Origin of the sequence: Sinorhizobium arboris LMG 14919, assembly GCF_000427465.1 — a bacterium.
Lineage (GTDB): Bacteria > Pseudomonadota > Alphaproteobacteria > Rhizobiales > Rhizobiaceae > Sinorhizobium > Sinorhizobium arboris.
The window spans coordinates 3,488,674-3,601,071 of the sequence record NZ_ATYB01000014.1 but is presented as its reverse complement, the minus strand read 5'-3'; the positions used below and the strand labels follow the sequence as shown (position 1 = coordinate 3,601,071).

Below are 112,398 nucleotides of genomic sequence, written 5' to 3'. Positions count from 1 at the left end.
GCCGACGCGCGGCTCGAAGACATAGGCGAGCCCCGCACCGCCCACCGAGGCTTCGACGATCGGCCGGTCCTCGCCGAGAATCAGCGGTCCGTTGACCGAAACGGTCAATTCCTCCCCGTCTTTCTCGAATTCCCAGCGGTATATGGTGCCGTTGGAGAAGCGCCGGCGGATGCAGCGATGGCCCGCCAGATCGTGCGGGTGCCTCGGCCGCGGGAAGCGCTCGAAATAGGACGGTGCGGCGACGACCGCGCTTTTCAGCTCCGGCCCGACCTTCACCGCGATCATATCGGCTTCCAGGCTTTCGCCGAGCCTTATTCCGGCGTCGTACCCCTCCTCGACTATGTTGGTGAAGCCGTCCTCATTGGCGATCTCCAGGACGATGTCCGGATAGCGCCCGAGGAAGTCGCCAAGGCGCGGCGCGAGAATGAGGTCGGCGGCAAAGCGAGGGGCGGTGATGCGCAGCTTCCCGGCCGGACGGTCGCGCGCCTCCGCCGCCCTCTGCAGCGCATCTGCAATGTCGTCGAGCGCCGGCCGCAGCCGCTCCAGCAGGCGCCTGCCTTCCTCCGTCGCAGAGACGCTGCGCGTCGTGCGCGCGAGCAAGCGAACGCCGAGGCTCGCTTCCAGACTGCCCACGGCGTGGCTGACGGCCGATGGCGCGATACCGAGTTCCTTCGCCGCGCCGCGAAAGCTGCCATTGGCAGCGACGGCGGAAAGGACGGCCAGTTGGGAGAGCTGAGTGCGGTTCATTGATCGAAATAATAGAACAGCCCGTGAGAATTGACAGAGATTTTCAACCGGCGGTGCGGCGCCTATCTTCGCCTTGTCGTCGGCCCGGCGCCGAGAGCCTCGGCCCCGCGCTTCTCCATCTTCTTCGCGAACGCCGTATGCCACCCGCAAGCCGCGCGTTCAGCCCGAAAGGAAATCCGATGAAAACCCGCAAGCTCGGCAATGAACTCACCGTTTCGGCCGTCGGTCTCGGCTGCATGGGCATGAGCTTCGCCTATGGCGAGGCCGACGAGCGGCAGTCTGTCCGCACGCTCCACCGCGCCATCGAACTCGGCGTCAACTTCTTCGACACGGCGGAAGTCTATGGGCCTTATGAAAACGAAAAACTGCTCGGCAAGGCGCTGAAGGACCGGCGAGACCAAGTGGTTATCGCCACCAAGTTCGGCTTCCGCATCGAGCCGGGCAAGCCTGCCGCCGAGGCGATCAGAGGCGTCGACGGCCGGCCGGAAAATGCGAGAGCCGTCGCCGAGGCCTCGCTGAAGCGATTAGGCACTGACGTCATCGACCTCTACTACCAGCACCGCGTCGATCCCTCCGTACCGATCGAGGATACCGTCGGCGCCATGGCGGAACTGGTGAAGGAGGGCAAGGTGCGGGCACTCGGGCTTTCCGAGGCAAGCGCCTCCACCATCCGCCGCGCCCATGCCGTACACCCGATCACCGCGATACAGAGCGAGTACTCGCTCTGGTCCCGCGATCCGGAACAGGAGGTACTCGCCACCTGCCGCGAACTCGGCATCGGCTTCGTTCCCTACAGCCCGCTCGGGCGCGGCATGCTGACGGGCACCATCCGCAAGGTCGAAGACCTCGCTGCGGACGATTTTCGCCGGTCGCTGCCGCGCTTCCAGGAGGAGAACTTCGAGGCCAATGCCGCGCTGGTCGCCACCCTGGAAAGGCTCGCCGCCATGAGAGGCATCACAGCCGCCCAGCTTGCGCTCGCCTGGGTCGTCAACCAGGGCGAGGACATCGTTCCGATTCCCGGCGCGCGCAGGATCGAGCACCTGGAGCAGAACGTCGCGGCCGCAGGCATCGTCCTTACCGACAGCGAACGCGGTGAACTTGGCGAAGCGCTCTCTCCGGCGCTCGTCGCCGGCAAGCGCTATACCGATGCGTCGCTGGCGCTGACGAACCGGTAAACGCCGGCTCTCGATCACTTCAGGAAAAGTGCGCAGCGGCTTCCGCTGCAGGGGCATCGCAATTCCGTTGCGATGCCCTAGCTATGAGGGTGTCCGCCTGCATCGGGACTGGAACGGCCTGGCGGCGGATAGTCACCACAGGCGTCTGCCGTTCCGGAAAAGGAGGGATCGTCCATGTCCGAAGAGCAGGCCATCAGCGCGGTTGTCCATCTCTATGTCGACGGTATGGCCTTCGCCAATGAGGGAGCGTTGCGCAAGGCTTTCCATCCGGGCGCGTCGATCGTCGGCAACTCAGGCGAAGCCGTCGAGTGGCTGACGCGCGACGCCTTCATCGCCGCAATCGTGAAGGAAGGCGCGGCGCCGCCGGACGCGCAGCCGCTCATGGAAGTGGAGATGATCCACATCACCGGCGACGTCGCCAGCGTGAAGGTGATCGATGAGTTCGCCGGCGCGCGCTATTCGGACTATCTGTCGCTGTTGAAGGTCGATGGACGGTGGCTGATCGTCAATAAGGTCTGGCACCGGCATGGCTAGACGAAGCGCCGTTCGCATCGCCCCTCATCCGGCCCGCAAGTCACCTTCTCCCCGCAAGCGGGGTGAAGGTGACTTGCGGCAGCCTCGCATTCGTTCCCTCGCCCCTGAGGCGGGAGAGGGCTCGTCCTCGGGGTTAGACCCAAGGAGAGGGGCAATCACACGGGAACCCCTCGCATAGACCTATCATCAGGCGCGCAGCACGCCGCCCGTGCTCTTCGCAACATTGGCGACGATCCGGGCGGTCAGCGCCTCGAAATCCTCGTCCGTCAGCGTGCGCTCGACGGGCTGGATCGTTACTTCGATCGCCACCGATTTCCTGCCCTCGCCGAGGGATGCGCCTTCGAAGACGTCGAAGACGTTGACGGCCGTCACCAGTTTCCGATCGGCGCCCGAGGCGGCCCTGACGATCGCGGCGGCCTCTACCGCCTTGTCGACGACGAAGGCGAAGTCGCGTTTGACCGCCTGGAAGGGCGAAAGCTCCAGCGCCGGCTTAGTGCGCGTCGCCTTCCTCTTCGGCTCCGGCATCGCATCGATGTAGATCTCAAAACCTGAAAGCGGTCCTGAGACATCGAGCGCGTCGAGGGTCTTCGGGTGGAACTCACCGAAAGCACCGAGGACGATCTTCGGGCCGAGCCTGATCGTCGCCGAACGGCCGGGATGATACCAGGCCGGGCCGCCGGCCTCGAACTGGACGTTGGCCATCGGCACGCCGCAGGCCTCGAGCACCGCGACCGCATCCGCCTTCGCGTCGAAGACATCGACCGGCTTGCCGCCGCCCTTTGCGGCATTCGACCACAGCCGGCCGGCGCCGTTGAGCGACGCAGTGCCGCGGCGCACGCCGCCAGCGACACGCCGCTGCGCCTCGGGCGTGTCGCCTTCATAGGTGCCCGAGACCTCGAAAATGGCGACATCGCCGTAGCCCTTGTCGGCATTGCGCTGTGCCGCGGCCAGAAGTCCCGGCAGAAGCGACGGGCGCATGTCGGACATGTCCGCGGCGATCGGGTTGGCGAGTTTGAGTTCCGGCCGGCCGCCCCCGAAGAGCTTGGCATGCCCTTCCGGGATGAAGGACCAGGTGACGGTTTCGAGCATGCCGCGACTTGCCAGCGCGCGCCTCGCCTGGCGCGTGCGGGTCTGCAGCACCGTCAGGATCTTGCCGTTGACGGCGTTATGGCTCGGAAGCGGAGCCGCCTGGATATTGTCGACGCCATGGATGCGCATGACCTCCTCCACCAGGTCCGCCTTGCCGTCGATGTCCGGCCGCCAGGAGGGAACGGCTACCGTCAGGCGTTCGCCGGAGCCTTCCACGCCGAAGCCGAGCTTCTTGAGGATGGAGACGCTTTCCTCGGAGGAGACCTCGAGCCCGGTAAGGCGCTTGACCTCCGAGACCGGGAAGTCGACGAGCTTGGACTCGTGGCCGTCATAACCGACGACGTCCATCTTCGCCGCGGTGCCGCCGCAAAGCTCAAGCACCAACTCGGTCGCCCGCTCGAGGCCCGGCACCATGTATTCCGGATCGACGCCGCGCTCGAAGCGGTAGCGCGCGTCGGTAATAATGCCGAGCGTGCGGCCGGTCTTGGCGATGTTCATCGGATCCCAGAGCGCCGATTCGATCAGCACGTCGGTCGTTGCCTCGTCGCAGCCGGAATGCTCGCCGCCCATGATGCCACCGATCGATTCGACACCTTCTTCGTCGGCGATCACCACATTTGCCGGCGTGAGCGTGTATTCGCGCGTGTCGAGCGCCAGCACCTTCTCGCCCTCTTCTGCCCGGCGCACCGTCAGGCTGCCCGCAACCTTCGCCGCGTCGAAGACGTGCAGCGGGCGGCCCTGATCGAAAGTCATGTAATTGGTGATGTCGACCAGCGCGTTGATCGGCCGAAGGCCGATGGCCGTCAGCCGTTGGCGCATCCATGCGGGGCTCGGGCCGTTCCTCACGCCGCGCACGAGGCGAAGCGCGAAGCCGGGGCAGAGATGGCTGTCTTCGCCGAGATCGAGCCGGACCTTTACCGGCGTCTCGCCTTCCACGGCGAAGGACGGTGCCGGCCGCGTCTTCAGGGTGCCGAGCCCGGAGGCCGCAAGATCGCGGGCGATACCGTGGACGCTGGTGCAATCCGGCCGGTTCGGCGTCAGGTTGATCTCGATGATCGGATCGTCGAGACCGGCATAGTCCGCATAGCTGGCGCCTACGGGCGCATCCTCGGGCAGATCGATGATGCCGGTGTGATCGTCGGAGATCTCCAGCTCCTTTTCCGAGCACATCATGCCGCGGCTCTCGACGCCGCGGATGCTGCCGACGGAGAGCGTCACGCCGATGCCGGGCACGTAGGTGCCGGGCGCGGCAAAGGCGCCGACGAGGCCCTTGCGCGCATTCGGCGCGCCGCAAACGACCTGCACCGGCTCGCCGGAGCCGGTATCGACCATCAGCACTCTGAGCTTGTCGGCATTCGGGTGCTGCTCGGCGGAGATCACCTTGGCGATGACGAAGGGCTTGAAGGCTGCCTTGTCGTCGACATCCTCCACTTCCAGCCCGATCATCGTCAGGCGGGCGCAGATTTCCTCGAGCGAGGCGTCGGTTTCCAGATGGTCCTTCAGCCAGGAAAGCGTGAACTTCATGATGTCACCTGTGTCCTTGATTTTCTGCGCCGGTCACGCCGAGAGGCCGCCGAAGAGCGTCGGCATGTCGAGCGGGCGGAAGCCGTAATGGGTCATCCAGCGAACATCGGCATTGAAGAAGTCGCGCAGGTCCGGCATGCCGTATTTCAGCATGGCGATGCGATCGAGGCCCATGCCCCAGGCGAAGCCCTGATATTCGTCCGGATCGAGGCCGCCGGCCCTGAGCACATTCGGATGCACCATGCCGCAGCCGAGAATTTCCATCCAGTCCTTCCCCTCGCCGAACTTGACGATCGGGCCGGAACGGTCGCACTGGATGTCGACCTCGAAAGAGGGTTCCGTGAAGGGGAAGAAGGATGGGCGGAAGCGCATCGTCACCTGATCCACCTCGAAGAAGGCCTTGCAGAACTCCTCGAGCACCCAGCGCATATTGGCGACATTCGCAGTCCTGTCGATGACGAGGCCTTCGACCTGATGGAACATCGGCGAGTGAGTCGCGTCGGAATCCTGGCGATAGGTCTTGCCGGGAATGATAATGCGGATCGGCGGCTGCTCGGCCTCCATCGTGCGGATCTGCACCGGCGAGGTGTGCGTGCGCAGCACCTTGCGCTCACCCTTCTCATCGGGCTCGAAGAAGAAGGTGTCGTGCATTTCGCGGGCCGGATGGCCTTCGGGGAAGTTCAGTGCCGTGAAGTTGTAGTAGTCCGTCTCGATGTCCGGTCCTTCGGCAATCGAGAACCCCATGTCGCCGAAGATCGCAGTGATCTCGTCGACGATCTGGCTGATCGGATGGATGCGGCCCCGCTCGGCCGGCGAGGACCGGACGGGCAGGCTGATGTCCACCGTCTCGCGCGCCAGCCTTTCCGCGATCGCCGCGTCCTTGAGTGCCGTCTTGCGGGCGGAGATTGCCTCAGTCACCGTGTTCTTCAGCGCATTGATGCGTGCGCCGCGGGTCTGGCGCTCCTCGGGGCTCATCGAACCGAGCGTTTTCAGGAGCTCCGAGATCGATCCCTTCTTGCCGAGCGCGCCGACGCGCACCGCCTCGATCGCGCCTTCGTCGGCGGCGGCGTCGATGTCCGCCAGCAAGGTCCGTTCCAATGTTTCCAGTTCGCTCATTCTGTCCTGCCTCGATGCGGTTCGGTATATCGATTCGACGCTTCAGCGATACGATCGCGCGGAGAGCCGAACAAGAAAAACCCGCGCCAGCCCTGCCAGCGCGGGTTTCCCAACAATTTCAGAAACGGTCTTGGGAAAACGCTGGCTTAACGGACAGCGCTTTCAAACTCGTTTGCCGTGCCGGCTTCCTTCAGATAGGCGAGCGCCTTCTTGGAAGCTTCGACCAGGGCGCCGAATGCTGCCGGCTCATGGATCGCCATGTCGGACAGAACCTTGCGGTCGACTTCGATGCCGGCCTTGTTCAGGCCGTCGATGAAGCGGCCGTAGGTCAGGCCGAATTCGCGGACAGCAGCGTTGATGCGCTGGATCCAGAGCGCGCGGAAATTGCGCTTGTTGACCTTGCGGTCGCGATAGGCGTACTGCTTGGAACGGTCAACCGCTGCCTTTGCGGCGCGGATGGTGTTCTTGCGGCGGCCGTAGAAACCCTTGGCGGCCTTGAGCGTCTTCTTGTGCTTGGCGTGGGCGGTTACGCCGCGTTTTACACGTGCCATGTCATGATCTCCTTAAAATCCAAATTGCCAGACGTCTTAAAGACCGTTGGGCAGGTAGTTCTTGACGACCTTCTTGCCGTCAGGCTCGGCGAGAACCATGGTTCCGCGCGCGTCGCGAATGAACTTGTTGGACCGCTTGATCATGCCGTGGCGCTTGCCAGCAGCAGCAGCTCGAACCTTGCCGGTAGCGGTGACTTTGAACCGCTTCTTGGCAGACGATTTCGTCTTCATCTTGGGCATTTTGCTACTCCATTGTTCTTGATAGGTGAAACAGACAGACGAAGCCCGTTTCCAGCGTTAAGAACGGCCACGGCATGCCCTGCCGGACCGTTCGGACGGGGGCTTATAACCGCACATCCCGGAAAAGGCAAGCCGTTCCGAAGTCGCCCGCGCGTGGTGTCATTCCCAAGGAAAAGCCGCCCCACGAACTCCTCCCGGGGCGGCTTCACGAAGCGTGTTGTCCGATCAGGTCCAGCCGATCACTTCGGCGCAAGCACCATCATCATCTGGCGCCCTTCGAGCTTGGGTTCGGCTTCCACCTTGGCGATTTCCTGGGTGTCGTCCTTCACCTGCATCAGAAGTTTCATGCCGAGTTCCTGGTGGGCCATTTCGCGGCCACGGAACTTCAGCGTCACCTTGACCTTGTCGCCATCCTCGAAGAAGCGGTTCATGGCCTTCATCTTCACCTCGTAATCATGGGTGTCGATGTTCGGGCGCATCTTGATTTCCTTGATCTCGACGATCTTCTGCTTCTTGCGCGCCTCGGCGGCTTTCTTCTGGTTCGCGTATTTCAGCTTGCCAAGGTCGAGAATCTTGCACACCGGCGGATCGGAGTTCGGTGCGATTTCCACCAGGTCGAGACCGGCCTCGTCCGCCATGCGGAGCGCCTGGTCGATCGGAACGCTGCCCAAGTTCTGGCCTTCGGCATCGATAAGCTGAACCCGGGGGACCCGGATTTCCTTGTTTGCGCGCGGTCCTTCCTTGACTGGAGCGTCCGCTTTGAAGGGTCTGCGAATGGTCGTACTCTCCTCGAGCTGTTGATTGTAAATGTTCGGTCAAAAGGTCAGCGCGATCTCAAACAGAAGCGCTTGAAACAGTCACTGACGGCAATGTGTGAATTGCGGCTCCAGAGTCAATAGCATGGCCCGCAATGAAAATCATCCTCTGTCGATGCCCGAAAGAATCTGTTTTAGAAGGAAACCCGTCCTTTCAGGTCCCCAGGGAGTTACTCGATGTCAACAAAGCCGGCCGAAACAGAGATCACGCGGATCGCAGTGGGAACGGGCGACGAGGCGAGAAGCATAGCCATGCGTATCTTTCACGCCGGAAAGCGGCCCGATGTCCATCTGGAGCACGGGCAGGCTTCAGAGCTTCCGGCGCTCGTCTGGCTCGGCGGCTACCGCTCCGACATGACCGGTACGAAGGCGGTGGAGGTCGAGCGGCACGCGCGCGAGGCCGGCACCGACTGCATCCGCTTCGACTATTCCGGCCACGGCTCGTCCGACGGCGATTACAGGTCCGGCACGATATCGCGATGGGTCGAGGAGAGCCTTGCGGTGATCGACCACGCGGCCACCATGCGCATGATCCTGATCGGCTCCTCGATGGGAGCCTGGGTCGCGCTGCGCCTGATCGAGGAACTCAGAGGTCGGGGCCAGGCCGACCGCCTCTGCGGCCTCGTGCTGATCGCCCCGGCTCCGGACTTCACGGCCGAGCTTATCGAGCCCAATCTGACCGATGCCGAAAGGACCTCGCTTGCCGAGCGGGGCTATTTCGAGGAACCATCGGAATACAGCCCCGAGCCCAATGTCTTCACCCGAGCCCTCATCGAGGACGGACGCAACAACCTGGTCATGAGAGGACCGATCGAAACGGGCTGCCCGGTTCATATCCTGCAGGGCATGCGCGATCCGGACGTCCCTTACACGCATGCCCTCAAGCTGATGGAGCACATGCCGGCGGACGACGTCGTCATGACCCTGATCCGCGACGGCGACCACCGGTTGTCCCGCGAGGAGGATATTGTCAAATTGAGACAGGCGATCGACGCCATGCTGACGAAGGCCTGAGCGCACGGCTCGTCCATCCGGCCTATTCATAATTCCCCGAGATTATTCTTCAAGGCGCGGCCAAGCCCTTGCGCTGACGGGCTTCTGCGCCGGTCTGCCGCGACCCTTAACCATAAAACGGACTAGTCCGAATCAGGCGATTGACTCCGACAAGCGGAGTATATTAACTCTTTATTAACGATTAGAGCAGCGCAGGGGAAATTCCTATAAAAGCTGTCGACAACTTTTGATTGCGCGGATCGGCCCGGAAGGTACGGATGCGGCCGCGTTGCAGGGGATCTGTATGGCGTCTTGGACCGGGGTTAAGGCAAGTTTCGCAGCGCTGTGTGCGCTTTTCATTTCCACCAACACGGCAATTCCCGCACAGGCGGGAGCTACTCCCTGGATGCAGACCGGTGCGGTGACCTCGCAACCGATCGGGCATTACGAGTTCTGCCAGAAGTACAGGGGCGAATGCAGCGTCCGCTCGAAGGCGACCGTCCCGCCACGTGTCACCGCCAGCGGCTGGGCAGCCATTCGCCAGGTCAACGCCTCCGTCAACCGGCAGGTCGCACCGGTCACCGACATCGAGCTTACCGGCCGGGACGAGGTTTGGGCCTATCCCACCAGGCAGGGTGATTGCGAGGACTTCGCGCTCGAAAAGCGCAGACGCCTGATGCAAAAGGGCTTCTCCGCCAGCAACCTGCTGATGACCGTCGTGCGCAAGCCGGATGGCGAAGGCCATGCGGTGCTGACGGTCCGCACGGCTCAGGGCGACTTCATTCTCGACAATCTCGACAATAGCGTAAAGCTGTGGACACATACGCCCTACCGCTTCCTCAAGCGCCAGGCGACGAACCACAGCGGCCGCTGGGTCACAATCGACAATAGCGGGGAAGTGCTGGTCGGCTCCGTCGGAAACTGATCCTGGCGAACAGTTCCTTTCAAAAGGCTGCAGGACGCAGCCTTTTTTATTGCGCGTCAGTGAAGTCGCTCGGATACCCGCAAGCGGGCGTTGCAGTAAGGCGTACGCCTCCCCAAAATTCTTCATTCCTGCGCTCGTCACAGGATGAGGGAGGAGCGGGTTTCGCTCTCTCGATACGCCTCAAGGGCAGTACAGTCAGTGAGCGACGATCCTGTATCCGCAAACGCACGCGCTCTCTAAGCATTCCCGATGACGATGCCTGCGGCGAGAACCAGACCGCCACCGAGCACCACCTGGAAGGCGGCCCGCAGGAAGGGCGTTTCCATGTACCGGTTCTGGATGAAGGCAATCGCCCACAGCTCGAAGAAGACGATTGCCACCGCCGTCGTTGTCGCGGTCCAGAAATGCGGAATGAGGTAGGGCAGAGCGTGGCCGAGACCTCCGAGCGCCGTCATGATGCCGGAGGCGAGTCCGCGCTTGACCGGCGAGCCGCGGCCGGAAAGCTTGCCGTCATCATGCGCCGCCTCGGTGAAACCCATCGAGATACCCGCGCCGACGGAGGCCGAAAGGCCGACGAGAAAGGTCTGCCACGTATCCTGGGTGGCAAAGGCTGCGGCGAAGATCGGCGCGAGCGTCGAAACCGAACCATCCATCAGTCCTGCGAGGCCCGGCTGCACATAGGTGAGTATGAACTGGCGGCGTGAGGTCTCATCTTCCTCGTCGCGCACGCCCGCCGGCGTATGCTTCTCGCCGAGCCGGCGGGCGAGCGATTCATGCGACTTCTCGGCAATCGCCAGATCGCCCAAGAGCTTGCGCGTTGCCGCATCCCGGGTGCGTGCCGCAGCCTCGACGTAAAACCGGTGCGCCGCCTCCTCCATCGCCTCGGCTTCTGCCCGCGCCTTCTCGATGGGCATCTCGGCGATCAACCAATCTGGCTTGCGCTCCGGGAAATCGCGCACGTGCTCGCGCCGGACGAGCGGGATGCGATTGCCGAAACGGGCAACATGCAGGTCGATCAAAGCCTGACGGTGATGGCTCTCCTCCTCTGCCATCTCCTCGAAAACCCTGGCGGAGTGCGGGTATTTACCGCGCAACGCGTCGGCATAGGCGAGATAGATGCGTCCATCGTCCTCTTCCGAGGATATGGCGAGGGCAAGGATTTCCTGTTCGCTCAAGGACAGGAACGGACGTTTGTAACGGGAGAAAAGCCGGGAGAGCATCGCGAAACCTTCTTTAGAATAATTCTAAATAGGCGCCGAAGCATGAGGCGTCAAGGCGACGGATCGGCGGCAACGCATCTTCTTGGGCGGTTTCCGCAGCTCTACGATCGGCGTCCGCAAACCCCTCCCCAACCCCTCCCCTCTTGTGGGACTCTTCTGGGGAGGGGAAATCCTGGGGTTGAACTAAACCGCCAGGTCGAGCGCCTTTTCCTTCTCGATATAGGCGCGCTGGCGATCGGTGATGTAGTCGCGAACGATCGGCGCCGCGTCGCGTGATCGCGACAGCTGCATATGGAAGACGAGCTGGCTGCCGGTGCGGAACATCATTTCCGCGCTGATCAGGTAGAACTCCCACATGCGGGCGAAGCGCTCGTCATACATCCCGATCACCTTGTCGCGATTCTTCTCGAAGCGCGCGCCCCAGTGGGCAAGCGTCGTCGCATAGTGGACGCGCAGGAACTCGAGATCGGTCACCCATAGGCTGTTGCGCTCGACCACCTCGAAGACCTCCGACAGCGCAGGAGAATAGGCGCCGGGGAAGATATACTTCCGCAGCCACGCGCTCGCCATGCCGGGCGGACTCATATGGCCGATCGAATGGAGCACGGCAAGCCCGTCATCCGGCATCAGTGCATTCAGCTTCTTGAAGAACTCGTCGTAGTGATGGACGCCGACATGTTCGAACATGCCGACCGAAACGATCCGGTCGAAAGGCCCTTCGACGTCGCGGTAATCCTTGAGCTCGAAACGCACGCGGTCCGCCATCCCGGCCGCCCGCGCCCGCTCGGAGGCGAGCGCCTGCTGCTCCCTGGAAAGCGTGACGCCCAGCACCTCGACGTCTTCGAGCGCGGCCAGATAAAGGGCGAGATCGCCCCACCCACAGCCGATATCGAGCACCTTCATGCCCGGTTTCAGGCAGAGCTTTGCCGCAAGCAGCCTCAGCTTGTTGCGCTGAGCGGCCTCCAGCGTCTCGTCAGGTTCGCGGAAATAGGCGCAGGAATAGAGCATGTTCTCATCGAGGAACAGCTTGTAGAAATCATTGCCGAGATCGTAGTGGTGCGCGACGTTCTGTTGCGCCTTGCCTTTCGGGTTCGCCTGCTGGCGCTTGCGGAAGCGCATCTTGACCGCCCGCAACAGCTTCTGGATCGGATAGGAGCCGAGCGACAGGCGATTGATCGAAAAAAGCGTCAGGAAGTCCCGCAGCGTCGAGCCCTCCTCGAAGCGCATGGTGCCGTCCATGTAGGCTTCGCCGGCGGCGAGCTCGGCATTGAAGACCAGGCTGCGGTAGAGCCGCCTGTCGGTCAGCCGCATCGTCACGCTCGGCCCCGGTTCGCCGGCAAAGACGTGCCTCTTGCCGTCGGCGTCGATCACCGTCAGGGTCCCCTTGCGAATGAAGGACTTCATCATATGCGATAGTGGAAACATGCAGTACTGCGCCTCTCATCCCGATCCAGAGGGCGGCATCCTAAAGCACTTCCGGGAAAAATGTGTAGCGGTTTCCGTGCGGAAGGGCGCAGTTTCGAAGTGCTGGGGCGCACACAAATGCGCGCCGCATTTGCAGCTGCGCACGGGAAACGAAAACGGGGACGGCAGCCAAAGACTGCCGTCCCCGTTTTCGATTTCCGTGAGGACCAGATCAGTCCTTGGCGCGCTCGACGTAGGAACCGTCTTCCGTCGCAATGACGACGCGGGTGCCCGCCTGGATGTGCGGCGGCACCAGGGTGCGAACGCCGTTCGAAAGCACGGCCGGCTTGTAGGAAGAGGAAGCCGTCTGGCCCTTGACGACCGGCTCGGTCTCGGTGATTTCGAGAATGACGTGGCGCGGCAGGTCGATGGCGATGGCGATGCCCTCGTGGATCGACAGCATCACGGCCATCCCTTCCTGAAGATAGGCCTTCAGATCGCCGATGTCTTCGGCGCTCATGACGAGCTGGTCGTAGGTTTCCGGGTTCATGAAGTGAAAGCCTTCGCCATCTTCATAAAGGAAGGTGTGCTCGCGGTCTTCGACGAAGGCGCGCTCGACCTGCTCGGTCGTGCGGTAGCGCTCGGAGACCTTAACGCCGTCGGAAATGCGGCGCATGTCGACCTGCGTGACCGGCGTGCCCTTGCCCGGATGGAAGTTCTGGGCGGTAAGTACGACATAGAGCTTGCCGTCGACGTCGAGAACGTTGCCCTTGCGGACCGAAGAAGCGATGACCTTGACCATTAGTCTTCCTTGTAACAGAGATATCAGCGACACGAGCGGGCCGGAGATCGGCCCGGAAGGGACGCGAAAATTCAGTTTTCGCGCCGCCACTACCTTAATTTCGCGCAAATAGCCAGCCTGACCGGGCATTCGCGTGGAAGAAAGCCCTGGACCGACAGACCATGCAGCATGCCTCACCCTGGTGGACCCGCGATGTCCACGCCGACCGGCGCCCCTTCCTGATCGGGCGCAACCGGATCCAATCGGCGCTCCGCCGCTTCTTCGATGAGCGCGATTTCATCGAGGTCGATACCGCGACCCTGCAAATCTCGCCCGGCAACGAGGCGCATCTGCACGCGTTCGAAACGCAAGCCCTCGGGCTCGACGGCACGGTTCAGCCGCTCTACCTGCACACCTCGCCCGAATTTGCCTGCAAAAAGCTGATTGCTGCCGGCGAACGGCGCATCGCCTGCTTCGCCCATGTCTATCGCAATCGCGAGCGCGGACCGTTGCACCATCCGGAATTCACCATGCTCGAATGGTACCGCGCCGAGGAGAGCTACGGGACGCTGATGCGCGACTGTGCCGAGATCCTCGCGGTCGCCGCCGAGACGGTTGCGAGCCGTTCACTCGTTTATCGGGGACGTGAATGCAACCCGTTCGCCGAGCCGGAGCGGCTCTCGGTCGCCGAAGCCTTCGCGCGCTTCGCCGGGATCGAACTCCTCGCCTCTATCCAGGAGGACGGCTCAACCGACCGCGAAGGGCTCGCCGCGGACATGCGCAGGGTCGGTCTGCGCGTCGCCGGAGACGATAGCTGGGCCGATCTCTTCAGCCGCGTGCTCGTCGAGAAGATCGAGCCCAATCTCGGCTTCGGGCGCGCCACCATCCTCGACGAATATCCGGTCGCCGAGGCAGCACTTGCCCGGCCTGCGGCCGGCGACCCTCGCGTCGCCGAGCGTTTCGAACTCTATGCCTGCGGCGTAGAACTTGCGAACGCCTTCGGCGAACTGACGGACGCCGCCGAGCAGCGCCGCCGCTTCGAACTGGAAATGGCGGAAAAAGCACGGATCTATGGCGAGGCCTACCCGATCGACGAGGACTTCCTGGCCGCGCTCGCCGGCATGCCCGAGGCGAGCGGCATCGCGCTCGGCTTCGACCGGCTGGTTATGCTCGCAACGGGCGCATCCCGCATCGACCAGGTCCTCTGGGCCCCGGTCGCGGAGGCCATGCGGTGACCGTGGAACGCGCCATCAGAACGCCGCGAGAACTAACCGAGGCGGGCCTCGTCGATCGGGAACGGGAAGAGGCGATCTCGCGCGTCGCCTCCCGCTATGCCGTCGCCGTCAGCCCGACGATCGCGCGCCTTGTCGACCGCGACGATCCGAACGACCCGATTGCGCGGCAGTTCGTGCCCGACATGGCCGAACTCGCGCTCATGCCGGAAGAGCGCGCCGATCCGATCGGCGACGGCGCGCATAGCCCGGTTGCCGGGATCGTCCACCGGTATCCGGACCGCGTCCTCTTGAAGGCGGTCCACGTCTGCCCGGTCTATTGCCGTTTCTGCTTCCGCCGCGAGATGGTCGGCCCTGAGGGCCTCGGCACGCTTGCACCCGCGGAACTCGAGGCCGCGATCGCCTACATCGCCGGGCACCCGGAAATCTGGGAGGTGATCCTGACCGGCGGCGATCCGCTGGTGCTGTCGCCGCGACGGCTCGGCGAAATCATGGCGCGGCTTGGAGAAATCGAGCACGTCAAAGTCGTGCGCTTCCACACGCGCGTTCCGGTCGTCGAGCCAGGTCTGGTGGAGGCGGAACTGATCGCCGCATTGAAGAGCAGCGGCAAGGCGACCTATGTGGCGCTTCATGCCAACCACCCGCGGGAACTCGCCACCGAGGCCCGTGCCGCCGCCGCGCGGCTGATCGATGCGGGCATCGTGATGGTGAGCCAGTCCGTGCTGCTGAAAGGCGTCAACGACGATCCGGACGTGCTCGCCGAACTGATGCGCGCCTTTGTCGAGACGCGGATCAAGCCCTATTACCTGCACCATCCGGATCTCGCGCCCGGCACCAGCCATTTCCGGCTGTCGATCGAGGCGGGACAGGCGCTCGTCGCCTCTCTGCGCGGACGCCTCTCCGGCCTGTGCCAGCCGGCTTACATCCTCGACATTCCCGGCGGCCACGGAAAAGCCGTCGTCAGCGCAAGCGCGATCGAGGCGGAGGGGGGCGGCTGCTACACGGTCACCGATTTTCGCGGAATCAGGCACGAATACCCGCCGAAGGGGTGACGCAGCATCGCCGCCCCAGGCGAGAATTGAGGACGAGACGAGGGGACAGAGAAAGCTCCGCCGTCCCTTCCGCCGCCAGTCGGGAGAAGGGACGGCGGGTGGATGAGGGGCAAATTCGGAAATTGAAAAGGCCGCGCAGGCAATCTGCGCGGCCCTTCGCCATCAGACTGGAGCCGTTCAGCCCTGCTTGATCGGCGCGATCGAGATTTCGACGCGGCGGTTTTGGGCGCGGCCGACTTCGGTGGCGTTCGATGCGACCGGCCGTTCCATGCCGTAACCGACTGCCGACATGCGCCGCTGGTCGATGCCGCGGCTGGCCAGATAGTTGGCTACCGAGGCGGCGCGCCGCTCCGAAAGCCCCTGGTTGTAGGAGGCGCTGCCGGTCGAGTCGGTGTGACCGTCGACGTCGATCAGCGTCTTGTTGAACTTGCGCAGCACGATCGCGACCGAATCGAGCGTCGGGTAGAAGGCAGGGATCACCTGGTCGCGGTCGGTCGCGAAGGTGATGTTCGACGGCATGTTCAGGATGATGCGATCACCGGCGCGGGTTACCGAAACGCCGGTGCCCTGCAACTGCGCCCGAAGTTCGGATTCCTGCTGATCCATGTAGTTTCCGACCAGGCCGCCGCCGAGAGCGCCTATGCCTGCGCCGACAAGAGCGGCGTCACGCCGGCCCGCGGCACTGCCGCCCACCAGAAGACCGGTCGCAGCACCGAGCCCCGCGCCGATCAAGGCGCCTCCGGCCGTGTTCGACATCTTCTGTTCTCCCGTATAGGGATCGGTGGTGGTGCATCCGGAAAGATAGACGGCCACGACAGCCAGGATGGCGCATTTCTTGATCATCGAATCAATTGTCCCCATTGGTGCTCAGGATCGGTTCATACTATCGATTGCGGCAGGAAGATGAAGGGGCCTTCTACTTTCCACGATCGGGAGTGTTGCGGTGCACCATTTCTACCGGGGCTCGCCACATTGCTGACCAGAGGGCCCGCTAACCGAAGTTTCACGCGCTCCGCGCTATCGTCTGCCCGGACGAGTTCGGCACAGGAATGCGAGCCGCGGGCGCCGCATGGAGCGCCCGCAAACTGTGAAGGGAAAAAATATGGCGGTCGAGTTCGGCGATTCGCAACGCAGCCTCAGCGACACGCTCACCGGCATGATTGCGTCGATCAGAGGCAATACGATCACGCTGCGCGAGCTGATGATCGAGATCGGCGAACAGGGTTTCCTCCTGCTCTGCGCGCTCCTGACGCTGCCGTTCCTGATCCCGGTCTCCATTCCGGGCGTCAGCACCGTCTTCGGGGCGGCCATCATTCTCATTTCGCTCGCGATCACCCTCAATCGCCTGCCGTGGCTGCCGAAGCGCATCCTCGACCGGGAGATCGAGACGGAAAAGCTCGTGCCGACGCTCCGGAAAGGAGCGGCACTGGTCTCGAAACTCGACCGCTACGTGCGTCCGCGGCTCAATTTCCTGACCGAAGGCGCCCTGATGAACCGCTTCAACGGGCTGATGATCATGGCCGGCGGCGTGCTTCTCATGTTTCCGCTCGGGCTGATTCCGCTGTCAAACACGCTCCCCGGCATCGCAATCCTGCTCCTGTCGCTCGGCATCATCCAGCGCGACGGGCTGATGGTGGCCGGCGGCTATTTCTTCCTGATCGCGACCACGATCTATTTCGCAGTCCTCGGCTATGCCGCTTTCGCCGCCGGCCAGGGCCTCTCGAACTTCTTCGTATCGTGATCGGGGCGTCAGCCGGCAATGCGCCTGAGCACATCGCCGGCGCGTCTCGGGAGAAGTTGGCGGCAGCCGGATGAGGCCATCCGGGCCCTCCTATGCGGCAAGATGCTTGTAGAAGAAGGTCGTTGCGCAATAGCGGCCGTCCGGCATCAGCGCATAGTCGGGAACGACACCGGCGCGCGTCCAGCCGAATCGCTCGTAGATCGCTTCCGCCGGCTCTCCGGTCGCCGTGTCGAGAACCAGCACTCTTCTGCCGCGCCTGACGGCTTCCGCCTCGGCTGCATCCATCAGGCGACGCGACAGGCCGAGACCGCGGGCGTCGCGGTGGACGAGCAGCTTCCTGACATCGGCGCGATGCGGCTGGTTCGGCATGGTCCCGACGCCGAGCTGCACGGTGCCGACGATCCGGCCGTCGACTTCGGCCCCCAGGAGCACCGTTTCGCTGCGCCCGACTGCGGCGGCGACGCCCTCCCAGAAGGGAACGGCGTCGTTCGGCGAAAAGGGTTGCATGAAACCGACCGAAGCGCCGCCTTCGACGCAATCGGAGAGGATTTCGGCCAGGGCCGGCAGAGCGGTCAGGGCTTCTTCTTCGGTGAGCAGGCGGATGGCGACGTCGGGCATGTCAGACCTTGCTGCGGCAGAGAATGACGGCGTAATGCGCCGGTTCTTCGTAGGGGTTGTGAAAGATGTGAGCCTGTTCGAGCCCCATGAAGAGGCAATCGCCCGGCTCCAGCAGCCGGCGTCCGCTTTCCATCGTCAGCTCGAGTCGGCCGGAGAAAAGCCAGAGGTGCTGGGTGATGCCGCGATCCATGGGCTGTTGCTCGAAGACGACGCGGGCTCGGGGCGGAAACTCGACCTCGACGATGTCGACCGGCGAGCCTAAGCCTTCCGGCGAGACCGAGCGGCGCACATAGCCGCTTTCGGGATCGCGCCACATCCGCTGCTCTTCCCGCCGGACCAGGGGCGAGGCATCGCTCGTTTCGGATGCGAAGAGCGCCGAAAGCGTCGTACCCAATGCGCTGCAGAGCTTCGCCAGAAGCTGCGCCGTCGGGCTCGCCTCGCCGCGCTCGATGCGCGAGATCATGGCGCGGCTGACGCCGGAACGTGTCGCGAGATCATCGAGCGTTAGGTCCTGCGCGGCGCGCAGCTCGCGAACGCGAACACCGATGACCCGTTCGAGGGGAGCAGCTACTGATTCCATTATTTGAGACTGCATTTCCCATATAATGGAGTCAACGCGGCGCACACAAAAATTTTCGCCCATGCCGTTTTGACGACAGCGTCGGGGCGCATCCTGATCTAGGGTGCCGCTTCCGCATCGATTCCCAAAAAATATTCAACCTCTAATTTAGATCAGTCCCGTACGATCGGCAGGAGGACAGGCAGGTGGATAGATCGCGTTCGTCGCTGCTGTCGATCGCGAGCATTGTCGCCTCGATGACATCAGTGGCGGTCGGCAACGGCATGATGCTCGCCTATGTCCCCTTCGTGCTGACGCGCTCGACGGCGCCGGACTGGGTTCCGGGCGCTGCGGTGACGGCGATCGCTTTCGGCGGCCTCATCGGCTGTCTCCTGGGCGGCTCGCTCATTCGCCGCGTCGGACACGCCCGCGCCTTTTCCTGCTCTATGGCGCTCGTGATCATCGCGGCGCTGACAATCAGCCTCGGCGTTCATCCGCTGCTTTGGGTGGCCGCGCGCGGTCTCTACGGCATTGCCGCCAACATGAATTTCATCATCACGCAGAGCTGGCTGAACCATGCCAGCGAGAACCACTGGCGCGGCCGGGCGATGGCGCTTTTCTACATGGCCTATGTCATCGGGCTCGGCGCCGGCGCCTGGCTCTTCGGACAGATCCCGGCGGAGGGTAATCTCGCCCCGATCGTCACCGTCTTCTTCACGGCGATCGCTATCCTTCCGATCGGCCTCACGCGGCTGCCGACGCCGCCCGCCCCTGCAAGAGTCAGCATCGACATTCCTATGGTCTGGCGGATTTCCCCGGTCGCCTTCGTCGGCGTGCTTGCGTCCGGCGGTCTCTCCATGCTGGTACAGGGCTTCACGCCGATCTATGCCGCCGCCAACGAGGTCAGCCAGAAAGACGTGGCCACATTGATGTTCGTCATGCAGTTCGGCCTGCTCTTCATTCAATATCCGATGGGCGCCCTCTCCGACCGCACCGACCGCCGGATCGTCCTGATCGCCACCTGTACGCTCGTCATGGCGGCGGGAGTTGCCGCGCTTACCGTCACCTTCGACAACCTGCTCCTGCTCATTGTGGTTTTTGCGATCTTCGCCGGGGCGGTCGAGACCGTCTATTCGATTGCCAATGCCCATGCCAACGACCGCACCGATCCGGCGGATTTCGTGCCGCTCGCCAGCACCATGCTGGTCGCCTGGTCGGGGGCGGCAACGCTGGTTCCGATGCTGGTAACCCTGTTCACGCCGGCCTTCGGTCAGCGAACGTTCATCTACGCGACGATGACCGTGGCGCTCCTCTATGCCCTCTTCGTGCTCATTCGCCTCCTCTCTCGCGAACGCGTCCCGCCCGAGCTCTGCGACACCTTCGAATTCAGAAGCGCCCAGCTGCCGAACGCCGCGGCGCTGGCCGAGACCGAAGCGCGAGCGGAATGGCCGGCCCGACGCCCGGATTTATAGTGAACGAAGCCTTCATTTCCCGCTTTGCGGCGCCTGAACGCGCTGCTATATGCGGCCCATGAGCACATCATCTTCCAAGACGCCCCTGTCGCGTATCCGCAACTTCTCGATCGTGGCGCATATCGATCACGGCAAATCGACGCTCGCCGACCGGCTGATTCAGTCGACCGGCGGCCTCGCCGAGCGAGAAATGTCCGAGCAGGTCTTGGACAGCATGGATATCGAGCGCGAACGCGGCATCACCATCAAGGCCCAAACCGTGCGCCTCCACTACAAGGCGAATGACGGCGAGACCTATGTTCTGAACCTGATCGACACGCCCGGCCACGTCGACTTCGCCTATGAGGTTTCGCGTTCGCTGTCGGCCTGCGAAGGTTCGCTGCTCGTCGTCGACGCCAGCCAGGGCGTCGAAGCCCAGACGCTCGCCAATGTCTACCAGGCGATCGACAACGATCACGAGCTCGTCACCGTTTTGAACAAGATCGACCTGCCGGCGGCCGAGCCGGACCGGATCAAGGAGCAGATCGAGGAAGTGATCGGCATCGACGCCTCCGACGCCGTGCTGATCTCGGCCAAGACCGGCCTCGGTATTCCGGACGTTCTCGAAGCGATCGTGCACAAGCTGCCGGCCCCTAAGAGCGAGGGCGGCGATACCGCGCCGCTGAAGGCACTGCTCGTCGACAGCTGGTATGACACCTATCTCGGCGTCATGGTTCTGGTGCGCGTTATCGACGGAACGCTGAAGAAGGGCATGACCATCCGCATGATGGGGACGGACGCGAAATACCAGGTGGAGCGCGTCGGCGTCCTGACGCCGAAGATGGTCGCCATGGAGGCGCTCGGCCCCGGCGAAATCGGCTTCATCACCGCCTCGATCAAGGAAGTGGCCGACACACGCGTGGGCGATACCATCACCGAGGACAAGCGGCCGACGGCCAAGGCACTGCCGGGCTTCAAGCCGGCCCAGCCGGTCGTGTTCTGCGGCCTCTTCCCGGTCGACGCAGCCGATTTCGAGGACTTGCGCTCGGCCATGGGCAAGCTGCGCCTCAACGACGCCTCCTTCTCTTTTGAAATGGAGTCCTCCGCCGCGCTCGGCTTCGGTTTCCGCTGCGGTTTCCTCGGCCTTCTGCACCTTGAAATCATCCAGGAACGCCTGGAGCGCGAATTCGATCTCGATCTGATCGCGACGGCACCCTCGGTCGTCTACAAGCTGTTCATGACAGACGGTTCGGAGCGCGAGCTTCACAACCCCGCCGATATGCCCGATGTGGTCAAGATCGCTGAAATCCACGAACCGTGGATCCGCGCGACGATCCTGACGCCCGACGAATATCTCGGCGGCATCCTGAAGCTCTGCCAGGATCGTCGAGGTATCCAGGTAGAGCTGACCTATGTCGGCACCCGCGCCATGCTGACCTATGACCTGCCGCTCAACGAGGTCGTGTTCGATTTCTACGACCGGCTGAAATCGATCTCGAAGGGATACGCCTCCTTCGACTACCAGATCACCGAGCACAAGGAAGGCAACCTTGTGAAGATGTCGATCCTCGTCAACGGCGAGCCCGTGGACGCGCTTTCGATGATGGTCCACCGGATGGCAGCGGAAAAGCGCGGCCGCGAAATGTGCGAGAAGCTGAAGGAGCTGATCCCGAAGCACATGTTCAAGATCCCGATCCAGGCCGCCATCGGCGGCAACGTGATCGCCCGCGAAACGATTTCGGCGCTGCGCAAGGACGTAACCGCCAAATGCTACGGCGGGGACGCCACCCGAAAGCGCAAGCTTCTGGAGAAGCAGAAGGCGGGCAAGAAGCGGATGCGCCAGTTCGGCAAGGTGGAAATCCCGCAGGAGGCGTTCATCGCCGCGTTGAAGATGAGCGACGAGTGATGTCAAACCAGGTCGGTGCGATAAATATGCGCATCGATCTGGTCGCCGGCTCGTGACATCCGCGCGGCGAGACCGTCACGTCCGCTCCGATCCTTTCGCCCGGGCGCGCGCCTCGTTGAGCCGCTCCAGGCTTTCCTTCGGCCACTCCGCCTGTACGTCGTAATATTCTTGGAATACCCGGGCGCCCGCCGGCAGCGGCACCCAGTCCAGTTTCGAGCGGGCGTAGATATGCACATCCGGCGAAAAGGTCGACGGCCGGTCGAGCGTTGCGAGGCGGACGAATGAGAGCCATTTGCGCCGGCCGTAATCGCTCCAGAGCGCCGACTGGCAATCGGCGCAGCGATAGACGTCGTGCGGACGGCCGCTGTCCGTCGAAAGCGATAGCATTACGGGCGCTCCCTGGAGGATGTCGACATTTTCCGCCTCGACAATGCCGTTGATCACGAAGGCGCTGCCCAGCTGCCGCTGGCAATCCCTGCAGTGGCAGCAGTGCACGAACATCGGCCGCGCCTTCAGCCGGTAACGGATGCGGCCACAGAAGCAGCCGCCCTCAATCGCTTCACTCATCGATCCACCTCCTCCATCAGGGTCGACCTCCGGGCAAAACTTTGATCACGGGCGATGCGGCGTTTCAAGTGGAACGGCGGACTTGACTTCGTGGGTGAAGTTTCCGACGTTCAGGCCCATGTCAGTGCTCGCCATCCATTTCCGCTGTTCCTTCCGGGTCTGCCCTATCGCAGGAACCTGACCCCGGCCCGGATGCGTGCGCTCTCCGGGTAAGGGGACCGACGCATCGGCAGGCAGATGGCCAAGCCTTTTTCTTCCGAACGGCGAGCGCAATCATCATGAACATTCACTTAGGGCGCAACCGTAGCGGCGCGCCAATGCACAGGTATCAGTCATGGCGGACACGACAACCCGCAACAAGCTTCCCTCGATCGTCATCAATGCCGAAGACCATGCACGTCTGACGGCGATCGCCTCTTCGGCGCTCGACCGCGTGCCTGAAGTCGCGGAAGCGCTTCTTTCCGAACTCGATCGTGCGCGCATCGCTGCGCCGGGCAAGCTGCCCAAGGACAGCGTGCAGATGGGCTCGACGGTCGCTTTCGATGCCGACAACGGCTTTGCGAAGGAAGTAAGGCTCGTCTATCCGGGGGAGGCCGACATCGAGGCCGGCAAGGTTTCCGTGCTGACGCCGATCGGGGCCGCGCTTATCGGCCTTTCCGTCGGACAGTCGATCGACTGGGTCGACAGGGCCGGCAAGGTACACCGGATGACGATCCGCAGCGTGGTGTCGACACCTGGCTGAAAAGTGCCGCCGCAACGGCCTGGATCGTTTCATTGCTTCGTTGCAGCGATGAAACGATCCGGAGGCGGCCTCAGAACTGCCGGCCGAGCTTGGCGTCGACAGACTGGCTGTTGGCACCGCGGATGGCAAAGAAGAAGGTCATCGCCGCCCAGAGAATGGATTTCTCCGCTCCGCCGAGACCCTGACCCTGGACGATGCCGTGGAAGTAGACGGTAACGAGCAGAACGATGGTCGCGGCAAGCGCCGCCGGCCGCGTCAGGAAGCCGATGGCAATGAAGATGCCGCCGAAGAACTCGGTTGCGGAAAGCAGGGGCGACCAGAAGACGCCTGGATAGAAGCCGAGCCCTTCCACCATGCCGGCCGCACCGAAGGGGTTGAGGATCTTGCCGTAGCCGTGGGTGACGAGCAGTGCGCCTGCCACGACGCGCAACAGCGTCTCGGCGAAGGTGTCGAGCGGCAGATAAATCTTCTCGAGCGCCGGCAGGATCGCGCGCGGTCGGTCGTTGGCAGCGGTATCGGTCATGAAATCCCTTTCGCAGTGTGTTGCAAATCAGGGATGTCTCTTGCCTCAGCCCCCTTGGAAAACAAGGGGTTCAGCGCTAAAAACATGACGGCTGAAGGTGACATTTATGTGAGATATGCGTGAAGGCGACGCTTGCACGACGATGCTGTTCCATATTTCCTGTGACGCGGAAGCCAAGCGAACGGGACATGTAAGATGAGCGAGAAGCCACGCATTACCATCCTCTACTGCACCCAGTGCAACTGGCTGCTGCGCGCCGGATGGATGGCGCAGGAGCTCCTGTCGACCTTCGCCGACACGATTGCCGAGGTGGCGCTGATACCCGGGACCGGCGGCAATTTCGAGATTCGCGTCGACGGCGCGCTGATTTGGGAACGCAAGCGCGACGGCGGCTTTCCCGGGCCGAAGGAGCTGAAGCAGCGCATTCGCGACGTGATCGAACCCGAACGCGATCTCGGCCACACGGACAGGGGCTAGGTGCCACCCAGGCGCAGCTGACGTGCAGCGCGCAAGGCTCACCTTCAATCTCGTTCCTGTGCCTGTCAAAGGAATCCAGCCAGCCCAAGTTCTTGGACTGGAAGGCTCCTCCGCGCCGCGGACGCGGCGCTGCCGGAACCCTGTTACGAGCAAAGCGATGAGGGAGGAGAGGGCGAAACGCGTCAGCTATGCGCAAAAATATCCGTTTCCTCCCAGCCGAGGAGATCGAGCTTGGCACGGGTCGGCAGAAACGAGAAGCAGTCTTCGGCGAGTTCCATCCGGCCATCGCGCAGGAGGCGCGCGGTCAGCTTGTCGCGCAGGGCGTGCAGGTGAAGGACGTCGGAAGCGGCATATTCGAGCTGTGCAGGCGAAAGGATATCGGCCGCCCAGTCGGAAGACTGCTGCTGCTTGGAAATGTCGATATCGAGCAGTTCCTTGAGATTGTCCTTGAGGCCGTGCCGGTCCGTATAGGTGCGGGCGAGACGGGAGGCGATCTTGGTACAAAAGACCGGCGACGCAGTCACTCCGAAGGTATGAAACAGCACGGCGATGTCGAAGCGGCCGAAATGAAAGATTTTCTGCCTCGCCGGATCGGCGAGCATAGCGACGAGGTTCGGCGCTTGCTTCTGGCCGGCGGCGATGCGGACCACGTCGGCGGTGCCGTCACCCGGTGAAAGCTGCACGACACAGAGGCGATCGCGGCGGGGGACGAGACCGAGCGTTTCCGTATCGATCGCGATCGCGTCCGAATAGCGGGCAGCGTCGGTCTCGGAAATATCGCCCTCGTGGAACCTTATTGTATTCGCCATCGAAAATCCCCAGATCGTTACTTGCATGTTTCCCTGAGAACGGTTCAGGAATTCCTGCTGAGATTCAAGTGCTGCAGCGATCCCGGCCTGTCTGATCAGGTGCGCGGGCGCTGTGGAGCGTAGCTGGCCTATAGCGCATGTTGGCTCGCGGCGATACCTTGTCCTTCGGCGGATGTTCCGTTTGCCGGTACCCCGAGAAAGTTCGTATATGACCTGGTTCCGTTTCGCCCTGGCGCCTCCCCTCATCGCCCTGTTGTTGATCCTCCCGCCCGGTTCGAGCCTCGCGGGCGGGGCCGGCTTCGAGCTGGTGCAGTCCTTCCATGACCTGCCGGGCGTGCGTCCGGCGAACCCGCTGGGCGACGACAAAAACGTCGTTTGCCAGCAGGTTTTCATCGACCGCTACGGCCCTTTCGAATCAACTCACGGCCGCCCCCGTTACGATACGGTCTACCGCTGCCGCGAGAGCAACGGCCCGATCTTTCAGAGCGGCGGGCTGCCGCCGTCGCTCGAGCGGCAGAAGCGCGGCCTCAACTATTGAGCTCGGCCCCAGCAGAAAGCACGCTTGCACTGCACGCGCGGGAAAGGCGAAACTGTGCCCGGGACGTCACTAACCGGAGGAAACCATGCCCGAAATCGACAGGCCGCGAAGCGAAGGGCCCCTTGTCATCAGCGCGCCCGCGCCACGCACCCTCGATCTGATCTTCACGCCCGACGCACTTGCGCGGCTCCATGAGCGCTACCGCGTGGTCGAAGCCGATCCGGAGAACATCGCCGGGCTCGGCTCGGCCGTCCTCTCCGAGGCCCGCTACATCGTCGGGCAGCCGCCGCTTTCCGCGGACACGCTCCGGCGCATGCCGCGGCTTCGGGCCGTTCTCAACGTCGAAAGCAACCTCATCGACAACATGCCTTATGAGCTTATCTTCCAGCGCGGCATCCACGTGCTCACCACCGGCCAGGTCTTCGCCGAACCGGTGGCGGAGATGGGGCTCGCCATGGCGCTCAACCTCGCTCGCGGCATCGTCGATGCGGATGTCGATTTTCGCGAGGGGCGCGAGCGCTGGGGCGGAGAGGGCAACCATGCCGCCCGCCTCCTCTCGGGCTCGGAGATCGGCATCATCGGTTTCGGCGATCTCGGCAAGGCGCTCAACCGCGTCCTTTCGGGATTTCGTGCGAAGACCCGGGTTTACGATCCCTGGCTGCCCGCCTCCATTCTTCTCGACAACGGCGTCGAACCGGCGTCGCTCGAGACTGTGCTTGCCGAGAGCGACTTCCTGTTTGTGGTCGCGGCGGTAACCAGCGACAATGAGGGCTTCCTCGGCGCCAGGGCCTTTGCGTCGATGCGCCCGGGCGCCGCCTTCATTCTCCTGAGCCGCGCCGGCGTCGTGGATTTCGATGCGTTGATCGCAGCCGTCGAGAGCGGCCACATCCGCGCGGCAAGCGACGTCTTCCCGGAGGAGCCCCTGCCCCTTGGGCACCCTGTCCGCCAACTTCCCGGCTTCCTGCGCTCGGCGCACCGGGCGGGTGCGCTCGACGTGGCCTTCAAGAGGATGGGCGCGATGGTGCTCGAGGACATGGAGCTGATGGACCGCGACCTGCCGCCGATGCGCTGCAAGCGGGCGGAACGGGAGACGGTGGCGCGCATGCGTTCGAGGCCGGTCACCGTCAACTGAAGACGTCATCGGCGGCACAAGCGCAGGTCGCATCCGACCGGTGGCCCTATGCAAATCCGGTGCAATGCTGCAAGACTCGGAATCCGGATGCAAGGACATCGATAGCATGCAAGGTTCCAACGCGGATAAGCCTTCTCGGACCTGGACCAGCTCACTGCGGTCGCTGCTCGGTTTCGTGATGGTTGCGATGCTGATCGTGGTGTCGGGGACGCTGGTGGGACTGGATTACCGCCGCGCACGCAGCGCTGCGATCGCCGGTGCCGAAGACAATATGAGCGCCTTTGTCGGTCGCCTGGTCGATCGTCTCGGCGTGCTTTCCGGGGACACCTCCGCGCTTGTCAGTCTCGTCGCGTCCGTGGCCAATTCCTTTCTCGTGCCGCCGCCGGAGCGGATGAACGACAAAGTGGCGGTGCTGCGCGAGGGAATTGCCCGCTCACCGCACATCGACGGCGTCTATGTCGGTTATCCGAGCGGCGCATTTTTTCATGTGGTCGACCTCGACTCGGCCGCCTGGCGCATGGCGCTGGACGCACCGCGGGGGGCGGCCATCGCCGTGCGCTCGATGGAGAGGGACGACCGGGGCAAGCCGTTCGACCGTATCCTGTTCCTCGACGCGAGCGGTCTGCAATTTGCCGAACGCCGCGCTGCTCCCAACGGCTTCGACCCCCGGACGCGTCCCTGGTACCGCGCGGCCGTCAACGGCAAGTCGCCGGTGGCGATCGGCCCCTATGAGATGGCCACGACCGGCAATCTCGGGATGACCATATCGCAAGCGCACCGCGGCAACCCGAAGATCGTCATCGGCGCCGATGTCGTTCTCGATACGATCACGGACTTTCTGTCCCGCGAGCGGCTGACCGACGATTCGATTTCGTTCGTCCTCGATGCGGTCGGAAGGCCGATCATCCACTCCGACTCCACCATGATGCGGCGCATCATGGCAGCAAAAGGGAAGGACCGACCGGTTGCGACGCCGCAAGAGGATGGATTGATCGAGAGCATCCGGCGCAATCCGCCACCGGCCGGAAAGGCAACTCTCGTCGAGACCGGGGACCGCACCTATCTCGTCACGGTGGCGCCGCTCGAATCGGCATTGCTCCTGTCCGGACACCGGGTGGTCGTCGCGGCACCGCTCGACGAACTGCTGGAGGCGGCGAACGAAACCCTGGTTCAGGGACTTGCCGTCTCCGGGGCGGTGGTGGTGGCCGCCGTTCTCCTGGCACTCGTGCTCGCGCATCTGATCACGAAATCGCTCAACCAACTCACCGACAGCGCCAACCGCCTGCAGGACCTGGATTTCACCACGCCCATCGAGGTTTCCTCGCATGTAGCGGAAATCTCGACGCTCAACGGCGCAATGAACAAGGCCCGTGATGCGATCTTCACCTTCGCGCTCTATGTGCCCAAGGAACTGGTGCGCAAGGGCATCGAGTCCGGGCATTTCGGCGGGCGTGCCGCGTGGCGGCAGGAGGTGACGGCACTGTTCACCGACATCTACGACTTCACCACCATCAGCGAAGGGCGCTCGCCGGAAGAAGTGGTTGCGATGCTCTCGGGGTATTTCGATCTCTTCAGCGAGGTCGTCGCCGCGCATGACGGTACCATCATCCAGTTCCATGGAGACTCGGTCTTCGCCATGTGGAATGCGCCGGTCGCCGACATCAGGCATGCCGAGCATGCCTGTCGCTGCGCACTCGCGGTCGAGGAGAGGCTGGAGGCCTTCAATGCTGCGCAACGCGCCAGGGGGTTGCCGGAATTCCGCACCCGCTTCGGCATCCACACCGGCACGGCCGTCGTCGGCAGTGTCGGCGCCAAGGAACGGCTCCAATATACCGCCATGGGCGACACGGTGAACGTCGCCTCGCGGCTCGAGGGTATGAACAAGGATTACGGCACGAGCATTCTTGCAAGCGGCGCTGTGGTGGCCCAATGCAAGGACATGGTCCAGTTCCGCCCGCTCGGCACCGCCAAGGCGAAAGGCCGCTCGACTGCCCTCGACATCTACGAGGTGGTAGGCGTCACCCGCGCAGCGAATACCGCCGAAACCGGAACGGCCGCCTGAGGGGCGATCTCAGAAAAGGTGCTGCAGCGGCGGCGCTGAAGTCGTTCTGAGACTTCAAAAGCAAAAAAGCCCGGGAACCCGGGCTTTTTGACCTCCGGTACCGCGAAGCGGTACGGATAAGGGAATTTGGTGCCCAGAAGAGGACTCGAACCTCCACACCCTTGCGAGTACCAGCACCTGAAGCTGGCGCGTCTACCAATTCCGCCATCTGGGCGACGGACCGGCATGTAAAAGGCCCTGACCGAAGTGTCAACAGGCATTTTGAAGTTTTCCTGTCCGATCGTGAAAAAGCGCGCGGATGGGTGGGAGGCCGCTCCCCGCCCGACATTTCCTCCAGGGTGATAGGAGAAGAATTTCAGTGACATGGACGTCGGAGAGGCGCATGCTTGAGGGATGGCGGATCGGGCGCAAGTCCGGACGGCCTCGCGTCCGACCGACGCGAAGCGCGCCCCGCCGCCACGAATGCTATAAGATATCGAACTCATAAGGAGCAGGGACGAAGACCGGAAGCAATGGCTTTCGGAAAGTGAGGAGAAAATGACGAAATTTCGGAATTTCGTTGTGAGCTGCGCACTCGCCGCCGCCTGCGCGGTTCCCCCTGTAACGTCCGTTCAGGCCATGCCGCGCCCGGCGCTCGACATCGCGATCAAGGCGCCGGCCGACGTCGAAAATGCTACGCATCGCGGGCCCTACGGGTGGCGCGGCGGCTATTTTCGCCGCGGTTACTACGGCGGCTGGGGACCCGGCTACTATCCGGGATGGAGCCCCTACTACCGGCGGTCCGGAATAAGCTTCTATTTCGGCCCCAGCTACCGCTACCGGCCGTATTATGGGAACCGCTATTATTACGGACCGCGCTATTACGGCCCCGGCTATTACAGCTACCGTTATCCGAGTCCCGGATATTACGGTTATCGCTCCTACAGGCCGCGCTACTATGGCGGCGGCTACGTCCGGAGCGGCGGCAATACCCATGTCAGCTGGTGCCTGTCGCGCTATCGGTCCTATAACCCGGCGACCAGCCGATACCTGACCTATGGCGGAGTCTATCGGGTCTGCTATTCGCCCTATCGGTAGGGGTGCGTGCCTTTGCTTTCATCGAGTTCCGCGCGTATGTCAGACGCGCGGGCACGGCGACGATTAACGCTTCCTGACGATCCCGACGCGCGCCATGACCTCCTTCGGAATGCCGTAGCGGTGCACGGCGTCGCGGCTGTCGCGAAGGCCGCAGATCTCGCGTTGGATGAGAAAGGCCCAAACCGCGTCGGCCGCTTCATCGAGCAACCGTTCGCGCTCGAACGGTGGATGCCTGTTGCTGTCATAGGCATGCAGGGCGGCAATCGCCTTCTCGACCTTCAGGCCGTTGCGCCCCAGAGCGTCGGCACGCTCGGCCATTAGTTCGTATTCGAGGACGTTAACCCCGTTGCCTGTAAGATCGAAGCGGCGCAGCGATTGCGGCGGACGAAACGTCATGGGCGGCTCCATCAAGCTTGCGGATAAGATGGCCCGTGAAAGAGGTTCGCGCAAGGAGTCCGCAGAACGCGCACCGCATCTCGATGGTTAACATCTCATAAACTTCCTTGGCTTAAGCTCGCGGCTCAAGCCCGAGGCAAGGGTGATTTTTGGCTCTTTCCGGGTCGATGTCTGCGGCTTGGCCGCCACGCGCATGAAGCGCCCTCCAACGAGAAAAGGACGTTCAAAGGCGAGCGCAGCTCGGCACGACTGCCGCCCGGCAACTGGAGATCGGAATGCTGCCCGCCATTGTCGCCATCAGGACCGCCGTCGCAACTGCCGAAGAGACGACGCGGGTCCCGCGCCACCCGCTGCCGGCCGCAGAACGGAGCGAGGCGATCCAGAAGATCCTCGATGCGTTGACCCGTCATCTCTCCGGAAAGGAGGTCCTTTCCAAGGACGCGTTGGTGAAGCTTGTCGAAGACCTGGCGCTCATCCTCAAATTTCCGCCCCTGCCGCGGGAGACCGGACGCGCCTTCATTCGGCGGTTGACCGGCTTTATCGAGGCATTGCCAATGCCGGAACGCCTGCTTCTGGAGAGGCAATTGTCCACGCGCAGCCTCGCGCGGCGTGTCGCCGTTGCGGCGACGATGCCGGCTGACCGCCGAGGCGCGATCCCACCGGACCGAACCCCGCTCCGCAGTCTGCCCCTGCCTGCGCGCGTTCCGCCCTTGGCGCCGCACCCCGGCGCCAAGGCATCCCTCCCCGGCGAGCTCGCGCTCCTGCAGACGATGTTCAAGAAAGTCTACGGCGGCGACATGGACGGCGTTCATATCGAGACGACACAAACGGGTGCGGCACGGGAGGAGGCGGTTCCGGCCGAGCCGGGACGCTCGCCGAGGACGCCAGCGAACGCGCCTCAAGCGCCGAGAAATGCAGAAGTTGCAACGAGAAGTACTGCAACAGGCGCCCTTGAGGGAAAGACACCGGAAACGCTGTCCGCCACGGTGGAAGGCTCCGATGAGAAGCTCCCGGAAAACGAAGCGGGTTCGGGGGGACCGCCGGCTGCGCGCGGTACTCAGGCGGCTGGCCTGAACCGGAGTGTGCGCGCGGTACTGGAGGATGCAAGAGCCGCGACCGGCGAAGGCAAGGCTGCAGGCGCAAAACCCGGCGCTGAAAGTCCCCCCGGCAACCGAGGCTTCGAGGGCGCCGACGGCGCGCCGCACTCCACGGGGGAGGACGATATGCCACGGGTGAGGGTGCAGAGCGCCGGGCGCGCGCCGCAAACGGCGGCGGAGACCGTGAAGGCGATCATCCGCGACAGCCTCCCCTTGCCCGGAACGAGCAAGGGCTGGCAAGCGGCCGGAGCCGGAGGCACAGGAACGGCCGTGCTCCCGCCGCCGGAAAGCAAGGCGGCAGCGCCGCCGCTGGAGACCACCGGCGCGATGAGAAGCGCCGTAGCCGGCGGCGAACCGCCGGTGGATGTCGCTCCCGACGCAGAACCGGGTGCAACGCTTCCCGACATGCCCCCTCCTCATCCAGGACGGAAGGCCGGCGAGGACGTGGTCATGCCGCAGGGCTTTGCCCGGCTTCCCGAAAGCGGGCTTCCGCGCGAAATGGTTCCCTTCGCCCTGGTTCCTTACCCGCCGGCGGAAGAAAGCGATGCCGATGAGGTGGACCGGCGCGAGCGCGAAAGCGAGAGCGAGGCGGAAAGGGATTCGAGGGATGACGAGGGAGAACGAAAAGACGACGACCGGCAGCAGGAAAATGCGGCGGGCGGCGAAAGGGCTCAGGCTGAAGAGCAACCGGTCGCTGACGCCTTTGATCTCTACCGAAAGCTCGGCGGCCTTGCTTAGAGAGGGATAAGCAAAGCGGTGCGGTTGTCCGCCCGCATCTCGCGTCTCGACTGAAAAAGCCCGCGGAGATCGCTCTCCGCGGGCTCGTCATTTCAGATCGGACAACGATTACTCGTTGTTCTGGCGGTTCTTGAGCGCAGCGCCAAGAATGTCGCCGAGCGAAGCACCCGAGTCGGAAGAGCCAAACTGAGCGACGGCTTCCTTCTCTTCCGCGATTTCCAGAGCCTTGATCGACAGCTGGATCTTGCGGTCCTTCTTGGAGAAGTTGGTGACCCGCGCATCGACGGTCTGGCCGACAGAGAAGCGCTCCGGACGCTGTTCGTCGCGGTCGCGCGAGAGATCGGCGCGGCGGATGAAGGCAGTGATGTCCTCGTGGTTGACGAGCCTCACCTCGATGCCGCCATCGTTGACGCCGATGACCTCGGCCGAAACGACGGCGTTCTTGCGCAGTTCGCCGGAAGCGGCAGCTTCACCGACCGCATCGCGGCCGAGCTGCTTGATGCCGAGCGAGATGCGCTCCTTGTCGACGTCCACATCGAGAACCACAGCACGGACGACGTCGCCCTTGTTGAATTCTTCGATGACCTGCTCGCCCGGACGGTTCCAGTCGAGATCGGAAAGGTGGACCATGCCGTCGACATCGCCTTCGAGGCCGATGAACAGACCGAATTCGGTTTTGTTCTTGACTTCGCCTTCGACTTCCGTGCCAGCCGGATGGCTATGCGCGAATGCCTGCCACGGGTTCTCGAGCGTCTGCTTGAGGCCGAGCGAGATGCGGCGCTTGGTCGGGTCGACTTCGAGAACGACCACGTCTACTTCCTGGCTCGTGGACAGGATCTTGCCGGGGTGAACGTTCTTCTTCGTCCAGGACATTTCGGAGATGTGGATCAGGCCTTCGATGCCCGGCTCCAGCTCGACGAATGCACCGTAATCGGTGATGTTCGTGACGGTACCGGAGATCTTCTTGCCGACCGGATACTTCGCGCCGATACCATCCCACGGATCGGACTCGAGCTGCTTCATGCCGAGCGAGATGCGGTGGGTTTCCTGGTTGATGCGGATGATCTGAACTTTGACCTGCTGGCCGATGTTCAGGATCTCCGACGGATGGTTGACGCGGCGCCATGCCATGTCGGTGACGTGCAGCAGGCCGTCGATGCCGCCGAGGTCGACGAACGCACCGTAATCGGTGATGTTCTTGACGACACCCTCGACAACCTGGCCTTCCTCGAGGTTCTGAACGATTTCAGAACGCTGCTCGGCACGGGACTCTTCGAGAACCGTACGGCGCGAAACGACGATGTTGCCGCGGCGCTTGTCCATCTTGAGGATTTCGAAGGGCTGCGGGTTGTGCATCAGCGGCGTCACGTCGCGGATCGGACGGATGTCGACCTGGGAACGCGGCAGGAAGGCCACGGCGCCGTCGAGATCGACGGTGAAGCCGCCCTTGACCTGGTTGAAGATGATGCCTTCGACGCGTTCGCCGGCTTCGAACTTCACTTCCAGGCGCTGCCAGCTTTCTTCGCGGCGAGCCTTTTCGCGCGACAGAACAGCTTCGCCGAGTGCGTTTTCAATGCGCTCGACATAGACTTCGACTTCGTCGCCGACCTTGAGCGAGCCGTCCTTGGCCTTGGCGCCGAATTCCTTCAGCGGTACGCGGCCTTCGACCTTCAGGCCGACGTCGACGATTGCGACGTCTTTTTCGATCGCCGTGACGATGCCCTTGGCGACATAGCCTTCGGCGAGGTCCGTCTTGGCGAAGGACTCTTCCAAAAGCGCGGCGAAATCATCACGGGTGGGGTTGGTTGCAGTCATATAATCTCCTGCTGCATCTCCTGCCGGAGACGCATATGCGCCGGGGGCTGGTGTTGAACAGGCCTGAACCCAGTCCGCTCCTGTCATGGAGCAATCCGGCGCGTGGACGGAATTTCAGGCTATCTTCAAGAAGGAGACCGGCCGCAGCCGGGATCAAGCCCTCTTCAATTCTTCTCTTTCAGGGCGGCGTCTATCAGCGTTTTCGCCGCCTGGAATGCCGCCTCTATACTCATTTCGGAAGTATCAAGCAAGTGTGCGTCCTCGGCAGGTCTCAAAGGGCTGTCGGCACGTCCCATGTCGCGCTCGTCGCGCTTCTTCACCTCCTCGAAAATCGCGGCGTAGTCGGCCTTCGCGCCGCCGGCGACGATCTCGTCATAGCGCCGTTTCGCCCGAACCTCGGGCGACGCGCTGACATAGAGCTTCACCGCCGCATCGGGGCAGACGACAGTGCCTATATCGCGCCCGTCGAGGACCGTCCCCGGCTCTTTCCGCGTGAAGGCTCGCTGCGCCTCGACCAGTGCACGGCGCACCGCCGGCATGACGGCGATCTTCGAGGCCGCCTCGCCGATCGAGTGCGCCGAAAGCACGGCACGATCGAGACCGGAAAGATCGACCTGGCGGGCCACCTTCTCGGCCACTGCCTCATCGTCGAGCGGCAATCCGGCGTCTATCAGCGCCTTGGCGGTTGCGCGATAGGTGAGCCCGGTGTCGAGATGATGGAAGCCGTATTGCTCGGCGACCCGACGCGAGAGCGTGCCCTTGCCGGCAGCCGCAGGTCCGTCGATGGCGATTACAAAGCTCATCGGACTGCCTTGCTCTCTGCCTCTTCGATCTTCGCGCCCAGGCCCGTCATCAGGCCCAAGAACTCAGGGAAGGAGGTCGCGATCATCGTCGCATCGTCTACCGTTACCGGATGTTCCGAGGCAAGTCCCATGACGAGGAAGCTCATGGCGATGCGGTGATCGAGATGGGTCTTCACCTGGCCGCCTGAAATATTGCCCAGGCCCCTGCCGCCCGGCCGGCCGCGCACGACGAGCGATGCCTCGCCCTCGTCGCAATCCACCCCGTTGAGCTTCAGGCCGTCGGCCACCGCGGACAGGCGGTCGGATTCCTTGACGCGAAGCTCCTCGAGCCCGTTCATCACGGTTGCGCCTTCTGCAAAGGCGGCGGCGACGGCAAGCACCGGATATTCGTCGATCATCGACGGCGCGCGTTCCTCCGGCACCGTCACGCCTTTGAGCTCCGAATAGCGCACGCGCAGATCGGCCACATCTTCACCGCCTGCAAGGCGACGGTTCAGAACTTCGATGTCCGCCCCCATCTCCTGCAGGGTAAGGATAAGGCCGGTGCGGGTCGGGTTCATCAGCACATTGAAGATGATGACGTCCGAGCCCGGCACGAGGAGCGCGGCAACCAGCGGAAACGCCGTGGACGAAGGATCGCCCGGCACGTCGATCACCTGGCCCGTCAGCTTGCCGCGACCTTGGAGACGGATGGTGCGCACGCCCTCCGCGTCGGTCTCGACCGCAAGATCGGCGCCGAAGCCCTGCAGCATCCTTTCCGTATGGTCGCGGGTCATCACCGGCTCGACCACAGTCGTAATGCCGGGCGTGTTGAGGCCGGCGAGAAGCACGGCGGATTTCACCTGGGCAGACGCCATCGGCACGCGATAGATGATCGGGTTCGCCGTCTTCGGCCCGCGCAGCGTCACCGGCAGCCGGTCGCCTTCCGCCGACTTCACCTGAACGCCCATCTGGCGGAGCGGGTCGAGCACACGGCCCATCGGCCGCTTGGTCAGGGAGGCGTCGCCGATGAACGTGGAATCGAAATCATAAACGCCGACAAGACCCATGGTCAGCCGGCAGCCAGTGCCCGCATTGCCGAAGTCGAGCGGCGCCTCGGGGGCAAGCAGCGCGCCGTTCCCCACCCCGTCGATGATCCAGGTGTCGCCCTCCTTGCGGATCCGGGCGCCCATCGCCTGCATGGCCTTGCCGGTATTGATCACGTCTTCGCCTTCGAGGAGGCCGGTGATGCGCGTCTCGCCCGCGGCAAGGCCGCCGAACATGAAGGAACGGTGCGAGATCGACTTGTCACCCGGAATGCGCACCGTGCCTTTGAGGTCGGAAGATCTGCGTGCGGTGGCGGGCCGCGGGTTCGAGCCATGGGACATGGTGGTTTTCCTCTGACAATCCGGCTGACGGCGGGCGCGGAAGGTGATGCTCTCCGGCGCGTTGATGGCGGACCGCCGGTCTCGCCGGCTCCCTAACACAATGCGCGAAATGGGTCATCCTCCCGCTGCGAAGAAATTCATGACCGGAGCTCGCGGAAGTTTATCTTTGACAGAGCTCGTCAAGATGATTATGGGGACCGGCTAATCATCATAAGCTTGACATCTTTCTAACCGCCGGCTTTCCGGCAAGAGCCGGCTCGCCGGCCATTCAAGAGGCTTTGACTGTGGCAAAACCGGAACTTGGAACAAAGCGCATCGACCCTGAAACGGGGCGCAAATTCTACGATCTGAACCGTGATCCGATCGTCTCCCCCTACACGGGCAAGTCCTATCCGCTGTCCTTCTTCGAGGAAAGCTCCGTCGCCAAGGTGCTCGAGAAGGAAGAAGAGGAAGAGGTAACGGAAGTCGATACCGAGAACACGGAAGTCGAACTGGTCTCGCTCGAGGATGCCGATGACGAGGCGTCGGGCGGCGACGATCTGCCGGATCTCGGCGACGACGACGTCGAGATCGAGGGCGACGACGACGATACCTTCCTCCAGACCGACGACGAGGACGATGACGACGACATGAGCGACATCATCGGCGTCTCCGACGAGGACGAAGACGTCTGACCGGCATGGCGGCGCGGGCGGATACCCGCCCGCATGCTTGCCCGCAAGCGTCTCGAAAAAAGCCACAAAACCGCCCCAGCGCCGAGCGCGCTCGGCACCGGGGCATCCGTCCGGAACCGAAAAATAAAATCGCACCGGGCCTCAATTTTCGGCTTGCCATCTGCACGAAGCAGAAGTAATAAGCCGCCACTCGCCGGGCACAACATGCCGGGCGATCTTCCCGGACCGGCCAAGCCGGACCCTGATGGGGCTATAGCTCAGCTGGGAGAGCGCTTGCATGGCATGCAAGAGGTCAGCGGTTCGATCCCGCTTAGCTCCACCAAAATTTCTTTCAGGCCTCAGAGGTCACGTTCCCTCAACCGATCATTTGGCCGCGACAGTTGTTGGCGTGCCCTGCTCGCCGATGAAGACAGCGAGTATCTTGCTCGGCGCATCGGCCACATTAAAGGCCTGATGCCTGCGGTTCTGCGTTTCAATGAACGCTTCGCCCGCCTTGTAGCGGTGCGGCTCCTTGCCTTCTGTTCTTACTTCCACTTCGCCTTCCATAACATAGACGTATACGGGTACCGGATGCTCATGCAGGGCCGTCCGGCCGCCTTTGGCCAGAGTGCCGATGACCGAGATCATCTCGGGCTTTCCGGCGGGATAGGCGATCGGCTCGTTGTCTCGGCTCACACTCGATTTGACGAGCGGCTGCGTTTCGAAGCCCTCCGGTAGCGGGTTGTCCTGGGCAAATGCCGTCGAGGCGGTCAGCACAGCCAGGCACGTCGTGGTCGCGCAAATCCGTTTCATGGGTTCTCCTCCCCTTGTTGGCGGACAGCCGAATTATACGGCAGGCCGCCGGCATCGAGCAGATACCAAAAAGGATCAGGCGGCAGGCTCATCCCGGCGACTGCGCTCTTTCTATTTTCCGCGATTTTCGAAATGTTAATTTCTCCCCGGAAGAACGGTCTCATGTTCCTCGTCTCGAAAATCTTCTGGCTCGTCGCCCAGCCGCTGTCCTTCGCATTTCTCGCGCTGCTCGTCGGCGTGCTGCTCATGTTCGGCCGCTTCCGCCGCACCGGCGGCAGTTTCAGTGCCCTGGGGCTCGCCGTCCTCTTCATCACTCTCTTCACCACCGCCGGCTCCTATTTCCTGCAGATTCTCGAGGATCGCTTCCCCCGCCCCTCACGGGAGCCCGCGGAACTTGCCTGCATCATCGTGCTCGGGGGCGCCTTCGAGAACGTGGTGATGGCGAGCCGCGGCGGCATGGAGCTGAACCAGGCTGCCGAGCGCTTCGTAGAGACCTTGAGGCTCGCGCGGGCCTATCCGGACGCACGCATCCTCGTTTCGGGTGGAGATGGGTCTCTGAGCGGCATCTACGAGGGCGACGCCCATGCCTCGGTAATGTTCTTCGGGACCTTCGGCATCGGCGCCGGCCGGTTGATCCGCGAGGGAGAATCGCGGACGACCTTCGAAAACGCGCGCTATACCAGGGATCTGCTCGCCAAGAACGGGCTCGAGCGTTGCGCGCTCGTGACCTCGGCTTACCATATGCCGCGCTCGATCGGCCTCTTTCGCGCAAACGGCATCGAGGTCACCCCCTGGCCCACCGATTACCGCACGAGCGGCCAGGTGCGGCTCGGCCTCGATTTCACCCAGCCTTCGCTCAATGCGCAATTGGCGACGACGGCCGCCAAGGAGTGGACCGGGCTCGTTGCCTATTATCTCCTTGGCCGCACGCAGACGCTGCTGCCGCGGTAGCGGACTGCATGTTTTCTTTTATAGATTGCGGCTAAAGGAGACTTGCAGCAGAGCGGAGCGCCCATGCCGATTCTCGAATTCCTCGACTATGCGGGCGTCGCAGTCTTTGCGGCGACCGGCGCGCTTTCGGCTTCCCGCAAGCAGCTCGACATCATCGGTTATCTGTTTCTCGCTTCCGCGACCGGCATCGGCGGCGGGACGATGCGGGACCTCGTCCTCGGGGCGACGCCGGTGTTCTGGGTGGTGAACCCGAACTTCATCATCGTCTGCGCGGCGGTGGCCGTCGTGGTGTTTCTTACCTCTCACCTCTTCGAATCCCGCTATCGGATGCTCGTCTGGCTCGATGCGCTCGGCCTTTCGGCCTATTGCGTGATGGGTGCGGCGAAGGGGTTGGCGGCGACGGGGTCGCCGATCGTGGCTTTGGTCACAGGCGCCCTGACGGCGACCTTCGGTGGGGTTCTGCGGGATCTGCTGGCCGGCGAGCCTTCCGTCCTCCTCAGGCCGGAGATCTACGTCAGCGCCGCTCTCATAGGCGCCGGCGCCTTCGTTCTGGCGAGCATAGCCGGATTGCCTCTGGCAGTGACGTCCGCACTCGGCGTGCTTACGGCCTTTGCCGTGCGGGGCGGCGCGCTTCGATACGGCTGGACGCTGCCTACCGGCAAGGCGGGTCCCGGCCGCGACCCGGACGACGTGATGTGACGCGCGGGAGCTGTGGCGGTTCAGCGCCCGGTCTTGTGGCGCAGCCTGATCACCACGTCGACATGGGCGATTTCCATGCCCTCGGGCGGTTCGGGGAGGTTATCGATGTGAATGTTGCTCACCGGAATGTCGAGGACCTCGTTTTCACCCTCGATGAAGAAATGGTGGTGATCCGAGACGTTGGTGTCGAAATAGGTCTTGGCGCTTTCGACGGCGAGAACGCGGATCATGCCGGCTTCGGTGAATTGGTGGAGCGTGTTGTAGACGGTTGCGAGCGAAACGGGAACGCCGGCCTCGACGGCCTCTTCATGGAGTTCCTCCACCGTCAGGTGCCTGTCGCCCTTCGCGAAGATCAGGTCGGCCAGCGCGACGCGCTGACGCGTCGGGCGCAAACCCGAATTGCGCAGCCTCTCCTGCGAGGACATGTGCATTGCTTTCGTCATCAGCAGCCGTTCCGATATACCTGCGGGATCGTGGATTATCAGTTTGCGATATAACTTCTGACGCCCGGGCTTTCAATAGATTCCGCACGTGCGAAGGCTGCAGAGGCCCGAAAATCAGCCTAAAGCGGGGGACGTCGGGCATTTAACTCTGGTCGTCGCCACATTCATACTGTAAGCGAGCGCGAAATGATGTCACCATTCGGAGCGGTTCGGCGACTCTGCGAGAGCTTTCCTGCGCCCGCACGCCGCTCTACTTGGAACGTCACGCGCCGCAGCCCGCTTCGCAGCCGCGGATGACAGGCTGCGCTTCAAATCAGACCGAACTTGCACTAAAGCAGGTCGGAGAACACGTAATAGACTCGGGAAGCAACCATTCATGACCACCAGACAATCCAGCTTCAGCTATGAGGAAATCCTGATCTGCGGCCGAGGCGAAATGTTTGGCCCCGGCAACGCGCAGCTGCCGCTGCCGCCGATGCTGATGTTCAACCGCATCACCGACATTTCGGAAACCGGCGGCCCCCATGACAAGGGCTACGTGCGCGCCGAATTCGATATCACGCCGGATCTCTGGTTCTTTCCCTGCCATTTCATGGGCGATCCCGTCATGCCCGGCTGCCTCGGTCTCGACGCCATGTGGCAATTGACCGGCTTCTTCCTCGGCTGGCTCGGCGAGCCCGGCAAGGGCCGCGCCATCTCCACCGGCGAGGTGAAATTTACCGGCATGGTGACGCCGAAGACCAAGCTGGTAGAATACGGTATCGACTTCAAGCGCGTGATGCGCGGCCGTCTGGTTCTTGGCATCGCTGACGGCTGGATGAAAGCCGACGGCGAAACGATCTACAAGGCCACCGATCTCAGGGTCGGCCTCTTCCAGGAAAAGGCCGACTGAACTGCGGGCGATCCCCGCAAGGTTCCAATCGAAGAAAAGGTCATCTGACATGAGACGGGTTGTTGTAACGGGCCTCGGCATCGTTTCCTCGATCGGCAGCGACGCCGACGAAGTCACCGCGTCGCTCCGCGATGCGCGGTCGGGCATCACGTTTTCTCCGGACTTCGCCGAGCACGGCTTCAAGTGCCAGGTCTGGGGAGCCCCGACCCTCGATCCGACAGATCTCGTCGACCGCCGCGCCATGCGCTTCCTGTCCCAGGGCGGCGCCTGGAACCATGTGGCGATGAAGCAGGCGATCGCCGATTCCGGGCTCGAGACCGGCGACATCACCAACGAGCGCACCGGCATCATCATGGGTTCCGGCGGCCCTTCTACGCGCGCGATCGTCGAAGCGGCGGAGATCACCCGCAAGAACAACAGTCCGAAGCGGATCGGTCCCTTCGTGGTGCCGAAGGCGATGTCGTCGACCGCTTCGGCCACGCTTGCGACCTGGTTCCAGATCCACGGCGTCAACTACTCGATCTCTTCGGCCTGCTCGACCTCGGCACATTGCATCGGCAATGCCGCCGAAATGATCCAGTGGGGCAAGCAGGACGTGATGTTCGCCGGCGGTCATGAGGATCTGGACTGGACCATGTCCAACCTCTTCGATGCCATGGGCGCCATGTCGTCCAAGTACAACGACACGCCATCGGTCGCGTCGCGCGCCTATGACGCGAACCGCGACGGCTTCGTCATCGCCGGCGGCGCCGGCGTTCTCGTCCTCGAAGAACTGGAGCATGCCAAAAATCGCGGCGCGAAGATCTACGCCGAGATCGTCGGTTACGGCGCGACCTCGGACGGTTACGACATGGTCGCGCCTTCGGGCGAAGGCGCGGTGCGCTGCATGCGTCAGGCGCTCGCCACGGTTAAGGGCGAGATCGACTACGTCAATACCCACGGCACCTCGACGCCGGTCGGAGATCAGAAGGAGATCGGCGCCATCCGCGAGGTCTTCGGCGAGAAGATGCCGCACATCCAGTCCACGAAATCGCTGACCGGCCACTCGCTCGGCGCCGCCGGCGTGCAGGAATCGATCTATGGCCTCCTGATGATGCAGGCCGGTTTCATCGGCGAAAGCGCTCACATCACCGAACTCGACCCCGAATTCGAAGGCGTGCCGATCGTCCGCAAGCGCATCGACAATGCAAAGATCGACACGATCCTTTCAAACTCCTTCGGCTTCGGCGGCACAAACGCCACGCTGGTCTTCCAGCGCTACAACGGATAACACGATGAACGGATTGATGAACGGAAAGCGCGGCCTCATCATGGGTGTCGCCAACAACCATTCTATTGCCTGGGGGATTGCCAAGACTCTCGCGGCTCAGGGCGCCGAACTCGCCTTCACCTATCAGGGCGAAGCCCTCGGAAAGCGGGTCAAACCGCTCGCTGCAGAGGTCAATTCCGACTTCCTCGTTCCCTGCGACGTCGAGGACATCGCCTCCGTCGATGCCGTCGTCGCTGCCGTAAAGGAGCGCTGGGGCAAGCTCGATTTCGTCGTCCACGCCATCGGTTTCTCGGACAAGAACGAGCTCAAGGGCCTCTATGCCGATACGACGCGGGAGAATTTCAGCCGCACGATGGTGATCTCCTGCTTCTCCTTCACCGAGATCGCCAGACGCGCGGCTGAGGTGATGAGCGAAGGCGGCACGATGCTGACGCTCACCTATGGCGGCTCCATGCGGGTCATGCCGAACTACAATGTCATGGGCGTCGCCAAGGCGGCGCTCGAGGCTTCGGTGCGTTACCTGGCAGCGGATTACGGCGTGCGCGGTATCCGCGTCAATGCGATCTCGGCCGGTCCGATCCGGACGCTCGCCGGCGCCGGCATTTCCGACGCACGCGCCATGCTGTCCTGGCAGCAGAAGAACTCCCCCTTGCGCCGAACCGTCACCATAGAAGACGTCGGCAGTTCCGCACTCTATCTGCTCTCGGATCTCTCGCGCGGCGTCACCGGCGAAATCCACTATGTGGACTCCGGCTACAACATCACTTCGATGCCGACGCTCGAGGCATTGCGGATCGCCGACGCGGAATAAGGAAGGCTCGCGACGTCCGCTCGACCTTGCCCCTTGCCCTAACCTCTCCCCGCAAGCGGGGCGAGGGAACACCCGCATGCTTGGCCGCGCACCCTTCTTCCATCGAAGCCCCTTCCGAGGCGGCCAATGGGTCTGAGCGGACGCCGCAATTCCCTTCTCCCCACGAGCGGGGAGAAGGCGGCGGCAGCCGGATAAGGGGAGGAACGACCCGAGTAAACCGATTCAGCGCTTCGCCCAGAGCACCTTGAAGCGCGCATTGCGGCAGGTCTCGCCGATTTCCTTGAAGCTCTCCGCCAGGACCGGCTCATAGGGAAGTCCGCGATTGGCGACAAGCATCAGCCGGCCGCCATGCTTCAGCGCCTTGGCGGCGGCCTTGATCATCGCCGCGCCGAGCGCCGGCTCGGCTGCATGACCTTCGTGGAACGGCGGATTCATGACGATAAGGTCGTATTTGTCACGAGCCTCTTCCGCCGTCAGATCGTGCCAATAGAAACGGGCCGGCGTCGAAGGCGCATTCGCTGCCATGTTTGAGCGGGCCGCCTCCAGAGCTTCGAAATCCGCTTCGAACAGGTCGATGCCCTTGAGGCTCGGCGAAGCCTCGGCAAGCTTGACCGAGAGATAACCCCAGCCGGCGCCGAAGTCCGCCGCGTGGCCGGTAAAATCGCGCGGCAGGCGCGAGGCGAGCAGTTCCGAGCCGGCATCGACGCGGTCATGCGAGAACATGCCGGGCGCAGCCTCGAACTGACCGTCGACGCGCACCGGGACCTTGGCGAGCGCCGAAATGGCTTCCGCGACGTCTTCCGGCCGCGTGAACCAGAAGGCGACGCCGTGATATTTCGGCATTGCGTCGCCATCCCAGCCGAACTTGTCGACCCTCTTGCGCAGCGACTGAATGCCATCCTCCTTGCCGCCGGCAACCACGATCAGCGCGCCGGAACGCGTGCGTTTCAACGCCTCCGCAATGCGATCTTCGTTCCGGCCCTTGTGTTTGCCGCAGAGAACGAGCGCAGCGTCGTAGTCCTCGCCGGCTGCAACCGGCACCACGTCGGCGCCCACTGCCGTAAGAGCCCGATAGAGGGACTTGAGCGGTTGTACGGCGGAGACTTCCGCGGCAAAGCCTTCCGGCAGCCGGTAACCCGCCTCGGCACCGAGGAAGAGCACCCGCTCGCCCTCTCCCGGCGGATCGATGACCCCGGTGGCAAAGGGGTGGAACAGTGTTTTCAGCGCGTCGCGGCTCATGGTTCGATTCCGTTCTTCGTCACAAGAAAGGGCGCGAAGCGATCCGCTCCGCGCCCTGAATGGTTTTCAGCCGAGGCCGGCTTATTCGGCGGCTTCACCGCCGTCCTTCTTCTCGGCAACGATCTCCTTGCCGGTCGCCTGGTCGACGACCTTCATGGAAAGACGGACTTTGCCGCGCTCGTCGAAGCCCATCAGCTTGACCCAGACCTTGTCGCCTTCCTTGACGACATCGGTGGTCTTGGCAACGCGCTCGGAAGCGAGCTGCGAGATATGGACGAGGCCGTCACGGGCGCCGAAGAAGTTGACGAAGGCGCCGAAATCGGCCGTCTTGACGACGGTGCCCTCATAAACCTGGCCGACTTCCGGCTCGGCGACGATCGAGTGGATCCACTTGCGGGCGGCCTCGATCTCCTTGGAGGACGCCGACGCGATCTTGACCGTGCCGTCGTCGTCGATATTGATCTTGGCGCCGGTCTTCTCGACGATTTCGCGGATGACCTTGCCGCCGGAGCCGATGACTTCGCGGATCTTGTCGACCGGGATGTTCATCACTTCGATGCGCGGCGCGAATTCGCCGAGCTGACCGCGGCTCTCGGAGATCGCCTTGGCCATTTCGCCGAGGATGTGAACGCGACCGTCCTTGGCCTGATCCAGCGCGACCTTCATGATCTCTTCGGTGATGCCGGCGATCTTGATGTCCATCTGCAGCGAAGTGACGCCGGCGGCAGTGCCTGCGACCTTGAAGTCCATGTCGCCGAGATGATCTTCGTCCCCGAGGATGTCGGACAGAACGGCGAAGCGGTCATCTTCCTTGATCAGGCCCATGGCGATACCGGCAACGGGCTTGGCAAGCGGCACGCCGGCATCCATCAGCGCCAGCGAGGTACCGCATACGGTCGCCATCGAGGACGAACCGTTGGACTCGGTGATCTCGGACACGACGCGCAGCGTGTAGGGGAACTGTTCCGCCGTCGGCAGCATCGGGTGGATCGCGCGCCAGGCAAGCTTGCCGTGGCCGATTTCGCGGCGGCCCGGCGAGCCCATGCGGCCGGTTTCACCAACCGAGTAGGGCGGGAAATTGTAATGCAGCATGAAGTTTTCCTTGTACATGCCTGTCAAGGAATCGACGTACTGCTCGTCTTCTCCAGTGCCGAGCGTCGCGACGACGATCGCCTGAGTCTCGCCGCGGGTGAAGAGCGCCGAACCATGCGTGCGCGGCAGGATGCCGACTTCGGCGACGATCGGGCGTACCGTCACGAGATCGCGGCCGTCGATACGGCTCTTGGTGTCGAGAATGTTCCAGCGAACGATCTTGGCCTGCAGATGCTTGAAGACCGAGGCGATCTCTTCCGCCGTATGGGCCGGATTCTCGATGCCCTCCGGCAGGAAGTGCTCCTTTACCTTGGCCTTGACCGCATCCACGGCGGCATAGCGCAGCGCCTTCTCGGTGATCTTGTAGGCGTTGCGCAGATCCTCTTCGGCGATCGAAAGCATCGCGTTTTCGAGAGCGGAATGATCCTCCGGCTCGAATTCACGCGGCTCCTTTGCGGCGACTTCGGCAAGCCTGATGATCGCGTCGATCACCGGCTGGAAGCCCTTCTGACCGAAGACGACGGCGCCGAGCATGACGTCCTCAGAAAGCTCCTTGGCCTCGGATTCGACCATCAACACGGCGTCCTGAGTGCCGGCGACGACGAGGTCGAGGGTCGACTCGTCCATTTCGTCGAGATGCGGGTTGAGAACGTATTCGCCGTTGATGTAGCCGACGCGGGCACCGCCGACCGGACCCATGAAGGGAACGCCGGAAAGCGTCAATGCGGCGGATGCCGCAACCATCGCGACGACGTCCGGGTTGTTCTCGAGGTCATGCTGCATGACCGTGATGATGACCTGGGTGTCGTTCTTGTAGCCCTCCGGGAAGAGCGGGCGGATCGGTCGGTCGATCAGACGCGACACCAGCGTCTCGTTTTCGCTGGGGCGGCCCTCACGCTTGAAATAGCCGCCGGGAATCTTGCCGGCAGCGTAGGTCTTTTCCTGATAGTTGACGGTGAGCGGAAAGAAATCCTGGCCCGGCTTCGGTGCCTTCGCCGAAACGACCGTGGCGAGCACGACGGTTTCGCCGTAGGTCGCGAGAACGGCACCATCGGCCTGACGCGCGATCTTTCCGGTTTCGAGCTTGAGCGGACGCCCAGCCCATTCGATTTCTACCTTGTGAGTCTCGAACATGTTCTGTCCTTCGTGTGCGGCAGACCTTCCGCGGCTCATAAAAGCGCGGGCGATCTCAAAACCGCCTGGTGGCGCATCACGGGCAAGACAACGGGAGGCTTCAAAGAAAACCGGCCGCATACCGCTTGCCGCGCTGCGTGCAGCAGCCGCTTCGGCAAGCAGGCGCCGAAGCATCCTGCAATCCTGCCCCATGACGGGCCATTGGTTGATCCGCGATCCCGGCCCATCCGGTCCGCTGGACGGTTGCGCGCCCGATAAGACGCGCGGCGCTGTGGCGCCCTGTACAGTAACCCCCTGCGCGTTTGAAGAGCGCACGGGCTGCAGAAAAAAAGCCGGCGGGTTGCCGAGGCACCCGCCGGACCAGTCCTTTAGCGACGGATGCCCAGGGCACCGATCAGCTTGGTGTAGCGCGCCTCGTCCTTCTTCTTCAGATAGTCGAGAAGCGAACGACGGCTGGAAACCAGCGCGAGAAGGCCACGTCGGGAGTGATTGTCCTTCTTGTGGTCCTTGAAGTGTTCGGTCAGGTTGTTGATCCGTTCCGTCAGAATTGCAACCTGGACTTCCGGAGAACCGGTGTCGCCTTCGGCCGTTGCGAATTCCTTGATGATCTGAGCTTTGCGCTCTGCAGTAACCGACATCGATTGATCCTTTCGTTCCGAGGATTTGAGGGTCGCCGGCAGCCGGGATGTCGTCCAGCTGCGGCCGTTCGCACGAAGAGGCGGCGCCTATCGCTGGCGTGCCTATAACCGAAACCGTTCCAAAAGGAAAGGGTCATGAAACCGCGTGCGGCACGGGGTTGCCCGTACCGTCACTTCCGATTGCGCATGGATGCTCCCGCTTCCATTTCAGGTGGTTTGACGAAGGATCTCCCCTCAGCCATCCGCCTCGCCCGCGGCGGCATCCTCGCCGCTGGGGATTCGTATCCGCCATTCGATGCCGTCGGCATGCATGGTCCTTTCGAGCTCCGCCCGAAGCGCCATGCCGAGCATGCGCTCCAGCACCACCGTGCCGAACCCCCTGCGGGCCTTTCGCCCCGAAGGCGCGGCGACATCGGCGCCGCTCTCGCGCCAGCGGATATCAATCGCGCCCTCCGACACCGACCACTCGATTCTGATAATGCCGGTCTGGTTGGCGAGCGCCCCGTGCTTTATGGCGTTGGTGGCCAACTCATGCAGCGCCATGCCGAGGGTCTGCGCCATCTGCGCGTCCAGCCGCAGGGCAGGTCCGCTGAGCACGACGCGCTCCGATTCGGCGGGCATGAACGGCTGAAGCTGGTTGCGCACCAGTTCACGGAAGTCGACTCCGCTCGCCGCGTTGGCCACCATGAGGTCGGTCGAGCGCGCAAGACCGGCCAATCGCTTGCGAAAAGCCTCGACGAATTCCGCCGGCTCGTCCGCCGAACCGGCCGATTGCGCAAGCATGGACTGGATGACGGTAAGCTGGTTCTTCGCCCTGTGGGCGACCTCCCGCATCAGAAGGCGGATTTCGCTTTCGGCCTTGGTGCGGGCCGTCGCAGCGCTTGCGAGGGCGGTCGACACCGCCTCGACTTCGGTGATCATGTAGCGGCGCGGTTCGACCGGCTCGCCCGCCCCCAGCCGCCGGGCATCCATGGCCAGCAGCCTCACGCCCTGCGTGAGCAGCCGCGCAATGGTCAGCGAACCGGCGACCGCGATGCTTGCGAAGATGATCCCGCCGAAGGACAGCCAAAGGAACGACCACAACATCGGCTTATCGACGATTTCGCTTGGTGCCCAGGCGACGATGCGCCAGCCGGTAACCACCGAAAATTCCGAGGCGACGCGATAGTCGACGCCGCCGGCACTGGTATTGCTGACACCGATGCTGATCGCAGGCAGCTCGTCAAGAAAGAACGGCGCGCCCGTCTTCACCGACGTATCCGAGGAAACGATAACCTTACCCTTGGCGTCGACAAGCGCGGCATTCCACCCGGGCGAGAGCGTGTCGCGGTTGACGGCCCTCGTCATCTGTTCGGCATCCTGCCTGAGGCCCAGCAGATATTTCTTCCCATCCGGCGCCGTGACCGGAAGATAGACCGTGAAGACCCAGCCCTGGCCCACCTCGGCGGAAAACACGCCCGAAACGAGCGGCGCGGAACTCTGCAGGGCGATGTCGACTTCCGGGTCCGACGCCCGCCCGGGGGACGTGCCGAACGGAACGCGGGTGTTCAGGAGAAGATCGTGGTTGCTGTCGATGATGATCAGGTGGGAATCGGTGTCCGACAACGCGACCGATGCCCGTTCATGGAGGCCTCGCATGTCCGACAGATCCACAGCGCCGAATTTCGCCAGCACCCGAAGCGTCGTCAGCATGCCATCGACCTCGCGCTCGACGATGCGTGTGACCGACCCCGTAGACGCTCGCAGCAGCGACGTCACTTCCTCCCTCTGCGCATCCAAATTGCGCTGCAGGATCACGAAAGAAAAGATGAAGGGCGGTACGATTGCGATCAGCAGCAGAGAGATCAGGTAGAAGCTGAACGGCCGACGAAGATAGTCGCGGACGAAACCGGCGGCGGCCTGCAGGTTGCCGGATGAAGCATCTTCTTTGCCCTTCTCTGACGCTTCGACCATATGTACCGCCTCTTGCCGACCTCTGCCGCATTGCCCGAGAGATGCCTCGTGCTTCCGGGCCGCTCGGCCCTCCCCCGCTGACGGGAGGCCCAGAATGACAAGGCGAGCCTCAGAGCACAACGAGTATACGCCGCCTGGCCGCACCGCTCGACTTCAGATCACGACGATTTAGATCGGAGCGACCTAAAGTCATGAACCGTGATCGCTTCTTGAGCATTTCCGCCTTTCTCCGAATCGCGGCAATGCTCCACCCTTTTGTTCCGCCGCAGTTCCGGACGGAAAACCGCTGCGCACTTCTGCTCATCCCGCTCTAAACGCCCAAGATCGGTTTTCGACCAGCACAATTACTGGGTAGCGAAAACTCGCTTCGGCCGGAACTCGCCCTCGGCGATCTCGCCGATCGCCACGAGCTTGCCCTGAGCGGTTGCATAGGCTTCGGGCGTAGGCAGCGGTGCGTCACGACCACGCAGGATGATCGGATTGCCCATCCTGAGGCGGTGCGCCTGGTCGTCATTGACGGCGACATGCGGCAGGTCGGACAGAGCCTCTCCCGTCTCGATCAGGTACGCGTCGAGCGCGGCGAGACGTTCCGCATCATCCTCGACCTTCTCCAACGCGACGAGATCGGCCAGCGGCACCATGTCCTCCTCGCCGAAGGGGGCGACGAAGGTCCGGCGCAGCGATGCGATATGCCCGAAGCAGCCGAGATCGCGCCCCATGTCGCGGGCGATCGAGCGGACATAGGTGCCCTTGCCGCATTCGATTTCGAAGTGGGCGAGGTTCGGCGCCGAACCGATGAGCGAGAGACGGAAAACCTCGACCTCGCGCGCCGGGATCTCGACGGTCTCGCCTTCGCGAGCGAGATCATAGGCGCGCTCGCCGCCGATCTTGATTGCCGAGAACTGCGGCGGCACCTGCGCGATCAGGCCGGTATATTTCGGCAGCAGGGCGCGGATCGCCTCCTCCGTCGGGCGTAAGGCGGAGGAGCGGACGACTTCGCCTTCGAGGTCGTCGGTGGAGCGCTCCTCGCCCCAGGCCACCGTGAACTCATAGACCTTGCGGCCATCCATGACATAGGGCACGGTCTTCGTGGCATCGCCGAGCGCGATCGGCAGCATGCCGGAGGCGAGCGGATCGAGCGTGCCGGCATGGCCCGCCTTCTGCGCCTTGAAGAGCCACTTTATCTTGGACACGGCCTCTGTCGAACCGAAGTCGAGCGGTTTGTCGAGGATCAGCCACCCCGAAATCGGGCGGCCTTTTGGTTTGCGGGGTCTGGACATTGTTCTGTTGCTTATTCTTCGTCGTCGGTGTCGCGGTCGAGGTCGCGGCTGACCTCCGGCGAGCGCAGCAGCGAGTCGATCTTCTGGTAGTTTTCGAAGCTGGTGTCGTCCCGGAACCGGACGTCCGGCATATATTTCATCTGCCGCAGTTGCGGACCGAGCCGCCCGCGAATGAATTTCGCATGCCTGTTGAGCGCCTCGATGACCGTCGCGTGATCGGCGACCCCGAGCGGAGTCACATAGGCGGTGGCGATCTTCAGATCGGGAGACATGCGCACTTCGGAAATGGAAATTACCGTGTTCTCGATAAGCGGATCGAGAACTTCGCCGCGCTGCAGCACCTGCGTGATCGCTGCGCGCACCTGTTCGCCGACGCGCAGCATGCGCTGGGACGGAGCGGAGGATGTGGTTTTGGCCATCGTTTTACCCTGGATCACGACGATCGAGCGGTATCAAGCCGCCTCGAAACGCGATCGGTTCCAACATGCGAGAGGCAGGCGCGTCGCGCGCTTCTCACTCAAAAAAAAGCGAGCGCCGGAGCCGATCCGGCGCTCGCCAATATCCTGCCGGATCGATTTAGAGCGTCCGCGTGACGTGTTCGACGCGGAAGCACTCGATCGTGTCGCCTGGACGGATGTCCTCGTAGTTCTCGAAGGCCATGCCGCATTCCTGACCGGACTGGACCTCGGAGACTTCGTCCTTGAAGCGCTTGAGCGTCTTGAGCTTGCCTTCGTGAATGACGACGTTGTCGCGCACCAGGCGGACGCCGACGCCACGCTCGACCTTGCCTTCGGTGACGCGGCAACCCGCGACCTTGCCGACCTTGGTGATGTTGAACACCTCCAGGATTTCGGCATTGCCGAGGAAGGTCTCGCGCCGCTCCGGCGACAGTAGACCCGACATCGCCGCCTTCACGTCATCCACCAGGTCGTAGATGATGTTGTAGTAGCGGATTTCGATGCCGGCACGCTCGGACGCATCCCGCGCCTGCTTATTGGCACGGACGTTGAAGCCGATGATGGCTGCGTTCGAAGCTTCCGCAAGAGACACGTCCGACTCGGTGATGCCGCCGGCGCCCGAATGGACGATGCGGGCCCTGACTTCGTCGGTGCCGAGTTTCTCAAGGGCGCCGGAAATCGCTTCGATGGAGCCCTGCACATCGCCCTTGATGACCAGGGGGAACTCCTTGACGCCGGAGGTCTGGAGCTGGCTCATCATCTGCTCGAGCGAACCGCGCGAACCGGACTGACGGGCAACCGCCTTCTCGCGGGCGAGCCGCTGACGATACTCAGAAATCTCGCGCGCCCGGCTCTCGCTCTCGACGACGGCGAAACGATCGCCCGCAGCCGGCGTTCCGGAGAGACCGAGAACCTCGACCGGCGTCGACGGCCCGGCGGCCTTCACATGCTCGCCCTTGTCGTTGACCAGTGCGCGCACGCGGCCCCACTGATCGCCCGCAACGATGATCTGGCCGGGCGTGAGCGTGCCCTTCTGTACGAGGACGGTCGCCACCGCACCGCGGCCGCGGTCGAGTTCTGCTTCCACCACCGTGCCCTCGGCCGTCCGGTTCGGATTGGCCTTGAGGTCGAGGATTTCGGACTGCAGCAGGATCGCCTCGAGCAGCTTGTCGAGGTTGGTCTGGTTCTTCGCCGAAACCTCGACGTCGAGAACCTCACCGCCCATGGATTCGACGAAGACCTCGTGCTGCAGCAGCTCGGTGCGAACCTTCTGCGGATTCGCGGTCGGCTTGTCGATCTTGTTGATCGCCACGATGATCGGAACACCGGCCGCCTTGGCATGGTTGATCGACTCGATCGTCTGAGGCATCACGCTGTCGTCCGCAGCGACGACGAGGACGGCGATGTCCGTCGCCTGGGCGCCGCGGGCGCGCATGGCCGTGAAGGCCGCGTGGCCGGGCGTGTCGATAAAGGTGATCTTCTGGCCGTTCTGCTCGACCTGGTAGGCACCGATATGCTGCGTGATGCCGCCTGCCTCGCCGGCAACCACGTTGGCGTGGCGGATTGCGTCTAGCAGCGACGTCTTGCCGTGGTCGACGTGGCCCATGATCGTCACGATCGGCGGCCGGGACTCCATGTCGACGTCCGCGTCGGAGATGTTGAAGATACCTTCCTCGACGTCCGACTCGGAGACGCGCTTTACCGTATGGCCGAATTCGCCGGCGATGAGTTCCGCGAGATCGGCGTCGATCAGGTCGCCCGGCTTCATCATCTGCCCTTCCTTCATCAGGAACTTGATGACGTCCACGGCACGCTCGGACATGCGCTGCGACAGTTCCTGAATCGTGATGGTCTCCGGCAGGACGACTTCGCGGGAGATCTTCTCGCGCGTTTCCTGCATCTGGCTGCGCTTGAACTTCTCCTGGCGGCGGCGCATCGCCGAAAGCGAACGGCCGCGCTGGCTGCCATCCTCGTCGGCGGCAGCCGTCGTAAGCGTCAGCTTGCCCTGGCGTCGGCCCTCGTCACCCTTTGCACGGGGGGCGGGCTTGGCCGGCTCCGGACGCACGACCTTGCCGCGGGGAGCACCGGCACCGCTGCGGCGGCGTTCGTCTTCCTCGCTCTCGGTCCCGCGGCGGCCGCGAAGCGCTGCACCGTCCGGCGACGCCGGCGCTGCACCAGGAGCCGGACGTCCCGGCTGCGGACGCGTCTCGGCGCGACGTTCGCCAGCGGCGGGAGTTGCAGCCTCGACCTTCTCCTCGGTCTTTTCAGCCTCTACCGGCGGACGTGCGGCCTCTTCGGCGGCACGGCGCGCGGCCTCTTCCTTCTCGCGTGCGAGGCGCTCTTCTTCTTCGCGCCGGCGACGCACCTCGTCCTCGGCGCGACGCTTTGCTTCCTCGGCGTCGCGAATCTGGGCTTCCGCCAGGGCGCGACGGCGAGCTTCCATCTCACCGGCAGAGAGATCGTTCAGGACCACGCCGCCGCGGGGCCGATTCTGTTCCTGTCGCGGCTGATGCGGCTGCGGCTGGGGAGCCGGGCGACCCGAGGGCTGCGGCGGCATCGGCCGCTGCTCGACCGGGCGAGCGGCAGCAGGCGTAGCGGCAACCGGCGTGATCGGGCGTTCGTCCTTGTGCTTCAGCGGGCCTCGCGTTCTCTTGGTCTCGACCACGACCGCCTTGGTGCGACCGCGGCCCATATCCTGACGCACCGTACCCTGCGTCACCCCGGAGGGCTTCAGGGTCAGCGTCTTCTTGCCCGCTACGCTGAGTGTCTTGTCGTCTTTGTTGTCCGTCATTCCGTTCCGTTCCTAGCGATCAGGGCCGGATACGAAACCCCTGACCCTGTCTTCCAAATTGTCTCAAACAATGCTCGCTATGCCGGCCTCTGCCGGTGACGCGCTTCATTGTTGTGGCTTGCCAGCGCCGCCTTCGGCCCGGACCGGGACGGATCCTCGGTACTTTTCGAGCATGATTGCGCGCTTCACTACACCTTCACCTGCCTGCCCTGCAAGCGCTGCGGCATGGATAAAGGCATTACTTCCCAAAAGTCCCTCCATTTCCGTCCCCGTGAAGGGGCGGAAAGCGGGTATTTCCGTTTCGTCCTCGCTGACGAAGCTCATCGCCTTGCGAGCCTGATCGATCTTACGGACGCCATCTGCGGCCGCATCGATCGCATGAAAAACGGCAAGCGCGGCAAGACCGCGCACCGCCTGTTCCGTCTTCGTCGCACCGGAGATGAACTGGCCCGCCTTGCGCGCCAAGTTCATCATGCCCGCGAGCTGCTCGGCGAGAAGTCTCTCGACCTCGTCCGCGAGCCCGGCATCCGCCTTTACTTCGGCGCGAAGTGCGCGGGCGAAGAGCTTCTTCGCCACCGCTTTTTCCACGAGCTGCCGCTCGGCCCTGACCCAACATCCGCGCCCCGGAAGCTGCCGCTTCAGATCCGCAACGACGATACCGCCGGGTCCGGCAACGAAGCGGATCATTTCTTCAGGAGAGCCGCTCTCGCGCGTGACGATACAGGTCCGGCTGTTGCCGTTCCGATCCTTCGGACCCGTGTCCGCAGGGAGGCTGTCGGCATCGATCTCGACGATCATCGCGATCAGGCGTCCTGATCCGCGCCTTCGGCGACTTCGATCGTCTCATCCTGCTCCTGCTGCTCCTCCTGCTCCTTGACCAGATCCTCTTCGGTGATCCAGCCCGCGGCGAGACGTGCCTGCACGATCATCGCCTCGGCCTCTTCGCGAGTGACCTCGAACTTCGAGAAGATTCCCTCGAAGCGCTTCGTCTCGCCGTCCTTGCGCTCGGTCCAGCCGACGAGGTCGTCGGCGGCACAGCCGGCAAAGTCCTCAATCGTCTTGATCCCCTCTTCGCCGAGAGCGACCAGCATCTGGCTGGTGAGGCCATCGATCGCCCGCAGCTCGTCGGAAACGCCGAGCTCCCTGCGCTTGGCATCCATCTCCGCCTCGATCTTTTCGAGATATTCGCGGGCGCGGGTCTGGAGCTCGTTAGCCGTGTCCTCGTCGAAGCCTTCGATCGAGGAGATTTCGTCGAGTTCGACATAGGCGAGCTCTTCGACCTGGGCAAAGCCTTCGGAGGCGAGCACCTGACCAACCATCTCGTCGACGTCCAGAGCCTCCATGAAGAGCTGGGTACGCTCGTTGAATTCCTTCTGACGGCGCTCGCTCTCCTCCTGCTCGGTGAGGATGTCGATGTCCCAGCCGGTCAGCTGCGAGGCGAGGCGGACGTTCTGACCGCGGCGGCCGATGGCGAGCGAAAGCTGCTCGTCCGGAACCACGACCTCGATGCGTTCCGCATCCTCGTCGAGGACCACCTTGGCCACTTCCGCCGGCTGCAGCGCGTTGACGATGAAGGATGCCGGATCCGGCGACCAGGGAATGATGTCGATCTTCTCGCCCTGGAGTTCGCCGACCACGGCCTGCACGCGCGAGCCGCGCATACCGACGCAGGCGCCGACCGGATCGATCGACGAGTCGTTGGAGACGACGGCGATCTTGGCGCGCGAGCCCGGATCACGGGCAACCGACTTGATCTGGATGATGCCGTCATAGATTTCCGGCACCTCCATCGTGAAGAGCTTCACCATGAACTGCGGGTGGGTGCGCGACAGGAAGATCTGCGGCCCGCGCTGCTCGCGGCGGACGTCATAGACGAAGGCGCGGACACGGTCGCCATAGCGCATGTTCTCACGCGGAATCATCTCGTCGCGCCGGATGATGCCTTCGCCACGGCCGAGATCGACGATGACATTGCCGTATTCGACGCGCTTGACGGTGCCGTTGACAATTTCGCCGACACGATCCTTGAATTCCTCGTACTGGCGGTCACGCTCGGCTTCGCGCACCTTCTGCACGATGACCTGCTTGGCGGACTGTGCGGCAATGCGGCCGAAGTCCATGGGCGGCAGCGGATCGGCGATGAAATCGCCGAGTTTCGCATCGGGATTGCGGTCGCGGGCAAGCTCGATCGGGATCTGAGTCGAATAATCCTCGGCGTGCTCGACCACTTCCAGGAGGCGCTGGAGACGGATCTCACCGGTCTTCGGGTTGATGTCGGCGCGGATGTTCGATTCCGAACCGTAGCGCGAACGAGCCGCCTTCTGGATCGCATCCGCCATCGCGGCCAGAACGATCTCGCGGTCGATCACCTTTTCGCGTGCCACAGCATCTGCGATCTGCAGAAGTTCGAGCCGGTTAGCACTGACTGCCATGTCTTGTCTCCGTCTGTTGCAGGCGCACCGAAAGCGCACCCAGCCTTATTCGTTGTCTGTGTCTTCGTCTTCGAAATTTTCGTTGGCGGCGCGCGCGGCCTTCGCCTTCTTGTCGGCCGTCAGCGCGTCGCGGATGAGCTCGTCCGTAAGGATCAGCCGCGCCTCCGAAAGGGCCGTGAACGGGATCGTGACGGCCGCCTCTTCGCCATAGGCCGGCTGGTCGCGTTCGAGGCGGAAACCATCCTCGTCCACCGCCACGATCTTGCCGCGGAAGCGCTTGCGCCCTTCGACCATGACCGACGTCTCGCACTTCACCAGGTGGCCCTGCCAGCGGATAAAGTCGGACCTGCGCACCATTGGTCGATCGATACCCGGCGATGACACCTCGAGATGATACGCCTTGTCGATCGGATCTTCCACATCGAGAACCGGCGAGATCGCCTTGGAGACCTCCTCGCAATCCTCGACGGTCATGGTGCCGTCGTTGCGTTCGGTCATGATCTGCAGCGTCAGGCCATTCTGGCCCGACATGCGCACGCGCACCAGGCGGAATCCCACATCCACCAGCACCGGCTCGATGATGTCGGCAACACGCCGGTCGAGGCCGGTTTCGGTAATCAGCCGGGGTTCATTCGCATTGTCAGCCGTTGTCGTATCGGACAAACGATCCTCTCCTCGTCGGAACGGCTAATAAAAAAGAGCGGGTCCTCACGGCCCCACTCTTCATCTAACCGATCAAGAATTTGACGCTCATATACGCTTCATTGCCGGAAATTGCAAGGGTCGCGAAGGTGCGGGATCGGACCTTTCGGCCCGATCGCAAGTTTCAGCGGCTGGCGCATCGCGATTCGACGTTTATAACGATGCAATCCACATCATGATCAACCGAAAGAGATCAGAGGTGACGAACCGCATCTCGCCATTGGCGCCCTTCAGGCACGACATTTTCCGCACCATCTGGATCGCGAGCCTGGCCTCCAATTTCGGCGGCCTGATTCAAGCCGTGGGTGCGGCCTGGCTCATGACCTCCATTTCGCAATCGGTCAACATGGTGGCGCTGGTGCAGGCGTCGACCTCGCTGCCGATCATGCTCTTCTCGCTGGTTTCCGGCGCGCTTGCCGACAATTTCGACCGGCGGCGGATCATGCTGGTCGCGCAGAGCTTCATGCTCGCGGTGTCGGCGCTGCTCACCGTCTGCGCCTATTTCGGGCTGGTGACCCCTTGGCTCCTGCTCATCTTCACCTTTCTTCTCGGCTGCGGCACGGCCCTCAACAATCCGTCCTGGCAGGCCTCGGTCGGCGATATGGTTCCACGCGACGATCTGCCGGCGGCGGTTGCGCTGAACAGCATGGGCTTCAACATCACCCGCAGCGTGGGCCCGGCGATCGGCGGCGCGATCGTGGCGGCTGCGGGTGCGGCGGCCGCTTTCGCGGCCAACACGCTCAGCTATTTCGCGATCCTTTTCGCGCTCGCCCGGTGGAAACCGGCCGCAGCGGAAAACCGGCTGCCGCGCGAGACGCTCGGGCGCGCGGTTTCTGCCGGGCTGCGCTATGTGGCGATGTCGCCCAATATCGGCAAGGTGCTCGTACGCGGCTTCGCCTTCGGCCTGTCGGCAAGCGCGATCCTCGCGCTTCTGCCGCTGGTTGCGCGGGACCTTGTCGGCGGCGGGCCGCTCACCTACGGCGTCATGCTCGGCGCCTTCGGCCTCGGCGCGATCGGCGGCGCGCTCCTGAGCGCAAGGCTGAGGGAGTTCCTCACGAGCGAGGCGATCGTGCGTTATGCCTTCGCCGGCTTCGCCTTCAGCGCGCTGGTCACGGCCCTCAGCTCGCAGGCTTGGCTAACCTGTCTCGTGCTCGCCGTTTCCGGTGCCTGCTGGGTGCTGGCGCTGTCGCTCTTCAATACGACGGTACAGCTCTCGACCCCGCGCTGGGTGGTCGGCCGGGCGCTTTCGCTCTACCAGACGATGACCTTCGGCGGGATCGCCGGCGGCAGCTGGCTCTGGGGCGTCACCGCCGAACAATACGGCGCTGCCAACGCTCTTATCGGCTCCTGTATTCTGATGCTTGCGGGGGCGGCGATCGGTTTACGCTTCGCCCTGCCGGAATTCACGTCGCTGAATCTCGATCCCCTGAACCGCTTCAACGAACCGCTGCTTGAGCTCGACCTGAAACCGCGCAGCGGCCCGATCGTCGTTATGATCGACTATGAAATCGCCGATCAGGACATCCCCGAATTCCTGAAGACGATGGCGGAGCGGCGCCGCATTCGCATCCGCGACGGAGCCGGGCACTGGGCATTGATGCGCGACCTCGAAAACCCGACTACCTGGACCGAGACCTACCACGTGCCGACCTGGATCGAATATGTCCGCCATAACCAGCGGCGCACTCAGGCCGACGCGGCCGTCGGCGACAAGCTGACCTCGCTCCATAGCGGCCCGAACCCGCCGCGCGTCCATCGCATGATCGAACGGCAGACGATCGTTCCCGGCCATTACGAGCGCTACAAGCGATCCGTCGAGATGCATTGAGTGAGGTCGGCGTGATCAGCCCCTCACCCTACCCCTCTTCCCGCGTGCGGGGAGAAGAAGGTGCCGGCAGGCCGATGAGGGGCGCAGGCACGCGCACGCAACCGAAGATCACCGCAGCTTCGCCTTCAGCGACGGATCGGGAAAGCAGGTCGGTTTGAGACCGCTCTTCGCCTGCCAGTCGCCAAGCGAGCGGCGCGTCTTGTAACCCGGCAGTCCGTCGGCCTTGCCGACGTCGTAGCCCTTCGCAACCAGCGCCTTCTGCATGCCAAGCACATCGGATCGCAGCATGCCACCGACATCGCCCCATTTGCTCCGGAAAGCGCCTCCGCCGGATGCGATGCGATCGGCGAGATTGCCGATGTAGAGCGCATAGAGATCGGAATTGTTGTATTCCTTGATCACGTAGAAATTCGGCGTGACGATGAATTGCGGTCCGTGGGTTCCCGCCGGGACAAGCATCATGCCTGCGGACTGACGTTCTGCCGCCGGGAAGGCCTTGCCTGAAACGCGGCCGATGCCCATGCCGGCCCATTCGGCGATCGGGCGGGCGAGATCCGGGCCCTCCTGGGCACAGGAGACGCCCGCCGGGATCGCGACCTCGAAACCCCAGTCGCGCCCGCTCAGCCAGCCCTTCTGCGCCAGATAGTTCGCGATGGAAGCGAGGCTGTCGGGCACGGAGTTCCAGATGTCGCGGCGGCCGTCGCCGTCGAAGTCGACGGCATATTTCAGAAAGCTCGAAGGCAGGAACTGCGGCTGGCCCATGGCGCCGGCCCAGGAGCCGCGCATTTCCGCCTCCTCGACGTCCCCGCTGTCGAGTATATGCAGCGCCGCGATCAGCTCGCGCCGGAAAAGCTCCGGCCGCGTCGACATGAAAGCCTTGGTCGCCAGCACATCCATGATCGGATGCGGGATCTTCGCCCGACCGAAGCCGGATTCCTTGCCCCAGATGGCCAGGACGATCGGACCGGGAACACCATAAGTCCTCTCGATGCGCTTCAAGGTCGAGGCGTGGGCCGAGGCGAGGCTGCGGCCCGTAGCCGCAAGACCCTGCAGGCGCTTTTCCGAGAAATAATGCCCAGGGGCGGAAAACTCGGCCTGGCTCTGCTTGCGCTGCTTCGGTTTCGGGAAGCCGGGCGGGGCCAGATCGGGCAGGTCCCAATCGAGCTTGACGCCCCCGACGGCCGCTTTGAAGGCCGCGGTCGATATGCCCGCCCTCTGCGCCTCCGGCCAGAGATCGTCTTGGAGCCATTGGCGGAACTGCGCTTCGACGTCGGCCTTGGTAGCGGCGTGAGCGGGAAGGTGGAGTGCGAAGAACACAGCAAGCGTGGCGATCAAGCGCGTGCGGTAGCTCCCCCCGTTGGCGGTAGCCCCTGTACGAAGATCTGCAAACCACGAGCGAATACGAGGCTTCAAACGCATCGGCATCCCTTCAAATCGTCGTTCTTGCCCTGAGCGCGGCGGCCAGCGTTCCCTCGTCGAGATAGTCGAGCTCGCCGCCGACGGGCACGCCATGGGCGAGGCGTGTGATCCTCACCTCCATGCCTTCGAGCTGATCGGTGATGTAATGCGCCGTCGTCTGGCCCTCGACGGTCGCATTGACGGCGATGATCAGTTCACGCACATCCCCCTTGGCGACGCGGTCGACAAGGCCCCTTATGTTCAGATCGTCCGGTCCGATGCCGTCGAGCGGCGACAGCGTTCCGCCGAGCACGTGATAGGCCGCGTTCATGGCCCCGGCGCGCTCCAGCGCCCAGAGATCGGCGACGTCCTCAACCACGATGATCACCGCCTGGTCGCGCCGCTCGTCGGTGCAGACCGTGCAGGGATCGATGGTATCGACATTGCCGCAGCAGGAGCAGACCCTGACTTTGCGGTGAGCCTCCCCCATGGCCTCGGCAAGGGGTCCGAGCAGCTGCTCCTTCTTCTTGACGAGATGCAGCGCCGCGCGGCGGGCGGAACGGGGCCCGAGGCCCGGGACCTTCGCCAGGAGCTGGATGAGCTTTTCGATTTCGGGACCGGTGACTCGCTTTGCCATGCCGGGCTTTTAGCCCAAGCGCATATCGTCGCCAAACGGAATCGTACGGCTCAGCGCGTGGCGATAGCCACCGCCGCGCCGGCCATCGTGCCCGCACTGGCACGGTTGACGATCCGGACCGCGCGGCGGCTTCGCAGGAACTGCCGCGCCTTTGCCGCCATCAGCACCCAGGCGAGATCGATGACGACAAGCACGACGAACATGGTAGCGACCAGCTCGGCCCAGCCGAAGAGGCCGACCGAGCCGAGGTCGATGATCGAGGGCAGCAATGCGACATAGAACATCATGATCTTCGGATTGCCGAGCGTAACCGTCAGCCCGGCGAAGAACATCTTCGATGCAGACCGCGATTCCGGCAGGCTTTCGCCCGGCGTTTGCGGCTCGGCCGACCACATCTTCCAGGCGAGGAAGAGGAGATAGCCGACGCCCGCCCATTTGATTGCCATGAACATCCAATGGAACGTCTCGGCGATCGCCGCAAGACCGGCCACTGCGAAGGAGAGCCAGACCGCCTCGCCGATCCACATGGCGGCGAGGAAAGGCAGCACATCACGCGCACCTTTGCTGAGCACGCGGGCGACGAGCGCTGCGATGCTCGGCCCCGGCGACCCGGCAGCTATCAGCAGCGCCCCGGCGAAAACGAGCAGCGATGCGACGGTCATGGCATTTCCTCCTCGGGAAAACGGCCGGCAACGTAGCACGCTTTTCAGTCGTTGCCAGGGGCTTGCAGATGTCCTGAGCTGGAAATCACAAAGCCTTCAAATCGGACCGGCTGACGTCGGGGGACGTATCGACTCCCCCTCGGATCCTCAATGACGCTCAGAACGGCAGCTTCATGCCCGGAGGGATCGGCAGGCCGGCTGTCAGCTCGCGGGTCTTTTCCGCCTGCACCGCTTCGGCCTTGTCCTTGGCATCCTTATGGGCCGCGACGATCAGGTCTTCGAGGATTTCGACATCGTCTTCCTTGAAGAGCGAGGGATCGACCTTCAGGCTCTTCATGTGGCCCTTGCCGTCGAGGCGGACTGTGACGAGGCCGCCGCCGGAGGTGCCGTCGATTTCGAGTGCGGCGATCTCCGCCTGCATCTTCTCCATCTTGGCCTGCATTTCCTTGACCTTGCCCATCATGCCCATGATGTCGCGCATCATCGTCTCCTGTTCTCTGGTATCTCGTTCCGATCGTTTCACCGTTCCTCGAATGGTGAAACCATCCAAGTGTCTGGCACAACGCACTTCCGGGGGGAAACCGTTACACCCTCTCCCTGAAAATGCTCCAAAGCGTCGCTTCCGTGCGATGCGCGCCTATTCGATATCGTCGCCCGGGACGATGTCGCCGTCCTCGGATTCGGCCGTGGCCGGAGCGAGGGACTCGACCTCCTCTTCCGCAACGCGGATGCGCACGTCGGTGATCCTGGCACCTGGAAAGCGCGCAAGAATGGCAGCGACGTCGGGGTCCTCGCGCGCATCGTTGACGCGCTGCTCCTGGGCGCGCTGCTCGGCCTCGATCAGCGTCGGCTCGCCCTGCTCCCGGCTGTAGCTCACGACCCAGTGAATGCCCGTCCACTCCTTGAGCTTGACCGCGAGCTCGTTCAGCAGGGTCTTCGGTGCGTCGTCGGGCAGATTGACATCGAGCCGCCCCGGCTCGATATGCACGAGCCTCAAGAAACCGCGCACCATCGTCTTCAGCTTGATGTCGCGATTCTTGGCGCAGAGATCGGCGATATCGCCGATGGAGTTGACCGGAACCTTCGGTTCGGGTTTGGCAGCGGCGCTCGGATTCGGCCGGTCTTCGATACGGCCGATGCCGATCGGTTCTGGCGCGGAGCTCGGCACGGCCCGCAGCATGGTCGCGCCATTGCCGCCGGGACGCGAGACTGCCGTCTCCATAGCGCGCGCCTCGACGGGCGCGCTTGCAAGCGCCTGCGCGCCACCGCCACCGCCACTCGGCGCGGGACGCCCTCCGCCTTCGCCCCCCGAAAGATCGAGGAGCCGGCGCGCGGCCTCTTCGGGCGAAGGCAGATGGGCCGCGTGGGCCAGTCTGATCAGCACCATCTCGGCAGCACCAGCGGGACGCGCCGAGCTCTCCGCCTCGGGAATGCCCTTGAGCAGCATCTGCCAGATGCGCGAAAGCGTCGTGACTGCAACGCTGCCGGCGAATTCGGCCCCGCGCGTGCGCTCGACCTCGCTCAGCGACTGGTCGTTGACCGCCTCCGGCACGTATTTCAGCCTTGTCACCAGATGGGTGAAGTCGGCGAGGTCGGTGAGAACCACGATCGGGTTGGCGCCGGCGTCGTACTGGACGGCGAATTCGTGAAGCGCACCGGCGACATCGCCCTTGATGATGCGTTCGAAGAGATCGACGATGCGCGCCCGGTCGGCCAGGCCGAGCATCGAGCGAACTGTGTCGGCCTCGACCGAACCGCCGCCGTGGGCGATCGCCTGATCGAGCAGCGACAGACCGTCGCGCGCCGAGCCTTCCGCTGCCCGCGCCACCATCGCCAGCGCCTCGGGATCGAAGGATACACCCTCCTTGCCGAGAATGGTCGAGAAGAGGCCGACCAGATCGGAGGCGCCGATGCGCCGGAGATCGAAGCGCTGGCAGCGCGACAGAACGGTAACCGGAACCTTACGGATTTCGGTCGTCGCGAAGATGAACTTCACATGCTCCGGCGGCTCCTCGAGCGTCTTCAACAGGCCGTTGAAGGCTTGCGTCGAGAGCATGTGCACTTCGTCAATGATATAGACTTTGTAGCGCGCGGAGACCGGTCGATAGCGTACCTGCTCGATGATCTCACGGATATCGTCGATACCGGTATGCGAGGCGGCATCCATCTCGATCACGTCGACATGGCGGCCGTCCATGATCGCCTGGCAATGTTCGCCGGGGATGCGCAGGTCGATGGTGGGCTTGTCGATCTCGGCCGTCTTGTAGTTAAGCGCCCGCGCCAGAATGCGCGCCGTCGTCGTCTTGCCGACGCCGCGCACGCCGGTCAGCATATAGGCCTGGGCGATGCGGCCGGTTTCGAAGGCGTTGGTAAGCGTGCGCACCATCGGCTCCTGGCCGACCATCAGGTCGGAGAAGTCCCTGGGGCGGTATTTGCGCGCCAGAACGCGGTAGGCGGCCGGTTTCTCGACGGGTAAATTCGGGGATGAAGTGGGCGCTTCGTCGCTCATCGAGCCTGCCGCTGTTCGAACTCTTGTCCCGACAGGGACGAAGAAGGTGGTGTCCCGACAGGACGGAGAAGGTGGGAGGCTGGCACGGTGACCCGTGCCGGGGCTCGTTAGGGCTGCTTCCTTCCGGACCTGACCCGGTTGGCGAGTGGCTCGTCCACCACCAACCTCCCGGCCCTCATATCGGCAATATCCGCAGCAAATGCAAGCCAAGCCTTCAAAAAACTGGTATCGATATGCAAAAGAAGGGGAATCCGTTTGATGCCGAGGAGATTTTCTTGACGACCTTCATGCTTGACGAGCGACTTGAGCGCGACGGCATCCCGATTGACACGCTCGGGCTTTGCCAGCTGCGGCTGATGAACGATCGCCGCTGGCCGTGGCTGATCCTCGTGCCCCAACGCGCCGACGTGTCGGAGGTCTTCGAGCTGACGCCGCTCGACCAGGCGATGCTCACTTTCGAGACCAATCTGGTGGCGGCCGCCCTGAAGAAGGCGACCGGCGCCGAGAAGATCAATATCGGCGCGCTCGGCAATATCGTCCGGCAGCTTCACGTGCATATAGTCGCCCGTCGCGAAGGCGATCCGAACTGGCCGGGTCCGGTCTGGGGTTTCGGCAAGGCCGAGCCGTGGCCCGAGGAGGAGCATAGGACATTCGCAGCAAGCATCATGGAAAATCTCTGAGCATGACGAAAACGATATTCGATCTTCACAGCCCACACCCGGAGCCGAGCACGCTCGTCGCCTTCGCAGAGAACCATCTGGATCGCCGGTCCGAGCATCGGCCCGACGACTGCGTCGAGGCGGCGCTCAAGCATCCGGGCGCGCATTTCCTGGCTTTTTCCGGAGCGAAGCTGATCGTCAAACATGACGAGAAGATCATCGATCCGCTTTTCGCGCCCTATGAACTGGCGGGCCTCGAGCCTACCATGGACGACGCGATCCTGCTCGGCTTCCTGCCCAACGGCGAGCCGCGTCTTGCCGTGCCTTCTGGACTGACGGAGGAGACGGTACCGGAGCCGTTCAAAATCGCCGACGCCCGCATGCTCTATCGCCAGCAGATGCTGCCGGAAAACCTGTTGGGCCAATTCGCGCAAGCCTCGAGCCTGATCGTCTGGAACGCCAACAACCGATTCTGCGGCCGCTGCGGCGGCCCGATGGACGGTGCGGCCGGCGGCTACCGGCGCATCTGTACGGCCTGCGGTCACATGGTCTTCCCGCGTACCGACCCGGTCGTCATCATGCTGACGATCGACCTCGAGCGCGATCAATGCCTGCTCGGCCGCAGCCCGCATTTCACGGCAGGCATGTATTCCTGCCTTGCCGGCTTCGTCGAGCCGGGCGAGACGATCGAAAGCGCGGTGCGGCGGGAAACGCTCGAGGAGTCCGGCATTCGCATAGGCCGGGTGCGCTATCATGCGTCGCAGCCCTGGCCGCTCCCCCATTCGCTGATGATCGGCTGCTATGCGGAAGCGAAGTCGACCACTATCAAGCGCGACGAACAGGAGCTGGAAGACGTCCGCTGGTTCACGCGGGCCGAAACAGAAGCGATGCTGGAGCGCGCAACGGGCGTCGCCGACACGGGAGACGAGCACATTCCGCCGCCGAAGGGCGCCATTGCGCACCAGCTCATGCGCGACTGGCTCGCCTGGCCCGAGCGCAGCTGAGGTGCCATGTCCCGATCGGAACGCCTGCTCGATCTCATGCAGGTGCTGAGGCGTTATCGCCAGCCGGTCAGCGGCCGGCGGCTAGCCGAGGAAACCGGCGTCAGTCTCAGAACCCTCTACCGGGACATAGCCAGCCTGCAGGCCCGGGGCGCGCATATAGAAGGCGAGCCCGGCGTCGGCTACGTGCTCAGGCCCGGCTTCATGCTTCCCCCTATGATGTTTTCCGAGGAGGAGATCGAGGCGCTGGTGCTGGGTTCACGCTGGGTCGCCAATCGCGGCGATGCAAGGCTCGCGACCGCAGCCGCCGACGCGCTGGCAAAGATCGGCTCGGTGCTGCCGGCGGACCTGAAAGAGAAACTCGAGCATTCGACCCTTCTGGTAGGCCCGCGAAAGCCGGGTGCCGAAACGATCGACCTCAGTCTCTTGCGCAAAGCGATCCGCAGCGAACAAAAGCTGGAACTGCGCTATCTCGACAATGACGGCCGCGACAGCCGCCGGACGGTCTGGCCCTTCGCGCTTGGTTTCTTCGAAGACGTCCGGGTGCTCGCGGCCTGGTGCGAGCTGAGGCAGGATTTCCGCCATTTCCGGACGGACCGGATTGCGGAAGCGGCGATGCTCCACAATCGCTATCCGCGCCGCCGCCAAGCCCTGCTCAAGGACTGGCGCGCCGTGAACGGCGTCGATCCCGCCGGCATCTGACAGGGGGAAATTTCTTTGGCGGCCCCGTAGACTGCTGACAAAAACTGGCAGCAGGCTGGGCTAACCTTCAGGTCTCGAAACCAGGAGACCATCATGGCAACACCCAATCTCATAGTCCTCTACGTCATGGACCCACCGGCCAGCGTCGAATTCTACAGGAAGCTTCTGGGCCAGGAGCCGACCGCCACCTTCCCGACTTTCTCATCCTTCGAGGTGCAGGACGGCTTCGTTCTCGGCTTGTGGGCAACGGAGAAAGTGCAGCCTCAGCCTATCGGTGACAGCAGCCGAGCCGAAATCGCCTTCATGGTAAAAGGGGAAGAGGCCGTGCGTGCGCGTTATGAGGAATGGCGCGCAATGGGCCTGCCTATCGCCCAGGATCTGACACGGATGGATTTCGGGCCGACCTTCGTCGCACTCGATCCGGACGGGCATCGCCTGCGTGTCTGCCTTTACGACGAATAGCGTGAGAAACGTTGAACGCCCGTAAGCAACCGTGCGTATAAAACGCTCACACCCCGCACGGAGGCGGGGTGTGGAAGACTTCGGATGTCGCGCGGTCGAATACGGCGCGTGGTCATCCCGGTATTAGCGGCCGTAAACGGCAGCCTGAATCTGGGAACGGGAAATACCGATATCGCTCAGGGCGTGATCGTCGAGGGCGTTCAGCTCGCGGACCGCACGGCGCATCTTTACGTATTCCGTAATCTTCTGACGGATTTTCATCTTTTTAGCTCCTTCTTTGTACGAGAGCTAAATAGGCATTTGCCTAAGATTTAAGTAGTTCCATGATTGCAAATTAGGCATGCGCTGGGCGCGTAGCCGGTTAACGAGTTTTGCCATTTTCTTGTGCCGCCCCGAAGGCGAGGCGGGTCGGCCGAAGCCGAACCGCGTGGTCAGAGCACGCCGCGCATCGGATGCGCCGGATAGGTGCCGAGGATGCGCACGTTTTCCGAGAAAAAGCGCAGCTCGTCCATCGCGTGGCGCACGCCTGTATCGTCCGGATGCCCCTCGATGTCCGCGTAGAACTGGGTCGCCACGAACTTGCCGCCGAGCTGGTAGCTCTCGAGCTTGGTCATATTGATGCCGTTCGTCGCGAAACCGCCCATCGCCTTGTAGAGCGCCGCCGGGATATTGCGCACGTTGAAGACGAAGGTCGTGATGATCAGTTCGTCCTTCGAGGTGCGGGCGACCCTGCTCTCCTCTCTGGACAGCACGACGAAGCGCGTGACGTTGCTGTCGGTGTCCTCGACGTTCTCGGCGATGATGTCGAGACCATAGAGATCGGCGGCAAGGCGCGGAGCAAGCGCCGCCATGGAACGGTCGCCGGTCTCCTGGACGAGCTTGGCGGCGCCGGCCGTATCGCCTGCGACCACGGGTTTCCAACCGTTGGCACGCACGATCTTGCGGCACTGACCGAGCGCGTGGATATGGCTGTGCACGGTACGGATCTCGTCGCGCCGGACGCCGGGCAGAACCATCAGCTGGAAGCGGATCGGCATGAAATATTCGCCGACGATATGCAGGCGCGATTCCGGCAGGAGGTGATGGATGTCGGCGACACGCCCGGCGATCGTGTTCTCGATCGGGATCATGGCGAGATCGGCCTCGCCGTTTTCCACCGCCAGGAAGGCGTCCTCGAAGGTCTGGCACGGCAGCGGCTCCATCGACGGAAACATGTCGCGGCAGGCCATGTCGGAATTGGCGCCGTAGTCGCCCTGGAAGGAAATCCGGTTGGTCTTGGCTGTCACGTCAGGTCCCCTTGATGTCGGAATGTCAGGCCCGGGCCGAAAGGATACGGCGGGCCTTGTCGAGATCGGCGGGCGTGTCGACGCCGAGCGGCACCGACTCGACAATCTCGACATCTATGCGCATGCCCGCTTCGAGCGCCCGCAACTGCTCCAGTGATTCGCGCTTCTCCAGCGCCGACGGCTTCAGCGAAACGAACGTTTCCAGCGCCTGACGACGATAAGCGTAGAGTCCGATGTGGTGGTAGAGGGGGCCTTCGCCATAGGGCGCGGTCGCGCGCGTGAAATAGAGCGCGCGAAAGCGGCTTTCGGAAAGCGGCGAGCCGACAACCTTGACGACGTTGGGATTGGTCTTCTCGTGTTCGTCGGTGATCGCTACGGTCAGTGTGGCGATGTCGGTCGAGGGATTTTCCAGGGGCTTCAGCGCCGCACGAATCGGACCGGGCTCGATGGTCGGAAGATCGCCCTGCACGTTGATGACGATCTCCGCTTCGCCACGCGGATCGGCCTTCAGGAGCGCCTCGTGGATCCGGTCGGAGCCCGACTGGTGATCGACGCGCGTCATGATCGCCTCGAAGCCGGCGCCGGTCACGGCCGCGAAGACATCGGGATGATCGACGGCCACCACGATCCGCCCGACCTCCGCCTCCGCCGCCCGCCTTGCCACCTGCACGATCATCGGCAGTCCGCAAATGTCGGCAAGCGGCTTGCCGGGCAGTCGCGTCGACGCCATGCGCGCCGGAATGAGTACCAGGGTTTTGCCCGATTGTTCACGATTCATCGTCCGGCCTTCAAAAACCCGGAGAAAGTGTCAAAACGTCTCACTCCGGGGTTGATAATCTCTGTTGCAACGCAGAGCCAAAAGACATAGGTTCCGCGCGATTTCAAGATGGGCCGGTTTTTTGTTTGTGCCGGTGGCTAAGGGAGCGTTTGCAGATGAATCCATATGTGAACATGGGTGTGGGTGCCTTGTTGGGTACGGTCTTCGTGCTGATGACCGTCTCAATCGCGTCGGAAGGCATTTTCCATTCCGAAGCTCCCGAGAAGGAAGGTTTCGCGATCGTGGCCGAGGAAACGGGCGGCGAAGCGGGTGCTGCCGGCGGCGAGGAAGCGAAGTCCGAGCCGATCGGACCGCTGCTCGCAAGTGCAGACGCGTCCGCCGGCGAGGCCGTGTTCAAGAAATGTGCAAGCTGTCACACCGTGGAGAAGGGCGGACCGAACAAGGTCGGCCCGAATCTCTGGGATATCGTCAACCGGCCCGTCGCCTCGCATGAGGGCTTCAGCTATTCCGCCGGCATGCAGACCTTCGCGGAAGGCGGCAAGGTCGTGTGGGACTACGATCATCTGAGCTACTTCCTCGAAGCGCCGAAGAAGCACGTGCCGGGAACGGCCATGGGCTTCGCCGGCCTCAAGAAGGTCGACGAACGCGCCAACCTGATCGCCTGGCTGCGTGAGCAGGCGGACAGCCCGGCCCCGCTGCCGGACGCCGGCGCGACCGGTACGACCGAAGCGGCGCCCGCCGAGGGCCAGCCGGCCCAGGAAGGTCAAGCTCCGGCACCCGCAACAGGCGAAGCGGCTCCCGCTGAAACGGGTGCGGCTCCTGCGGAAGAGGCTCCGGCCGGCCAGGCAGGTGCTCCGGCGCCGGCTCCGGCGAACTGATTTGCGGCCGGTAGGCGAACCTTCCAACCTTTCTGATAGAACCCGGTCGATCGGCCGGGTTTTTCACATTCCGCAGGCGGGCGACGCTGGACGCGCCTGCGTGGTTCTGTGATGAGCTTGGCTGCGTCATGATATAGAATGGCCCGAGCCATCCAGCATAAACCCTCTTGTGAAATGGCGAGCGGCGCATCCGCTCGGAGCGAAGGAGCAGACGACAGATGACCGGTAGCGGTGAGCAGACTTTCCTGTTCGAGCAAAACCCGAACCCGATGGCGACCAGCGAGCGCGAGGCGCTCCTGACGAATCCGGGCTTCGGGCGCGTGTTCACCGATCACATGGTGACGATCCGCTATTCGGAGGTCCGCGGCTGGCACGACGCGAAGATCGGCCCGCGAAAAGGCTTCGATCTCGATCCCTCGACCCTCGTTCTGCACTACGCCCAGGAGATCTTCGAGGGCATGAAGGCCTATCGCCTGCCCGACGGCGGCGCCACGCTGTTTCGGCCCGACGCCAATGCGCGCCGTTTCCGCAACTCCGCTCTTCGGCTCGCCATGGCGCCGCTCCCGGAGGAGCTCTTCGTTCAGTCCGTGCGCGAACTGGTGCGCGTCGACCGAGACTGGATACCTGCCGGTGAAGGAGCCGCGCTCTATCTCCGCCCCTTCATGATTGCCACGGAAGTGCTCCTCGGGGTGAAACCGTCGGCCGAGTACCTCTACTGCGTCATCGCTTCCTCGGTCGGCTCCTACTTCAAGGGCGGCGCGCCGGCCGTAACCATATGGGTGTCCGAGAACTACACGCGGGCAGCGCCCGGCGGCACCGGCGAGGCGAAGTGCGGCGGCAACTATGCCGCAAGCCTTTCGGCGCAGGCGGAGGCGATGCAGGAGGGTTGCGAACAGGTGGTATTCCTCGACGCAGTGGAACGCCGCTTCGTCGAGGAGCTCGGCGGCATGAACGTCTTCTTCGTGTTCCGCGACGGCTCGCTGCAGACGCCGCCGCTGACGGGCACCATCCTGCCAGGCATCACGCGCGATTCGCTGATAACGCTCGCCCGCGATATGGGGCTCACCGTGCGCGAAGAGCCCTATGCCATCGATCAATGGCAGGCGGATGCGGAAAGCGGCCGGCTTACCGAGGCCTTCGCCTGCGGGACCGCCGCGGTCGTGACCCCGATCGGCAAAGTCAAGGGTCGCGAGCACAGCTTTACCATAGGCGACGGCGGAGCCGGACCGATTGCAAGCCGCCTGAAAGCGGCCTTGCTCGACATCCAGAACGGCCGCGCACCGGACCCGCATGGCTGGCTCGACCGGCTGTTCTGAGCGCCGCCTTCGGTGAGGAATGCCGCCCCGTCACATCAGCAGATAGGCCCATACCGACACGCTGATGACGCCGAGCACGGTGGTCAGCGTGATCGTCGAAGAGGCGAGCGCATGCCCGACATTGAAGTGGTTGGCGATCAGCCAGGCGTTGACGCCCGTCGGGACAGACGAGGTCAGCACCAGCGCCGCGGTCCAGCTGTCGCTCAGTCCTAACAGGTGGCAGGCGGTAAATACGGCGCCCGGCAGCACGAGAAGCTTGAGCGTACTCGTCACGGCCGCAAGCCCGGTGTTGCCGGCAAGGCCGTATTTGTCGAGCGCCATGCCGATCGAGACGAGCGCTGCCGGCGCTGCCACGCCCGCAAGCTGATCGACGACGATCTTCGCCGGTCCGCCGAGCGGCTGTCCGAGGAGATGGAAGAGCGCGCCGAAGGCAAGGCCGATCACGAGCGGGTTGCGGACGAGATTGCGGGCAACCCCGCCCATGAGTTTCCAGATCCCCTGCCCCGGCATGCCCGTCGTCTTGCGCTCCGCGCGCTCCATCATCACCGTTCCGGCGATCATCATCACGGGCAGGTGGACGGAAAGCAGAATCGACAGGGCAACGATACCGTCTTCGCCGACAAGGCGGGAAACCAGGGGAAGGCCGATAAACACGGTATTGGCGAAGGCCGACGAAACGCCCGCAAGCACGCCCATGCGCGCGTCCCGGCCGAAGGCAAGAGTCGCGGCCAGATGGCCCATGGCCCAGGTCACCGCGACGCCGGAGAAATAGGCGACCCAGAGCGGCCAGGGCGACCCTTCCTTGAAGTCCGCCTCTGCGATGGTGCGGAAGAGGAGCACCGGCACGGCGACACGGAAGACGAAATCGCCCAGCGCCTCGCCGACGGATGGTTTCAGATAGCCGAGCCGGACGATGAGCCAGCCGGTCAGGATCAGGACGAAGATGGGTAGAACGTTCAGGAAGACGTCGGACATGGAAGAGCCTTGATGGGTGTAGAAGCCATAGACCCGTTCGCGCCAAAGAGGCAAGGGAGGGACATTGCTGCCGGTCTTCTTGAATCGAGACCGAGACAAGCCAACATGCAGCAATAACAGATGAATCAGCGCAAGCGCGGCCCGTGCGTAACTGGAACATTCCGGTGTCGCCAAGCGTTGCGTTCAAAGACGGAAACACCAGTAATGCCCAGCGAACACCCGATTTACTCGCATAGGGACGACGATCCTCATCTGACAGACGACGAGCTGGCGGAGAAGGTTCTGCACTTCCTTCGCTACGCAACCTCCATCGACACGAGCGATATGGAGGTGATCGCCTTGGGCAACGTCGTCGTGCTCTCCGGAACGGTCGGAAGCGAGGCGGACATCGCCTCCGCCGGCGAGGCCGCCGCCTCGGTCATCGGCGTTTCCGTCGTCGAGAACAGGTTGGCGGCACGGGAGGGTGAAGATTGAAGCCGCCTCTGATGCGGCGCTTCTTAAATTTCCACGGCCGATGAGCCGGAGCCTTGCGCCATGCAGACCTCGCGGACGCAACTGCGCAGCCAGCGATGCGCCGGATCGGAATCAAGCCGCGGATGCCAGAGCAGGGAAACCGTGATCTGCGGCAACGGGAAGGGCAGCGGAAAGCTGTGCATGCCCTCACGTAAGGCGCTCGTGTGGCGTTCAGGAACGCTGGCGACCAGATCCGAGGAGCGCGCCAGCGCGACGGCGCTCGAAAAGCCGCCCACGATGGTAACGATCTCGCGTTCCAAGCCGGCTGGCTTCAGGGCCTCGTCGATGTCGACCGCAGCCTTGTCCGGCCCCCGCCGCGAAACAAGGATGTGTCTGCCGGCTGCGTAACAGGCCGGCGTGACCTCGCCCCGGCACAAAGCGTGGCCATTGCGCACGACGCCGATGAACCGGTCCCGGAACAGAGCCTGCGTTCGCAGCTCCGGCCCTGTCGTCTCACCCACCACGCCTGTTTCGAGATCGACGCTCCCGTCCCGAAGCGGCCCGCTGTCTCTGTCCGGCTTCTGCACGAAGCACAGGCGCACGCCGGGAGCCTCCGCGCCAAGTCGGACAAGCAGGTCCGGCCCGAAGTTTTCGACAAAACCGTCGCTGGTGCGCAGCGTGAAGGTCCGGACGAGCCGTTTCAGATCGAGTTTTTCCTGCGGCCGCAGGACGGCTTCCACCTCCTCCACCAGCCGGCCAACCTTCTCGCGCAGCTCGAGCGCACGCTGCGTGGCGACGAGGCCGCGGCCCGCCCGGACGAGAAGCGGATCGCCGGTCGTTTCGCGCAATCGCTGGAGCGCCCGGCTCATGGCCGAGGGACTCAGGCGCAGCCGCCTGGCAGCGCGCGCCACGCTGCCTTCGGCGAGCAGGACATCGAGGGTGACGAGGAGATTGAGATCGGGCTTCGGCATGCATCGACAATAGCACCACTTCAGCCGAGACATAGCGTCAAACGCACGAAAGAAGTGCAAATCGTGCGCGTTCCGCCATGCATGCGGAGCGGCTAGCCTCCCGAGGACGCTTCAAAAATCTCGGGAAGGAATGTTCATGCCGAAACCGACCGCTACCGCGGCACATGACGCCGCTGGGACAAATCCGGACAGGGCCGCCTCGGCGCGATGGGCGCTCGCCAGTCTTTCGCTCTCCGTGCTGTTGTCCTCGCTCGGCACCAGCATCGCGAATGTCGGCCTGCCGAGCCTCGCCACGGCGTTCTCCGCCTCGTTTCAGCAAGTCCAGTGGGTCGTCCTTGCCTATCTCCTCGCCATCACCACCCTGATCGTCGGTGTCGGCCGGCTCGGCGACATGTTCGGGCGCCGGCGGCTGCTGCTCGCCGGAATCCTGCTGTTCACGGCGGCCTCGGGGCTGAGCGGCGCTGCACCGAACCTGCCGCTGCTCATCGCCGCCCGGGCGGCTCAGGGGCTGGGAGCGGCGGCCATGATGGCGCTCGCCATGGCCCTGGTCGGCGAGACGGTGGGCAAGGAAAAGACGGGCGGTGCCATGGGCCTGCTGGGCACCATGTCGGCGGTCGGCACCGCGCTGGGGCCTTCGCTCGGCGGCATTCTGATCGCCGGCCTCGGCTGGCAGGCGATCTTCCTCGTCAACGTTCCGCTCGGCACGCTCGCCTTTCTTCTCGCCCGTCATTCGCTGCCCGCCGATTGCCGGCGGCCGGAGGCGGAGCGCGCAGGCTTCGACGTCCCGGGCACGCTGCTGCTCGGCTCGACGCTGGCCGCCTACGCGCTCTCCATGACGGTTGCGCACGGCCAATTCGGTCCGCTCAACATGGCGCTCTTGGCCGCCGCCATCGTCGGAGCCGGCCTCTTCGTATCGGCCGAGCGGAGGACAGCCTCCCCCTTGATGCGAATGGAGGTTCTCCGTGATCCGGTGCTCGGTGCGGGGCTTGCCATGAGCGCGCTCGTCTCGACCGTGATGATGGCAACGCTCGTGGTCGGACCGTTCTATCTCTCGCGCTCGCTCGGACTCGGCGATGCGCTCGTCGGGATCGTCATGGCGGCGGGTCCGGTCGTCTCCGCCCTGAGCGGTCTGCCGGCCGGCCGTGCCGTCGACCGCCTGGGAGCTCCGTTCATGATCGTCACAGGCCTCGTCGCAATGAGCGCCGGCTCATTCGCCCTGTCGGTGCTTCCAGAGATGTTCGGCGTCGCCGGCTATCTGGCCGCCATGCTCGTCCTGACGCCGGGTTACCAGCTGTTCCAGGCGGCCAACAACACGGCCGTGATGCTGGATGTCCTCCCGGATCGGCGCGGCGTCGTCTCCGGCATGCTCAATCTCTCGCGCAATCTCGGGCTCGTCACCGGCGCGTCGGTCATGGGCGCTCTCTTCGCCTTCGCATCGGCTGCAGATGTCGCGACGGCTCCAGCCGAGGCCGTTGCTGCCGGCATGCGGATCACTTTTGCCGTGGCCGGCGTTCTGGTCATGGGAGCGATCGCGATTGCGCTCTCGTGTCGCGCTCTCGCAAGCCCGCCGGGCAATTGAGAGCGCGTTTCCTGTTCCGCACATTGGAAGCACGCGAACGAGGACCGAGGAGCAGGACGTCGCCGACACGAGGTTGCCACCCATGTCTTAGGTACGAGTGTTACCTATGTGTCCGGGTCGGACACGGCGGGAATGGCGGACAGAGAGGGATTCGAACCCTCGATACGCTTTCACGTATACACGCGTTCCAGGCGTGCGCCTTCAACCACTCGGCCACCTGTCCATCCTTCTGCAGCCGGCGGTCGATCCGGCTGGATGGGGAAAAGCGAAGCTTCTCCGCGTCACCGGTGAAACCGGGAGACGGGCGCGATATATACCGATGATACGCGCGGGATCAACTGGTTTCTGACATATTATTGACATGCCTTGAAAGGCGCTGCGCATGAGAGGCCATTGCGCTTGCCCGCCCTTGCCCCTATCTCTTGCGCAGGGCGAGCCGAAAGGGGGAGCGGATGCGGTTGCTGCTGCGGTTTGCGGGCTTTCTGGCGCTGATGGCTGCGGTCTTTGCAGGGACCATCGACTCCATTCAGTCGGTAGCGGCGTCGGAGCCGGTGATCACTTCGCTCGCCGAGGGCATAGCGGCGATCGGATCCGATCAACTGAACTGGGTGCAGTCGCTCCAGCGGACGGGCGCGGGACCCGCAATCTGGCTCAGGGCGCTGCACTGGGTTCTGGCGCAGCCCGCCTTTGCCGTTTTCCTCTCCGCCGCCCTCCTCTTTTGGATGGCCGGATACAGGAAGAAACCCGCAGCCGGGCGTTTTGCCGCCTGAAGGCCGGACCCGCCCGGCGCGATCCCATTCTTTGCGGGGCCATGCCTTACGGGCACTGACGAAAGGAGCCGCAGATGTTTCTGATCGACATGTTCAACAAGAAGACCATCCTGCCCGATGCCGCGACGGCGCTGCCCGGCCGCGAGGAGGAGATCCCGACGTCAACGTCGCATTTCGTGTCCGGCCGGCCCCTCAAGGGCCCCTATCCGGATGGCATGAAGAAGGTGCTCTTCGGCATGGGCTGCTTCTGGGGCGCGGAGCGTCTCCTGTGGCAGCTCCCCGGCGTCTACGTGACCGCAGCCGGCTATTCCGGCGGGTTCACGCCCAATCCGACCTATCAGGAGACCACGACGGGGCTGACCGGCCACACGGAGGTGGTGCTGGTGGTCTACGATCCGGCCAAGATTTCCCTTCGACGCCTGCTGAAGACATTCTTCGAAGAGCACGATCCCACCCAGGGCATGCGCCAGGGCAACGACGTCGGCACCACCTATCGCTCGGCGATCTATGTCTATGACGAGGAGCAGCTCGCCGAGGCGAACGCCGCCCGCAATGCCTTCCAGAAGGCGCTGAAGGCCTACAATCATGGCCGCGAGATCACGACCGAAATCGCGATGGCGGGGCCCTTCTACTTCGCCGAAGACTATCACCAGCAATATCTCGCCAAGAACCCGGACGGCTATTGCGGACTGCGTGGTACCGGCGTCAGCTGCCCGATCGGCGCCTGACCGCCCTGCGGCGCGCCGGATCCGGCGCACCTCCGGCAAGCCCCTGGATCGTCTCACTGTTCATCGGCCGTGAGACGATCCGATTCTCTGGAAGGCCCTCGCCGGCCTTCTTCACGGCCCCTTTCGCAGCCCCTTTTCACGGGTGGCAGCTTTTTTACCATCCGAAAAATTTCGAGTGTTTTTTTGCCGAAGCCGTGCAAGGATGCGCCCACCCAAGCCTTAAAGAGAGGGGCGGGTTCCGCGGTGGGGGCCCCGTTCGGGACCGGCGGAAGACCCGAAAAGATCAATAGCGACACAGGGCTGTACAATGAAAAAAACCATTCTCGGTCTCCTTGCATTCTCGATGATGTCCGCAACGGCGTTGGCCGCCGACATCAAGCCGGCGATCATCTACGACCTCGGCGGAAAGTTTGACAAGTCCTTCAATGAAGCGGCCTTCAACGGGGCCGAAAAGTTCAAGACCGAAACCGGTATCGAATATCGCGAGTTCGAGATCGCCAATGACGCCCAGCGCGAACAGGCGCTGCGCCGCTTCGCCAGCGACGGCAACAGCCCGATCGTCATGGCAGGCTTCAACTGGGCCGCGTCGCTCGAAAAGATCGCGGCCGAATATCCCGACACGAAGTTCGCGATCATCGACATGGTTGTCGAAAAGCCGAACGTCAAATCGATCGTCTTCAAGGAACAGGAAGGCTCCTACCTCGTCGGCGTTCTTGCCGGCCTCGCCTCGAAGACCAAGACGGTCAGCTTCGTCGGCGGCATGGACATCCCGCTGATCCACAAGTTCGCCTGCGGCTATGTCGGCGGCGCCAAGTCGACCGGCGAGGACGTCAAGGTGCTCGAAGCCTACACCGGTACCACGCCCGACGCATGGAACGACCCGGTCAAGGGCGGCGAAATCGCCAAGTCTCAAATCGACCAGGGCTCAGACGTCGTCTATCACGCCGCCGGCGGCACCGGCGTGGGCGTGCTGCAGGCGGCAGCGGACGCGGGCAAGCTCGGCATCGGCGTGGATTCCAATCAGAACATGCTACAGCCGGGCAAGGTGCTGACCTCCATGCTGAAGCGCGTCGACGTCGCCGTCTACGACTCTTTCATGGCCGCGAAGGACGACAAGTTCGAGTTCGGTGTTTCCAATCTCGGCCTCAAGGAAGATGGCGTCGGCTACGCACTCGACGAGCACAACCAGGCGCTGATAACGCCAGAGATGAAGGAAGCGGTGGAGAAGGTGAAAGCCGACATCATCGCCGGCCAGGTCCAGGTGCACGACTATATGACCGACGAGACCTGCCCGTACTGATCGGCCGACACCAGACGGCATGCGAAAAAGCCTCCGGTTCATGCGAACCGGAGGCTTTTTCTTGCGTGATGAAAGGGATCAATAATGCGGCGGCCGCGCCACCGGGACCGCGTCGCGCGCCTGTTCCTCCAGGCTCAGGAAGCGTTCGGTCAGACGCTCGAGCTTGGCGCGCGTCTGCTCCACCACCTTCCATTGTTCGGCCAGCTGATCCGAAAGCTCTTCGATGGTCTTGACCTGATGGGCCACCGTTTCCTCAAGGCGGGTGATCCGGTCCTCTGCGCCGCTCATCGTGCTTCTCCATCGGTCGGTTCCAAAGTGGGGCGCAGAATGGCGGCCCGCAGTCAGGTGTCAAGCCGCAAATGGTGGGCGGGTCAGGCGATCAGTGCCCCGCCACGGCAGCGGTTGCGGCAAAACCGGGGTCCCGCGCCGAAAGCATCTTGTGCAGGTGCACCATCATGCCGGCGGCAAAGAGCGGCGTCAGCAGGTTGAGCAGAGGCACGGCGAGAAAGGCTGCCAGCACGAGCCCAGCCAGGAACACGGTGGAGCGATGCTTGGCGCGGAAGAGCCGCGCCTGCGCCGGCGCGCGATGGCGCATGGCGGCGAACTCGAAGAACTCGCGGCCAAGCAGATAGCCGTTGACGAGGAAGAAGGCGACGAGATTGACGCCCGGCACGAGAAGCAGAAGGAGCGCGACCACGTTGCCGAGAATGACGATGCCGAGGAATTTTGCCGAACCGATGACCGCCTCGGCAAGGGGCAGCGGGGTGCCGGGCGCTTCACCGGGATAGTCGCGCTTCTCGACCACCTCCGCGACATCGTCGAGGAAGAAGCCGGCGATCAGCGCCGTCACCGGCGCCAGCAGCAGCGCCAGCGCCAGCGCGAGACCGAGACTGGCGAAAATACCGACGACGAATGTGAGCCATCCCGCCCAGTCGGGCGTGCCCGGCATCAGCGCATCGATCCAGGGCAGCGCAAGCCAGACGAAGAGTTCGCGCAGTGCGAACCAGAGCGCTACGAGTGCCAGCAGCGTCAGCCCGATCACCTTCCAGAACACCGTGCGGGTCTCCGCCGCGAAAAGATTGGCGAAGGCAAGGCGCGCCGCGTCTAAAATCATGACCGTCTCCCTGGCCGATAAATGGGACCGGATGGCATGTAGGCAAGGCGATCGGCAGCGACAAGACGACCGGGCTCGGTTTTCGGATCTAACGACAGCCCTCGAGTCGCCGTCTGTTTTTCCGCCTGCCAAAGGGAGGGGGGCATTGTCGTGTGCGTCGAACGAATGCGATATGCTAAAGAAAAGGACGTCGTATCCGCAGCGCTGGGACGCCAGCCGGAAAAGGTGCCATGACCAAACAACGAACACTTGCGAGCCTCGCCGTTCTCGTGCAGTCCGGTAAGCTCGATCCTGCCGCGTCTGTCGAGGAGACCTTCACGCGGATCGAGAACCACCCCGACCGGTCGATCTTCGTCGCGCTGACGCAGGAACGTGCGGCGCGGGAAGCGAAGGCCGCCTCCGAGCGCATCAGGGCCGGCCGTTCCCTCGGGCTGCTCGACGGGCTGCCCGTCGCCTGGAAGGACCTCTTCGACATTGCCGGCAGCGTCACGACGGCAGGTTCCGTCGTGCTCGATGGGGGGTCGCCGGCCGCCGCCGACGCAGCTGTGGTTTCGGCCCTCGCCAGCGCCGGCATGGTCGCCATCGGGCGAACCAATATGAGCGAATTCGCCTTCTCCGGCCTCGGCATCAACCCGCATTACGGCACGCCGCGCAATCCGCGGTCCGCGGATGTCCATCGCATTCCGGGCGGCTCGTCCTCCGGCTCGGCCGTTGCGGTCGCCGCCGGCCTGGTGCCGCTGGCGATCGGCACCGACACGGGCGGTTCGATCCGCATCCCGGCGGCAATGACCGGCATCGTCGGCTACAAGGCGACGCGCGGCCGCTACGCGATGAAGGGCGTTTTCCCCCTCGCCCAGAGTCTCGATTCGCTCGGTCCCCTTTGCCAGACGGTGCAGGATGCCGTCTGGGCCGATGCGGCAATGCATGGCTTGACCGCGCCGGTGATCCGCCGCGCCGAGGTCGCCGACCTCTCGATCGTCGTTCCCGAGACGATCGTCTTCGACGATGCCGAGCCGGAAGTCGTGACAGCCTTCGAGGGAGCGATCAAGCGGCTTGAGGCGGCGGGCGCGAAGGTCCGGAGGCAGGCCTTTGCGAGCTTTGCGGAAATTTTTGAGCTGACCGCGCGCCATGGCGCGTTGGTGACGGCGGAGGCCTATGCGCTGCATCGGGAACGGCTCGCAGGGCCCGAAGCGGAGCGCATGGATCCTCGCGTCGTCGCCCGCACCCGCCTTGGCGAGAAAATCGCCGTCAGCGACTATATCTCCCTCCTCGACGCCCGCGACCGGCTGATCCACGAAGCGGGCGAGAGCGTCAAGGCCGGCGAACTGATCGCGCATCCGACCGTGCCGCATGTGGCGCCGCCGCTTGATCCGCTTCTTGCCGACGACGATCTCTTCTTTAAAATCAACGCCAGGACACTGCGCAACACCTCGATCGGCAACTTCCTGGATTTCTGCGGCGTGTCCATTCCATGCGGAACGGGTGCGGCCGGCATGCCGGCAGGCTTTCAGCTTTCGGCGCCGCATCACCAGGACGACCGCCTGCTTTCCGCGGCTCTCGCCGCCGAGGCGATCATCCGGGGCGATGCATGATCGTCTGCTTCGACATCGGCGGGTCGGCGATCAAAGGCGCAATCACCCATTCGCCGGAGAGGATATTCCCGCTGCCACGGCGTGCGACGCCGCTTTCCGAATTCCGCGGTTTCGTCGCGGCGATGGAATCGGTGCTCGACGAAGCGGGCGGCCTGCCGGAACGGGTGGCGATCTCGATCACCGGGGTGATCGATCCGGAGACACGCCGGATCAAATGCGCCAACATCCCCTGTATCGACGGGCGTGAACTCGTCGCCGAACTCGAAACGGCGCTGCATCTGCCGGTGGTGATCGCCAACGACGCCGACTGCTTCGCGCTCGCGGAAGCCGGTGTCGGCGCCGGCCGCGGCCACCGCATCGTCTTCGGCGCGATCCTCGGCACCGGCGTCGGCGGGGGCCTGGTGGTCGACGGCCGATTGATCAATGCCGAAGGTGGTTTTGCCGGCGAGTGGGGGCATGGTCCGGCGGTCGCGGCCCAGGCGGGACATCCGCCTGTTGCCATACCGGTCTTTCCCTGCGGCTGCGGCCAGCGCCGCTGCGTCGATACGATCGGCGGCGCGCGCGGGCTCGAAAGACTGCACGTCACGATCCACGAGAAGGCACTCTCCAGCCACGATATCATCGAGGCCTGGCAGAGCGGGGATGCCCAGGCAGCGCGCACGATCGACGTCTTCGTCGATCTGGTGAGCTCGCCGCTGGCACTCGTGATCAACATCACCGGGGCGACGATCGTGCCGGTGGGCGGTGGTCTTGCCAATGCCGAGGCTCTGCTTGCCGAGATCGACCGGGCGGTGCGTAGCCGCATCCTCAGGCGTTTCGACCGGCCTCTCGTGGTGCGTGGCGAGTGTCGGGTGGAGCCGGGCCTGATCGGCGCCGCGCTCCTCGGCTTCGGAGGGAGACAGCAATGAGCCGCATATCACTCGAGGTCTGCGTCGACGATCCCGATGGTCTGGAGGCAGCCGTTGCGGGGGGCGCCGACCGCATCGAGCTCTGTTCGGCACTTGGCGCCGGAGGGCTCACTCCCAGTCCCGGCCTGATGGCCGTCGCCGCTCCGCCGCCGGTGCCGGTCTATGCGATGATCCGGCCGCGGCCAGGCGATTTCATTTATGATCGCGCCGAGCTCGAGGTCATGCGGCGCGACATCGATGCGGCCCGCAGCGCCGGGCTTGCGGGCGTGGTGCTCGGCGCATCGCTCGCCGACGGCCGCCTGGACGCGCGCATGCTGACGAAACTTGCCGGCCACGCCGCAGGAATGGGGCTCACGCTGCACCGAGCCTTCGATCTGGTGCCCGATTTCGCCGAGGCGATGGAGGTCGCCGTGGATCTCGGCTTCGAACGCATCCTGACCTCGGGTGGCGCGAAAACCGCACCGGAAGCGGTCGAGACGCTGGAAAGGCTCATCGAACTGGCGGCGGGACGGATTTCGATCATGCCCGGCTCGGGCATCACCATCGGCACGATCGGAACGATCGTGCCGAGACTCGCCATCACCGAGGTCCATTCGTCCTGCTCGACCGCTGAGCCGGCTAATGACATGCGGCTGATCGACATGGGCTTCGCCGCGCCGGAGCGCCGCCGCACGGACGCGGCAAAGATCAGGGCGATGCGGGCGCGCCTCGATGCGCAGGCGGCAAAGGCTTGAGAGTAAAGGTTTCCGACGGCGTCCGCCTTCTCCCCATTTCAATGTCATTTCAATGGAGAGAGAAGGGACAAGCGGCATGCTCCGTAAGTCCCCTCTCCCCCGCTGCGGGAGAGGGTTAGTCCTCGGGTTTAACCCGAGGAGAGAAGCAATCTTGCACCGAATTACCCCGGCAACCTGCCTCAAACCACAAATACAGCCTCTCCGCCGATCCAGGTTGATTTGATGTCGAGTTCCGGCGTGAGCAGCACGAAATCCGCATCCGTCCCCGGCAGGAGCCGCCCCTTATGCGAGGCGATCCCCATGGCGTCGGCGGGATAGGCGGACGCCATGCGGAGCGCCTCCTCTATCGGCAGGCCGAGTCTCCGGTGGACGAAGCGGACCGAAGACAGCATGTCGATGTCGGCGCCGGCAAGCGTGCCGTCCGCAAGCGTCAGGCGTCCGCCCTGGCGCAGGATTTCCCGTCCGTTCAGCAGGAAGCTCGTCTGATCGGTGCCGATCGGCGACATAGCATCGGTGACCAGGAAAATCTGTCCCGGGCCCATTTTACCGCGTAGCGCTATGCCCATCGATGCCGGGTGAACATGAAAACCATCGGCGATCATGCCGGCATGAAGCGTGCCCGTCGCAAGCGCCGCGCCGACCACTCCCGGTTCGCGATGGCCGAGCCCGCTCATCGCGTTGAAGAGGTGCGTGATGGTCCGGGCGCCCGCTTTGGCATAGGCGCAGGCCGTGTCGTAATCCACGGCGGTATGACCGAGGCTCACCACAACGCCGCCATCGGCCAGTGCCCGTACCTGCTCTTTCGTGGCGTTTTCCGGGGCCACGGTGAGCATCAGGCGGCCGAGCGCCTTTGCACAGGCCAGTATCTCGGCAAGATCGTCATCTTCCATCGGGCGGATAAGCGCCGCATCGTGGGCGCCCTTGCGCGCTACCGAGAGATGCGGGCCTTCCAGATGCAGGCCGAGGAAGCCCCGAACCGCCGCCGCCTTCGCCTCGATACCCGCCGCAATAGCTGCGGTCCGGACCGGGCGTGTGTCGGTGATCAGCGTCGGCAGCAGCGCCGTCGTGCCGAATTTCGCATGCGCCGCGCAAATCTGCCGGATGCCTTCGAGGGTCGGCTCTTCGTTCAGAAGAGCGCCGCCGCCGCCATTCACCTGCAGATCGATGAAGCCGGGAACGAGCAGCAGGCCGCGCGCGTCGACGATCTCGCCGCCGAGGGCCACGCTTCCCGCCGGCGAGATCGTCTTCACGTGCCCCGCATCGATGACGAGGGCGGCGCCGTCGTGCCAGTCGATGCCGTCGAAAATCCGCGCTCCGGTGATCGTCTTCTTCGCTGTCATCGTGTCTCCGTCACCTTCTTGAGGTTCTCCGGTGCGTCCGGATTGAGCCCGCGAGAGCGGGACCAGGCCTCGACGAAGCCATAGAACGGCAGGATCAATGCCAAGGCGTCGGTGAGCGGGTGCCCGGTTTCGACGAAGGGCAGGCGCCTTGCCTTGCCCGCCCGTGCCGAGGTCACGTGCACGACTGCCCCTTTGGTGCTCATGCCGTCGGCAATGTCCGCTACCGAGGCTTCTGCCGCGTCGCGGGCAGCCAGCACGAGGACCGGGAACCGGGGCCCGACCAGCGCCACCGGTCCGTGCAGCACTTCCGCCGCGGAATAGGCTTCGGCATGCATGCCTGAAGTCTCCTTGAACTTAAGCGCCGCTTCGCTGGCGATCGCGAGCGCCGGTCCGCGGCCCAGCACATAGAGCGATTCCGCTTCCTCGAGGTCCCCCGCGAAGCCCTGCCAATCGAGCTTCACGGCCTTGGCGAACTGGTTCGGCAGATCGGCGACCGCACGCTTGAGGGCCGCATCGCCGGTCCACTCACCAAGCACGGCCAGCCCGGCAACGATCGAGTTAACATAGGACTTGGTCGCCGCCACGGCAATTTCCGGCCCCGCGAGAATGTCGAGCGGGTGCGTGCAAGCCTCGGCGATCGGCGAAGGCAGCGTATTCGTCAGCGCGATCGAGACCGCACCGGCGCGCGTCGCCGCTTCAGCCATGGCGACGATATCCGGGCTCTTGCCGGACTGGGAAATCGCGATCGCCGCCGCACCGCCGAGTTTCAGATCGGCACCGTATATCGACGCCAGCGACGGTCCGAGCGAGGCGACGGGGCGACCGGTCGTGAGCTCGATCGCGTATTTCAGGAACAGCGCGGCATGGTCGGAAGATCCTCTGGCGATCGTCACCAGAAAGGACGGGTCCTTGGCGCGCAGCGCCGCGCCGGCTTGTGCAAGTCCTGCGGCCGAGCGCTCCAGCAACCGGGCAGCGGCCTCGGGAACCTCGTCGATTTCTCGCCGCATGTTGGTCTGCATCGTCATGTCCTTTCATCAATTGGCCCGGATGGGGGCGGAAAACCGCTTTACACTTTCCCTCACACCCGCCCTTTCCTATCCGGCAGCGCCGGCTCAGCTTTCCGGAATCGTCAGCTCCGCAACGAAATCATAGGCGTCGCCCCGGTAGAGCGACCGTGTGAATTCGACCACGCGTCCCGAGGCAAGATAGGAGACCCTTTCGATCGAAAGACCGGCTGCGCCGACGGCAACGCCGAGCATGGCCGCGTCCGGTTCCTTGATATTGCAGGCGGAAATGCGCTGCACCGCGCGTACCGGCCTGGCCTGCTTCTTCTCGAGCTCCGAGTAGAGCGAGGAGGTGACGGCGAGCGGATCGGGGACGAATTCGGCCGAAACACAGGCGCGTTCGATCGCAAGCGGCATGTCGTCGGCAATGCGGAGCCGCCCGAGGCGCGCCACAAGCGCACCGGCCGCAAGCCCGAGGGTCATCATCTCGTCCGGCGAGGGATGGAAAAGGCCTCGCTCCAGCCATTCCGCACGCGTGTTGAGGCCGCGCCGGGCCATGTCCTCGGTGAAGGAGGTGAGGCGCGAGAGCGACTGCTCGACGCGCGACACGGGCCGGACGACGAAGGTGCCGGAACCGTGGCGGCGCACGAGGAGTCCGTCGCGCACCAGATCGTCGACCGCTTTGCGGACGGTGACTCGGCTGACATTGGCATAGTCTGCGAGGTCCCGTTCCGGCGGCAGCGCATCGCCGTGGTTGAGTTTGCCCGACAGGATAGCCTCTTCGAGCGATTGCCTGAGCTTCAGGTAAAGCGGCCCGGCGCCCCCCGACTGCAGGGTTTCGAGCGGAAGAATAGCGGAGAGCTGCTGGTTCATGCCGACGCTCCCGAACTGGAACCGAAGCGGGCGGCGGCGAGCGCGACGGCGCCCGTCAAGGCGTCGGCCTCCGCCTCGACGAAGCGCGGCTGGTGACGCTCGGCAAGCCAGCGGCGGTAAAGCGACGCGAGCCCACCGAGCAGACACAGCTTTTCGCTTCCCCTGGAAACCACCAGGTCGAGCGCCTCGTCCACCGTCGCGGCAGCAGCCTCCAACAGCCTGACTGCCACAGGGTCGCCGCGCTCGGCGTATTCGAAGACGCGCGGCGCATAGCGGCCGAACTCGCCGGGTTTGGCGAGCCGCGCGAAATCGACGACGTCGCGCGGATCGTTGTTGAACTCGGCAAGAACCGAATCCGTCACGGCCGAACTTTCGTGTATGCCGTCATAGGCGAGCAGGCTCTCCTGCAGAAGCGCATGGCCGATGCGCGCCCCGCTGCCATGATCTCCGATCGTGAACCCCCAGCCGCCGGTATAGCTGACCTCATCGCCCCGGCGCGCGATATAGATCGTGCCCGTCCCCAGTATCGCGACGGCCCCGTCCCGGTCACCGAGAGCGCCCTGCAGCGCAATCAACCCATCGGACTCGATTTCGGCCTGAGCGAAGGGAAGCCGCCTCTTCACGTAATGAACCGCGTCGCCGACATTATGGCCGGCGACTCCCACGATTGCGCGCGAGGCCGCGATTCCAGCGGGATCGAGGCCTGCATCCCCGAAGGCATTGCGTGCCGCATCCGCTATGTTCTGCAGCGCCGTTTCCGGATCGGTGAGGATGTTCGCGGCACCCGCCTTGCCACGGCCGAGAATGCGGCCATCGAGGGCAGCTACCGCCGCACGGCAGCTCGTTCCGCCGCCATCAATTCCGATCAGGTAAAACGCCATGAACACCTCCGTCACCACAAGATACCAAAAAAATACCATTAACCAAGCAGGATTTCCGCCAGCAGGTCGCTACTGACACTATCACATTGAATACACATGATTTAATTCTTTCTACGTCGGCTTCTTGCAGTAAAAGTTAAATTTCTCCTGGACAAGTGGTATTTTTTTGGCATTAATTCCAGAAGAGGAGACCGAAGCCATGCCGTCAGCGAAGACCGAAGAGCGCCACGACAATGCCAAGGGCCTGGACGTCATGCGTCCGGAGCTTGCCCTTCGCTTGCTCGCAGCCGGTCAGCAGGAGGCTGCGCGGTCCGTGGACCAGGCGATCGAACCTATTTCGGCGGCTGCAGACCTTGCCGCAGGCGTGCTCGCCTCGGGTGGGCGGCTCGCCTATGCCGGCGCCGGAAGCTCCGGGTTGATGGCGATGGCCGATGCGCTCGAACTGCCGGGCACCTACGGCATAGCCCAGGAGCGGATCGTCATTCTTATCGCCGGCGGGGCTGCGAGTCTCACTGATCTTGCCGGTGGCTATGAGGACGACATGGAGCTCGCGCGCGCCGATGTGCGAAGCGCCGGCATCGGGACCGGCGACTGTCTGATTTCGGCCTCCGCCAGCGGCTCAACGCCCTATGCGCTCGCCGCTGCCGACGAGGCCAGGAAGCACGGCGCAAGCGTCATCGGCATGGCCAACAATGCCGGCGCACCGCTTTTCGAGCACGCCGACGTCTCCATCCTTCTCGAGACACCACCGGAAGTCGTGTCCGGTTCGACGCGCATGGGCGCCGGAACGGCTCAGAAGATCGCCTTCAACATGTTCTCGACCATGGTCGGCATCCGTCTCGGCCACGTGCTCGACGGCCATATGGTCAATCTGCGTGCCGACAATGCCAAGCTGCGCGGACGGGCGATCCGGATCGTCTCGGACATTACCGGCGTCAGCGCCGCCGAGGGGGACAGGCTGCTCGGCCTTGCCGGCGGCTCGGTCAAGCTGGCGATCCTGCTCGCATCAGGAGCGAGGGATCTCGCCCATGCCGAGGAGGCGCTCGATCGCGCCGATCGAAATTTGCGCCGGGCGGTCGCCATCGTCGGGGCGTGAAGGATAAACTGGGAATTCAAAACCGCGCGACACGCGCCTAATGGGGAGAACCTGCATGACCCGCACAACAATGAAAGGCTTGCTGCTCGCATCGAGCATTCTCGGCTCGGCCGGGCTTGCGCAAGCCCAGGACGCAACGCTGACGATCGAAAGCTGGCGCAATGACGACCTGGCGATCTGGCAGGAAAAGCTGATCCCGGCCTTCGAGGCGAAGAACCCGGGGATCAAGGTGGTATTCGCACCCTCGGCCCCCACCGAGTACAACGCCGCGCTCAACGCCAAGCTCGATGCAGGCTCTGCGGGCGACCTCATCACCTGCCGCCCCTTCGACGCCTCGCTCGAGCTCTATAACAAGAAGCATCTTGCCGACCTGACCGGACTTGCCGGAATGGAGAACTTCTCCGACGTCGCCAAGTCCGCCTGGACGACCGACGACGGCAAGGCGACCTTCTGCGTACCGATGGCTTCCGTCATCCACGGCTTCATCTACAACAAGGATGCCTTCGACCAGCTCGGCCTCTCCGTTCCGGCGACCGAGGAAGAGTTCTTCGCCATTCTTGAAAAGATCAAGGCGGACGGCAATTACATCCCGATGGCGATGGGCACCAAGGATCTCTGGGAAGCCGCGACCATGGGCTACCAGAACATCGGACCGAACTACTGGAAGGGCGAGGACGGCCGCCTGGCGCTGCTGAAGGGCGAGCAGAAGCTCACCGACGAGCCATGGGTCGAGCCTTTCCGAGTGCTCGCCAAGTGGAAGGATTATCTCGGCGACGGGTTCGAGGCGCAGACCTATCCGGACAGCCAGAATCTCTTCACGCTCGGCCGCGCGGCGATCTATCCGGCCGGTTCCTGGGAAATCGCCGGCTTCAACGCGCAGGCCGAATTCAAGATGGGCGCCTTCCCGCCGCCGGTGAAGAATGCGGGCGACACCTGCTACATCTCCGACCACAATGACATCGGTATCGGACTCAATGCCAAGAGCCAGAATGCGGACGCCGCCAAGACCTTCCTCACCTGGGTCGCCTCTCCGGAATTCGCGGAAATCTATGCCAACGCGCTTCCCGGCTTCTTCAACCTGAACTCGACGCCGGTGAAGATGACCGATCCGCTGGCCCAGGAATTCGTCTCCTGGCGTGAGAAGTGCAAGTCGACGATCCGCTCGACCTATCAGATCCTGTCGCGCGGTACACCGAACCTCGAAAACGAGACCTGGGTCGAATCGGCCAACGTCATCAACGGCACGGACACGCCGGAAGTGGCAGCCAAGAAGCTCCAGGATGGTCTCGACAGCTGGTTCAAGCCGGTCAAGTAGGGCCAAACGGGGTGCGCAGACGCTGCCTGCGCACCCTCCCCCGCCGTGTGCAGGCGGTATCTCGTGCAGGCCGCATCACGGATGGCGCTCGGGTATCGGCGCCGCGCCTGTAACCGGCGGATAGAAGCGGCCGGCCGGCCCTCCGCGAACCCAGGACGCCTGGCGGAAGCGCGATGCACGGCAGGAAACTGCACCGCATTTCGAGCGAAATCGAGGCTGCGCCCTGACGGCCAGCCGGTTTGAGAACGGGCCAGAGGCCGATGAACCCACGTGAAATCATTACGGACGTCAGCGAAATCAAGCGCCCGCGGCGCTGGCACATCCTCGTCTTCCTGCTGCCGGCGCTCGTCGTCTACACGGCGGTAATGATCCTTCCGCTGTTCGAGACGCTGCGTCAGTCCTTCTACAATACGGTCGATGGACAATTCACCTTCGTCGGTTTCGGCAACTTCAAGGTTCTCTTCGGCGATCCGCGCTGGGCGGCGGATTTCTGGAACGCACTCAGGAACAATTTCGTCTTCTTCCTGATCCACATGGCCGTGCAGAACCCGATCGGCATCGCGCTCGCCGCCATGCTGTCGGTTCCCAGGCTGCGCTTCGGCGCCTTCTATCGCACGGCGATTTTCCTGCCGACGCTGCTCTCCTTCGTCATCGTCGGCTTCATCTGGAAACTGATCCTGTCGCCGATCTGGGGCGTCGCGCCGTTTCTTCTGGACACCGTCGGCCTGAAATGGCTGTTCGCGCCCTGGCTCGGCAAACCCGACACCGCCCTTGTCGCCGTTTCGCTGATTTCCGTCTGGCAATATATCGGCATCCCGATGATGCTGATCTATGCGGCGCTGCTCAATATTCCCGACGAGGTGACCGAGGCGGCGGAACTCGACGGCGTAACCGGCTGGAGCCAGTTCTGGAAAATCAAGCTCCCGCTGATCCTGCCCGCCATCGGCATCGTCTCGATCCTCACCTTCGTCGGCAATTTCAACGCCTTCGACCTGATCTATACGGTGCAGGGCGCGCTGGCCGGGCCGGACAAGTCGACCGACATTCTGGGCACCCTGCTCTATCGCACCTTCTTCGGCTTCCAGCTTCAGCTCGGCGACCGTTCGATGGGCGCGACGATCGCGGCGATCATGTTCCTGATCATTCTCGCCGGTGTCGCGCTCTATCTCTTCGGCATCCAGCGCCGCATGCGCCGCTACCAGTTCTAGGGAGGATAGAATATGTCGAAAGCACGCGCCTCCCTCTTCCGCATCGGCGCCGTTCATACGGCACTGATCGCCTATACGCTCGTCGCGCTCTTTCCCGTGTTCCTGACGATCGTCAACTCGTTCAAGAGCCGCAATGCGATCTTTCGCGAGCCCCTGGCGATCCCGACGCCAGAGACATTCAGCCTTGTCGGCTACGAGACGGTGCTGAAGCAGGGTGACTTCGTCGGCTATTTCCAGAACAGCATCATCGTCACCGTCGTCTCGATCGCGCTCGTTCTGCTCTTCGGCGCCATGGCCGCCTTCGCGCTTTCCGAATACCGCTTCCGCGGCAATACGCTGATGGGGCTCTATCTGGCGCTTGGGATCATGATCCCGATCCGGCTCGGAACGGTGGCGATCCTGCAGGGCATGGTGGCGACGAACCTCGTCAATACGCTGACCGCGCTGATCCTGGTCTATACGGCGCAAGGGCTTCCGCTCGCGGTGTTCATCCTGTCCGAGTTCATGCGCACCGTGTCTGACGACCTGAAGAATGCCGGGCGCATCGACGGCCTCTCTGAATATGCAATTTTCCTGCGTCTGGTACTGCCGCTCATCCGCCCGGCCATGGCGACGGTCGCCGTCTTCACCATGATCCCCATCTGGAACGATCTGTGGTTCCCGCTGATTCTCGCGCCGGCCGAAGCGACCAAGACCGTCACGCTCGGCTCGCAGATATTCATCGGTCAGTTCGTCACCAACTGGAACGCGGTACTGTCGGCGCTTTCGCTGGCGATCTTCCCGGTTCTCGTCCTCTACGTCATCTTCTCGCGGCAGCTGATCCGCGGCATCACGGCAGGAGCAGTCAAGTGAATTCAACCGCACCCCCGATCCGCGTGCTTTGCGCCGGACTCGGCAATATGGGCCGGAGCCACGCGCTCGCCTATCATCATAACCCCGGCTTCGAAATCGCCGGGCTGGTCAACCGCTCGACGGTGGCGCTGCCCGAGGCCCTTGCAGGATACGAGATCCGGCCTTCGTTCCCGGAGGCGCTCGCCGCGCTGAAACCCGAGCTGTGCTCTATCAGCACCTATTCGGATACGCATGCGGACTATGCCGTGATGGCCATGGAGGCTGGCGCCCACGTCTTCGTCGAAAAGCCGCTGTCAACGACGGTCGCCGATGCCGAGCGCGTCGTCGCCTGCGCCCGGGCCAATGACCGCAAGCTGATCGTCGGCTACATCCTGCGCCACCATCCGTCCTGGATGCGTTTGATCGCCGAAGCGCGCAGGCTCGGCGGGCCCTATGTCTTCCGCATGAACCTGAACCAGCAGTCGAGCGGACCGACCTGGGCGACACACAAGTCGCTGATGCGGACGACGCCGCCGATTGTCGATTGCGGCGTGCACTATGTCGACGTCATGTGCCAGATCACCGACGCAAAACCCGTCGAGGTGCGGGGCATGGGTCTGAGGCTCTCGAACGAGATCGCCGCCGACATGTACAATTACGGGCATCTGCAGGTGATCTTCGACGACGGATCGGTGGGCTGGTACGAGGCAGGCTGGGGGCCGATGATCTCCGAGACCGCTTTCTTCGTAAAGGACGTGATGTCTCCGAACGGCTCCGTATCGATCGTCATGGACCAGAACGCCAAGTCCGACGACATCGACGTGCACACGAAAACCTCCGTCATCCGCGTGCACAGTGCCGCGACGGGCCCGGACGGCCGGTTCCTGAAACCCGACGAGGACCTGGTGATGGAAGGCGAGCCCGGGCACCAGGAGCTGTGCGACCGCGAGCAGGCATTCGTGCTCCGGGCCATTCGGGAAGACATCGACCTCGACCGGCACATGGATGATGCAGTGCAGTCGCTGAAGATCTGCCTTGCCGCGGACGAAAGTGTGCACACCGGCAGGCCGGTCAAGCTTTAACCCAAGAGGGCGACACGTGGGATCACTTCAACTCAAATCCATCCGCAAGGCCTTCGGCAGCCACGAGGTGCTGAAGGGTATCGACCTGGACGTGAAGGACGGCGAATTCGTCATCTTCGTCGGTCCGTCCGGCTGCGGTAAGTCGACCCTCCTGCGCACCATTGCCGGCCTCGAGGACGCGACCTCGGGCAGCGTGCAGATCGACGGCGTCGAAGTCGGTCATGTGGCGCCGGCCAAGCGCGGCATCGCCATGGTGTTCCAGTCCTACGCGCTCTATCCGCACCTGACCGTCAAGGACAATATGGGCCTTGGACTGAAGCAGGCGGGTGTGCCAAGGGCCGAGATCGAGGAGAAGGTCGCCAAGGCGGCCGGCATGCTTTCGCTCGAGCCTTATCTCGCCCGCCGCCCCGCCGAGCTCTCCGGTGGCCAGCGCCAGCGCGTTGCGATCGGCCGCGCGATCGTGCGCGAGCCCAAACTCTTCCTCTTCGACGAGCCGCTGTCGAACCTCGATGCGGCGCTGCGGGTCAATACGCGGCTCGAAATCGCCCGCCTTCACCGCAGCCTCAAGGCGACGATGATCTACGTCACCCACGATCAGGTCGAGGCGATGACGCTTGCCGACAAAATCGTCGTGCTGAATGCCGGCCGCATCGAGCAGGTCGGCTCGCCGATGGAACTCTACAACCGCCCAGCCAATCTCTTCGTTGCGGGCTTCATCGGCTCACCCCAGATGAACTTCATCGAAGCCGCAAAGCTCGGTGACGGAGAGGCAAAGACGATCGGCATCCGTCCGGAGCATATCGGCCTCTCCCGCGAAAGCGGCGACTGGAAGGGCAAGGTGATCCATGTCGAGCATCTCGGCGCCGACACGATCATCTACATCGAATCGGAGACGGTCGGTCTCTTGACGGTGCGCCTCTTCGGCGAACACCGATACGCCGCCGACGACATCGTCCACGCGACGCCGGTGATCGGCAGCATGCACCGCTTCGATGCGGACGGGCGGGTGATCAAGCCGGCTCTGTGACCTGCGGTCGAGCTCGGCGGTCACCAATCTCTCTTCCATCCACGGAGAAATGCCCATCACCCCAACCCTCTCCCCGCACGCCGGGAGAGGGAACCTGCCTCCGCTAAACGCCGAGGCATCGTGTCGCAGGCGGGTACCACCTGTCCCCTTCGCTCCGCCTGCGCGAGAAGGTCGCGGCAGCGGGACGAAGGGCCGCTCGCCGAACGACCTCGCCGGACTCAAGTCTGCGAACCACTGGCCGCGAGGCCGAAAAGACTCCGGCTCTTCACTTTATCTGCCTCCGTATCGGCACGTCGAAACTCTGTTGCACTGCGGCAGAAATTAACATACATTGGCGTTTGTATATTAGCTTTCCGGTATTTTCCACGCCGATACCGGCTCCGCTTCACCTCACTTTGGGACCGCGCAGCGCTTGCGAAACGCCGGCGACTGCGGCCGGTCCGTTGACAATATGGACATTGCGATGCGCATGAACCGACCGATATTGGCCGCCTCGCTGGCAACCGTGATTTTTCTCGCGGGCTGCCAGAAGAATGAAGAACAACAGGCCGCGGCTTCCTCCCCTCCCCCATCGCCGGTCGCCGTCTTCACGACGAAGGCGGAACCGCTGCCGATCACCAACGAACTGCCGGGCCGCATCACCGCTACCCGCATCGCCGAGGTCCGCCCGCGCATTTCCGGCATCGTCGTCGAGCGGGTGTTCGAGCAGGGCACCATGGTGAAGGAAGGCGACGTTCTCTACCGCATCGACCCGGCACCGTTTCAGGTCAAGGTCGACAGCGCCGCGGCGACGCTGAAACGCGCTCATGCGGTGGTCGATCAGGCCAAGCGGACGGCCGACCGCCAGTCGCGGCTGAAGGAGGCGCAGGTCACCGCAGTGCAACAGTACGACGACGCCATTGCGGCGCTCGCTCAGGCCGAGGCCGACGTCGGCATCGCCGAAGCGGGCCTCGCCGAGGCCAAGCTCAATCTGCAGTATACGAATGTCACGGCACCGATCAGCGGCCGGATCGGCCGTGCGCTGATCACGGAAGGCGCGCTCGTCAACACCAACGACACGCAGAACCTCGCGACGATCCAGCAGCTCGATCCGATCTATGCTGATTTCACCCAGTCCGCGACCGACCTGATCCGCCTGCGCAAGGCGCTCAAGGACGGCCAGTGGATGAGCGCCGACAACGAGGCCGAGGTTCAGCTGATCCTCGACGACGGAACGCCCTATGCCCTCAAGGGCAAGCTGCTCTTCTCCGAGGCCGCCGTCGACGCGACGACCGGCCAGGTGACGCTGCGCGGCGAATTCCCCAATCCGAACAACGATCTGCTGCCGGGCATGTATGTCCGCGTCCAGATCCAGCAGGGTCTCGAGAAGGACGCCATCACCGTGCCGCAGCAGGCGGTCCAGCGCAACAATGCCGGCCAGTCGCAGGTCTATGTCGTGAATGCGGACAACAAGGTGGAATTCCGCAACGTCACGCTCGGACGCACCGTCGGGGAGCGTTGGCAGGTGACCTCCGGCCTCAAGCCCGGCGAAAAGGTCATTGTCGAAGGCTTCCAGAAGGTCGGCCCGGGCGCGCCCGTGCAGCCGTCCGACTGGAACCCGAACGAAAAGCCCGCGCCCGAACAGGCCAGCGCTTCGGCAGATGCCGGCGAAAAGCCCGCCACCGAAGTGAAGTGAGACCTATATCATGCCCAGTTTTTTCATAGACAGGCCGATCTTTGCCTGGGTGGTGGCGATCTTCATCATGATCGCCGGCATCATCGCAATTCCGCTCCTGCCGGTTTCGCAGTATCCGGATGTCGCACCTCCGCAGATCTCGATCAATACCAACTATCCCGGTGCCTCTTCGCAGGATACCTATCAGAGCGTGACGCGGCTGATCGAGGATGAGCTGAACGGTGTCGAGGGGCTGCTTTACTTCGAATCGTCGACCAGCTCCTCCGGCTCGGTCTCGATCGACGCCACCTTCCAGCCGGGCACAGATCCGAGCCAGGCTTCGGTGGACATCCAGAACCGGGTGCAGCGCGTCGAGCCGCGCCTGCCGGATCCCGTCAGGCAGCAAGGCGTACAGGTAGACGAGGCCGGCGCCGGCTTCCTGCTGATCATCTCGCTGACCTCGACCGATGGCTCGATGGACGCGATCGGGCTTGGGGATTATCTCAGCCGCAACGTGCTCAGCGAAATCCAGCGCGTGCCCGGCGTCGGACGCGCCCAGCTCTTCGCGACCGAGCGCTCGATGCGTGTCTGGCTGGATCCCGACAAGATGCTCGGCCTCAACCTGACTGCGGCCGACGTCACGGCGGCGATCCAGGCTCAGAACGCCCAGGTCGCCTCGGGCTCGATCGGCGCCCAGCCGAACCCGATCACGCAGCAGGTCACCGCCCCGGTCGTGATCAAGGGCCAGCTCTCTAGCCCCGAGGAATTCGGCGCCATCGTGCTCAGAGCAAATGCCGACGGTTCGGCCGTCCGGCTGCGCGACGTCGCGCGCCTCGAGATCGGCGGCGAAAGCTACACCTTCTCCACCCGCCTTAACGGCAGCCCCTCGGCGGCCATCGCCGTGCAGCTCTCCCCGAGCGGCAATGCGATGTCGACCTCGGCCGCGATCAAGGCGCGCATGGACGAGCTCGCGGCGTTCTTCCCGGAGGGGCTCGAATACTCGATCCCTTATGACACCTCGCCCTTCGTCGCGGTGTCGATCGAGAAGGTTCTGCACACCCTCGTCGAGGCCGTCGGCCTCGTCTTCCTGGTGATGTTCCTCTTCCTGCAGAACGTCCGCTATACTCTCATTCCCACCATCGTCGTGCCGGTTGCCCTGCTCGGCACCTGCGCGGTCATGCTGGCGATGGGCTTCTCGATCAACGTGCTCACGATGTTCGGCATGGTGCTGGCGATCGGTATCCTCGTCGACGATGCGATCATCGTCGTCGAGAACGTCGAGCGCATCATGTCGGAAGAGGGGCTAACGCCGAAGGATGCCACCCGCAAGGCGATGAAGCAGATCACCGGTGCGGTGATCGGCATCACGCTGGTGCTGGCTTCGGTGTTCATCCCGATGGCCTTCTTCCCGGGCGCAGTGGGCGTGATCTACCGTCAGTTCAGCCTGACCATGGTCGTCTCGATTCTGTTCTCGGCGCTGCTTGCCCTGTCGCTGACGCCGGCACTCTGCGCGAGCTTCCTCAAGCAGGTTCCGAAGGGTCACCATCACGCCAAGCGCGGCTTTTTCGGTTGGTTCAACCGCGGTTTCGACCGAACGTCGCACGGCTACACGCGTGTTGTCGGAGGCGTCGTCAGGCGCACCGGCCGCTTCATGATCATCTATCTCGCCCTGCTCGCCGCAATGGGCTGGGCTTTCCTCAGGCTGCCTTCTTCCTTCCTCCCGGACGAGGACCAGGGCTATGTCATCGTCATGATGCAATTGCCCTCGGAAGCCACTGCAAACCGCACCACGGAGGTGATCGAGCAGACCGAGAAGATTTTTGGCCAGGAACCCGCAGTCGACACGATCGTGGCGATCAACGGCTTCTCCTTCTTCGGCAGCGGGCAGAACGCCGGCCTCGCATTCGTGACGCTCAAAGACTGGAGCGAGCGCGACGCCGACAACGCCGCGCAATCGATCGCCGGCCGCGCGACGATGGCCATGAGCCAGATCAAGGACGCGATCAGCTTCGCGCTGTCGCCTCCGGCGATCCAGGGCCTCGGAACGACGGGCGGATTCTCGTTCCGCCTCCAGGACCGTGCGGGTCTCGGCGAAGCGGCACTCGCGCAAGCGCGCGATCAGCTTCTCGGTCTCGCCTCCCAGAGCGAGGTCCTGACCGGGGTTCGCTTCGAGGGCATGCCCGATGCGGCGCAAGTGAGTGTCAATATCGACCGCGAGAAGGCGAATACCTTCGGCGTGACCTTTGCCGACATCAACTCGACCATCTCGACCAATCTCGGTTCGTCCTACGTCAACGACTTCCCGAATGCCGGCCGCATGCAGCGCGTGACGGTGCAGGCGGACGAGACCAAGCGCATGCAGACCGCGGACCTCCTGAACCTGAACGTTCGCAACACCAACGGCGGCATGGTTCCGCTCTCCGCCTTTGCAGACGTGGAATGGGTGAAGGCGCCGACGCAGACGGTGGGCTACAACGGCTATCCGGCCGTGCGCATCAGCGGCGAAGCAGCCCCGGGCTACTCCTCGGGCGATGCCATCGCCGAGATGGAGCGTCTGGTGGCCCAGCTTCCGGCGGGCTTCGGCTACGAGTGGACGGGCCAGTCGCTGCAGGAGATCCAATCGGGTTCGCAGGCGCCGCTCCTCATTGCGCTCTCCTGCCTGCTCGTCTTCCTGTGCCTCGCCGCGCTCTATGAGAGCTGGTCCATTCCGGTCTCGGTCATCATGGTCGTGCCGCTCGGCGTCATCGGCGCCGTGCTCGCGGTGACGATGCGCGATATGCCGAACGACGTCTACTTCAAGGTCGGCCTGATCGCGATCATCGGGCTTTCGGCGAAGAACGCGATCCTGATCATCGAGTTCGCCAAGGAACTCCGCGAACAGGGCAAATCGCTCATCGACGCGACGCTGGAGGCCGCGCATCTGCGATTCCGGCCGATCCTGATGACCTCGCTCGCCTTCACGCTCGGCGTTCTGCCGCTGGCGGTCGCGACCGGCGCAAGCTCCGGCAGCCAGCGCGCCATCGGCACCGGCGTCATGGGTGGCATGATCTCGGCGACGGTGCTGGCGATCTTCTTCGTCCCGGTCTTCTTCGTGTTCGTCATGAAGATCTTCGAACGCGGAAGGGCAGCGCCCGAGGCGGCCAAGCCCGCATCCGAATCCGTCAGCCCCGCCGAATGAATCGACGACGGCCCGCCCCGAAACCAGGCGGGCCGTCGCTTAAGGAGAACTGGAATAGATGCGCCGAACCAAGGCCGACGCCGAGGCCACAAGACAGAACATCCTGTCCGCCGCCGAACGTATGTTCTACAAAAAGGGCGTCCCCAACACGACGCTCGAGGAAGTAGCGAAGGAGGCGGGCGTCACGCGCGGCGCCATCTACTGGCACTTCGCCAACAAGACGGATCTTTTCCTGGCTCTCTACGAGGCCGTCCCGCTACCCCACGAAGACATGATCGCGCGCGAGATCGAAACGGAAGCCGCTGACACGCTCGCCATCGTCGAGAGCGCGACCAGCGACTGGCTGGCGACGCTGGCCGCGGACGAGCAGCGGCAACGCATTCTCGCCATCATGCTGCGCTGCGACTACGACAACGACATGTCCGCCGTTCTCGTCCGCCAGCGCGAGATCGAGGAGCGCCATGATGCGCTGCTCGAACTTGCCTTCGCCCGCGCACTCGACAGAGGTCAGCTGCAGGAGCATTGGGCGCCGCCGTCTGCGGCGCGAGCCCTGCGCTGGATGATGATGGGGCTTTGCACCGAATGGCTGCTCTTCGGCCGCCGCTTCGACCTTGTGGCCGAAGGGCGCGAAGCGCTGCAGCGCCTCTTTGCGGGCTTCCGGCGGGTGCCGGCTTGCTGCGCCGAGAAGAAGACGCCCGCCTGAACACCGGGCGCACCGGCCGGCGGCCATTCGGCGCGGATTGACCGCCCTCGAAGCATTCGTTCGATCCAGTCCCGCATCGGGACCGGTGCGAGGGCCGCCGCCCCTCCACTCGCGCCCGCCTTCCCGTCGCGGCGCCTCCACTCGTGGTCAGGCCTTGTGCCGGTATTTTTCTGCTTCGTACAGAGCGGCGTTCGGAGTGGTTCCCTTGAATGGAACGGGCCGAGTGGGTCCATCGAGAATATTAAGGCGTCGCGATCTTAGCTGCCGCGGACCCGGCAAATCCTTCTACGACGCTGTTCTTGTCTGAACTAACGTAAGCTTTTCGTGCCATTTCAATCCGACCCAAAGCTTTCCTTCGAAGCGCGGGACGGCTGTCACCGTCGCGCGCTCCCGACACGCCAAGCAATCGACCGTTGAAGACGCCCTTGACGGCACGATCACAGGTGGCTATATCTAATCTTGAGTGATTGACTCAAGATATATTCCCAATGCAAAAGAACGAGCGCGAGGCCGGGCATGGAGTATTGCCTTCTCTCACCAGAACGGTTGATCCCGACGGAAGAGGTGAGCCCCGACAGGGTCGATGCATTGCAGGCCCTGATTCTGCAAGCGACGTCATGGACGAGGCCAATAGCAGTCGAGAAGGATGCCCTTTTCGTAATGGACGGTCATCACCGACTGACGGTTGCGCACCGCCTCCGTCTCGTGATGGTGCCCGTCGTCCTTCTCGACTACGATTCGGTGCGCCTGGAAAGTTGGCGCCCGGGCGAGAGCGTCACGCCCTCGGAAATCTTCGCGATGGCCCGCAGCGGCCGCAAGTTTCCCTGCAAGACGACCCGGCACATTTTCGCAGACGGCCTGCCGACATGCGATGTGCCACTTGACCTTTTGAGCAGTCCCTCTTCGACGGACATGACGCCGGCCCGTTCCGCGGGAGCCCTATGATGACGCTGCATTGCCACAAGATCGGCTCCGACCTGCCACCGACTTTGCGGTCCGCGACAGCGGACCTTCTCACCCGACACACGCCCCTTCTTCTCGACTGGGTCGCCTGCCACGGCTCGCCACTCAATCTCGTCTGGCCGGACGCGTTGCAGGAGAATCTTGCCGCGTTGAGAAACTTGCTGATCGAGCATCGCGTCGAGCACGCGATCTACTACGGGGCGAAAGTCAACAAATCGCCGGGGCTTATGCACGCAGCGCTCAGCGCAGGCGCCGGGCTCGACGTCTCCAGCCTTTACGAGCTTCGCGACGCAAGGCGGCTTGGGGCCGACGGTGCCCGGCTGGTGGCGACGGGACCGGCGAAGACGGGCGCTTTTCATAAAGAGCTGATCTCTTGCAACGCGCTGATATCGGTGGACTCGCCGGAGGAGCTGGAGGATCTCATCCACGCTCTGCCGGCAGATGCTGGTCCACAGCCGATCCTCCTGCGCTTGCGGCCGAGAGACCAGAGTAAGAGCCGCTTCGGCATGCCGGCCGACGCGGTCGTTCATTGCCTTACTCGGCTTGCCCGCGAAGGTAGATTGCGCTTCGACGGGCTGCATTTCCACCTCAGCGGCTATCGATGGGAGACCCGTTTCGCAGCGCTATGCGAGGCCGCCGACCTTGTTACGGAGGCCCGGCGGATGGGATTTTCTCCGCGTATGATCGATATTGGTGGCGGTCTCCCCATCCAATATGTCGATCAGGTCAAATACCGGGCGCATCTCGCGGCCCAGGCGCCCGAAGATTACCGGACTGGGAAAATACCGGACTCCTTCTATCCCTATGGCGGCGCTCTCTCAGCGGCCGATTGGCTGCGCCAGCTCCTGCAGGCGCAGATGAGCCAGGGGCGCAGCGTTGCCGGCTATCTCGCGCGTGAGGAGCTCATGCTGGCGATGGAGCCGGGCCGCGCCCTGGCAGACCAGGCGGCGATTACCGTCTTCCGCATATCACGGGTAAAGGCGCTCGGCTCGGATTCGCACGTCATCTTTGTCGAGGGCAGCAGCTTCAGCGCCTGCGAAACCTGGTTCGCCTCTGAATTCCTGGTTGATCCGATTCTCGTGCCGGGCACGAGGCCGGCCGTTCAATCGCCGCCGGTCCGCGCCTATCTGGCCGGCCACAGCTGCCTGGACGAGGACGTTCTCAGCAACAGATGGCTGAACTTCCCGATCGCACCGCATGCCGGTGACCTTCTGATCCACGCCAACACCGCCGGTTACCAGATGGATCTCCTCGAAAACGAATTCCATCGCCACCCCATGCCCGCTCGCCTCTGCGTCCTCAAGGACGCGGAAGGACATCCAATTCTCTTTCCCGACACAATTGGAGGCATTTAGATGCTGCACACGACCGTAACGCAATTGATCGGTCAGACGCCGGTCATGTCGATCAAAGTACCTGGCCGCGATGCCACCTTGGTTCTGAAGATCGAGAAGAACAATCCCGGCGGCTCGATGAAGGATCGTATGGCGCGCAGCATGGTGGTTGCCGCGCTTCAGGATGGGCGCCTCGCTCCGGGCGGCACGATCGTTGAATCCTCGTCCGGAAATACCGGCACGGGGCTGGCGCTCGCAGCGCTGGAATTCGGTCTGCGCTTCATTGCCGTGGTGGACCACCATGCAGCGCCCGACAAGATCCGCATGATGCGGGCGCTAGGCGCCGAGATCCGCTATGTCGAAGGCGACTTTCGCGAGGACGAGGTCGCCGTCGTCGAGCGCCAACGCCTGGCCGCGCAGCTGGGTGCCCAGCTTCCGGGCGCGCTGTTCATGAACCAGTCAGACAATCCGGCAAATCCGGAAGGCTATGCCGCCCTCGTGGACGAACTGATTGCCCAACTTCCCGACGGCATCGACGCCTTTGTCGGCTGCGTCGGGACCGGCGGCTCGATGACCGGAATCTCCCAGCGTCTGAAGCGCCATAATCCGGCGGTGCGCACCATTGCCGTGGAACCGGCCGGCTCGATCGTCTTCGGCAAGCCGGGATACCCGTACTACCAGTCCGGAACGGGCACGCCCGCCGGCGACGAAGTCGGCAAGGTGCTCGACTATGGCTGCATCGACGAAGGTGTGCAGGTGAGCGACACGCAAGCCTTCGAGACCGCACGCTATATCGCCCGGCGCAAGGGGCTGCTCGTTGGCGGCTCGACCGGCGGCGCCATCTACAAGGCGCTGGAATTCATTGCTGCGGGTAAGCTCACCGGCATGGTCGTCACCACGGTCGCCGATGGCGGCGAGAAATATCTGGGGACGATTTTCGATGACGAATGGATGGCGAAGCGCCGCCTGCTCGATCCGGCAATCGCCGCCCAGTTGGATGGCTGGCTCGTCGGAAAGGCGCGCGCAGCATGAAGGTGACGATTTGCGGCGCGGGCCGCACGGGACATTTGAATGCGGTCCTCTTCAAGCGGAACCCGGGCATCGAGGTTTCGGTCCTGACTACCTCCACCGCGGTCGCCGAGCGGTGGGCAAGTGGGGACGATGTCTGGCAAGCGGAGACGCGAGACGGCCGCATCTTGAGCGCCAGGCCCGATCATGTCGGAACTGATCCAAGCCAGGCGCTTGTCAACGCCGACATGGTCGTCATAACGCAGCCCGCCCAGGCAAGATCCGAGCTCTTGCGCCGCATAGCTCCACATCTGCCGACGGATAAGAGCGTCTATGTCGGAGCAATCCCCGGTTTTTGCGGCTTCGACTGGCTCGCGGCAAAGGCGCTCTCGGAGCGTGACAATGTCGTGATCTGGGGCATGAAGGACGTGCCCCATATCGCCTTCGATCTGGTTGCAGGCCAGCGCGTGCGCATGGGGGGCGCCAAGGCAGACCTCTTCGTTGCCCTTCATCGCCGCGAAAGCGCTGCGAGCGGCACCGCGCTCGTGGCGATGTTGGGGCGCCTCTATGACGCGCCCGTCACCCTGTTGCGGGACTATCTCGAAATCACGCTGACGCCCGGCAATGCGCTGATGCATCCGGCCGTGCTCTACGCACTCGTCGGCCCCGGTGCACCCTGGGAAAAGAAACCGTTTGATGAACCCCTGTGCTGGTGGAGCGACTGCCCGCAGGCAGGCGCCGAGCTCCTGGAAGCTTGCGATGCGGAAAACCAGGCGATCCGCCGGGCGAGCGAGGCGCGTCTCGGCATTGATCTCAGTTCCGTGAAGCCGCTTCAGCAGGAGTTGATCGAGGCCTATGGCGGCCAGATCGAGGATGACCGAACCATGTACACACTTCTGCGCACCAATCGCGCCTATGCGGGCATTCGTGCCCCCCTCGTTCCCAACCCACATGGCCCGGGACTCGTCATCGATCGCGGAAGCCGAGCCTTCCATGAGGATATCGCTGTCGGACAGGCTCTGCTTGTCACGATGGCAGAACGGCTCGACGTGGCGGTACCGGCGATCGCCAGGACATATCGCTGGGCGCTCCACTACCACGGCCAATTGACCGCGGGCACACCGAACTATGTGCCGACCGACTGGCCGGAGGCCGCGTGATGGACGAGAGGACCCCTTCCGTGACCAGTCCCGCCGACAGCGAGGACCTCGCGCTTTTGACGCAGGCATCGCTCAACGCGATCAACCGGCTGGTGCGCTGCCTGTTCGCCGAGCGCCTGCTCGAGCCGAACGCCTTGCTGTGGGCAAGCGACCGCCGTCAAGCCTGGTTCCCCCTCTGGGCGTCGCAGCGTGTGCTGCACTTCACCGATCTCAGCTTCGCGCCCGCCGGAACCTTACGGAACCGCGGACAGATCGAAGTGCTCGACGGCACCGGGGCACGGCAGCAAATCAATGATCCGGTCGCCTTGATGCGGGAGGTTGCCCCCTCTCTGGCGATCACGCCTGCTCCCGACGGACTGGAGCATCTGCTGCGCGACGTCGACAACAGCATGCGCAACGACATGCTGGCACGCCGCGAGCGCGAGCGCTGGAGCGCCGCGCTGCGCCAGGAAACCGCCGAAGCCGGCGCGTCCGGCTTCCTTGCCTATCTGGAAGGAAGCCTGCCGCCGCACTTGGCCGCGATAACTCTCGATCAATGGGGCGCGCTCGAAGGCCACCCCTTCTATCCGACTTGGAAGGCCAAGCCCGGCCTGTCTCCGGAGGACGTCGCTGCACTGTCGCCCGAGTTCGGCGCACGCGTGCGCGTGCGCATCGCGGCGCTACGTAGCAGCTGGGTTTACGTCGAGAAGATGCCGCATGTCGGCAGCTATTCGGAATGGTTCGCCGAGAACTTCCCGGACCTCTGGCGTGACTGGGTCAAAGGGCTGAAAGCGCGGGGCAGGTCGCCCGCGGAGTGGCAGCCGCTGCCCGTACACGCCTGGCATCTGGAGCATTTCGTGCGCCGCGAATTCGCGGCCGAGATCGAGGCCGGCGTTTTCGACCCAGACGGCCCGGAGATCGTGACGCTGCCGTCCATGTCGTTCCGCACGATGCTACCGGAGACCGAGGCACCGAGGCCCTTCGTGAAGCTGCCGATTGCGATCTGGATGACGAGCGAGCAGCGCACGTTGCAGGCGAAGTCGATCCATATGGGACCGCGCCTCAGCACGCTGATTTCCGACATACTGTCGAGGGAGGATGATCTCAGAAGCGAACTGGAGATCTTCATCGAAGAACTGGGTGCGATCCTGCATCATCCGGATACGGGCGACGAGCACCCCGGCCGCTTCCTGTCTGTCGTCTATCGCAACACCGACGCTCTCGCACGCACGGACGGCCTGCTGCCGGTAACGGTCGCGGCGTTGCTGACGGCAAGCCCTTTGGACGGCCGCCCGCTCATTTGCGAGCTCATCGCCAGAAATGGTGACGAGTGCGAAGCGTCAGTCGCAGCGTTCTTCCGTACCTATGCGCGCATCGTCGTCCGGCCGACACTGGCCATGTATCTTCTCTACGGAATTGCCTTCGAGGCGCATCAGCAGAACAGCACCATCCTCTTCGACGATCGCGGCCTACCGCGGAAACTGCTGATCCGCGACTTTGGCGACGGCCGCAGTTTTGCCCCGCTCTTCAAGGAGCGCGGTTACGAGCTGAAGCCCTTCAGCCGCAGCGGCATTCTGCCGACCACCTTCGACGACGATATCAGTCTCGTGCGCTCCTTCGTTATTGATGCCTGCTTTGTCTGCCACCTTCATGAGATCGCGCTTTGCCTCACCGAGCAATATTCGCTGGCCGGCGACAGCCTGTGGCGCACCCTGCGGGAGGAGACGGAAGCTGCCTTCGAGGTGCTGCGACCACGCATGCTGTCGGATGCGTTCTGGCTCGCGGAGCGCGACGCTTTTCTTGGGCGGCCCTGGCCGACGCGTTCGGTCCTGCGCATGCATCTCGAACGTTATCGCGATTACCGGGTCGAACACCAATTGCCAAATCCGCTGGTGGGCGCGCAATGAACAGCACGGTCGCCGTCCTGCGCGGCTTCGGACCCGTCTTCGCGCTGCTTTTCGGCCTGCAATTCATTTCCATGGGCGCCATGGAGATGAGCGGTCCCTTCTGGCCGATCCAGATCAAGGCTTTGAGCCCCTCGGACAGCGTCTTCGGCCTTGCGGGTATCGGCGTCTATATCTGTCCGATGCTCGGCGTGTCGCTGACGAGCGCCTTTTGGGGGCGCATGGGCGACCGCCATGGCAATCGCCTGATGATGGTTCGGGCCCTGGCCGGCCTTGCGCTAACGCAATTGCTGGTCGCCTTTGCCGAAGACGTCTGGACCGTTCTGGCGCTGCGCTTTCTGCAGGGGGCCTGCGCCGGTTATATCGCCCCGGCACAGGCCTACGGCATCGAGGTCACCGGCGGGCGTGATCGGGCCGGCCTCTTCGCCTGGCTCCAGGTGGCCACCAATGTGGGCTCGCTCGGCGGCGCTTTCCTCGGCGGTCTCATCCTCGACGCCTTACCCTTCGCGGCCGTCAACCTCACCGCCGGCGTGATATGCGCACTCTGCGCCGCCGTCGCGTGGGCGAGCCTGCCGGTGCCGCCGAAAAGTGCAGGCGGCGCGGGACCGATCAAGGCGGCGGCGGCATCCCGCGCGGCCTTGACCGGCATATCCGTGCCTGGACTTCTCCTGTTCATAGGATTGCTGATCGCAAGCCGGATGGTGCTGCAGGTGCCGTTTGCCCTTTACATGTCTGAGATCTACGGCGCTCAGCACTGGGTCACGGGCCTGAGCTACGGACTGCTTGCGTTCGGCTTTGTGGTCGGCGCGCCGGTATGGGCGCGAGTGTTCGCGGCGCGCGCGCCAACGTTCGTGCTCGGTTGGAGCGTATGGATCGCAGCCGGCTGCCTTTTGGTCACCGGTCTGGCCGGCTCGACCCGCAACCTTGGCCTTTTCGCGGCTCTTTATCTCGCCTGGGGCGCGCTGCTGGGGGGAACGACCCCGGTCCTCCTGGCGCTCGTCTCGGCCGCCACGCGAAGCGATCGGCAGGGGTCGGTCTTGGGTCTTGCGCAAACTTGCCAGCAGGGTGCTTCGGTTGTGGGGATCATTTCCGGCGTTGTCGCAACGCAACGCTTCGGTCTCGAAGTGGCATTCCCGTTCGTTGCAAGCCTCTACGGCCTTTCATGTCTCGTGGCGGTCGGCCTATGGATCAAATCGCGCCAGTCATTCGATAGAGGAGATTTATCGTGAGAAGAAAACCTTCAGTGTTGCGTGCCGCGATCGCTTTCCTAGCCATGCTGATTCCGGCGGTGTCGTTCGCCGAGGAGCAGGCAGCATCGGACAGGCAGGCACCGATCACCGTTACCGACATCGCCGGCCGCGAGGTGACTGTGAATGCGCCGGTCAAGCGTATGCTGCTGGGAGAGGGGCGGCAGCTCTATCTCGTTGCTTCCCTCGAGCCGGAAGACCCGGTGGCCCGCGTCGTCGCATGGCGCAACGATCTGATCGAGGCGGATCCAGCTACCTATGCCCAGTATCTCGAGGCCTTCCCAAAATTGGCGAAGCTCCGGGCCTTTCCAGGCCAGGAGAACGGCTTGATCGACATCGAGTCGACTATCGTCCTGAAGCCCGATGTGGTCTTGCTCAATCTCGAAGCCATGCGCGCCAACGAGGACGCAAAATACATCGAGAAGCTCGCGGAACTGAAGATTCCCGTTGTCTATATCGACTTCCGCCACTATCCGCTGAAGAATACCGAACCGACTATCCGTCTGCTTGGCAAGATCATGGGCCGCGAGGCGCGCGCGGAGGAGATCATCGAATTCCGCCAGAGGGCCATGACCCGTGTCACCGACGTCATCGCCCAAGCCAAACCGGTACGCCCCAGGGTCTTCATCGAAAGGATCGGCGGTTATGCAGATGATTGCTGCCTTTCATTCGGCGCGGAAAACTTCGGCAAATATGTCGAGCTTGCTGGCGGCCACAATATCGGCAGCGACGTTCTTCCCTCGACCTTCGGACAGCTCAATCCCGAGCAGGTGATTGCCGCCAATCCGGAGCATGTCGTCGTCACCAGCGCTGATTGGGAAGCTTATGTGCCCGGTGGACATTGGATCCCGCTCGGCCCGGGCGCCGATCCGAAGGTGACCCGTCAAAAGCTCGAATGGTTCACCGGCCGCAGCGCCTACACCGATATCTCAGCCCAGAAGACGCAGAACTTCCACGGCATCTGGCATCAGTTTTATAACAGCCCCTATGAATTCTTTGCGGTCCAGCAACTGGCGAAATGGTTCCATCCTGAGCTCTTTGCCGATCTCGACCCGGACGCGACCTTCGCCGAATATCACCGCCGTTTCCTGCCCATCCCCTACAGGCCCGGCTATGCCGCCAGCCTCGCCGACCGCGCCGACTGACCCGGTCGGAACTCGATGGCTTCAAGCGGGCGAGGCTCTTGTCGACGGAGCCTCGCCTTGGATCACGATGATTTTAGGTCGGGTCGACGTGAAATCATGAACGTGATCGATTCAAAGAGCTAGAGCGGCAGCGCCGTCTCTTCGACGGCAGCACTCGGCCTGACGTCAGAAATCGGTCGTCATCGAAACCTTCACGGTCAGTGGCGCACCTTGCGATATTGTCCCGTAGCTTGCGACGCCCGACCAGTAGTCGAGATCGAAGACATTCTCGACATTCGCGCGGAACGTGACCGGCCTTTCCTGGATCTCGGTCACGTATCTGGCGCCGAGATCGAGCCGGGTCCATGAGGGGATTTCCTGGGTATTTGCCGAGTTTACAAACTGCTCGTCCGTGTGGATGACGTTGCCGGCGAGCGTCAAGCCCGGCATGAACGGCGTATCCCACTCCGCACCCAGCCTGACTTGCAGCGATGGCACGCCGATCGGCGTGTTGCCGCGGTTTGCGGCGTTGTTCGTTTTCGTCAGTTCGCCATGAATGAAGGTCACGCCGCCGAGGACCCGAACGTCCTGGGTCACCTCTCCGAACACGCTCAACTCCACGCCGCGATTGCGCTGCTCGCCGCCTTCAGCAAAGACGCCGTTTGCGCCAATCTCGCCGGATGGCTTTTCGATCTGGAAGGCGCTGAGCGTCAGCGCACTGCGCCCGAGGTCGATCTTGGTCCCGATCTCATATTGCCTGGACCTGTAGGGAGCGAGCGTTTCCCCCGCATTGCTGGCTTGTTGCGGTGCCGTGTCGCCAACACCGAGGCCTTCGATGTAATTGGCATAGAAGGCTACGTTCTCCCATGGTTTGACGACGATGCCGGCAAGCGGGGTAAATGCGCTCTCATCGGAGAATGAAGCGATCGCGCCGGTGCTGGGGTTGTAGTTTTCGGTGTCGATCTGCTGCCAGCGACCACCGAGCGTCAACAGCACGCGATCGTCGAGCATCGACATCGTGTCGGAGAGGGCGAAGCCGTAGAACGTATTCTCCGAGAGCCTTGGCACGTGGCCGGGTCGCGGCACATCCTGTTCGGGACGTGGAAGCGGATCGTACAGGTTCGTCGGTTGCGCGGTTCCGGAGTTCGAGCCGCGCGCGAGCGTCTGCCGGAGGCCGCTGACCTGGAACGTCACGGTGTGTTCGACCGCTTCCGTTTCGAACTCCGCACGCACGCCTGTCTCCGCCGTGAGTCGGTCGATATCGAAGATGAAGTTTTCCGGCGTTATGCTGACGTCGCCTGCGGCGTTGAGAAGCCGGGGAGTGCCGAAGAGCCGCTCGACGCGTGAATTGCCTCCGCCGGCGGCGGCGAAAATCGTGACGGCGTCGCTTACGTCATATTCGACCCGGCTCAGCCACGACAGGTCCTCGGTCTTCGCCCACTCCCATGGTTCCTGGACGTTGGAGCGACCGTCCGGCGCGTCGGGAATATCAAAGCTGCCACCGGGGAAGAAGGGGCGAAGCGGCGCGTCGATATCCTGCCGCTGCCCGATGACGTCCAGCGTTGCCCTGAAGTCTTCGCCCTCGTAATCGAGCGCCAGCGCCCCCACCGCTACGTCCAGTGACTGGTTGTCGATCGCCGTATCGCCGCCGTGATAGCTGCCGTTGAAGCGCATGCCGAACTGCCTCTGGTCGCCGAACCGGCGGCTAACGTCGACGTGCCCGCCGCCGTAGAGATCCGAGGCATAGTCTGTCGTGACACGGGTCAGGTCGACGTCTGCCGCGCGCTTCGGGACAATGTTGATAGTACCCCCGACGCTGCTGTTCGGCGAAATGCCGTACAGAAGCGCAGTCGGACCCTTAAGCACCTCTACCCGCTCTGCATAGTCCGTGAACAGGCGGTAGGCCGGAGCGACCCCGAATACCCCATCGAAGGCGATCTCGCCGAAGTTGCCCTCGTTCAGCGGGAAGCCTCTGACATAGAATGAGTCCAGCATGCCGCCGGAGGCGTGCGTGCTCGTGACCGACGGGTCATTGGCCACGACGTCAGCCGCCGTTCGCGCGCCCTGGTTTTCGATTGTTTGCGCCGTGTAACTGGTAATATTGAACGGCGTGTCCATGAAGTCGCGGTTGCCGAGAAGCCCGACGCGGCCGCCGCGCGCCACCTGTCCCCCGGCATAGGCTTCCGGCTCGGCGCCGATCGTCCCGGTCGAGGTGCCCGCCTTCACCTCGATGCGCTCCAGCACCGTCGCATCTTGCGCCAATGCGGCGCGGCTTACCGTCGCCAGCAACACGGCCAGCACCCCAACACGTAGTTCCATACAAAGCCCCTCGCAGAATGACGACCAAAGCAAACGGCTCGTCTCGGATAGAGCTGGTTCTTTGGCTCAATGGGCTGTTAAATAACTTGACTTAATTTGTCAACATATTGATCGCATATTTGACCACTCACTCACCGGCAGCTGCAAAAAGAACCGGTATTTCGGACAGCTTCGCAGATGAATCGGCTATTACCTGAGTACTTTGCGCATCTCGATCGAGGTCGGGCGGGTGAAACCCGGATGGGCGGTTCGCGCCGTCTCCGCGAAACCCCAGGCCGCGAAAGTGGCCTTATTTCCGGCGAGTTCGACGCGTGTCTGAAGCCTCAGCGCAGGCAGGCCCAGATTTCGAGCCGTCTCCTCGGCGGCGGCCATGAGCATCCGCCCTATCCCCTTTCTCTGGAAGTCCGGAGCGACGGCGAGCTTGCCGATGTAGAGACACTCCGCTTCCGGCCTGCAGAAGATGCAGCCCAGTATCTCTCGCCCGGCGACGGCAGCGAAGGCGATCTCGTCTCTTGCCTTCCGGCTGAGGGACGCCGCCGTCAGCCAATGCGCCGAAGAGGGCGGATCGATGCGGCCGTCCATATAGGCGAAGGACGCCCGGATCAGCGACAGCAGCTCCTCGTAACGATCGAAGCTCTCGTCGATGCGGACCGTCTTCATGCCTTCCTCAACGCGTGCCGCGCCGATAGCGGATCGTGTTGAACTGCGCAGCCAGCGCATCGTAGAGCAGCAGACGGCCTATGAGCGGCTCGCCGATACCGGTGAGAAGCTTGATCGCTTCCATCGCCTGCAGCGTGCCAATGACGCCGGTGAGAGCGCCGAGGACGCCGGCTTCGGCGCAGGTCGGCACGGCGCCCGGCGGCGGCGGCTCCGGGAAGAGATCGCGATAGGAGGGATTCGGGTGTCCCTCGGCGTCGGTCTCATAGGGCTTCAGCACGGTGACGGAGCCGTCGAAGCGGCCCACGGCCCCGGTGACGAGCGCCACGCTTGCCGCCTCGGCCGTATCGGCGGCGAGATAACGCGTATCGAAATTGTCCGATCCGTCGACGACGAGATCGTATTGCCGGAAGAGCGCATCGGCGTTTTCGGGGCCGAGCCTGAACGCGTGCGCCACGACCCTCACATGCGGGTTGAGGGCGTCGATCGCTGCGGCCGCGCTGTCGACTTTCGGCCGCCCGATATCGGCGGTGGCGTGGATCACCTGACGCTGCAGGTTCGATAAGGAGACCACGTCGTCGTCGACGATCCCGAGCGTGCCCACGCCGGCGGCTGCGAGATATTGCAAGGCCGGCGCCCCGAGCCCGCCGGCGCCGATGACGAGCACCCGCGCGGCTTTGAGCTTCTGCTGCCCGGGCCCGCCGATCTCCGGCAGCACGATGTGGCGTGCGTAGCGCGCAATCTCCGAAGGAGCGAGCGTCGCATCGGTCGTCATAAGCGTCTCCATGTTATTTTCGCGGACGGCGCTCTATGTCACCCCGAAACGCGGCCGTTGGCAACGGCCAGATAGTGCGCGCGCTCCCCAAGCGCGTCGAACATCGTCCGGTCGGTACCCGTCATGAAGGCCTGGCCGCCGAGTCCGTCGACCAGATCGAAGAGGGCAGCGCGGCGTCCCTGATCGAGATGAGCGGCGATTTCGTCGAGCAGCAACACCGGAGCGTGGCCGGTCATATCGCCGACGAGCCGCGCATGCGCGAGCACCAGGCCGACGAGCAGCGCCTTCTGCTCGCCGGTCGAGCAACGCTCGGCTTCGATGTCCTTTTCCCGGTGGCGGATCAGGAGATCGCTGCGGTGCGGCCCGTCCAGGGTGCGGCCGGCGGCCGCATCGCGGGCGCGGCTTTCGGCAAGCATTGCCAGATAGCGCTCTTCGAGCTCGAAGGCGGGAATGCCGGCACAGTCGTCGAGAAAGCCGGCGAGCGACAGGCTTGCGGACGGAAAGGTTCCATCGCTCCGGCTTCGCTCGACGAGAGCCGAAAGGAGACCCAGCATCTCCTGGCGGGCGAGCGCCATGGAGATGGCGAGCCCGGCCATTTCGCGCTCGATTGCCGACAGCCATGCGGGATCGGGCCGGAATTCCGAGAGGAGCCGGTTGCGGCTGCGCATGGCGCGGTCGAACTCGCTGGCGCGCCGGCCGTGCTCGGGATCGAGCGACAATACCAGCCGGTCGAGAAAGCGCCTGCGATCGGCGGAAGGGCCGGTGAAGAGGCCATCCATCGCCGGCGTCAGCCAGAGGACCCGGAGGTGATCGGTGAGTTCGTCGACGGTCCGGGCCGCAGTGCCGTTAAGTCTCAGGCGGCGTGACTGCCCCTCCTCGGTCCCTTGCGTTCCCGTGCCGATCTCCACCGACCCTTCCATGCCGTGAACGATGGCGAAGACCGAGAAACCATCAGGCGCGCCGACGCGCGCGACATCCGCATAGGCAGCACGCCTCAAGCCCCGCCCGGGTGAAAGAAACGAGATCGCCTCCATCAGATTGGTCTTGCCCGCGCCGTTCTCACCGGTCAGCACCACATGGCGCTGATCGAGGTCGAGCGCCAGCGTTGCATAATTGCGGAAGTCGCTCAGTTTCAGGCGTGTGAGAAAGACCTTCTGGGGCATTGCGGGTCCGAATTCGAGGTTGCCGTCAGGTAGGACGAAAGCCGGGCCAAGGCAAGACGAAAGGGCGTCCAGCGCCTCTCCTTCGCCAACCGGCACCGTCTGCGTGAAGTGTCCGGGTCGGACCATTCCGCGGAATCCCCTGTGGGAAAGCCCTTCATTTCGGTTGCACCGGAACTTTCCCCCAGGGCGCGAGTACAATATGACAACTTCGTGACAATCGACAGTTGGATGGATCGCTGATGCTCGGCCTGTTTCGCAAGCTCCTCCCCCGGGAAGACCGTTTTTTTGACCTGTTCGCTGATCATTCGCGCACTGTCATGGGTGCGGCGGAGGCGCTGAATGCGCTGCTTGCCGGCGGGCCTGAGATCGAAAGCCATTGCGATCGCATCGTCGCCCTCGAGAACGAGGCCGACGAAATCACCCGCGAGGTCCTGCTGGCGGTTCGCCGCAGCTTCATCACCCCCTTCGACCGTGGCGACATCAAGGATCTCATCCAGTCGATGGACGATGCGATCGACATGATGCACAAGACGGTAAAGACCATCCGGCTCTACGAGCAGAAGAGCTTCGATCCCGGCATGCAGGCCATGGGTGCGGCGGTCGTCGAGGCTGCTCACCTCATTGCCGAGGCCATTCCGCTCCTCAACCGGATCGGTGCCAATGCTCATCGCCTCAGCAGCATCGCCGAGGAGGTGACGCGCGTCGAGGGTCGCTCCGACGAACTGCACGAGCACGGGCTGAAGGATCTCTTCCGGCGCCACGGCGCTTCCAATCCCATGGCCTATATCATCGGCAGCGAGATCTATGGCGAACTGGAAAAGGTCGTCGACCGCTTCGAGGATGTGGCGAACGAAATCAGCGGCATCGTGATCGAGAACGTCTGATGGATCCGACGCTCGCCTTCCCGCTGCTCGTCGGGCTGATCGCCGTCGCGCTGTTCTTCGACTTTCTCAACGGATTGCATGACGCGGCCAATTCGATCGCGACCATCGTCTCGACCCGCGTACTCCGGCCGCAATATGCGGTGTTCTGGGCGGCCTTCTTCAACTTCATCGCCTTTCTCTTCTTCGGGCTGCACGTCGCCGAAACGCTCGGGACGGGCATCATCGATCCGGGTATCGTCACGCCGCAGGTGATCTTCGCGGCGCTGATGGGCGCGATTATCTGGAACATCGCCACCTGGATCTTCGGAATTCCGTCGAGCTCCTCCCACGCGCTCATCGGCGGCCTCGTCGGTGCCGGCCTCGCCAAGACCGGTTTCAGCTC

Annotated in this window: 107 protein-coding genes, 3 tRNA genes and 1 other RNA gene (2 of these 111 cut by a window edge); 56 read left to right on the top strand and 55 right to left on the bottom strand. The window is 63.6% G+C overall.

Features of this window, described 5'->3' with window-relative positions; translation table 11 throughout:
- Positions 1-747, bottom strand: partial view of a LysR family transcriptional regulator gene (locus SINAR_RS0128520; RefSeq protein ID WP_028002249.1) — the 5' portion only. The gene continues 144 nt to the left of window position 1, outside the view; 747 of the gene's 891 nt are visible here — the first part of the coding sequence; its start codon is at positions 745-747; the stop codon falls past the left edge of the window.
- Between the two features lie 179 nt (positions 748-926).
- Between SINAR_RS0128520 and SINAR_RS0128515 the strand changes: the two genes are divergently transcribed.
- Both SINAR_RS0128515 and SINAR_RS0128510 read left to right on the top strand, forming a co-directional pair.
- The gene (locus SINAR_RS0128515; protein ID WP_028002248.1) at positions 927-1,922 is read left to right on the top strand and encodes an aldo/keto reductase; all 996 of its coding nucleotides are present in this window, start codon (positions 927-929) and stop codon (positions 1,920-1,922) included.
- 174 nt (positions 1,923-2,096) lie between these two features.
- A complete protein-coding gene (locus SINAR_RS0128510) occupies positions 2,097-2,456 on the top strand; it encodes a nuclear transport factor 2 family protein (protein ID WP_028002247.1) in 360 nt (119 codons plus the stop codon).
- Positions 2,457-2,642: 186 nt separating this feature from the next.
- On the opposite strand, the gene pheT is transcribed toward SINAR_RS0128510, so the two are convergent.
- The 5 genes from pheT to infC all read right to left on the bottom strand — a co-directional run bounded on the left by pheT (position 2,643) and on the right by infC (position 7,752).
- Positions 2,643-5,069 carry a phenylalanine--tRNA ligase subunit beta gene (gene pheT, locus SINAR_RS0128505; RefSeq protein ID WP_028002246.1) on the bottom strand — a complete coding sequence of 809 codons (2,427 nt, stop codon included), beginning with the start codon at positions 5,067-5,069 and terminating at the stop codon, positions 2,643-2,645.
- Between the two features lie 33 nt (positions 5,070-5,102).
- Positions 5,103-6,185, bottom strand: coding sequence for a phenylalanine--tRNA ligase subunit alpha (gene pheS, locus SINAR_RS0128500; RefSeq protein WP_028002245.1), 1,083 nt, complete (start codon positions 6,183-6,185; stop codon positions 5,103-5,105).
- Between the two features lie 146 nt (positions 6,186-6,331).
- Positions 6,332-6,736, bottom strand: coding sequence for a 50S ribosomal protein L20 (gene rplT / locus SINAR_RS0128495; RefSeq protein ID WP_012710091.1), 405 nt, complete (start codon positions 6,734-6,736; stop codon positions 6,332-6,334).
- A 36-nt stretch (positions 6,737-6,772) separates the two neighbouring features.
- On the bottom strand, positions 6,773-6,976 hold the full coding sequence (gene rpmI / locus SINAR_RS0128490) for a 50S ribosomal protein L35 (RefSeq protein ID WP_014330719.1): 204 nt from the start codon (positions 6,974-6,976) through the stop codon (positions 6,773-6,775).
- A gap of 239 nt (positions 6,977-7,215) precedes the next feature.
- Positions 7,216-7,752 carry a translation initiation factor IF-3 gene (infC, locus tag SINAR_RS0128485; protein ID WP_084617713.1) on the bottom strand — a complete coding sequence of 179 codons (537 nt, stop codon included), beginning with the start codon at positions 7,750-7,752 and terminating at the stop codon, positions 7,216-7,218.
- A gap of 216 nt (positions 7,753-7,968) precedes the next feature.
- Between infC and SINAR_RS0128480 the strand changes: the two genes are divergently transcribed.
- Together SINAR_RS0128480 and SINAR_RS0128475 are read left to right on the top strand one after the other, a co-directional pair.
- Positions 7,969-8,805 (top strand): alpha/beta hydrolase, encoded by an 837-nt coding sequence (locus SINAR_RS0128480; RefSeq protein WP_028002243.1) that lies wholly within the window; start codon positions 7,969-7,971, stop codon positions 8,803-8,805.
- Positions 8,806-9,088: 283 nt separating this feature from the next.
- On the top strand, positions 9,089-9,709 hold the full coding sequence (locus tag SINAR_RS0128475) for a transglutaminase-like cysteine peptidase (protein WP_028002242.1): 621 nt from the start codon (positions 9,089-9,091) through the stop codon (positions 9,707-9,709).
- A gap of 236 nt (positions 9,710-9,945) precedes the next feature.
- Here the strand turns inward: SINAR_RS0128475 and mbfA are convergent, their stop codons facing one another.
- From mbfA to efp, 3 genes are all read right to left on the bottom strand, one after another.
- Entirely contained in the window at positions 9,946-10,929 is a 984-nt protein-coding gene (mbfA, locus tag SINAR_RS0128470; RefSeq protein ID WP_028002241.1) for an iron exporter MbfA, read from the bottom strand.
- A 183-nt stretch (positions 10,930-11,112) separates the two neighbouring features.
- Positions 11,113-12,354, bottom strand: coding sequence for a cyclopropane-fatty-acyl-phospholipid synthase (cfa1, locus tag SINAR_RS0128465; protein ID WP_028002240.1), 1,242 nt, complete (start codon positions 12,352-12,354; stop codon positions 11,113-11,115).
- 211 nt (positions 12,355-12,565) lie between these two features.
- Positions 12,566-13,135 (bottom strand): elongation factor P, encoded by a 570-nt coding sequence (gene efp / locus SINAR_RS0128460; RefSeq protein ID WP_028002239.1) that lies wholly within the window; start codon positions 13,133-13,135, stop codon positions 12,566-12,568.
- A 161-nt stretch (positions 13,136-13,296) separates the two neighbouring features.
- Here efp and epmA point away from each other — a divergent pair, with 161 nt between their 5' ends.
- The gene (epmA, locus tag SINAR_RS0128455; RefSeq protein ID WP_028002238.1) at positions 13,297-14,349 is read left to right on the top strand and encodes an EF-P lysine aminoacylase EpmA; all 1,053 of its coding nucleotides are present in this window, start codon (positions 13,297-13,299) and stop codon (positions 14,347-14,349) included.
- Entirely contained in the window at positions 14,346-15,398 is a 1,053-nt protein-coding gene (locus tag SINAR_RS0128450) for a lysine-2,3-aminomutase-like protein (RefSeq protein ID WP_028002237.1), read from the top strand. Before epmA ends, SINAR_RS0128450 begins: the two co-directional genes overlap by 4 nt.
- A 177-nt stretch (positions 15,399-15,575) precedes the next feature.
- Here the strand turns inward: SINAR_RS0128450 and SINAR_RS0128445 are convergent, their stop codons facing one another.
- Entirely contained in the window at positions 15,576-16,241 is a 666-nt protein-coding gene (locus SINAR_RS0128445; RefSeq protein WP_028002236.1) for a YiaD family glycine zipper/OmpA-like lipoprotein, read from the bottom strand.
- Positions 16,242-16,500: 259 nt separating this feature from the next.
- Between SINAR_RS0128445 and SINAR_RS0128440 the strand changes: the two genes are divergently transcribed.
- Positions 16,501-17,139, top strand: a complete 639-nt coding sequence (locus tag SINAR_RS0128440; RefSeq protein WP_028002235.1) for an exopolysaccharide biosynthesis protein — start codon at positions 16,501-16,503, stop codon at positions 17,137-17,139.
- A gap of 90 nt (positions 17,140-17,229) precedes the next feature.
- Here SINAR_RS0128440 and SINAR_RS0128435 read toward each other — a convergent pair whose 3' ends face one another.
- Together SINAR_RS0128435 and SINAR_RS0128430 are read right to left on the bottom strand one after the other, a co-directional pair.
- A complete protein-coding gene (locus tag SINAR_RS0128435; RefSeq protein WP_028002234.1) occupies positions 17,230-17,757 on the bottom strand; it encodes a GNAT family N-acetyltransferase in 528 nt (175 codons plus the stop codon).
- A 1-nt stretch (position 17,758) separates the two neighbouring features.
- Positions 17,759-18,337, bottom strand: coding sequence for a helix-turn-helix domain-containing protein (locus SINAR_RS0128430; RefSeq protein ID WP_028002233.1), 579 nt, complete (start codon positions 18,335-18,337; stop codon positions 17,759-17,761).
- A 185-nt stretch (positions 18,338-18,522) separates the two neighbouring features.
- Between SINAR_RS0128430 and SINAR_RS0128425 the strand changes: the two genes are divergently transcribed.
- Positions 18,523-19,788 (top strand): MFS transporter, encoded by a 1,266-nt coding sequence (locus SINAR_RS0128425; protein WP_028002232.1) that lies wholly within the window; start codon positions 18,523-18,525, stop codon positions 19,786-19,788.
- Positions 19,789-19,837: 49 nt separating this feature from the next.
- Entirely contained in the window at positions 19,838-21,673 is a 1,836-nt protein-coding gene (gene lepA, locus SINAR_RS0128420; RefSeq protein WP_028002231.1) for a translation elongation factor 4, read from the top strand.
- Between the two features lie 75 nt (positions 21,674-21,748).
- On the opposite strand, the gene SINAR_RS0128415 is transcribed toward lepA, so the two are convergent.
- Entirely contained in the window at positions 21,749-22,240 is a 492-nt protein-coding gene (locus SINAR_RS0128415) for a GFA family protein (RefSeq protein WP_028002230.1), read from the bottom strand.
- A 334-nt stretch (positions 22,241-22,574) separates the two neighbouring features.
- Between SINAR_RS0128415 and rnk the strand changes: the two genes are divergently transcribed.
- Positions 22,575-22,982, top strand: coding sequence for a nucleoside diphosphate kinase regulator (gene rnk, locus SINAR_RS0128405; protein ID WP_028002229.1), 408 nt, complete (start codon positions 22,575-22,577; stop codon positions 22,980-22,982).
- Between the two features lie 70 nt (positions 22,983-23,052).
- Here the strand turns inward: rnk and SINAR_RS0128400 are convergent, their stop codons facing one another.
- The gene (locus tag SINAR_RS0128400) at positions 23,053-23,505 is read right to left on the bottom strand and encodes a DoxX family protein (protein WP_028002228.1); all 453 of its coding nucleotides are present in this window, start codon (positions 23,503-23,505) and stop codon (positions 23,053-23,055) included.
- 195 nt (positions 23,506-23,700) lie between these two features.
- Here SINAR_RS0128400 and SINAR_RS0128395 point away from each other — a divergent pair, with 195 nt between their 5' ends.
- Entirely contained in the window at positions 23,701-23,982 is a 282-nt protein-coding gene (locus SINAR_RS0128395; RefSeq protein WP_028002227.1) for an Rdx family protein, read from the top strand.
- 182 nt (positions 23,983-24,164) lie between these two features.
- Here the strand turns inward: SINAR_RS0128395 and SINAR_RS0128390 are convergent, their stop codons facing one another.
- Positions 24,165-24,791, bottom strand: coding sequence for a ribonuclease D (locus SINAR_RS0128390; protein ID WP_028002226.1), 627 nt, complete (start codon positions 24,789-24,791; stop codon positions 24,165-24,167).
- A 208-nt stretch (positions 24,792-24,999) separates the two neighbouring features.
- On the opposite strand from SINAR_RS0128390, the gene SINAR_RS0128385 reads away from it, so the two are divergent.
- The 3 genes from SINAR_RS0128385 (at position 25,000) to cya1 (ending at position 28,523) form a co-directional block, all read left to right on the top strand.
- The gene (locus SINAR_RS0128385) at positions 25,000-25,329 is read left to right on the top strand and encodes a hypothetical protein (RefSeq protein WP_028002225.1); all 330 of its coding nucleotides are present in this window, start codon (positions 25,000-25,002) and stop codon (positions 25,327-25,329) included.
- 85 nt (positions 25,330-25,414) lie between these two features.
- On the top strand, positions 25,415-26,461 hold the full coding sequence (locus SINAR_RS0128380) for a hydroxyacid dehydrogenase (RefSeq protein WP_028002224.1): 1,047 nt from the start codon (positions 25,415-25,417) through the stop codon (positions 26,459-26,461).
- A 64-nt stretch (positions 26,462-26,525) separates the two neighbouring features.
- A complete protein-coding gene (gene cya1 / locus SINAR_RS0128375; protein WP_028002223.1) occupies positions 26,526-28,523 on the top strand; it encodes an adenylate cyclase Cya1 in 1,998 nt (665 codons plus the stop codon).
- A 127-nt stretch (positions 28,524-28,650) separates the two neighbouring features.
- Here the strand turns inward: cya1 and SINAR_RS0128370 are convergent.
- Positions 28,651-28,737, bottom strand: a tRNA-Leu gene (locus SINAR_RS0128370).
- Positions 28,738-29,060: 323 nt separating this feature from the next.
- On the opposite strand from SINAR_RS0128370, the gene SINAR_RS0128365 reads away from it, so the two are divergent.
- Entirely contained in the window at positions 29,061-29,600 is a 540-nt protein-coding gene (locus tag SINAR_RS0128365) for a BA14K family protein (RefSeq protein WP_028002222.1), read from the top strand.
- A 63-nt stretch (positions 29,601-29,663) separates the two neighbouring features.
- On the opposite strand, the gene SINAR_RS0128360 is transcribed toward SINAR_RS0128365, so the two are convergent.
- Positions 29,664-29,996 (bottom strand): DUF6665 family protein, encoded by a 333-nt coding sequence (locus tag SINAR_RS0128360; RefSeq protein WP_028002221.1) that lies wholly within the window; start codon positions 29,994-29,996, stop codon positions 29,664-29,666.
- Positions 29,997-30,265: 269 nt separating this feature from the next.
- Between SINAR_RS0128360 and SINAR_RS0128350 the strand changes: the two genes are divergently transcribed.
- Positions 30,266-31,831 carry a hypothetical protein gene (locus tag SINAR_RS0128350; protein WP_150823899.1) on the top strand — a complete coding sequence of 522 codons (1,566 nt, stop codon included), beginning with the start codon at positions 30,266-30,268 and terminating at the stop codon, positions 31,829-31,831.
- 108 nt (positions 31,832-31,939) lie between these two features.
- Here the strand turns inward: SINAR_RS0128350 and rpsA are convergent, their stop codons facing one another.
- The 3 genes from rpsA to aroA form a co-directional block, all read right to left on the bottom strand.
- Positions 31,940-33,646, bottom strand: a complete 1,707-nt coding sequence (rpsA, locus tag SINAR_RS0128345) for a 30S ribosomal protein S1 (RefSeq protein ID WP_028002219.1) — start codon at positions 33,644-33,646, stop codon at positions 31,940-31,942.
- 164 nt (positions 33,647-33,810) lie between these two features.
- Positions 33,811-34,449 carry a (d)CMP kinase gene (gene cmk, locus SINAR_RS0128340; RefSeq protein WP_028002218.1) on the bottom strand — a complete coding sequence of 213 codons (639 nt, stop codon included), beginning with the start codon at positions 34,447-34,449 and terminating at the stop codon, positions 33,811-33,813.
- Positions 34,446-35,816: a 3-phosphoshikimate 1-carboxyvinyltransferase gene (aroA, locus tag SINAR_RS0128335; RefSeq protein WP_028002217.1), complete on the bottom strand. Its 1,371-nt coding sequence runs from the start codon at positions 35,814-35,816 to the stop codon at positions 34,446-34,448. Before aroA ends, cmk begins: the two co-directional genes overlap by 4 nt.
- Before the next feature lie 284 nt (positions 35,817-36,100).
- Here aroA and SINAR_RS0128325 point away from each other — a divergent pair, with 284 nt between their 5' ends.
- Positions 36,101-36,490, top strand: coding sequence for a TIGR02300 family protein (locus SINAR_RS0128325; protein ID WP_028002216.1), 390 nt, complete (start codon positions 36,101-36,103; stop codon positions 36,488-36,490).
- A 246-nt stretch (positions 36,491-36,736) separates the two neighbouring features.
- Positions 36,737-36,812 (top strand) — tRNA-Ala (locus SINAR_RS0128320).
- A gap of 41 nt (positions 36,813-36,853) precedes the next feature.
- Here the strand turns inward: SINAR_RS0128320 and SINAR_RS01000000133955 are convergent.
- Positions 36,854-37,282, bottom strand: a complete 429-nt coding sequence (locus SINAR_RS01000000133955; RefSeq protein ID WP_050577562.1) for a cupin domain-containing protein — start codon at positions 37,280-37,282, stop codon at positions 36,854-36,856.
- Entirely contained in the window at positions 37,279-37,446 is a 168-nt protein-coding gene (locus SINAR_RS1000000137225) for a hypothetical protein (RefSeq protein WP_158500206.1), read from the bottom strand. The genes SINAR_RS01000000133955 and SINAR_RS1000000137225 overlap by 4 nt, the downstream gene beginning before the upstream one ends.
- Here SINAR_RS1000000137225 and SINAR_RS0128310 point away from each other — a divergent pair.
- Both SINAR_RS0128310 and SINAR_RS0128305 read left to right on the top strand, forming a co-directional pair.
- Positions 37,445-38,233 carry a YdcF family protein gene (locus SINAR_RS0128310; protein ID WP_028002215.1) on the top strand — a complete coding sequence of 263 codons (789 nt, stop codon included), beginning with the start codon at positions 37,445-37,447 and terminating at the stop codon, positions 38,231-38,233. The genes SINAR_RS1000000137225 and SINAR_RS0128310 overlap by 2 nt on opposite strands.
- Positions 38,234-38,296: 63 nt before the next feature.
- A complete protein-coding gene (locus tag SINAR_RS0128305; RefSeq protein WP_028002214.1) occupies positions 38,297-38,932 on the top strand; it encodes a trimeric intracellular cation channel family protein in 636 nt (211 codons plus the stop codon).
- A 20-nt stretch (positions 38,933-38,952) separates the two neighbouring features.
- Here the strand turns inward: SINAR_RS0128305 and irrA are convergent, their stop codons facing one another.
- Positions 38,953-39,375, bottom strand: a complete 423-nt coding sequence (gene irrA, locus SINAR_RS0128300) for an iron response transcriptional regulator IrrA (protein ID WP_028002213.1) — start codon at positions 39,373-39,375, stop codon at positions 38,953-38,955.
- A gap of 376 nt (positions 39,376-39,751) precedes the next feature.
- Between irrA and fabA the strand changes: the two genes are divergently transcribed.
- Genes fabA through fabI form a run of 3 tightly spaced genes read left to right on the top strand, consistent with a single transcriptional unit; the run spans position 39,752 to position 42,348 of the window.
- Positions 39,752-40,267 carry a 3-hydroxyacyl-[acyl-carrier-protein] dehydratase FabA gene (gene fabA, locus SINAR_RS0128295; protein ID WP_028002212.1) on the top strand — a complete coding sequence of 172 codons (516 nt, stop codon included), beginning with the start codon at positions 39,752-39,754 and terminating at the stop codon, positions 40,265-40,267.
- A gap of 49 nt (positions 40,268-40,316) precedes the next feature.
- Complete coding sequence (gene fabB, locus SINAR_RS0128290; protein ID WP_028002211.1) at positions 40,317-41,537, top strand: beta-ketoacyl-ACP synthase I; 1,221 nt, start codon at positions 40,317-40,319, stop codon at positions 41,535-41,537.
- A gap of 4 nt (positions 41,538-41,541) precedes the next feature.
- On the top strand, positions 41,542-42,348 hold the full coding sequence (gene fabI / locus SINAR_RS0128285; protein ID WP_028002210.1) for an enoyl-ACP reductase FabI: 807 nt from the start codon (positions 41,542-41,544) through the stop codon (positions 42,346-42,348).
- A gap of 222 nt (positions 42,349-42,570) precedes the next feature.
- Here fabI and SINAR_RS0128280 read toward each other — a convergent pair whose 3' ends face one another.
- From SINAR_RS0128280 to rimP, 10 genes are all read right to left on the bottom strand, one after another.
- Complete coding sequence (locus SINAR_RS0128280; RefSeq protein WP_028002209.1) at positions 42,571-43,587, bottom strand: class I SAM-dependent methyltransferase; 1,017 nt, start codon at positions 43,585-43,587, stop codon at positions 42,571-42,573.
- An 81-nt stretch (positions 43,588-43,668) separates the two neighbouring features.
- Positions 43,669-45,813, bottom strand: a complete 2,145-nt coding sequence (gene pnp / locus SINAR_RS0128275) for a polyribonucleotide nucleotidyltransferase (protein WP_028002208.1) — start codon at positions 45,811-45,813, stop codon at positions 43,669-43,671.
- A 368-nt stretch (positions 45,814-46,181) separates the two neighbouring features.
- Positions 46,182-46,451, bottom strand: coding sequence for a 30S ribosomal protein S15 (rpsO, locus tag SINAR_RS0128270; protein WP_012067643.1), 270 nt, complete (start codon positions 46,449-46,451; stop codon positions 46,182-46,184).
- Positions 46,452-46,685: 234 nt separating this feature from the next.
- Complete coding sequence (locus tag SINAR_RS0128265) at positions 46,686-48,404, bottom strand: sensor histidine kinase (protein ID WP_028002207.1); 1,719 nt, start codon at positions 48,402-48,404, stop codon at positions 46,686-46,688.
- 344 nt (positions 48,405-48,748) lie between these two features.
- Positions 48,749-49,684 (bottom strand): tRNA pseudouridine(55) synthase TruB, encoded by a 936-nt coding sequence (gene truB / locus SINAR_RS0128255; RefSeq protein ID WP_028002206.1) that lies wholly within the window; start codon positions 49,682-49,684, stop codon positions 48,749-48,751.
- An 11-nt stretch (positions 49,685-49,695) separates the two neighbouring features.
- Positions 49,696-50,103 carry a 30S ribosome-binding factor RbfA gene (gene rbfA / locus SINAR_RS0128250; RefSeq protein WP_028002205.1) on the bottom strand — a complete coding sequence of 136 codons (408 nt, stop codon included), beginning with the start codon at positions 50,101-50,103 and terminating at the stop codon, positions 49,696-49,698.
- A 157-nt stretch (positions 50,104-50,260) separates the two neighbouring features.
- Positions 50,261-52,933, bottom strand: a complete 2,673-nt coding sequence (gene infB / locus SINAR_RS0128245) for a translation initiation factor IF-2 (protein WP_028002204.1) — start codon at positions 52,931-52,933, stop codon at positions 50,261-50,263.
- 105 nt (positions 52,934-53,038) lie between these two features.
- Positions 53,039-53,731 carry an RNA-binding protein gene (locus tag SINAR_RS0128240; RefSeq protein WP_028002203.1) on the bottom strand — a complete coding sequence of 231 codons (693 nt, stop codon included), beginning with the start codon at positions 53,729-53,731 and terminating at the stop codon, positions 53,039-53,041.
- 5 nt (positions 53,732-53,736) lie between these two features.
- Complete coding sequence (gene nusA / locus SINAR_RS0128235) at positions 53,737-55,365, bottom strand: transcription termination factor NusA (protein WP_028002202.1); 1,629 nt, start codon at positions 55,363-55,365, stop codon at positions 53,737-53,739.
- A 45-nt stretch (positions 55,366-55,410) separates the two neighbouring features.
- Positions 55,411-56,028 (bottom strand): ribosome maturation factor RimP, encoded by a 618-nt coding sequence (gene rimP / locus SINAR_RS0128230; RefSeq protein ID WP_028002201.1) that lies wholly within the window; start codon positions 56,026-56,028, stop codon positions 55,411-55,413.
- A gap of 214 nt (positions 56,029-56,242) precedes the next feature.
- Between rimP and SINAR_RS0128225 the strand changes: the two genes are divergently transcribed.
- Positions 56,243-57,895: an MFS transporter gene (locus SINAR_RS0128225; protein ID WP_050577561.1), complete on the top strand. Its 1,653-nt coding sequence runs from the start codon at positions 56,243-56,245 to the stop codon at positions 57,893-57,895.
- A gap of 108 nt (positions 57,896-58,003) precedes the next feature.
- On the opposite strand, the gene SINAR_RS0128220 is transcribed toward SINAR_RS0128225, so the two are convergent.
- The 6 genes from SINAR_RS0128220 to ffs all read right to left on the bottom strand — a co-directional run bounded on the left by SINAR_RS0128220 (position 58,004) and on the right by ffs (position 63,270).
- Complete coding sequence (locus SINAR_RS0128220; RefSeq protein ID WP_234710643.1) at positions 58,004-59,314, bottom strand: lytic murein transglycosylase; 1,311 nt, start codon at positions 59,312-59,314, stop codon at positions 58,004-58,006.
- A 10-nt stretch (positions 59,315-59,324) separates the two neighbouring features.
- On the bottom strand, positions 59,325-59,930 hold the full coding sequence (gene recR / locus SINAR_RS0128215; RefSeq protein ID WP_028002198.1) for a recombination mediator RecR: 606 nt from the start codon (positions 59,928-59,930) through the stop codon (positions 59,325-59,327).
- A gap of 50 nt (positions 59,931-59,980) precedes the next feature.
- The gene (locus SINAR_RS0128210; protein ID WP_028002197.1) at positions 59,981-60,592 is read right to left on the bottom strand and encodes a LysE family translocator; all 612 of its coding nucleotides are present in this window, start codon (positions 60,590-60,592) and stop codon (positions 59,981-59,983) included.
- A gap of 157 nt (positions 60,593-60,749) precedes the next feature.
- A complete protein-coding gene (locus tag SINAR_RS0128205) occupies positions 60,750-61,073 on the bottom strand; it encodes a YbaB/EbfC family nucleoid-associated protein (RefSeq protein WP_003533413.1) in 324 nt (107 codons plus the stop codon).
- Between the two features lie 156 nt (positions 61,074-61,229).
- On the bottom strand, positions 61,230-63,101 hold the full coding sequence (locus SINAR_RS0128200) for a DNA polymerase III subunit gamma/tau (RefSeq protein ID WP_028002196.1): 1,872 nt from the start codon (positions 63,099-63,101) through the stop codon (positions 61,230-61,232).
- Positions 63,102-63,172: 71 nt separating this feature from the next.
- An RNA gene (gene ffs / locus SINAR_RS1000000135865) (signal recognition particle sRNA small type) lies at positions 63,173-63,270 on the bottom strand.
- Between the two features lie 64 nt (positions 63,271-63,334).
- On the opposite strand from ffs, the gene SINAR_RS0128195 reads away from it, so the two are divergent.
- The 4 genes from SINAR_RS0128195 (at position 63,335) to SINAR_RS0128180 (ending at position 65,925) form a co-directional block, all read left to right on the top strand.
- The gene (locus tag SINAR_RS0128195; protein ID WP_028002195.1) at positions 63,335-63,781 is read left to right on the top strand and encodes an HIT domain-containing protein; all 447 of its coding nucleotides are present in this window, start codon (positions 63,335-63,337) and stop codon (positions 63,779-63,781) included.
- A gap of 2 nt (positions 63,782-63,783) precedes the next feature.
- Positions 63,784-64,764: an NAD(+) diphosphatase gene (gene nudC / locus SINAR_RS0128190; protein WP_028002194.1), complete on the top strand. Its 981-nt coding sequence runs from the start codon at positions 63,784-63,786 to the stop codon at positions 64,762-64,764.
- 6 nt (positions 64,765-64,770) lie between these two features.
- A complete protein-coding gene (locus SINAR_RS0128185; protein ID WP_028002193.1) occupies positions 64,771-65,463 on the top strand; it encodes a helix-turn-helix transcriptional regulator in 693 nt (230 codons plus the stop codon).
- Positions 65,464-65,556: 93 nt separating this feature from the next.
- Positions 65,557-65,925 (top strand): VOC family protein, encoded by a 369-nt coding sequence (locus tag SINAR_RS0128180; protein ID WP_028002192.1) that lies wholly within the window; start codon positions 65,557-65,559, stop codon positions 65,923-65,925.
- A gap of 123 nt (positions 65,926-66,048) precedes the next feature.
- Here SINAR_RS0128180 and SINAR_RS1000000135860 read toward each other — a convergent pair whose 3' ends face one another.
- From SINAR_RS1000000135860 to SINAR_RS0128165, 3 genes are all read right to left on the bottom strand, one after another.
- Complete coding sequence (locus tag SINAR_RS1000000135860) at positions 66,049-66,186, bottom strand: DUF1127 domain-containing protein (protein ID WP_003533421.1); 138 nt, start codon at positions 66,184-66,186, stop codon at positions 66,049-66,051.
- Between the two features lie 170 nt (positions 66,187-66,356).
- Entirely contained in the window at positions 66,357-67,211 is an 855-nt protein-coding gene (locus tag SINAR_RS0128170) for a prephenate dehydratase (RefSeq protein ID WP_028002191.1), read from the bottom strand.
- Between the two features lie 25 nt (positions 67,212-67,236).
- Positions 67,237-67,989, bottom strand: coding sequence for a 3-deoxy-manno-octulosonate cytidylyltransferase (locus SINAR_RS0128165; protein ID WP_028002190.1), 753 nt, complete (start codon positions 67,987-67,989; stop codon positions 67,237-67,239).
- A gap of 155 nt (positions 67,990-68,144) precedes the next feature.
- On the opposite strand from SINAR_RS0128165, the gene SINAR_RS0128160 reads away from it, so the two are divergent.
- Both SINAR_RS0128160 and SINAR_RS0128155 read left to right on the top strand, forming a co-directional pair.
- Positions 68,145-68,867, top strand: coding sequence for a c-type cytochrome (locus SINAR_RS0128160; protein ID WP_028002189.1), 723 nt, complete (start codon positions 68,145-68,147; stop codon positions 68,865-68,867).
- A 218-nt stretch (positions 68,868-69,085) separates the two neighbouring features.
- On the top strand, positions 69,086-70,183 hold the full coding sequence (locus SINAR_RS0128155) for a branched-chain amino acid aminotransferase (RefSeq protein WP_028002188.1): 1,098 nt from the start codon (positions 69,086-69,088) through the stop codon (positions 70,181-70,183).
- A gap of 30 nt (positions 70,184-70,213) precedes the next feature.
- On the opposite strand, the gene SINAR_RS0128150 is transcribed toward SINAR_RS0128155, so the two are convergent.
- Entirely contained in the window at positions 70,214-71,158 is a 945-nt protein-coding gene (locus SINAR_RS0128150) for an AEC family transporter (RefSeq protein WP_028002187.1), read from the bottom strand.
- A gap of 204 nt (positions 71,159-71,362) precedes the next feature.
- Here SINAR_RS0128150 and SINAR_RS0128145 point away from each other — a divergent pair, with 204 nt between their 5' ends.
- Complete coding sequence (locus SINAR_RS0128145; protein ID WP_028002186.1) at positions 71,363-71,632, top strand: BON domain-containing protein; 270 nt, start codon at positions 71,363-71,365, stop codon at positions 71,630-71,632.
- Positions 71,633-71,655: 23 nt separating this feature from the next.
- On the opposite strand, the gene SINAR_RS0128140 is transcribed toward SINAR_RS0128145, so the two are convergent.
- Positions 71,656-72,582: a LysR family transcriptional regulator gene (locus tag SINAR_RS0128140; RefSeq protein WP_028002185.1), complete on the bottom strand. Its 927-nt coding sequence runs from the start codon at positions 72,580-72,582 to the stop codon at positions 71,656-71,658.
- Positions 72,583-72,712: 130 nt separating this feature from the next.
- Here SINAR_RS0128140 and SINAR_RS0128135 point away from each other — a divergent pair, with 130 nt between their 5' ends.
- Positions 72,713-74,161 (top strand): MFS transporter, encoded by a 1,449-nt coding sequence (locus SINAR_RS0128135; RefSeq protein WP_028002184.1) that lies wholly within the window; start codon positions 72,713-72,715, stop codon positions 74,159-74,161.
- Between the two features lie 133 nt (positions 74,162-74,294).
- Here SINAR_RS0128135 and SINAR_RS0128130 read toward each other — a convergent pair.
- Positions 74,295-74,384, bottom strand: a tRNA-Ser gene (locus tag SINAR_RS0128130).
- 229 nt (positions 74,385-74,613) lie between these two features.
- Between SINAR_RS0128130 and SINAR_RS0128125 the strand changes: the two genes are divergently transcribed.
- The 3 genes from SINAR_RS0128125 to SINAR_RS0128110 all read left to right on the top strand — a co-directional run bounded on the left by SINAR_RS0128125 (position 74,614) and on the right by SINAR_RS0128110 (position 76,959).
- Positions 74,614-74,931 carry a hypothetical protein gene (locus SINAR_RS0128125; RefSeq protein ID WP_028002183.1) on the top strand — a complete coding sequence of 106 codons (318 nt, stop codon included), beginning with the start codon at positions 74,614-74,616 and terminating at the stop codon, positions 74,929-74,931.
- Between the two features lie 74 nt (positions 74,932-75,005).
- Complete coding sequence (msrA, locus tag SINAR_RS0128120) at positions 75,006-75,659, top strand: peptide-methionine (S)-S-oxide reductase MsrA (protein WP_028002182.1); 654 nt, start codon at positions 75,006-75,008, stop codon at positions 75,657-75,659.
- A 307-nt stretch (positions 75,660-75,966) separates the two neighbouring features.
- Positions 75,967-76,959, top strand: a complete 993-nt coding sequence (locus tag SINAR_RS0128110; protein WP_028002181.1) for a BMP family lipoprotein — start codon at positions 75,967-75,969, stop codon at positions 76,957-76,959.
- A gap of 78 nt (positions 76,960-77,037) precedes the next feature.
- On the opposite strand, the gene SINAR_RS0128105 is transcribed toward SINAR_RS0128110, so the two are convergent.
- Positions 77,038-77,247 carry a SlyX family protein gene (locus SINAR_RS0128105; RefSeq protein ID WP_028002180.1) on the bottom strand — a complete coding sequence of 70 codons (210 nt, stop codon included), beginning with the start codon at positions 77,245-77,247 and terminating at the stop codon, positions 77,038-77,040.
- Positions 77,248-77,338: 91 nt separating this feature from the next.
- Positions 77,339-78,073, bottom strand: coding sequence for a sulfate transporter family protein (locus tag SINAR_RS0128100; RefSeq protein WP_028002179.1), 735 nt, complete (start codon positions 78,071-78,073; stop codon positions 77,339-77,341).
- A gap of 230 nt (positions 78,074-78,303) precedes the next feature.
- Between SINAR_RS0128100 and SINAR_RS0128095 the strand changes: the two genes are divergently transcribed.
- The 3 genes from SINAR_RS0128095 to SINAR_RS0128085 are packed head-to-tail and all read left to right on the top strand — an operon-like array spanning position 78,304 to position 81,307.
- Entirely contained in the window at positions 78,304-79,665 is a 1,362-nt protein-coding gene (locus SINAR_RS0128095; RefSeq protein ID WP_028002178.1) for an amidase, read from the top strand.
- Positions 79,662-80,573, top strand: a complete 912-nt coding sequence (locus SINAR_RS0128090; RefSeq protein WP_028002177.1) for an ROK family protein — start codon at positions 79,662-79,664, stop codon at positions 80,571-80,573. Before SINAR_RS0128095 ends, SINAR_RS0128090 begins: the two co-directional genes overlap by 4 nt.
- Complete coding sequence (locus tag SINAR_RS0128085; protein ID WP_028002176.1) at positions 80,570-81,307, top strand: copper homeostasis protein CutC; 738 nt, start codon at positions 80,570-80,572, stop codon at positions 81,305-81,307. Before SINAR_RS0128090 ends, SINAR_RS0128085 begins: the two co-directional genes overlap by 4 nt.
- A 179-nt stretch (positions 81,308-81,486) precedes the next feature.
- On the opposite strand, the gene nagA is transcribed toward SINAR_RS0128085, so the two are convergent.
- From nagA to SINAR_RS0128065, 4 genes are all read right to left on the bottom strand, one after another.
- Positions 81,487-82,647 (bottom strand): N-acetylglucosamine-6-phosphate deacetylase, encoded by a 1,161-nt coding sequence (nagA, locus tag SINAR_RS0128080; protein ID WP_028002175.1) that lies wholly within the window; start codon positions 82,645-82,647, stop codon positions 81,487-81,489.
- Positions 82,644-83,666, bottom strand: coding sequence for an SIS domain-containing protein (locus SINAR_RS0128075; protein ID WP_028002174.1), 1,023 nt, complete (start codon positions 83,664-83,666; stop codon positions 82,644-82,646). The genes nagA and SINAR_RS0128075 overlap by 4 nt, the downstream gene beginning before the upstream one ends.
- A 93-nt stretch (positions 83,667-83,759) precedes the next feature.
- On the bottom strand, positions 83,760-84,524 hold the full coding sequence (locus SINAR_RS0128070) for a GntR family transcriptional regulator (RefSeq protein ID WP_028002173.1): 765 nt from the start codon (positions 84,522-84,524) through the stop codon (positions 83,760-83,762).
- On the bottom strand, positions 84,521-85,405 hold the full coding sequence (locus SINAR_RS0128065) for a glucosamine kinase nucleotide-binding domain-containing protein (RefSeq protein WP_028002172.1): 885 nt from the start codon (positions 85,403-85,405) through the stop codon (positions 84,521-84,523). The genes SINAR_RS0128070 and SINAR_RS0128065 overlap by 4 nt, the downstream gene beginning before the upstream one ends.
- A gap of 199 nt (positions 85,406-85,604) precedes the next feature.
- Here SINAR_RS0128065 and SINAR_RS0128060 point away from each other — a divergent pair, with 199 nt between their 5' ends.
- From SINAR_RS0128060 to SINAR_RS0127985, 16 genes are all read left to right on the top strand, one after another.
- Positions 85,605-86,501 carry an N-acetylmuramic acid 6-phosphate etherase gene (locus tag SINAR_RS0128060; RefSeq protein WP_028002171.1) on the top strand — a complete coding sequence of 299 codons (897 nt, stop codon included), beginning with the start codon at positions 85,605-85,607 and terminating at the stop codon, positions 86,499-86,501.
- A 55-nt stretch (positions 86,502-86,556) separates the two neighbouring features.
- The gene (locus SINAR_RS0128055; RefSeq protein WP_028002170.1) at positions 86,557-87,816 is read left to right on the top strand and encodes an ABC transporter substrate-binding protein; all 1,260 of its coding nucleotides are present in this window, start codon (positions 86,557-86,559) and stop codon (positions 87,814-87,816) included.
- Between the two features lie 260 nt (positions 87,817-88,076).
- Positions 88,077-89,024, top strand: a complete 948-nt coding sequence (locus SINAR_RS0128050; RefSeq protein WP_028002169.1) for a carbohydrate ABC transporter permease — start codon at positions 88,077-88,079, stop codon at positions 89,022-89,024.
- Between the two features lie 12 nt (positions 89,025-89,036).
- Complete coding sequence (locus tag SINAR_RS0128045; RefSeq protein ID WP_028002168.1) at positions 89,037-89,876, top strand: carbohydrate ABC transporter permease; 840 nt, start codon at positions 89,037-89,039, stop codon at positions 89,874-89,876.
- A complete protein-coding gene (locus tag SINAR_RS0128040; protein ID WP_028002167.1) occupies positions 89,873-90,937 on the top strand; it encodes a Gfo/Idh/MocA family protein in 1,065 nt (354 codons plus the stop codon). The genes SINAR_RS0128045 and SINAR_RS0128040 overlap by 4 nt, the downstream gene beginning before the upstream one ends.
- 16 nt (positions 90,938-90,953) lie before the next feature.
- Positions 90,954-91,964, top strand: coding sequence for an ABC transporter ATP-binding protein (locus SINAR_RS0128035; protein WP_028002166.1), 1,011 nt, complete (start codon positions 90,954-90,956; stop codon positions 91,962-91,964).
- 463 nt (positions 91,965-92,427) lie between these two features.
- A complete protein-coding gene (locus tag SINAR_RS0128030) occupies positions 92,428-93,639 on the top strand; it encodes an efflux RND transporter periplasmic adaptor subunit (protein ID WP_234710642.1) in 1,212 nt (403 codons plus the stop codon).
- Positions 93,640-93,649: 10 nt separating this feature from the next.
- Positions 93,650-96,796 (top strand): multidrug efflux RND transporter permease subunit, encoded by a 3,147-nt coding sequence (locus SINAR_RS0128025; protein WP_028002164.1) that lies wholly within the window; start codon positions 93,650-93,652, stop codon positions 96,794-96,796.
- Positions 96,797-96,854: 58 nt separating this feature from the next.
- Positions 96,855-97,499 carry a TetR family transcriptional regulator gene (locus SINAR_RS0128020; protein WP_028002163.1) on the top strand — a complete coding sequence of 215 codons (645 nt, stop codon included), beginning with the start codon at positions 96,855-96,857 and terminating at the stop codon, positions 97,497-97,499.
- A 516-nt stretch (positions 97,500-98,015) separates the two neighbouring features.
- A complete protein-coding gene (locus tag SINAR_RS0128015) occupies positions 98,016-98,444 on the top strand; it encodes a ParB N-terminal domain-containing protein (RefSeq protein WP_028002162.1) in 429 nt (142 codons plus the stop codon).
- On the top strand, positions 98,444-99,817 hold the full coding sequence (locus tag SINAR_RS0128010) for a Y4yA family PLP-dependent enzyme (protein WP_028002161.1): 1,374 nt from the start codon (positions 98,444-98,446) through the stop codon (positions 99,815-99,817). Before SINAR_RS0128015 ends, SINAR_RS0128010 begins: the two co-directional genes overlap by 1 nt.
- Positions 99,818-100,828: a PLP-dependent cysteine synthase family protein gene (locus SINAR_RS0128005; RefSeq protein WP_028002160.1), complete on the top strand. Its 1,011-nt coding sequence runs from the start codon at positions 99,818-99,820 to the stop codon at positions 100,826-100,828. It abuts the gene before it with no gap.
- On the top strand, positions 100,825-101,964 hold the full coding sequence (locus SINAR_RS0128000) for an NAD/NADP octopine/nopaline dehydrogenase family protein (protein WP_028002159.1): 1,140 nt from the start codon (positions 100,825-100,827) through the stop codon (positions 101,962-101,964). Before SINAR_RS0128005 ends, SINAR_RS0128000 begins: the two co-directional genes overlap by 4 nt.
- Positions 101,964-103,850 carry an IucA/IucC family protein gene (locus SINAR_RS0127995; RefSeq protein WP_028002158.1) on the top strand — a complete coding sequence of 629 codons (1,887 nt, stop codon included), beginning with the start codon at positions 101,964-101,966 and terminating at the stop codon, positions 103,848-103,850. The genes SINAR_RS0128000 and SINAR_RS0127995 overlap by 1 nt, the downstream gene beginning before the upstream one ends.
- Complete coding sequence (locus tag SINAR_RS0127990) at positions 103,847-105,076, top strand: MFS transporter (protein ID WP_028002157.1); 1,230 nt, start codon at positions 103,847-103,849, stop codon at positions 105,074-105,076. Before SINAR_RS0127995 ends, SINAR_RS0127990 begins: the two co-directional genes overlap by 4 nt.
- 44 nt (positions 105,077-105,120) lie before the next feature.
- Positions 105,121-106,239, top strand: coding sequence for an ABC transporter substrate-binding protein (locus SINAR_RS0127985; protein ID WP_050577584.1), 1,119 nt, complete (start codon positions 105,121-105,123; stop codon positions 106,237-106,239).
- A 165-nt stretch (positions 106,240-106,404) separates the two neighbouring features.
- Here SINAR_RS0127985 and SINAR_RS0127980 read toward each other — a convergent pair whose 3' ends face one another.
- From SINAR_RS0127980 to recF, 4 genes are all read right to left on the bottom strand, one after another.
- Positions 106,405-108,537 (bottom strand): TonB-dependent receptor, encoded by a 2,133-nt coding sequence (locus SINAR_RS0127980; RefSeq protein ID WP_028002155.1) that lies wholly within the window; start codon positions 108,535-108,537, stop codon positions 106,405-106,407.
- Positions 108,538-108,726: 189 nt separating this feature from the next.
- The gene (locus SINAR_RS0127975; RefSeq protein WP_028002154.1) at positions 108,727-109,197 is read right to left on the bottom strand and encodes a GNAT family N-acetyltransferase; all 471 of its coding nucleotides are present in this window, start codon (positions 109,195-109,197) and stop codon (positions 108,727-108,729) included.
- 7 nt (positions 109,198-109,204) lie between these two features.
- A complete protein-coding gene (locus SINAR_RS0127970; protein ID WP_028002153.1) occupies positions 109,205-109,981 on the bottom strand; it encodes a molybdopterin-synthase adenylyltransferase MoeB in 777 nt (258 codons plus the stop codon).
- 26 nt (positions 109,982-110,007) lie between these two features.
- Positions 110,008-111,132, bottom strand: a complete 1,125-nt coding sequence (gene recF / locus SINAR_RS0127965) for a DNA replication/repair protein RecF (protein WP_028002152.1) — start codon at positions 111,130-111,132, stop codon at positions 110,008-110,010.
- A gap of 239 nt (positions 111,133-111,371) precedes the next feature.
- Between recF and SINAR_RS0127960 the strand changes: the two genes are divergently transcribed.
- Both SINAR_RS0127960 and SINAR_RS0127955 read left to right on the top strand, forming a co-directional pair.
- Complete coding sequence (locus SINAR_RS0127960; protein ID WP_028002151.1) at positions 111,372-112,016, top strand: DUF47 domain-containing protein; 645 nt, start codon at positions 111,372-111,374, stop codon at positions 112,014-112,016.
- Positions 112,016-112,398, top strand: the beginning of a protein-coding gene (locus SINAR_RS0127955; protein ID WP_028002150.1) for an inorganic phosphate transporter. The gene runs 622 nt beyond the window's last position; only the first 383 of its 1,005 coding nucleotides appear in the window; the start codon lies at positions 112,016-112,018; the stop codon falls past the right edge of the window. The genes SINAR_RS0127960 and SINAR_RS0127955 overlap by 1 nt, the downstream gene beginning before the upstream one ends.

Coding starts and splice junctions, on each gene's coding strand:
- SINAR_RS0128515 (WP_028002248.1), top strand. CDS start 927: ATGAAAACCCGCAAGCTCGGCAATGAACTCACCGTTTCGGCCGTCGGT.
- SINAR_RS0128510 (WP_028002247.1), top strand. CDS start 2,097: ATGTCCGAAGAGCAGGCCATCAGCGCGGTTGTCCATCTCTATGTCGAC.
- pheT (WP_028002246.1), bottom strand. CDS start 5,069: ATGAAGTTCACGCTTTCCTGGCTGAAGGACCATCTGGAAACCGACGCC.
- pheS (WP_028002245.1), bottom strand. CDS start 6,185: ATGAGCGAACTGGAAACATTGGAACGGACCTTGCTGGCGGACATCGAC.
- rplT (WP_012710091.1), bottom strand. CDS start 6,736: ATGGCACGTGTAAAACGCGGCGTAACCGCCCACGCCAAGCACAAGAAG.
- rpmI (WP_014330719.1), bottom strand. CDS start 6,976: ATGCCCAAGATGAAGACGAAATCGTCTGCCAAGAAGCGGTTCAAAGTC.
- SINAR_RS0128480 (WP_028002243.1), top strand. CDS start 7,969: ATGTCAACAAAGCCGGCCGAAACAGAGATCACGCGGATCGCAGTGGGA.
- SINAR_RS0128475 (WP_028002242.1), top strand. CDS start 9,089: ATGGCGTCTTGGACCGGGGTTAAGGCAAGTTTCGCAGCGCTGTGTGCG.
- mbfA (WP_028002241.1), bottom strand. CDS start 10,929: ATGCTCTCCCGGCTTTTCTCCCGTTACAAACGTCCGTTCCTGTCCTTG.
- cfa1 (WP_028002240.1), bottom strand. CDS start 12,354: ATGTTTCCACTATCGCATATGATGAAGTCCTTCATTCGCAAGGGGACC.
- efp (WP_028002239.1), bottom strand. CDS start 13,135: ATGGTCAAGGTCATCGCTTCTTCGGTCCGCAAGGGCAACGTTCTCGAC.
- epmA (WP_028002238.1), top strand. CDS start 13,297: ATGCAGCATGCCTCACCCTGGTGGACCCGCGATGTCCACGCCGACCGG.
- SINAR_RS0128445 (WP_028002236.1), bottom strand. CDS start 16,241: ATGATCAAGAAATGCGCCATCCTGGCTGTCGTGGCCGTCTATCTTTCC.
- SINAR_RS0128440 (WP_028002235.1), top strand. CDS start 16,501: ATGGCGGTCGAGTTCGGCGATTCGCAACGCAGCCTCAGCGACACGCTC.
- SINAR_RS0128435 (WP_028002234.1), bottom strand. CDS start 17,757: ATGCCCGACGTCGCCATCCGCCTGCTCACCGAAGAAGAAGCCCTGACC.
- SINAR_RS0128430 (WP_028002233.1), bottom strand. CDS start 18,337: ATGGAATCAGTAGCTGCTCCCCTCGAACGGGTCATCGGTGTTCGCGTT.
- lepA (WP_028002231.1), top strand. CDS start 19,838: ATGCGGCCCATGAGCACATCATCTTCCAAGACGCCCCTGTCGCGTATC.
- SINAR_RS0128415 (WP_028002230.1), bottom strand. CDS start 22,240: ATGAGTGAAGCGATTGAGGGCGGCTGCTTCTGTGGCCGCATCCGTTAC.
- rnk (WP_028002229.1), top strand. CDS start 22,575: ATGGCGGACACGACAACCCGCAACAAGCTTCCCTCGATCGTCATCAAT.
- SINAR_RS0128400 (WP_028002228.1), bottom strand. CDS start 23,505: ATGACCGATACCGCTGCCAACGACCGACCGCGCGCGATCCTGCCGGCG.
- SINAR_RS0128395 (WP_028002227.1), top strand. CDS start 23,701: ATGAGCGAGAAGCCACGCATTACCATCCTCTACTGCACCCAGTGCAAC.
- SINAR_RS0128390 (WP_028002226.1), bottom strand. CDS start 24,791: ATGGCGAATACAATAAGGTTCCACGAGGGCGATATTTCCGAGACCGAC.
- SINAR_RS0128385 (WP_028002225.1), top strand. CDS start 25,000: ATGACCTGGTTCCGTTTCGCCCTGGCGCCTCCCCTCATCGCCCTGTTG.
- SINAR_RS0128380 (WP_028002224.1), top strand. CDS start 25,415: ATGCCCGAAATCGACAGGCCGCGAAGCGAAGGGCCCCTTGTCATCAGC.
- cya1 (WP_028002223.1), top strand. CDS start 26,526: ATGCTGCAAGACTCGGAATCCGGATGCAAGGACATCGATAGCATGCAA.
- SINAR_RS0128365 (WP_028002222.1), top strand. CDS start 29,061: ATGACGAAATTTCGGAATTTCGTTGTGAGCTGCGCACTCGCCGCCGCC.
- SINAR_RS0128360 (WP_028002221.1), bottom strand. CDS start 29,996: ATGACGTTTCGTCCGCCGCAATCGCTGCGCCGCTTCGATCTTACAGGC.
- rpsA (WP_028002219.1), bottom strand. CDS start 33,646: ATGACTGCAACCAACCCCACCCGTGATGATTTCGCCGCGCTTTTGGAA.
- cmk (WP_028002218.1), bottom strand. CDS start 34,449: ATGAGCTTTGTAATCGCCATCGACGGACCTGCGGCTGCCGGCAAGGGC.
- aroA (WP_028002217.1), bottom strand. CDS start 35,816: ATGTCCCATGGCTCGAACCCGCGGCCCGCCACCGCACGCAGATCTTCC.
- SINAR_RS01000000133955 (WP_050577562.1), bottom strand. CDS start 37,282: ATGAAACGGATTTGCGCGACCACGACGTGCCTGGCTGTGCTGACCGCC.
- SINAR_RS0128310 (WP_028002215.1), top strand. CDS start 37,445: ATGTTCCTCGTCTCGAAAATCTTCTGGCTCGTCGCCCAGCCGCTGTCC.
- SINAR_RS1000000137225 (WP_158500206.1), bottom strand. CDS start 37,446: ATGAGACCGTTCTTCCGGGGAGAAATTAACATTTCGAAAATCGCGGAA.
- SINAR_RS0128305 (WP_028002214.1), top strand. CDS start 38,297: ATGCCGATTCTCGAATTCCTCGACTATGCGGGCGTCGCAGTCTTTGCG.
- irrA (WP_028002213.1), bottom strand. CDS start 39,375: ATGACGAAAGCAATGCACATGTCCTCGCAGGAGAGGCTGCGCAATTCG.
- fabA (WP_028002212.1), top strand. CDS start 39,752: ATGACCACCAGACAATCCAGCTTCAGCTATGAGGAAATCCTGATCTGC.
- fabB (WP_028002211.1), top strand. CDS start 40,317: ATGAGACGGGTTGTTGTAACGGGCCTCGGCATCGTTTCCTCGATCGGC.
- fabI (WP_028002210.1), top strand. CDS start 41,542: ATGAACGGATTGATGAACGGAAAGCGCGGCCTCATCATGGGTGTCGCC.
- SINAR_RS0128280 (WP_028002209.1), bottom strand. CDS start 43,587: ATGAGCCGCGACGCGCTGAAAACACTGTTCCACCCCTTTGCCACCGGG.
- pnp (WP_028002208.1), bottom strand. CDS start 45,813: ATGTTCGAGACTCACAAGGTAGAAATCGAATGGGCTGGGCGTCCGCTC.
- rpsO (WP_012067643.1), bottom strand. CDS start 46,451: ATGTCGGTTACTGCAGAGCGCAAAGCTCAGATCATCAAGGAATTCGCA.
- SINAR_RS0128265 (WP_028002207.1), bottom strand. CDS start 48,404: ATGGTCGAAGCGTCAGAGAAGGGCAAAGAAGATGCTTCATCCGGCAAC.
- truB (WP_028002206.1), bottom strand. CDS start 49,684: ATGTCCAGACCCCGCAAACCAAAAGGCCGCCCGATTTCGGGGTGGCTG.
- rbfA (WP_028002205.1), bottom strand. CDS start 50,103: ATGGCCAAAACCACATCCTCCGCTCCGTCCCAGCGCATGCTGCGCGTC.
- infB (WP_028002204.1), bottom strand. CDS start 52,933: ATGACGGACAACAAAGACGACAAGACACTCAGCGTAGCGGGCAAGAAG.
- SINAR_RS0128240 (WP_028002203.1), bottom strand. CDS start 53,731: ATGATCGTCGAGATCGATGCCGACAGCCTCCCTGCGGACACGGGTCCG.
- nusA (WP_028002202.1), bottom strand. CDS start 55,365: ATGGCAGTCAGTGCTAACCGGCTCGAACTTCTGCAGATCGCAGATGCT.
- SINAR_RS0128225 (WP_050577561.1), top strand. CDS start 56,243: ATGATCAACCGAAAGAGATCAGAGGTGACGAACCGCATCTCGCCATTG.
- SINAR_RS0128220 (WP_234710643.1), bottom strand. CDS start 59,314: ATGCGTTTGAAGCCTCGTATTCGCTCGTGGTTTGCAGATCTTCGTACA.
- recR (WP_028002198.1), bottom strand. CDS start 59,930: ATGGCAAAGCGAGTCACCGGTCCCGAAATCGAAAAGCTCATCCAGCTC.
- SINAR_RS0128210 (WP_028002197.1), bottom strand. CDS start 60,592: ATGACCGTCGCATCGCTGCTCGTTTTCGCCGGGGCGCTGCTGATAGCT.
- SINAR_RS0128205 (WP_003533413.1), bottom strand. CDS start 61,073: ATGCGCGACATCATGGGCATGATGGGCAAGGTCAAGGAAATGCAGGCC.
- SINAR_RS0128200 (WP_028002196.1), bottom strand. CDS start 63,101: ATGAGCGACGAAGCGCCCACTTCATCCCCGAATTTACCCGTCGAGAAA.
- SINAR_RS0128195 (WP_028002195.1), top strand. CDS start 63,335: ATGCAAAAGAAGGGGAATCCGTTTGATGCCGAGGAGATTTTCTTGACG.
- nudC (WP_028002194.1), top strand. CDS start 63,784: ATGACGAAAACGATATTCGATCTTCACAGCCCACACCCGGAGCCGAGC.
- SINAR_RS0128185 (WP_028002193.1), top strand. CDS start 64,771: ATGTCCCGATCGGAACGCCTGCTCGATCTCATGCAGGTGCTGAGGCGT.
- SINAR_RS0128180 (WP_028002192.1), top strand. CDS start 65,557: ATGGCAACACCCAATCTCATAGTCCTCTACGTCATGGACCCACCGGCC.
- SINAR_RS1000000135860 (WP_003533421.1), bottom strand. CDS start 66,186: ATGAAAATCCGTCAGAAGATTACGGAATACGTAAAGATGCGCCGTGCG.
- SINAR_RS0128165 (WP_028002190.1), bottom strand. CDS start 67,989: ATGAATCGTGAACAATCGGGCAAAACCCTGGTACTCATTCCGGCGCGC.
- SINAR_RS0128160 (WP_028002189.1), top strand. CDS start 68,145: ATGAATCCATATGTGAACATGGGTGTGGGTGCCTTGTTGGGTACGGTC.
- SINAR_RS0128155 (WP_028002188.1), top strand. CDS start 69,086: ATGACCGGTAGCGGTGAGCAGACTTTCCTGTTCGAGCAAAACCCGAAC.
- SINAR_RS0128150 (WP_028002187.1), bottom strand. CDS start 71,158: ATGTCCGACGTCTTCCTGAACGTTCTACCCATCTTCGTCCTGATCCTG.
- SINAR_RS0128145 (WP_028002186.1), top strand. CDS start 71,363: ATGCCCAGCGAACACCCGATTTACTCGCATAGGGACGACGATCCTCAT.
- SINAR_RS0128140 (WP_028002185.1), bottom strand. CDS start 72,582: ATGCCGAAGCCCGATCTCAATCTCCTCGTCACCCTCGATGTCCTGCTC.
- SINAR_RS0128135 (WP_028002184.1), top strand. CDS start 72,713: ATGTTCATGCCGAAACCGACCGCTACCGCGGCACATGACGCCGCTGGG.
- SINAR_RS0128125 (WP_028002183.1), top strand. CDS start 74,614: ATGCGGTTGCTGCTGCGGTTTGCGGGCTTTCTGGCGCTGATGGCTGCG.
- msrA (WP_028002182.1), top strand. CDS start 75,006: ATGTTTCTGATCGACATGTTCAACAAGAAGACCATCCTGCCCGATGCC.
- SINAR_RS0128110 (WP_028002181.1), top strand. CDS start 75,967: ATGAAAAAAACCATTCTCGGTCTCCTTGCATTCTCGATGATGTCCGCA.
- SINAR_RS0128105 (WP_028002180.1), bottom strand. CDS start 77,247: ATGAGCGGCGCAGAGGACCGGATCACCCGCCTTGAGGAAACGGTGGCC.
- SINAR_RS0128100 (WP_028002179.1), bottom strand. CDS start 78,073: ATGATTTTAGACGCGGCGCGCCTTGCCTTCGCCAATCTTTTCGCGGCG.
- SINAR_RS0128095 (WP_028002178.1), top strand. CDS start 78,304: ATGACCAAACAACGAACACTTGCGAGCCTCGCCGTTCTCGTGCAGTCC.
- SINAR_RS0128090 (WP_028002177.1), top strand. CDS start 79,662: ATGATCGTCTGCTTCGACATCGGCGGGTCGGCGATCAAAGGCGCAATC.
- SINAR_RS0128085 (WP_028002176.1), top strand. CDS start 80,570: ATGAGCCGCATATCACTCGAGGTCTGCGTCGACGATCCCGATGGTCTG.
- nagA (WP_028002175.1), bottom strand. CDS start 82,647: ATGACAGCGAAGAAGACGATCACCGGAGCGCGGATTTTCGACGGCATC.
- SINAR_RS0128075 (WP_028002174.1), bottom strand. CDS start 83,666: ATGCAGACCAACATGCGGCGAGAAATCGACGAGGTTCCCGAGGCCGCT.
- SINAR_RS0128070 (WP_028002173.1), bottom strand. CDS start 84,524: ATGAACCAGCAGCTCTCCGCTATTCTTCCGCTCGAAACCCTGCAGTCG.
- SINAR_RS0128065 (WP_028002172.1), bottom strand. CDS start 85,405: ATGGCGTTTTACCTGATCGGAATTGATGGCGGCGGAACGAGCTGCCGT.
- SINAR_RS0128060 (WP_028002171.1), top strand. CDS start 85,605: ATGCCGTCAGCGAAGACCGAAGAGCGCCACGACAATGCCAAGGGCCTG.
- SINAR_RS0128055 (WP_028002170.1), top strand. CDS start 86,557: ATGACCCGCACAACAATGAAAGGCTTGCTGCTCGCATCGAGCATTCTC.
- SINAR_RS0128050 (WP_028002169.1), top strand. CDS start 88,077: ATGAACCCACGTGAAATCATTACGGACGTCAGCGAAATCAAGCGCCCG.
- SINAR_RS0128045 (WP_028002168.1), top strand. CDS start 89,037: ATGTCGAAAGCACGCGCCTCCCTCTTCCGCATCGGCGCCGTTCATACG.
- SINAR_RS0128030 (WP_234710642.1), top strand. CDS start 92,428: ATGCGCATGAACCGACCGATATTGGCCGCCTCGCTGGCAACCGTGATT.
- SINAR_RS0128025 (WP_028002164.1), top strand. CDS start 93,650: ATGCCCAGTTTTTTCATAGACAGGCCGATCTTTGCCTGGGTGGTGGCG.
- SINAR_RS0128020 (WP_028002163.1), top strand. CDS start 96,855: ATGCGCCGAACCAAGGCCGACGCCGAGGCCACAAGACAGAACATCCTG.
- SINAR_RS0128015 (WP_028002162.1), top strand. CDS start 98,016: ATGGAGTATTGCCTTCTCTCACCAGAACGGTTGATCCCGACGGAAGAG.
- SINAR_RS0128010 (WP_028002161.1), top strand. CDS start 98,444: ATGACGCTGCATTGCCACAAGATCGGCTCCGACCTGCCACCGACTTTG.
- SINAR_RS0128005 (WP_028002160.1), top strand. CDS start 99,818: ATGCTGCACACGACCGTAACGCAATTGATCGGTCAGACGCCGGTCATG.
- SINAR_RS0128000 (WP_028002159.1), top strand. CDS start 100,825: ATGAAGGTGACGATTTGCGGCGCGGGCCGCACGGGACATTTGAATGCG.
- SINAR_RS0127995 (WP_028002158.1), top strand. CDS start 101,964: ATGGACGAGAGGACCCCTTCCGTGACCAGTCCCGCCGACAGCGAGGAC.
- SINAR_RS0127990 (WP_028002157.1), top strand. CDS start 103,847: ATGAACAGCACGGTCGCCGTCCTGCGCGGCTTCGGACCCGTCTTCGCG.
- SINAR_RS0127985 (WP_050577584.1), top strand. CDS start 105,121: ATGCTGATTCCGGCGGTGTCGTTCGCCGAGGAGCAGGCAGCATCGGAC.
- SINAR_RS0127980 (WP_028002155.1), bottom strand. CDS start 108,537: ATGGAACTACGTGTTGGGGTGCTGGCCGTGTTGCTGGCGACGGTAAGC.
- SINAR_RS0127975 (WP_028002154.1), bottom strand. CDS start 109,197: ATGAAGACGGTCCGCATCGACGAGAGCTTCGATCGTTACGAGGAGCTG.
- SINAR_RS0127970 (WP_028002153.1), bottom strand. CDS start 109,981: ATGGAGACGCTTATGACGACCGATGCGACGCTCGCTCCTTCGGAGATT.
- recF (WP_028002152.1), bottom strand. CDS start 111,132: ATGCCCCAGAAGGTCTTTCTCACACGCCTGAAACTGAGCGACTTCCGC.
- SINAR_RS0127960 (WP_028002151.1), top strand. CDS start 111,372: ATGCTCGGCCTGTTTCGCAAGCTCCTCCCCCGGGAAGACCGTTTTTTT.